The sequence below is a fragment of the Cytobacillus spartinae genome, assembly GCF_042865285.1.
Lineage (GTDB): Bacteria > Bacillota > Bacilli > Bacillales > Cytobacillaceae > Robertmurraya_A > Robertmurraya_A spartinae.
In genome coordinates this window covers 1-115,343 of the sequence record NZ_JBIACK010000011.1, presented here as the reverse complement: position 1 = coordinate 115,343, position 115,343 = coordinate 1, and the positions used below count along the sequence as shown (strand labels likewise).

Genomic DNA, 115,343 nt, shown 5'->3' with positions numbered 1-115,343 from the left:
TACTCTCATCAATTAATCTCCGAACAAAAAGCACAAAGGCAACAACCTTTGTGTCTAACGTTTGATATTAAAGATTGGCAATAATTGTAAAGAGGTATCTTAAAAAATGTTATATCGCTTATATGAAATCGTATAGAATAAATTTGCATTCACATGGCAATTCTAAAAGTATCATTTGTAAAAAGATTCCAAAGGAGCTCTAATATGTCTGTTTTTGTATATCAAACGTTTGAAATTAAGCAAGATAAATTCTATGAAGCGGTAGACAATTTAAAGGAGATGCAAAAGTATAGAAGTGACAACTATGATCATAAAGTAGACATTCTCACCCCCATATCCGGAAATGATCATACTTACGCATTGCTATTTACGTATGACGGAATGGCTGAAATGGAACTTCAAAACAAGAAAATGTTTGAAGATGAGGAGTATTTAAAGCTTGTAAAAGATTTTTTTATTGAGCACGTTGTCCAAGGAACGATGCACACCCAAATGTATCGTTCTCTTACTGTAAAAAAATAAGTGATATCATTTCTTCGGCTGCCTTAATTGGCAGCCAATGTTATTACTGGAGATTACTCAAATTATTTAGCATTTTTATAGGAAGGAACATTTTTTTCAATCACTGTTCCTGTAAAGATAAAGTCTGGGATAAGAATAGCATCCTCAGATATGTCTCCTGTGTTTTCACTTGTTGCAGGAAATGATACATCGCCAAAGTACAATTGGGCTTTAACAAAATAGACGGGTGGTTGTCCATTAATAAGTGGGGTTTTATCTACACCAATAATAGTGGTTGTATCAAACCCTCCCTGACTTTCTGTATCAGCTACACTGGCAATCAGCTCTCCATCATAAGTAGTCCTCGTAATGGAAAAAACGATTCTTGTATTATCTGCGTTTGCCGCCCAAGATATATTTGCCTTAAGCTCAACCCAGTCACCCTTCCTAACCGTATTAAGGACTAGCGGCCCCATTAATTGAATCTCAATCGGAGGGTTTGCTTCCTCCCCATCAGGTGCACGTCTTCTAAGGGTTCCTTCAAAATTTTTCCCTACTGTTTGAAACTCTTTAAAGAAATCAAATTTCGGAGATTTTCCTGACTTTTCTTTTTCTTTCATAATGATCACCTCATGGCTAGTATATTCTTGGGATACCAAAGAGGCTTGTACTGTTGACTATTAAAAGCATTTAGAAAAGCACATTTATAGATTCAATAGCGGATAATACTAGACAAAAAAGACGCGCAGTAGAACTACACGTCATAAAATACAAGATATAACGGAAATTAATCCACTTCTTTTTTATTCTTCCCTTTCACAAAACGATAGGCAACGTATGTGATATATAACGGGGTTGCGATATATATTAGATAAGGAAATTGTGCGTAGGTTCCTCTATAAATAACGTATAGTAAGCACCCAATAAATAAGGTTACAATAGTCCCGTACTTTGGTAGTGGAACTTCTTTTAAGCTAGGGATTCTGATTCTACTTACCATTAAAAAACATAGACCTGTAAATACAACCGTTGTGATGATGTTCGGAATGCTGTCTCCGAATAATGTTAGTAATGCAAGGATCCCACCTGCAGCCGTGATCGGTACACCGATAAAATAATTTAGAGATGTTTTATCTGAGCTAATATTGAACCTTGCTAGACGATAAGCCCCAAATAAAGGAAATAATCCCGCAACCATTAAACCTAAAAGCTCAAATTGATAAAAGTATGTATAATATACTAAAAAAGATGGAGCTACCCCAAAAGTAACAACATCAGCAAGAGAATCAAGCTCTTTTCCTAAGGAACTATCTGCTTTCAGCATTCTAGCAAGTCTTCCATCCATGCTATCCAGCATCATACCAATTAAAATTAAAATGGCTGCGTTATTGAACTGACCATAAGCAGCAAAACCAATTGAAAGAAATCCACAATATAAGTTTCCTATTGTAAACATATTTGGTATAGCTTTAATTAAACGAGATTTCAATTGTTGCCATCTCTCCTCTCGACAACCTTATTGAGTATTTTTGGCTGTTACTTAGTAAGACCTATGAATAATAGAATATCACACGATGTTTTTATGAACAATCGACATTATATATAAGAAAGTCTTTTTAATTATTTTTGTGGGGGGATTAGGTGACTTCGCCTAACTTGAGTCCTGCGATTTTTTTGTTTGGTTCTGTTAGAATTTTGCTTACTTCTGACTGTACTACGCTTTTTTCTTCTTCTGCTGTCTGAACTTCGCCCAACTTCTGACTCTGTTCGAATTTTTTCTTTGGTTCCTGTCAGAACTTCACCCTTCTTCTGACTCTACTCCGCCTTTTTCTTCTCCTCCTGTCAGAACTTCACCCTTCTTCTGACTCTACTCCGCCTTTTTCTTCTCCTCCTGTCAGAACTTCACCATTCTTCTGACACTACTCTGCCTTTTTCTTCTCCTCCTGTCAGAACTTCACCCTTCTTCTGACACTACTCCGCCTTTTTCTTCTCCTCCTGTCAGAACTTCACCCTTCTTCTGACTCTACTCCGCCTTTTTCTTCTCCTCCTGTCAGAACTTCACCCAACTTCTGACACTACTCCGCCTTTTTCTTCTCCTCCTGTCAGAACTTCACCATTCTTCTGACTCTACTCCGCCTTTTTCTTCTTCTACTGTCAGAACTTCACCCAACTTCTGACACTACTCCGCCTTTTTCTTCTCCTCCTGTCAGAACTTCACCCTTCTTCTGACTCTACTCCGCCTTTTTCTTCTCCTCCTGTCAGAACTTCACCCTTCTTCTGACTCTACTCCGCCTTTTTCTTCTCCTCCTGTCAGAACTTCACCCTTCTTCTGACACTACTCCGCCTTTTTCTTCTCCTCCTGTCAGAACTTCACCCTTCTTCTGACACTACTCCGCCTTTTTCTTCTCCTCCTGTCCGAACTTCACCCTTCTTCTGACACTACTCCGCTTTTTTCTTTCGCACCTGTCCGAACTTGGTTCAAATTCGAACTGCTGCTGGCTTCTTTCTTCCCCTCCTGTCCGAACTTCGCTTGACTTCGAACTGCTGCTGGCTTCTTTCTACCGCTCCTGTCCAAACGCACTTTCCCAAACACCATAGATTTATATCTAATCAAGCCACTTATTAATGAACAACATCATTCTTGCTATCAATATAAAGGGTACCATCCTTTTGCACTTCTGCATAAAAGACCTCTGAAATAGAGTTGATTCCACCTTGTGATAACTTTTGCTCCAACCATTTTGTATCCAAGTTTAATTTTTTCAAATTCTCCATATTAATAACCCCATCAGAGACAGGATTGGATACACATTTTGGGGTTTAGTTATATTCATATCACTTGCTGTTAAAGGCTGTTTCATATCTTTCCTCATTACAGAAAGTCTACCATCCGTTTCGAAGATTGCATATTCAACATCTTTTATGGAAAAAGTATTTTTTTCCCTTAGCATTGCATTAAGAGCATCGACATCAAGTCGGGTTCTTCGGAGAGCTTTCTCCATAATTTGACCATTTTTTATAACTATAAGTGGATCTCCTTCAATAACCTTTCTGAATTTCTTAGAATTGATGTCTATGAAACCTACGATAATAGTTATTGCTGCCCACCCGACAAGGGCAATAACTCCATTACGAATGGACAATTCATTATTGATCACTAGAGATCCACCTATTGTTCCAATAGAAATCGCTGATACTAAATTAAAAAATGTCATCTGACTAATTTCTTTTCTTCCCATAATCCGAGTTAAGGCCAACAAAACAATGAACGATAGAACAAGTCTAGTGATAAGCTCCCATACACCCATTCAGTCAATCTCCTTTTATTTTTTAGTGTGACTTTTTTAGGATCGTTTTATTTATAGATGACACCTTAAATTTAAAGGAGCCAACAAGACTGTCGGCTCCTCTCGAATACAATTTAAAAACAACAAACCTCTAATTCATTTCCTTCTAGATCTTTAAATTTGAACCACTTTACATTGATATCTTCTTCAATGGGACCAACTACCACACCATTTTCAGTGAGGTGTTTATGGGCCTCTTCAATATTTTCAGTGTAAAAGTTAAAATAGACGGTTGGAGACTCCACTTTTTCTCTATCTGAACGAACTAGAGTTAATGGGGTTTCTCCAATATTTAATGCTGCGTATCCACCTTGATCATCTCTCCAACGAACATCAAATCCTAAAACATGACTATACCATTCTATGGCTTTTTCAAAGTCATTTACCTTTAAGAAAACAGTATCAATTCTTTTAAATATCCCTGTCATTTTAATCTCCTAGCCCCTCAAAAAATTTTATTCCCATGCTTTATATTGGGATTCAATGTTTTCAGCAGTAATAAACCCACGCTGCATATTCGGAGGACATACCCCATTGTATTTTTTAATTTTCTCATTAATTTCAATTATTTGGTTCTGCGTCTTTTCTTCCGTTTTATCTTTATCGATAACTTTTGAGATTAAATCTCTTATTTCCTTTTGCAGACTAACCCAAGAAGGTAGATAACCTGCGTTTTTTGCCATTCTCGTAAAATTGCTATATGTGTCCCCTGAAAACAAGGTGTTGGGTAGAGGTTTTCCAAATCCAGGATTTCTTTTTATCTCTTCATCGAGGTTATAATCCTTCGACACCTGATCCATCCAATTGACATGTTTGTCCTTATTATTCTCCATGCTTTTTCTCCCCCCTAAGCTATCCAATCACTTATTTTTTCATTTTTTATAGGAAAATAAGTATAACGTAACCATTCAGCGTTTTTATAAAACCATATTTGGTGTATATGCCACCTCTAGAACATAACCATCCGGATCATAAAAATCTACCGTATAATAGCCCTCAGAATATTCATTTCTCTCAATGGGACCTCTTATTATTTTGATGTTGTTCCTCACCAAATAATGAAACACCGAATCTACAACTTCTCTACTTTCTGCTTGGAAACATATATGCCTTGGTCCCAATGTATCCTTTCTAGCATGACTGACTTCCTTAAAATAAATCTCAATGGATCCCGTACTATATGCCCAATCATTAAGTTTCTTCCAGCCAATTATTTCAAATAATCCTTCATAAAAAGGGAGGGAATTCTCTCCATTGGAAATCCAAAACTCGATATGATTAATGCCTGGCTTCCATTTTTTGTCCATAGATACCAACCTTTCATAAATTAGAAAAACTCATCATGGACATATACTCTATAACTGAAAAAATCTCCTTCCCAAATAGCAAAGTAATTTTACAAAAAGAGGAAAAGCTTACGCTGTCCGTCTTAGCATATATTTATATTTCGCTATGAATGTTGTAACTTTACTCTCAAAAGACACGACAAATTAGTTAAAGGGAAAGTTTTAACCCATAAAGAATTGAGGGAAAATAATGAAAAAATTATTACTCATACTATTATTAGGGATCGTTCTAACGGGTTGTGGAACGGGTAACGAAAAAGCTAGTCAAGGTGGAAGTGGTATTGTGGCAGGCGAAGTACAGTCAACGATTGAACCGTTAAGTTCGCAAATATATCAATATGAAGTAAAAAACCAAACTGAAGAGGAAATAAAACTTGATTTTACCAGCTCTCAAAGGTTTGATTATTCCATTAAAACGAGTAAAGGCAAGGACGTTTACCTATTTTCTAGTGTAGCCATGTTCCTACAAGCAACTGGTGAAGAAAAAATTCAATCAGGTGAAAGTTTAACTTACGAGATTGATTTAAAGGATGTAGGTCTTTCACCAGGCGATTATGTATTAACTGTGTGGATGACACCAAAAGACGGGAAAGCATATTCGATTAGTAAAGAATTTAAAGTGGAATAACAAAAACGCAAACAGCTCAGCCCTGAGTTGTTTGCGTTTTTTCGGTTTTTTACCAACGTGCCGTTAACATCTTTCTTCTTGTATAAAACTCGACTCCATCAGAACCATTTGCATGTAAGTCACCGTAAAAAGAATTTTTCCAACCTGAGAACGGGAAAAAGGCCATTGGAGCAGGTACACCAATATTCACTCCCAGCATTCCAACTTCAATGTTCTCTCTAAAATAACGAACATGACTACCATTTTGTGTAAATAAACAAGCTCCATTCCCAAAATCAGATTGGTTTGTTAATTCAATGGCTTCCTCTAAGCTATTAACACGAACGATTGAAAGAACCGGTGCGAAGATTTCTTCCTTCCAAATCTTCATAGATGGGTCAACTTTATCAAAAATCGTTGGACCTATAAAATAACCATCTTCTTGATAAGACTCATCTTTTCTTCCGTCTCTAACTAAAACTGCCCCTTCTAATTCGCCGGTTTCAATATACCCTGCAGTTCTTTCTTTATGTTCTTGCCTAATCACTGGTCCTAAAAAGACATCTGAGTCCAAACCATTCCCAATTTTGATTTCATCTGCTTTTTCAATGAGCTTACTTAGTAGAGGCTCTGCTACATCCCCCACAGCTACAACGACTGAACAAGCCATGCATCTCTCGCCAGCAGATCCGTATGATGCAGAAATAATTTCTTTAACAGCTGCGTCTAGATCGGCATCTGGCATAACAATGGAATGATTTTTTGCACCAGCTAGAGCTTGGACTCTTTTTCCATTTGCCGCACCCGTTTTATATACGTACTCAGCTACCGGCTGTGAGCCTACAAATGATATCGCAGGAACGTCTTTATGCTCTAAGAGTGTATTCACGACTTCATGTGCACCGTGAACAACATTTAAAACACCATCTGGTAGTCCAGCTTCTTTAAATAACTCTGCTAATCTGTTTGCAAGCAGTGGGGTTCTTTCTGATGGCTTAAGTACAAATGTATTTCCTAGAGCAATGGCGAGAGGAAACATCCAACACGGCACCATCATAGGAAAATTAAACGGTGTAATTCCAGCAATCACCCCTACTGGATAACGGTACATTCCGGATTCAATATTAGTCGCAATATCTGGTAACTGTCTACCCATCATTAAGGTTGGAGCACCTGCTGCAAATTCAACACACTCGATTCCTCTTTGAACTTCCCCATGTGCGTCCTTGTAGGTCTTCCCGTTTTCTTTTGTGATTAATTCAGCAAGCTCATCCCAATGATCAACCAATAATTGCTGATATTTAAAAAGAACTCGAGCACGCTTTGGTACAGGTGTCGCACTCCATATTTTGAATGCTTCTTTTGCTACTTTTACAGCATGATCTACATCCTCTTTTGTAGAAATAGGCACTTCAGCGAGTGTTTCCCCCGTAGCTGGATTTGGAACCACTTGGTATTGATCTGTTTTAGCCTCTATCCATTTTCCATTAACAAAATTCATTAGTTTCTTTGTATCAGTAATCATTGCTACTTACCCCTTCCTAATTTCCCACTTTCTCTTCGTTTGAAAAATCATATTTATAGCAAACATGATAAAGTTGTTCAATTTCTGTCTTCGTCGGAACTTTTGGATTATTCCCTGGGCTTCCGCTTGCTAAAGCATCCTCAGCCATCTTACTTACAACGCTTTCAAATTTCTCTTTATCAATTCCCCATTCGGAAAGATTAGGGATATTTAATTTCAGACAAAGATTCTTAACAGCTAACAGGGCAACATTTGCTGCCTCCTCATTATTCATCATTTCTCGATTAGGAGCAAAAATCCTTCCCAAATCTGCTAACCTATCCATACAGGCTTCTTTACTATATTCTAAAACAGCTGGTAAAAGCATGGCGTTAGAATATCCATGAGGCACATGAAAAAGAGCTCCAATCGGCCTAGACATTCCATGAACCAAACATACAGAAGCATTCGAAAATGCGAGTCCCGCTTGTAATGCACCTAAAGCCATGGCTTCTCTTGCATCAATATTTGCACCATCTTCATAAGCAGGTAAAATATTGTTCACAATTAAATTCATGGCAGATAAAGCCATGGTGTCCGTCATCGGATGAGCTCGCTTTGATAAGTAAGCCTCAATGGCATGGCTAAGGGCATCTATACCAGTTGCAGAGGTTACATGCTGGGGAGAGGATACTGTGAGAATTGGATCTACAATGGCAACTGTTGGCATAAAAGAAGGTTGTTTAACCATCATTTTCACTTCTGTCATCGTATTCGTAATAATCGTGACATCTGTAGCTTCTGAACCTGTTCCTGCAGTTGTTGGAACCGCAATATGTGGAATGACACCTTGATTGGCGACTTTTTTAGCTCCTATGTAATCACCAATATATCCCCCATTCTTTGCAAGTACAGCTACTGCTTTCGCAGTATCAATACAACTACCTCCTCCTAGGGAGATGATTAGGTCACATTGTTCTTTCTGAAACAAGGATAGGGCCTCACCGACAAAGATATCTGTCGGTTCCGTACTAACCCCAGTATAAACTACACTCTGCACATCAACTTTACTCAATAACTTTTGACACTTCTCAATAAAGCCTAGCTCTTCAATCACTTTGTCAGAGACAATTAGCGCTTTTTTCCCTTTTAGAGCTGCTTCTAATCCGATTGTCTCAAAAGAATTTCGTCCATATGCAATGGTTTGTGGTGACCTAAAAAATGCGTACCCTTCCATCCCAGTTTTCACTCCCCTAAACTAAATTGGCATTAACCTTTAGGAAATTACCTTGCTAACATAGAAAAGAACCTACTTTGAAACTTATTCATTTGTTTACTAATAGATTCTCGGTTAAAATTATAATTCCTTTTCAAACTTTCAAAATTATCAGTTAAAAGACAAGATAGGTACACAAACTTCTTTGACTTTCTGAAATTAAGAACTTCTGGTAAAATTTAATTTTACGGACTTTTTACTTAATCGGATAGGAGATATCATCTTGGCTAAGAAAAATAAAATACTTTTATTCGTAATTATAAGCTTGCTTTATTTGTTAATAACCGAAGTGATGATTTTCTTATTTGTAAACGAAAGCTTCCTTGCCATTACACATATAGGAAAGAATCTCATCTTTGTCTTATTCACAATCGGATTTGTCATAACCCTATTTAAAAAACAGACGTTTACAAGGGCAGGAAAAAATGATGAACAGCACTTATCTACTCTTATTAACTCCATGGTAGACTTTGTTTGTTTTAAAGATGGAGAAGGTCGCTGGTTAGAAACGAATCAATTTGGACTGAAACTCTTTCAAATAGAACATGTGGATTACAAAGGGAAAACCGATACTGACCTTGCAGAACATACAGAGTTTTACCGTGAAGCCCTCATCTATTGCCAAGAGGTATCTGATCGAATTGCTTGGGAAAATAGGACAACTACACGCTGTGAGGAAGTCATCCCAATGCCAAATGGTTTAACAAAAACCTTTGACACGATTAAACAGCCTTTATTTAATGAGGATGGCTCTCGGAAAGCACTTATTGTCATGGGGCGAGATATCACTGAAAGAAAACTAGCTGAGGAAAAATTACTACGCTCAGAAAAACTATCCGTTATCGGCGAACTTGCGGCAAGTGTTGCTCACGAAATTAGGAATCCCCTCACTTCACTAAAGGGATTTGTTCAATTCATGAAACCAGATAATAGGCAAAACGGTATGTACTATGACATCATGCTAAGTGAGTTAGATCGTATAAACCACATTGTTGGAGAGCTGTTACTTTTGGCGAAACCGCAAGAAATCACGTTCAGTAAATGTGATTTATCAAAAACATTAAAGGATGTTATCTCCCTGTTAGAACCACAGGCAACCATGACAAATGTACAATTAGAATATACAACTTCAGGCCCTTGTTTGGTTGAATGTGAAGTAAATCAAATGAAACAATTGTTAATCAATATTATTAAGAATGGAATAGAGGCTTCTGGCGAAAAAGGAACAGTCTCTATTAATATTAAGCAGAAAGATCACGAAAAAGTATTAATTACTGTAAGTGATACCGGTCTTGGAATTCCGGATGAGTTCTTAAATCGACTAGGCGAGCCTTTTTATAGCTCTAAGGAAAGGGGCACTGGTCTCGGTTTGACGGTAAGTTTTAAAATTGTTCAGCAGCATAAAGGTGAAATTCATTTTAAAAAGAATGAGGATTGTGGGACAACGGTAGAAATCGAGTTGCCAAATGTACAATAAAAAGCATGTTCAGACGAACATGCTTTTTCATATTCCATAGATATCCAAGTTTTCCACTACACCAACTTTACTGATTTTTCTTTATATGAGTACTTTTCAACTATCCTGCTAAAGTTAAAAAAGAGCAATGTTATATTGCTCAAAATTTATCGTCGGGAGTGATGTATCATGGCAAGAAACAAACTATTGGTTCCTGGTTCAGAAAGCGTCCTGAATCAAATGAAAGAAGAAATCGCCAACGAGTTTGGAGTACAACTTGGTGCTGATACGACCGCACGAGCAAATGGCTCTGTTGGTGGAGAGATGACAAAACGCCTTGTCGCGATGGCAGAACAACATCTTAAAAACCAACAGGGTCAATAAGGTCTAAAAAGAAAGAGATCCATATGGATCTCTTTCTTTTTATCCGCAAGACAATCCGCTTCATCATCGAGTACCAGGGTCTAGTATCACTATCGGCTGTGTCTCCAAAAGTCTTTATATAAAAAATTCTTAAGATGGTTATTCATACGCAATTGTCCTGTTTGATGAGAATGACTTTTTTGCATCACCCCCAATATCGCGACAATTTGTGACAATTTTATGAATCTTCATCTTTTCATTTAGGAGAAAGTAGGTATAATTAGTAAATAGTTACTAGTGTTTTATTACTATGTAAACAGTAATAAAACACTAAAATTAATGCACCAAGGGGATGAAGGAAATGAAGTCTATTAAGGTAAAACTCATTAGTATCTCACTTTTACTTCTAGCATTACCTAGCTTAATCATTGGGGTTGTAGGCTATGTAAATGCTAAAAACAGCTTAGACGAAATGGGACAAAAGACCCTAAAAAATGGTGTTGAAATGGCCATCCAGCTTATTGAATCCATGAATGAGGAAGTACAAGCTGGTAAACTATCATTGGATGAAGCACAAGAAAAAGTAAAGGTAAAGTTAATAGGTTCAAGAAATACTGATGGTACTCGTAATATTGAGAGTCCTGTTGACCTCGGTGAAAATGGATACTTTCTAGTTTATGACGAATCAGGGCTTGAAGTTGCACATCCTAGTCTAGAAGGCAAAAACGTATGGGATGTCAAAGATATCGATGGAAACTTTATTGTTCAAGATCAAGTTGAAATTGGAATTTCAGGTGGAGGTTTTTATACATATAAATGGAATTTACCAAATTCTGAAGAAATTAGTGAAAAGGTTACATATAACAAGTATGAACCAAATTGGGGATGGATTGTTTCAGCAGGCACTTATAAGATGGATTTTAACCAATCTGCGAACAAGTTAATGTTTGTCCTTATTATTACCCTAGGTGCTTCCTTATTAATTGGTGGTATTGCGACTTTCTTATTCTCAAAACATCTTGCATCTCCAATCAAGTCCATTACCGACCAAGTAAGTGAGGTATCTAACGGAAATCTCGCAGTTTCACTTAACCATATAAAGCGAAAAGATGAAATTGGAACACTTAATCTACACTTTAATTCTATGGTCAATCATTTAAAAGATTTGATTGGGAATGTAGAAAAATCAATAACTGAAATTAATTCCACCTCTTTAAATTTGACCGCTATTGCAGAAGAGACTTCTGCAGCAGGTGATGAAGTTTCTAGAGCTATAGAAGAAATCTCACGTGGTGCTGTACAACAAGCATCTGATTCTGAAAATACAAACCAAATTTCTATGCAATTCTCAAGCCAAATTGAAAAGGTATATGAAAAAAATCAGCAAATGTTGTTATCTTCAAACGAAGTAAAAGATTCAAATGAACAAGGATTAAAAAACGTAGAAATCTTAAAAAGTAAATCTAATGAAACACATGAGCTAATATCTGGAGTTCAAAGTGTTATATCAGGTTTAGTTAACAAAGTAAAAGAAATCGAAAGTATCGTAGGAACTATTAATGAAATCTCAAATCAAACAAACTTATTAGCCCTAAATGCAAGTATCGAAGCAGCTAGAGCTGGTGAACATGGTAAAGGATTTGCTGTTGTTGCTGATGAAGTAAGAAAGTTAGCAGAACAAACATCAGAAGCAACAAAGAAGGTACGTGAAACACTAAACGGAATTGAACAAGAAACATCTGCCGTTAATAGTGAGATTGACAAAACATCACTTACTGTCCAAGAACAAAACAAGGCTGTAGATGATACAGAATCGTCTTTTAAAATCATTGCTCTTTCGATTAACAAAATTTTAACGTCCATCTCTGAAACTAGTAATGAGATGACACAGCTTATCGAGGCTAAAGATCAACTGACTAGGTCCATTGATAGCATCGCATCTGTAAGCGAGTTGACAGCTGCATCAACTGAACAAGTTACATCCTCTATTGATGAACAGCAAAAAGCCATTCAAGTGGTTTCTGAATCTGCAACAAAATTAAGTGATGAAATCTCCGGTTTGAAACAATCCATAAATAAATTTACGATATAATTTTTAAAGGTTGCTTCTCGATTCTAGATATTTGGGTCGTGAAGCAGCTTTTTTCTTTTTTAGTCCCTCTTTTTTCTTTCACATAACTTCTGTTTTCTATAAAAAAACGAGCAGGATATAAACCCTACTCGTTTGAACTATTAAAGAGATTGATCATCAACAGTATCCAGATACGCTTCAATTTCACCAATAACTGATTTCACACAACCATCTTCAAATGGAGAGATTAAGTTTGCTTCTTTTACAAGCTCAGTGAAAGATTTGCTTCCACCTTGTTTACATAAGTGTAGATAATCTTTCCATGCTTCTTCTGAATGGTCTTGGGTACGTTTCCAGAATTGAAGTGCACAGATTTGAGCAAGTGTGTAGTCAATATAGTAGAAAGGTACTTTGTAAATATGACCTTGTTGCTGCCAGAAACCACCATTTTCTAAATAGTCATTTCCTTCATAATTACGGTGTGGTAGATACTTCTTCTCAATATCTCTCCAAGCTTGTTTACGCTCTGCTGGAGAAGCATCTGGATTCGCATACACAAAATGCTGGAATTCATCGACTGCGACACCATATGGGATAAATAATACAGCTTCACTTAAATGAGAGAACTTATATTTATCTGTATCTCCCTCAAAGAACAACTCCATCCAAGGCCATGCAAAGAATTCCATACTCATTGAGTGAATTTCACACGCTTCTAAAGTTGGGAAACCATATTCAGGCACCTGGAATCCACGACTTTCAAACACCTGGAACGCATGTCCTACTTCATGCTTTAACACACGAACATCACCTTTTGTGCCATTAAAGTTAGCAAAAATGTATGGTGACTTATATTTACTAATGTATGTACAATAACCACCACCAGCTTTACCAGCTTTACTTAATAGGTCCATTAAGTTGTTCTCTACCATGTAAGTATAAAACTCGTTTGTTTCTGGCGACATTTCCTCATACATTTTCTTCGCTTGTTCCACGATCCACTCAGCATCTCCCTTAGGATCAGGGTTACCTGTTTTAAAGCTAAAGCTATCGTCATAATATCTAAATGTATCTACACCAATTCGCTCTTGTTGTTTTTGCTTTAATTTTGTAGCCAAAGGAACAATGTACTCTTTCACTTGATTTCTGAAGTTTGCGACCATTTCAGCATCATAATCCGTACGAGAAAGCCTTGCATAAGCAAGCTCTGTGAAAGAAGAAAAACCTAATTTTTTTGCCATTCTAGTTCGCACTTTTACAAGCTTGTCATACAAATCATCTAATTGATCTGCATGTTCTACAAAAAAGTCATACTTCGCTTCATTCGACTCTTTTCGGATCGTCCGATCTGGTGATTGGTGATAAGGTGTTAGTTGTGAAAGATTTTTCGCTTCACCGTCAAACGGAATTTTTGCCGAAGCTAGTAAATTTACATACTCGCTAACTAGTTTATTTTCTTCCTGCATATCTTTTAATAAATCTGGAGCAAACGTTTTTAACTGACTATCAGCTAATAAGAAAAGTTGTTTCCCCCACTTCTCTTCTAACTGAGAACGGAATGCTGAACTGGTAAGAGCTTCGTAGTACTTTGTGATGAACCCTTTATAGGCTGGCCCCACTTCATTAAAAAACTCTTTTTCTTTATTATAAAACTCATCAGTCGTGTCAATGGTCTGACGAATTTGCACAAGTGTTCTCATCGTCTCAAACTCAGAACGTAGCTCGTTTAACTCTTGCATCACTGCATCTTGAACCTCAAATGAATTAGCAGATTGGAACTTCTCTAACAATTGAGTGAAGCTCGCTTCTACTTCTTCCATATTTGGCCTACTATAGGCGTAATCGTTAAATTGCATGAAAAATCCTCCTCCAAATTTTATACCTACTTAGTATACAAAACATTCAAATAATTTTAACGCTAATAAAACTTCGTTATACGAAATATTATTACATATGCCACATTAAAAAGAAACAGGCTTTTTTCATTTGTAACTTATTATCACTTCACCTTTTCCCCTCACATAGTTCTTAAATTAATTGGTAAGGCTAAAGAAAAAGCTTAATGAATGGTGGAGAACTTATGGAAAGTCAACCTTTAAGAGAGGTTGAAAAATTAGCGTTAAAAAAGCTCAAAATTTATCAAGACAGCGTAATTCGCTATCTATTAAGATCCATACTTGCAAGTATGTTTATTGGATTTGGAGTAATCGTTGCTTTTAAAACAGGGGGTTACTTCTACCATATACACTCGCCAGTTACTTATCCAATGGCAGCCTTCACTTTTGGTGCTGCAATCATCTTAATTGCTTATGGAGGAGGCGACTTATTTACCGGAAATACCTTTTACTTTACGTATGCAGCCCTTCGAAAAAAGATGATTTGGTGGGATGTTATAAAACTTTGGACTCTTAGCTACTTGGGGAATATTTTAGGGGCTATGACCTTTGCCTTTCTAATATTTACTACCGGCTTGTTCTCAGATCTAGAGGTAAATGCATTTCTATTAAATGTTGTGGAGAAGAAGATGCATGCTCCTACTTCCGAATTGTTCTTCAGAGGAATTTTATGTAATTGGCTAGTATGTCTTGCCTTTTTCATTCCTATGTCAATAAAGGGAGATGGGGCCAAATTATTTGTTATGATTCTTTTTGTGTTCTGTTTTTTCATATCAGGCTATGAGCATAGTATAGCGAATATGTGTACCTTTGCCATTGCTCTAGTTCTCAATCATCCTGGGACGATTTCCTTTGAAGGTGTCGTACATAATCTTATACCTGTTACGATTGGAAACCTTATTGGAGGAAGCCTTTTAATGGGATTTATGTACTACTATGTAAACAAGCCATTTTTACATATGGAAGACAGCGAATAAAACTCTTCATGCTAAGAGAGTTTTATTTTTTTGTCGTTTTTTAGCAAAATTTATTTAGTTTCAATAGCGAAAGTAGAGGTATATGTATAAAAAAGACAAATCCATAGAAAGGAGAAAATATGAAAATTAAAGTAAAGAGTTGGAGAATGCTTTCTACCCAGGACAAGCTATTTATTTTAAAAGCAATCAGTTTCTATTCACAATCTAGAAAGACAATCACTCAGTCATAAACTCCTCAGTGAAATCACATACTTCTCTTACCCTCTCATCTTACATTAACTAGCAAGGAAATTTTTCATATTGAAAACTCTTAAGGAGTTGGAACGTATTAAAGCAGCAAATCGCATCAACTGTTATAAACTTTCGTCCCAATAGAGATAATTCCAGACAATCAAGGGTAAATGGATAGACTAAATCTCCTAATCTATCCATTTACCCATTTAAGTTCTGACTATTAGCATATTTTTTATATAAAGATTCAACCTTTGTAAAAGCCCATTGAATGGCTAATCCGTGTAAAATGATTCCTATAATTGACGTGACTGTTAAACACCAAATGGTTATAGAGCTTTCAGTTTCCAGCATCTTACGACCGAAAAACATTAAGTGGCCCAATACATAAATGAGTGAAGAAAAATAATGATCAATCCCCTCTAGTAACTGAATCACTAAGGCTTCAAGAGCTAATAGGAAAAACAATGCCGCAAATAGTACCGTTTTTGATTGGTATGTCAATCTATCAACAGCTGGCTGAATATAATACTTTGTGATTGTTTTGATTCTGAATAAATAAACCACTCTTACTATACGAGCTAATTGGAAGAATTGGTCAAGAGGAATAATAGCAATCACTAAAAATGGGTTCTTCTTAATAAACGTCCATTTTTGTTCTGAAAAATATAGTCGAACAAAAAAATCCGTAGCAAAAATTAGCCACACTATCCAGTTTAAAATCGAATGATGAGTTTCTTCCGTCCATAGAGTTATGATCGTAAACATGACGAGAATAACCATGATTCCTTCATAAAAACGCTGAAACAACTTCATGAATTCTTCCCCTTCTCTTGTACCTTGTATCTATTATACATGTTTTCATTTGCTAAAAATGATCAATGCACCCAATAACTACACTGATAGACTGACTATCTTTGGAAAATTGGGTAAACCTACTGATATAAGAAATTAGCTATGAGGTGATGTTTTGGAAACCGGACATAGTATACGATTGACATCTGCAGAGATTTCTCAATTATGGACTCAATATCAAAACGATAGCATGGCAGCCTGTCAGCTTAAATACTTCATACAAAAAGTAGAGGATCTTGAAGTAAAACAAGTATTGCAGTTTGCTTTAAGAATATCTGAGGAACATATTCTAAAAGTTACTACACTTTTCAATGAAGAAAAATTCCCTATCCCTATTGGATTCAATAATGAAGACGTTAATCTTAATGCCCCAAGGTTATACTCAGATACTTTTGCTTTATTTTATGTTCTACAATTAGGAGGGTTATCTCTCAGTGCTTACAGTTTAGCCGTTGCGCTAGCATCTAGGTCCGACATACACAAGCACTTTTCTAAATGTCTGAATGAGGCAATACAGCTTCACAAGAATGCCTTGGAGGCTAGTTTACAAAAAGGGGTTTATATTCGTGCTCCTTATATCTCTACACCGACCGAACCAGAATATGTAACTCAACAGAATTTTCTAACAGGTTGGCTTGGAGAACGAAGACCTTTAACTTCTATCGAAATTACGAATCTCTATGCAAATATTCAACGCAACTCTCTTGGTTCCGCTTTATTAATCGGTTATAGCCAAGTAGCGAAAAATCCAAAAATAATAAAATATTTTGTCAGAGGAAAAGAAATTGCCAATAAACATGTAGAAGTATTTGGTTCTCTCTTACGTGAAGAAGACTTACCAATCCCTATGACCTGGGATAGTGATATCACAGACTCCACAGTTGCACCTTTTTCAGAGAAGCTTATGATGTTTCAGACCGCTGCCTTAATAGGCCTAAGTATAGGCTTTTATGGAGCAAGTATGGCAGCTAGCCCTAGGAGAGATATTGGGTTACAGTATAGCCGTGTTTCGGGAGAAATTGCGAAATACGCTGAAGATGGAGCAAATATAATGATTGACCATGGATGGTTAGAGAAGCCTCCGTCAGCTAGTGACCGAGATAAAATAGCTTTTAAGAAGTAGCTATGGTCCCCCCTTTTTGGGGTTTATCAATAAAAGTACTATGGAAGGAGGCTTCCAGTATGAAAATTAAAGCTATAGCCATCACAATTTTAATGCTTCCTATCATTTTACCATTTAGTGCACGAGGCATGACCATTGAGGAACTTCCGAGCCACCAAACCTCAAAGCAATGGTCTGTAACGATTCATGAAGCGGATAAGAATGGCCCAAATATAAGATACTCAAAAATGGAACCTTATCACACTTATAGCATGGTTATAAAAAATATCGGAAAAAATACCCCTTATGTCCGGGTACAAGCTTTTCGAAATGAATTAAATTCAAGAACAATGTTTGGATTGTTTGCACCAGTTGAACCGGTTCAATTACAAAAAAGAGGGAAATCTTTTCAATTTGCTAACTTTCCAGTAAAGGATCAAGCAACCCAAATAGAAATTGTCATTACTTGGAAAGTGAAAGGGAGTAAAAAAGAGCTAAAAGAAACCTTTTCTTTTTAAGACGATGAATAACAAAAGGACGATCCCATTGGAATCGTCCTTTTGTTTATTTAGGACTAATAATTTCATCAATAATCCCATATTCTTTTGCTTCTTGAGCACTCATAAAGTAATCACGATCAGTGTCTTTTTCAATTTTTTCAATGGGCTGACCGGTTCTTTCCGAGATAATTTGGTTAATGTGCTCTTTTAATTTTAAGATTCTTTTTGCAGATATTTCAATTTCAGTAGCCTGCCCTCTCGCTCCACCTAATGGTTGATGGATCATAATTTCACTATTTGGAAGGGCGTACCTTTTTCCCTTTGTACCAGCTAAGAGCAACATTGCTCCGAACGATGCTGCCATTCCAGTACAAATTGTTCGAACATCTGGCTTTATATATTGCATCGTATCAAAAATTGCAAATCCAGCAGTAGTAGATCCACCCGGACTATTAATATAGATGGAGATATCCTTGTCTGGCGCATCAGCCGCTAAAAACAATAATTGGGCTACCACACTATTCGCTACGTGGTCATTAATTTCATCCCCAATCATAATAATCCGATCTTTTAATAGTCGAGAGTAAATATCATAAGAGCGTTCCCCCCGACTAGACTGTTCAATCACGTATGGAATCGTACTCAACGTTATCCCCCATTTCCCTGTTCTTATACTTAAGCGGCCATTCTTAAACCACTTGAAGGAGAGGTTGAACGTGCCCGGAATGAACTTAGTAAATGCAATGAAGTGGTGGATTGACTTTCTAATGAGCGAATGGTTGGGATTGTGTCTATCAAAATTGTTGGATCTTGTTCCTTTAGAGCTTCATAAATGACCTCATATAGTTCTTCAAATTCTGCTTCATCCAATTCTGAGCAGTTTGTTGTAAATCCTATATGATTCTTTTCTTTTGCTACTCGCCTTTTCGCTCGATAAAGAAGAGATTTAACACCAGTCTCTGTAGAGCCAACTAAATCTGCAATCTCGTTTGCTCTATATTGAAAGGCTTCCTTTAGAATGAAGATGACTGCCTGCTTTGGTGTTAAATTGCTTAAAAGATAACTCACCATACCTTCTATTTCAGACATATCGGTTGTTTCCTTAGAAACGATATTCTCAATATGATCAGTTATGTCCTCACTCTTTCTTTTCCGGATGGTGTCTATCCATGTATGGTAAGCAATCTTGTTCAACAAAGGTACACTTATACAATCCAAATTATAATGTTTTAGTGCCTTGATCATAGCTTCTTGAGCAATTTCATCGCCATCCCAATAATTCTGAGTAAGAAAATGTGAATACTGCCTTAACATAGGATACAGTTCCTCTGTTACCCTTTGCATATTTCTAGACTCCTCATTGAAAGTATCATGATCCACCTTTCTAAGCTTTTTAATCATTAAGTTCACTCCTTTTAGCACCTCTCTACCTTTGAAACGGATATGGGGTATAAAAAGATACGGGGTTTTTAATTTTTTTTATTCATTCCCTAAATTTATGGTTACCTCCATCATATATTCAGATATTCATTCATTCAAATATTACTTACCTTGTTACTTTCATCCTAAATTAATTGATTTATTAATATTTTTTACAGATACTGGTAATAATGAGGTTAACAAAAAACTTTTGAAGTTAACATTATTTTGGATAGGGGTTATAGCATGAGTACCATTCATTCTTCAGAACTTTCATCTTCAGAGTTATGTATGCTTTGGACTACATATGTTGAAGATTCATTAGCCTTATGTGTTCTAAACCATTTTTCGAGTGTTGTGGAAGACCCTGATGTTAATGAAATCATTCAGTTCGCAAAAAAGATTTCATCTGAACATCTAGTATTTATTCAAGGGTTGTTTAAAAAAGAAGAAATTCCTGTTCCCCAAGGTTTTTCCAACCACGATTGGATTGAAGGAGCACCTAGATTATTTAGTGATGTATTCAATCTTCGTTATTTAGGACATATGGGACGAAGCGGGCTTTGTATGTATGGTGCGGCAAAAGGTACTTCTAGTCGAGAAGACGTTCGTTCGTTCTTTACAACCTGTTTAAATCAAGCATCTGAATTGTATGACCGTGTTACGAACATGATGTTAGAAAAGGGCGTCCATGTGAGATCACCAATGATTACCTATCCAAAAGCCGTAGAATTTGTTGAGAATGAGCACTTTCTATCACCAGGATTTCTGAGTGAAAAAAGACCCTTATTAGCGAATGAAATTGCACATCTATCTTTAAACATTGAGACTAATTCAATTGGTATGACATTATTACTTGGTTTCGCACAATGTACCCAGGATGAAGAGACAAAAAAATATATTACAAGAGGATTTGAAATAGCTAAAAAGGCTACGGAGGTATTTAGTTCAATACTGCGAACACAAAATATTCCTGCACCTGGAACATGGGATTCAACTGTTACAGATTCCACAGTGCCTCCTTTTTCAGATAAATTAATGCTATTTCATGTAAACATGCTTACTGCAATGGGCATAGGTAACTATGGAATGGCAATGGGTGCTAGCATGAGACTTGATTTAGGAGCTCAATATGGAAGACTCCTAGCTGAATCAGGAAAATATGCTGAGGATGGTGCTAACTTAATGATTAAAAAGGGCTGGCTAGAGAAGCCGCCACAAGCTTTAGACCGAGATAAATTAATAAAATAGAAGAGCTTGCTCTATTTTCCAATGGAGCAAGCCCCTCAGTTTTAATCTACTAAGCGTTTTATAAGAGTTTCAGTATCAACTATTTCAGCAAATTCTTCATTCAAATTAACTAATGTCATTTGATGAATATCTTCTGCTCTATATTTTTTCCCATCTGGTCCAACCCGGTCAAAGGTTGCTGCAGCATCAGATACTAAAACCGGGTTAAACCCAAAATTCCCTGCCATTCGAGTAGTAGTTTCCACACAGTGATTGGTGGTTAGTCCACATATAATCACATTCGGACAATTCATGTTTATAAGTATTTCCTCCAAATTGGTTCCTATGAAAGCACTATTTACACTCTTCTCTATTACAAGGTCCTCTGGCATTGGTCGAATAAAATCTTGAAACTCACTGCCTATATCTTCTCTATAAAATAAAGATTCCTTCCTCTCGGATATGTGCGCTACAAAGATAATGGGACGATTCGTCTCTCTCCATGCATTAATCAATCTCTCAATATTTTTTTCTGCCTCTGGATTGTTTCTCTCTCCCCACTTAGGATGGTGGAAAGCCTTTTGAACATCTATTACAATGAGTGGTACATTTTTTTCCAACATATCTATTAGCTCCTTTTCTATATTTCTCTTACAAATGTATTGTAAATTTTTTCATGTATCGGTAACATGCTTTTTATAAGTTATTTTTTTGAAAAACAGATAGTTTTTAAGTTTATTACTCTTTCTTTATTTAATTTTTAAGGTGTGGTGTTTTAGATGGATGAGATTGATGAAAGTATAGTAGTTGAGCTTCAAGAAAACGCAAGAATTTCAATTACAGAGTTAGGGAATAAGATTGGACTTTCTATCCCAGCAACAAAAGAACGCGTCAAAAAACTTGAAGAGAAAGGAGTTATTTTGGGATACAGAGCGATAATTAACCCTGAAAAGATCAATAAAAACGTGACCGCTTTTATCCTGTTTGATACATCAAAATGTAAGCAGTTTCGGGAATTCTGTAGCGCTCATGAGGACGTGGTTGAATGCCATAGACTAGCTGGACAATACAGTTATCTTATAAAGGTAGTGACTGAAACTGTTCATACTCTTGAGGCATTTATAGATGCGGCGATGATTTATGGGCAGCCATCGACCTTGGTCAATCTTTCTTCCCCCATTAGCCATAAGCCATTTTTTCAAACGATAGATACGTAAGATTTTTTTCTTACATTCATTTGTGATAAAATCGCCCCTATAAACATTTATAAGAAAATAACCTTTTAGGAGCGCACACATGAGTGACTATAGAATTTTATTTTTAGATATTGATGGAACGATACTGAGACGAAATGATACGATTGAAGATTCAACAAAAGAGGCTATAGCTCAAGTAAGGGAACAGGAAGTTGAGGTTGTACTAGCGACAGGAAGACCGCTTCACGAAATTGGAGAAATTGCTGAGGAACTTAAAATAGACTCCTTTATTGGATACAATGGTGCATACGCTATTTATAAAGGAAAAAATATTTTTGATGAACCAATGGATGCTAGTACAGTTAGCGATTATTTACAGATTGCTGATGAACATCATCATGAAATAATTCTATACACTAGTACTAAAAATACCTTTACAACTTTGGATACACAACAGATGAAAACATTTATTAAGACATTTCATCTACGACAAAACGAACTTTTTACAACAGAAGACATTGATAAAGTACTAGGAATGACCATTATTAACATGAAGGAGGATGACCATCTTTTATATAATAAAGAAGGTATCCACCTTGCTCAAGTGAATGTGGAAGGCATAGGACTCTGCTACGATGTCATTCGAGACACAGTTAATAAAGGGGTAGCGGTAAAAGTTATGTTAGAACATTTCAATATCCCAAAAGAAAAAGCGATTGCATTTGGTGACGGGTTGAATGATAAAGAGATGCTCTCCCTTGTTGGGGAAGGTTTTGCAATGGGGAACGCTCATCCAGATTTGTTCCAATATGCTAAAAATAAAACGACTGATGTGGATACTTCGGGTGTATACAATGGCTTAAAATCTTTAGGATTAGTCAATGATTAAAATGAATTCAGGCAAAATGCATACACTGCATTTTGCTTTTTTACTTTCTAGAACCTAGCATAACTTGAGAAAAAGAATTCTGAGTTAAGGAAAACTATAGTAAAATGAATATTAAGATATTTCAGAAACTTGAAAGGAGATTCAAACTCTATGACGATTTCTACCTTTAAAATTGCAAACAAGCTCATTACTGGCCACGGTTCAACGGAACTGTTGCAGCAAGAAGTACATAGATTGAACATTCAAAATCCCTTAATTGTAACGGATGAGATTTTAAAAGAAATTGGTGTATTACGTACAGTTACCGCCCTTCTAACAGATGTCCCCTTCGATGTTTATACCGGAGTTAAGCCTGAACCTGAAATTGGCTTAGTTGAAGAATGTAGAGATGTTTTTATAGAAGGAAAACATGATGGTATCATTGCTTTAGGTGGCGGGAGTGCCATCGACATTGCCAAAGGGGTCTCTGCATATGCATTTTATGATGGATGCATTGAAGATTTAATTGGAACTGATTTAGTTCCGAAAAAGGGAGCACCCATTATAGCCATTCCGACAACAGCAGGTACGGGTTCTGAAGTAACCAATATCGCGATTTTATCTGATACGAAGGCACAGTTAAAGAAAGGCATTGTGAGTGATCATCTGCTACCAGATGTAGCGATTGTATCTCCAGAAATGACGGTAACCATGCCGAAGTCCGTAACTGCAGCTAGTGGAATTGATGCATTGGTCCATGCAATTGAAGCGTACATTTCTGTAAACGCTTCCCCCATTACTGACTCATTGGCGATTGGGGCTATGAAGCTTATTGCGAAAAATTTACCGAAAGCGTATGCAAATCCTAACAACATTGATGCACGAGACAATATGGCGACAGCAAGTTTAATGGCTGGAATGGCTTTTGGAAATGCTGGTGTTGCAGCGGTACACGCGCTCGCCTACCCGCTTGGTGGAAGATATCATATCCCCCATGGCGTCAGCAATGCACTTCTTTTGCCGTATGTAATGGAATGGAATAAAATTAGCTGTGTCGAACGCTTTCGGGATATTGCCGAAGCACTAGGCGAGAAAGTATCGGACCTATCAGACTATGAAGCAAGCAATAGTGCGGTTGAAGCAATGCGCCGCTTATCAGCTGCTGTCAACATTCCAACAGGTATGCGCTATTTTAATATTCCGGAGGAGGATATTCCTGCCATGGCAGAGGATGCCTCACAGATTACGAGACTTTTAAAAAATAATCCTCGGATTCTTTCAAAGCAGGATATAGAGGAGATTTATAGGGCGGCTTATTGATTTTTCCAGTAGAATCGTTAAAAGCGCCCCCTTTGTTAGTCGGCAAATAGCTATCTATGAATGTTAGTTACATTTTTTTCGGATGTTTGATGATTTTTGGTATTAACTTTCTATCTTAGTTCACTTTTTTTAGCTAATTAGTGGTTTTTCGCACTAAGCTAACATGTTAGTTACATTTTTTATGATTTTTGGTGAAATTCTGCACTAACTACCCGTCTTAGTTCCTTTTTTTAATCCTAGGGCATTTTTCTGGCACAGAAAACCCTAATCGATAAAAGCAGAAAACACCTTAGTTACAATTTTTAAGCTTATAAAAAGATTTCGGCACTAACAACCGACCTTAGTTCGGATATTTTAATCCTAGGTCATTTTTTTCCACTAAGCACGAATCTTAGTTCCATTTTTTTCATTCCTGTCATGATTTTCTGTACTAACTAGCTATTTTAATTCCATATTTCTCATTCCTAGAATGATTTTCGGTACTAACTAGCCACCTTAGTACCATATTTCTCAAACGTAGCATGATAATCGCACTAACACTCCATCTTTTTACAAGATTTATAGACCTGATATAAAACTTAATTACAAAGCAAGTACTAAAGTTGATATAAGTAAATCACACTCTATTCCTAACAAAAGGAGGATCTACCCTTTGAAAAAATACTCATTTTATATAAACGGAGAATGGACCGGAAACGATTTAGATGTAATTGAAGTTTATAACCCTGCCACAAATGAATTAATTGCCACCGTTCCAAATGGTGGATCAACAGAAGCAAGATTAGCTGTGCATGCGGCCTATGAAGCTTTTAAAGAATGGTCTTCTTTTTCCGCTTACGAACGATCGGATTTAATCTGGAAATGGTATCATTTAATTAATGAACATAAAGAGGTTCTCGCTAGAACCATGACGATGGAACAAGGAAAACCGCTAAAGGAAGCTTTAGGGGAAATTGCCTATGCGAACGGATTTTTATCTTGGTATGCCGAAGAAGCTAAGCGCATCTACGGAGAAACGATTCCTGCGACTCAAAGAAATAAGCGGTTATTTGTACACAAACAACCAGTTGGAGTCGTTGCTGCAATTACACCATGGAACTTTCCAGCAGCGATGATTACAAGAAAAGTAGCACCTGCACTAGCAGCAGGTTGCACGGTTGTCGTAAAGCCGGCTGAACAAACCCCTCTTACGGCTCTTAAACTAGCAGAATTAGCACATGAGGCTGGGATCCCCAAAGGCGTTATCAATGTGGTTACTGGGAACCCGCAAGAAATCGGGAAGGTTTGGCTAGAGGATGATCGTGTTCGCAAACTAACTTTTACCGGATCTACGGAGGTTGGGAAGCTGCTCATGCGCGGCTCAGCAGATACCGTCAAAAAAGTATCTCTAGAACTTGGAGGCCATGCACCTGTTATTGTCATGGATGATGCAGATTTAGATAAGGCGGTTGACGGAGTGATTCACTCAAAATACCGAAATGCTGGTCAAACCTGCATCTGCTCTAACCGAATATATGTACAAGAGAGTGTCTATGAACCTTTTATTAGCAAACTTGTAGAAAAGGTCGAACGATTAAAGGTTGGGAATGGACTCGATGATCAAGTTGACATTGGACCGTTAATTGATGACCCTGCAATTCAAAAAGTAAAAAATCACATTGAAGATGCCATCTCAAAAGGTGCAAAAGTTGAAACTGGCGGAGAAATACTAAATCAGTTATTTTTCCAACCAACCGTCATTTCGAATGTAGACGATGACATGGTTTGTATGAGTGAAGAAACGTTTGGCCCTCTCGCTCCTGTTACCTCTTTTAAAACTGAAGAAGAAGCAATTGAACGGGCTAACGATTCCCTTTATGGGCTGGCGGCTTATGTTTTCACTGAAAACATCTCAAAAGGAATTCGAATTTCGGAGGCACTTGAATATGGAATTATAGGATTAAATGATGGGCTTCCATCAACACCACAAGCACCGTTTGGCGGTTTTAAACAAAGTGGGATTGGGCGTGAAGGTGGCCATTACGGAATAGACGAATACTTAGAAGTGAAGTATATTTCACTTGGTTTGTAAAAAAAATTCCTTAGGGTTTTAGACCCCTAAGGAATTTTTAATCATGTTAGATTCTTCTTATAACAATCGCAAGTAACAATATGGTCGTTTACCATTCCAACCGCTTGCATGAATGCATAACAAATGGTCGTTCCAACAAATTTAAAGCCCCTCTTTTTCAAATCTTTGCTTAGCCTGTCACTGATTTCCGTGGAAGTAGGAACTTCCCCCATATGTGTAAAATGGTTTTGTATCGGCCGTCCATCTACAAAAGACCATATGTAGTCCTTAAAAGAGCCAAATTCTTGTTGAACCTCGAGATAGGATTTTGCATTTGTAATGACTGCATTAACCTTTAGTCTATTTCTTACGATTCCTTCATTATGTAAAAGTTCTTCGATTTTTTTGTCATCATAGGTAACAATCTTTTCGGCAACAAATTGATCAAAGGCGATACGATAGTTTTCTCTCTTTTTAAGTATTGTGTACCAACTAAGGCCTGCTTGCGCTCCTTCAAGATTCAAATATTCAAAAAGCAATCTGTCTTCATACACAGGTACTCCCCACTCATTGTCATGGTAATCCATATATAATGGGTCTTCATTCACCCATCCACATCTATTCATCGTAAAAACCTCCCCCTATTTTAGACAATACAAATAAAAAATAGCCTATTCATTTCATCACTTGCATAAAATGTACAAGTCCTTTAAAAGGACAAGTATTTAATTGTGGAGTGATGTCATTGATTTATTTAAGTTACATTATATTAGGTTTAACACTTGCTGCTCCAATCGGTCCGGTAAACGCGGCAAGATTAGATAAAGGTCTCAAAAACGGATTCTGGCACGCATGGGCAGTCGGCGCTGGGTCGATGATTGCAGACGCCATTTTTATGTTATCTGTTTATCTTGGGGTTGTCCACTTTATAGATAAGCCCATTATTCAAATATTTCTCTGGCTATTTGGTGGATTTATCCTATTATACTCAGGTTTTGAGAGTATTTTAAATGCCAATAAAATATCGTTTGATCACAACAGAAATCGGGAATCCATCTTTAAATGCTTTATGTACGGGTTTATTATGTCGATTTCTAGTCCTCTATCCATTTTATTTTGGCTAGGAATCTATGGTTCTGTTTTGGCAAAAACAGCAGCTTCCTATGGAACAAGTGAACTGCTGTTTTATAGTGCGATGATTTTTATTGGCTTAACGTTATGGGACGTTTTTGTGGCTGCCTTAACAAGTATGTTTAGAAAATTTTTAACGATTAAATATATCATTTTCACGTCTATATTATCAGGAATCTCTTTAGTGGGCTTCGGGATTTATTTTGCTTTTCAAGGAATTAAAGCATTATTTTTCTAACCAAACCTATGCTTACTAGGCGAAACTCACATCTCCATTTCGAATGAATAGAATACAGAAGTACCTTTTAATAAATGGAGCTGTGATATTTATGAATTTACCACCTCTTTTAGCAGGTCCGATTTTACGGCGCGTGGAACGGAGAGCAATCTACCTATGGGTTGCTATGAGTAAGAGATATCAAATTAGCGCCAAGGTATATGCGGTTCGGAATAATGGAAAAGATTATACCCTTTTAAGCAATCAATCAGAGACCAAAACGATTCAACTTGGTAAAAAACTTTTTATCTCTTTAATTAAAGCTTTTCCTGAGGAAGATTCCTTTCCAAGTCAAACTCTACTCGGATACAATTTAACATTTAGTAGAGGGAACGAAAAGTTAGGTTTACAAGACTTTGACTTACTACGAAAAGACAGTCCCATTTCTATTGTTTATGGAAACTTACTCTACCCTACGTTTTATATAGATGAAGGTAAAAACACAAAATTTCTGTATGGATCATGCCGAAAGCTACACGGAAAAGGAGAAGACGCATTAGCCATAGGAGATTTAAAGCTTTCGGAGAACCACTTAAATCTGAAAAACAGACCAAGCACACTGTTTCTGACTGGGGATCAAATTTACGCTGATGATGTCGCAGAGCCAATTGCGCCATTTCTTTATGAGCTAGGTGAAGAACTAATCGGCGCGAAAGAGCATTTAGAAGAAATCGATGAGCGGCTAAAATTAGAGCCTTTCCGCACCTCTATCTCCAAAGTAAACGGCAGGCAGTATATTTTAGAAAACTTTGCTAACTTTACTTCTAGAAAGGCATCTAATCACCTCATCACTTTCGGTGAATATGCAGCCATGTATTTAATGAGTTTTTCACCTGAATTGTGGAATCTTATGAACGTAGAAAATCGGATTTACCCTTTTGATGAACTCGTCGAGGAAAATAAGATTCATTTTGTATTCCCAAGAGAAGATGAGGAATTTGAAAATGAATTCGATACTAATAAAATTCGTTACCAAGAGCAAATAGAAGATTTACAGACTTACCATCAAGCACTTCCAAAGATCAGAAGACTACTAGCAAATATCCCGACCTACATGATTTTTGATGATCATGACCTTACGGATGATTGGAATATATCCCGCGCTTGGGAAGACAATGTATCTAATTCTGCATTAGGGAGCCACATTATTTCTAACGGGTTATCCGCTTATTGGGCATTCCAAGGGTGGGGAAACAACCCCGACGTATTTGATGATTTATTTTTACTAACCATTTGGAAACATTTCCAAACACTAGAACCCTTCTCACCATCGTATAGAAAATGGACAAAAATGTTATTAAACTTTGATTCTTGGCATTATGTTGCTCCTTCCAATCCAGTAACTCTTGTTTTAGACACAAGAACGATGCGTTCCTTCACTCCAAGACCGCAGCCAACTAAAATTGGCAAAGTTATAAAAGAAACGACCTCTGGTCCAGAACTGATAAGCAAGAGTGGCTGGGAGACAATCGAGAAGACTTTACTTGCAAGCGAATGGAAGTCGGGTACCCCTTTAGCTATTGTTTCGGCAGCCCCATTATATGGGATAGGGATCATTGAATCGTTTCTGTTCCATGTTGCATTTCCATTACAGTTGCTTAGATTTCCTGTTCGAACTTCCTTTGATTTGGAGGCATGGAAGTTTAACGGTAAAGGTTACTATGAATTTCATCGGCGCCTTAAAAACTGGAATCCTAGCCAATGCTTTATTTTGTCAGGAGATGCTCATATCGCCTCTGCTGTTAAATCGACCATAACATTTGCCGATCATCCACCAAATACCCTCTACCAATTTACGAGTAGTCCTATGAAAAATATGAGCTTTAACTACTTTACAGATTTCTTACTAAAGAATATGATCCGACTCTATTCATTCATTAATCAAAATGAAGAAATAAACCGTATTTGCGATGAAACATACCATTTAAAATTCGACGATAACCATACACCCTCTGCCTGTCTATTAAAAGAATCCATCCAGTATCTCCCACTAGAGAATCATTCTATTATTTACACAGACAACAATCTTGGGATGCTAACTATTTCATCCAAAACCATTCAAAACACGCTGTTAACAGGTAAATCTTCTGATAAAAAAGAAATTCAATACAAAATGAAGTAAGGCATGAGTAGGTTCACTCATGCCCTATTTATTACTCACGCACCTGACCTTGACCGTATATAAAATACTTGCTAGAGGTTAAGGCCGGTAGACCCATCGGCCCCCTCGCATGCAGTTTCTGCGTACTAATTCCAATTTCTGCTCCATATCCGAATTCAAATCCATCTGTAAATCGGGTAGATGCATTATGATAAACAACAGCTGCATCAACCTTTGTTAAAAATAGATTTGCATGTTCCGAGCTTGAGGTAATAATGGCTTCAGAATGTTTCGTACCGTACTTGTTAATGTGCTCGATCGCTTCTTGAACATTTCTTACTACTTTTACACTAACCGTTAAGGCTAAGTATTCAGTAGACCAATCCTCTTCTGTCGCGTGTTTAGCAGATGGATAAGCTTTACAAACTGTTTCATCTCCATACAGTTCGATTTTTTGTTTAGTCAATGCATCTAGAAGTTTAAGTCCATATAATTCAAACCACTTCTCATGTATTAAGATCGTTTCTATCGCGTTACAAACAGATGGTCTTTGCGTTTTCCCATTAATCGAGATATCTTTAGCCATTTCTAAATTAGCTGTCTCATCAATGAATATGTGGCAGTTTCCTGCTCCAGTTTCCAGAACGGGTACTGTAGATTCTTTTATGACCGTTTCGATTAGGTTCTTCCCCCCTCGAGGAATTAGAACATCCAAGTAATCTTTAAGATTAAATAGCTCTTTAGCCGTTTCTCTACTCGTATCTTCAATGAGTTGTACAGCATCAACTGGAATCTTCGTTTGTTCTAATGCTTGATGAATGGATTGTAGTAGTGCCATGTTTGAATGTTTTGCCGACGAGCTACCTCTTAATATAACAGCATTTCCAGTTTTTAATGATAAGGTTGCTGCATCAATGGTCACATTTGGTCTGGCCTCATAAATCATCCCTATAACACCAATAGGTACTCTTTTCTTTTTGATTAATAACCCATTTTCTTTTTCAATTCTCTCCAACTCTTCACCAATGGGATCCTTTAAGTTGATTAATAGCCTAATAGCCGTAGACATATCCTCTATTCTTTTTACCGTTAACAATATCCGGTCCAGTACAGATTCTGTTAGTCCTTTCGCCTTCCCCTCATCAATATCCTTTTGATTTTCTGAAAGTAGAAAGGGAATATCAGCGATGAGTTGTTTGGCAATTTTCTCTAATGCTTTATTCTTCTCGTTAGTTGGTATATCCATTAATGAAAAACTAGCTTGTTTTGCTTTCTTTCCTTTCGTAACAACCTCACTCATTCTTTCTCCCCCAATCTATATTCGAACCCATTTATCCCGATGTATGACTTCTATGGAAGATAAGGCTAACTCGTCACTTCTTTTTCCCATTAAACCTTTTAGCTCTTCTGAAGAAAATAAAACTTCGCCTTTCCCTAGGAGCCCATTTTTACCTATAACTTCGACGACATCCCCTTTATTGAATGTTCCCTTAATATCATATATGCCAGCCGGAAGTAAGCTACTCCCTTTTGATAAAAGTGCTAATTCTGCACCATGATCGATTAAGAGTTGACCGGAGACTGTGGAGTGCAGAGAAATCCACTGTTTTTGATTGGTCACTGTTGTAAGTAGCTTATTTTCTATATACGTTCCATCTCCACCTTTATCTAAAATCTTTAGAAGTTTTTGTTCACCTTCACCCGTTCCAATAAATACACGTACACCTAAGGAGAGAGCTGTCTTAGCGGCAATTAATTTGGATTTCATTCCACCTGTCCCCACTTTTGACCCAGTACCTTCTGCAGCCACCAATAACTCATCGGTAATTTCATGAAGCTGGTTTAACCGCTTGGCTAAGGGGTTCTCCCGGGGATTAGAATCATAAAGCCCATTTATATCAGTAAGGATGATAAGCTGTTCGGCATGAACCAATCCACTCACTAAGGCTGAGAGCATATCATTATCACCGAAAGTTAATTCCTCAACCGACACCGTATCGTTTTCATTAATAATCGGTAGAACTCCCCTAGCCAAAAGTTCCATGATGGTCGAGTATGCATTCCTATAACGTTCTTTTTTAGAGAAGTCATTTCGAGTAAGTAGAATTTGGGCTGGAATTATTCCATAAGGGTTCAATTTTTTCATGTATGATTGAATTAATAGACTCTGACCAACAGCTGCAGCAGCCTGCTTTCCCTTTAACGTTACAGGGCGAGCGGGATATCCCAATTTTGAAAAACCAGCTGCCACTGCACCAGAAGAAACTAAAAGTACCTCATGCCCAACTTTCTTAAGTGCGGCAATTGCTTTTACATGATCGTTAAATTTCACCTCGTCCATTTCACCTTTATTGTTGGTCAAGGAACTACTACCAATTTTGACAACAATCCGCATCTTCTTCATAAATGTTCCCCCTAGAACAGGTCATTTTTCATTGGTTAATTCAAATACAAAAAAGCCCTTTTCATCCTATCAACAAGGACGAAAAGGGCTAACTTTTCCGTGGTACCACCTTAATTGGACACATGTATGCATCCCGCTTCTCATGATAACGCAATTTTTGCGCCTATGTATTTCATAGGACTCTGAAGGTAGGTTCAGGCAGCTTATCTGTGATGAAGTCTCCCAGCTAAAAACTCCACTCTCTAACACATAAAGACATGCTTACTAGTCCTTCATTAACGTTCGATTTAATTTTTATTTATTATGCCTAGGAACAGTAAAAATGTCAAGAATGGATTAACTAGTTTTTATAATAAATTTATTGGACAAAAAGTCCTTAAGATGTATTAAATCCCAGTAGGCCATGTAGCCAACTGTCTTTCACTTTTCTCCCTTTTAGATGTAAGTAGGAATTCCAATGATTGGCAGAGGAACTTCCTTGTTTCCTCTGGCTGAATGACATCATCGATTAAATGCTTAGCAGCAGCCTTATATGGTGAACTATCAAAAGACCATGATTTTAATAGTTCTTGTCTCATTTCTTTTGGGTTTTCAGCTTTTGCAATCTCACGACCATAGACGACATTTACTCCTACTTCTGGCCCCGTAAAATTGATTTCAGCGGTTGGCCAAGCAACTACTAAATCGCCTCCCATTCCTGGTCCACACATATTCCCGTAAGCAGCACCGATGCTTTTGCGAATAACGACTGAAATTTTTGGTACTGTAGACAAGGCTAATGCTTGGTTCCACACCATAATTTTCGTAGGCATTTTTGCTTTTTCAGCTTCGCTACTAATACGAAATCCTGGTGTATCATGCAAGAAAATTAAAGGAATATGGTAGGAGTCACAGAGGCAAATGAACTCCGTTGCCTTTTGGCATTCATGCGGTCCAGGAGCACCAGCAAATTGGTTTGGTTGGTTCGCAATGATTCCTACCACATGACCATTCATATGGGCAAAAGATGTAATAAGCGCTCGCCCGAACTTCCTTTGATACTCAAAAAATTGACCATCATCTACTAAACTCTCGATAATCTTTTTCATGTCATACACACGATTCCGCTGCTGAGGTAAAATGGATAAAACCTCATCAACCGTTCGATAAGGATCATCATTAGATAACTTCATCGCTGGACGTTCTTCAGCGTTTTGAGGCATATACTCAAAAAATGTTTTTAACGCCTCAATACATTCTTCCTCTGTACTTCCATCATGATCAATTTGCCCAGTGAATTGATTATGAACGTCCACTCCACCTAGTTCTTCTGGTGTCATCTTTTGCCCGTTTGCAAGCTCTAGCATTCTTGGACCTGCAATCGCCATACATGTTCCTTGGAGCTGAGTAACGAAATCCGAGGAAACAGCTGACCATGTTGGACCTCCAAAGCTATCTCCTAAAATAGCAGACATGGTAGGGACTTGGCGATGGGTTGTTAGCATTTCTCTTGGAAAAAGCATGTTGCTAATGCCGTCAGATCCCATTCCATCAGGCATCCTTAGCCCCCCGCCTTCATTTAATACAAAAAGCGGGAGACCATTTTTAATGGCAAACTCATGAATTTTTTTCGACTTTCGAATATGAACATTCCCCTCGGTTCCTGCAAAAACCGTCTTATCCCCAGCAGAAATGACTGCAGCTCTCCCATTTACTTTTCCAATCCCTACAATTAACCCATCTCCGTAGCTTTTTCCTTCCATTCCTGCTACGTCAGAGGTATTCAGCATTCCAAGCTCCTGAAATGAATTGGAATCAACTAATCTATCAATTCTTTCTCTCGCTGTAAAATAACCTCTTTCGTGTTGCTCGTCGATTTTCTTTTGACCGCCTCCTAGTAGAGCTGCCTTTTTTCTATCTGCTAATTCATTTGTCAGTTGTTGTATAGTATCCATTTTAATCTCCTTTATTTACTAAATTTAATCTTTTAAAAGCTTTCGCAATACTTTCCCTGATGGAGTAGCAGGGAGTGCTGAGATGAACTGAACGAACCTCGGATATTTGTAAGCCGCCATATGCTCTTTAGACCAGTCAATAATCTCTTGTTCAGAAACCTTTCCTTTATATGAATCTTGTAAGACGACGAATGCTTTGACACTTTCCCCACGGGTCGGATCAGGAACTCCAATTACAGCTGATTGGCGAATAGCTGGATGGTTGTTTAATAACGCTTCCACATCCTCTGGAAATACACTATAACCCGAGCATTTAATCATTTCTTTTACACGACCTTGGAAAAATAAGTATCCGTCCTCGTCAAGATACCCGATGTCACCTGTATGAACCCATCCATCTTTTAGGGTTTCTGCTGTTGCTTCGGGGCGATTTAAATAACCTTTAAACACTCCAGGATTCTTTACAACGATTTCTCCCGATTGTCCTTGTTGAAGCTCTTCACCCGTTTCGGGATGTAGAATTCGGATTTCTGTTTCATATATGGGAATTCCGCAGGAACCGAATTTAATGTTCTCCTTTGGCATGAATGTGTCACATGTATGTGTTTCACTTAAGCCGTATGCAGCTTCATACATAACACACCCTTTTGTAACCGCTTTCCATTTATTCGCTAGATCTTCCGTTACCTGCAATCCGAAGCTTGTTACTAAATTATTTTTCAAACTTGTGAGGTTTCTTTCAGCAATATCCGGAATTTGTAAGATAGCCCCGTTCATAGGTGCGATACTATACCAGGACGTGATTTTATATCGCTCTATTGTCTGTACGGTTGCAAACGGATCAAATCTTGTAAACAACACGCAAGGAATTCCGGTGTAAATCGGCATATTAACTCCCATTACCATTCCCGCAATATGGCTTAAAGGTGCATTTGCCATGATTCGATCTTCCTTGCTAATTCCGTTAGCCTGCGCGGAAGCAGCTGCCTTAAATAAAGCATTTCCATACGTAAGTTGAGCACCTTTTGGCCTTCCCGTAGTCCCAGAGGTAAATACCATTAATCCAATATCATTCCATAAGTCAATCTGCTCACTCTTTTCAAGAGAGGGGTACATATTTATTGCAGTTTGAAAATCGTCAGCTCCGCTAAAATTTCTTTTTGGAAAAGTCAATTCTTCACAAATAGGTAATGCCGGTTTGTCTGGTATGTAGTCCTTATAGTTTGTTGTAACGGTAAATGCTAATGAGTCCGTATTCGCTTTTTGTAATTCTGCGTAACCATCATCACTTGTGACGATTCCATAGATAGGGGTTTCTTCAAAAAAGTATGTTAGCTCATCCGCTTTGTACATTGGATTTAGCGGAACTACTATCCCACCTAACTGTTGGATGGCATAATGCGCAATGATATATTGCGGACAATTTTGTAAATACAAACCTACACAAGTACCTTTGATAACACCCTTTTGCTTTAAATAGCTAGCAAAACCGTTAACCTCTTCTAATAGACTGTGCCAGCAAATTTCATTTCCATAGAAAATATAAGCTGTTCTGTCCCCCTTATTTCTTGCGTGATCCACTAAATACTCATATAACGTCTTCTCTCCTTGTTGATACACCAATTCACTTGGTAAACTCGCTGGCCAATACTTGCGCACTTTCTCAACCATACGTACTCCTCCTTATTAAATAATAAACATTCTAACCGGTTGGTATCTATTTACTAAAAGAAAAAGCGTTCAAAGACGCTAAAAAAACCGATTCTGATGCCACAAATCGTTTTGAAATTAGAATTTTCTGAATTATAAACCATTTCCATTATACTACCAATAAACCATCTATTCAAGCTAGGATTAAAAGAGCCTCAACGAATTTATTTTCGTTAAGGCTCTCTAATCTTTTCGCTATTTAATTCTATTCATTTAAAACCCATTTATGAATCGCTTGTGCCACTCCACTTTCGTTGTTGGTACCAGTTACCCAATCTGCAGCTTCCTTTACAAGTGGTTGGGCATTCCCCATTGCTATTCCTAGACCCACCTGTTCAATCATGGCCAGATCATTCAGGCTATCACCGCAAGCCATAACCTCTTCCATAGATATCCCTAGAAGATTGCAAACCTTTTGGATTCCTTTAGCTTTATTGATCCCAATCGCATTCGCTTCTATATTTGTTAGACTGGAATTCGTAATCTCTAGTTTTCCACTATTTCTAAGCTGGTTCAAAATCAGTTCTCTGATTTCATCTTCCTCAATCTCAAACCCAAACTTAAGCCAGTCATGCGCGGTAATATCATCAGGCATTTCATTGTTCCATACATTTCCGCAGCTAGTTGCCCAAAACTTAGTCTTATGTTCCTGAGAAAGATCCCACATCCATTGGATAAGCTCTGTTTCTACTAGATTTCTTTCCACCAATTCTCCATTAGAATCCCAGATTTCACTTCCATTAACCGTAATTAAATACGAAGAAAGTTTAAGTGACTGGAAATGGTCTTTACATGTCGCGATAGAGCGTCCTGTACTTAATACAACACTAACCCCTTTTTCCTCAGCTGCTTTAATGGCTTTACGATTTTCAGGTGAAATCTCATCTTTTTCATTCAATAAAGTTCCATCCATGTCTAGAGCAATAAGTTTAATGTTGCGAGTCACATCACAGTCCCCTTTATTAGAATTTATATCTTATTCTCCCATCATACTCTCGATAAATTCTTTTAATACATGGACAGAGGTCACACAGTCATTCAAAGATGTCCATTCTTTCGGATTATGACTAATCCCATCCTTGCTTCTAACAAATATCATACTAACTGGCAACTCTCTGCCTAGAATCATGGCGTCGTGTCCTGCTCCACTCGGTATACTTATTGGCTCTATTCCATGTCTCTCCAACACATTTGCCAACTTATTTTGAATATTTTCCTCAATTGGAACTGGCTTTACTCTTGTTTTTTCCTGAATCGCTATCTTTATAGATCTCTTTTCGGCGATTGCTTTTGCCTCTTCTAAAACGAGTTCAACAAGCTGATCACGTGTTTCTTCTTTTATATCCCTAATATCTACATAAAGAGTAACCTCTCCTGGGATGACATTTACTCCGTTGGGCGAGACATTCATTTTACCAACTGTTGCAACTGAAGTTGGGCTTACCTTTTCCGGTAATGTCTCTACAGCTAAAATAAACTCACTTGCTGCAATCAGAGCATCGTTTCGGTCATTCATCGGTGTGTTTCCAGCATGGCCAGCTTTTCCAGTAAAAATGATTTCCACCCAACACGGGCCTGCAATCCCATTCACAATTCCAACTGGAAGATTAGCTTTCTCTAAGCGTTTTCCTTGTTCGATATGTACTTCTACAAAAAATTCAAGATCGTTTTTTTCTCGTTTTGCCATTTTAAACTTTTCAAGTGTGGTACCGTATTCTTCTAAAACGGTTGTAAAGGAATCTCCATTAAAATCATTCAGTTTTATTTGTTCTTCATAATTAATGCTTCCCATCATTGCCATACTTCCAGTTAGACCACCATTAAATCTTGATCCTTCTTCATCCGAAAAAATGATGACTTCAAATGGTTTTAATGGATTGTGATCGGTTTCCCTCCATGCTTCGACCACCTCAAGGGCCGCTAATACTCCTAGAGGACCATCAAAATGACCTCCATTGGGAACGCTATCTACATGAGAACCTGATGCAATGGCAGGCAGTTGGTTGTTATGCCCTTCTAATCTCCCAAATACATTCCCTGCCCCATCCTCATGAACGTCAAGCCCTGCTTCTTTCATCCAAGTTTTCACTAGTTCTTTTGCTTGTTTCTCTTCTTTTGAAAAACCTGGTCTATTGCTACCCCCTGCTGATGTAAATCCAATCTTAGATAATTCATATAAGCGTTTTGCTACTCTTTCTCCGTTAATTCCATTGTTACTAAGTGCTGAATTATAATCCGCTAATAGTTTTTCAAGGAAATTCTCCGGACTAATCATGTTCTTCATCTCCATTCTTCTCTGCCCAATAAGTTTCTCCTATTGCAAGTACCTTCAACATCTCTTGACCTAACCCTAAGCAATTCCATTCATTCGTCAAACGCTCTAAAGCTTCCGGCCCAGTATCATCTGCAAGTCTATATGCTCCATAATGCATAGGGATAAATATTTTCCCTTTTAATTCTAGAAATGCTTTAATTGAATCTTCTGGATTTATATGGGAAATCTTCATGAACCACTCTGGTTCATAGGCACCAATAGGCATTAAGATTATATCTAGATTGAACCGCTCTGAAATATCTCTAAATCCTCTAAAGTAACCTGTATCTCCTACAAAGTAAATGGATGGACTAGATTTAGAATCTTCCATCACCCATCCACCCCAATGGGATGTGTTTGTATCGTTAATCGACCTCTTTGTCCAGTGCTGTGCTGGTACAAAGGAAATATTCAATTCTTGATATGTAAAAGTGTCCCACCAATTTGCTTCAATAACCTTTTTATAGCCTCTGCGAGTGAAAGCTGATTTTAATCCGATAGGTACGTAAAAGGTTGGGGACCCAGGAAGCTTTTTTATTGTTCCAAAATCAAGATGATCATAATGCCCATGGGAAATGACTACCATATCGATTTCTGGAAGTTGATTAATAGGAATTCCAGGCTCTGTCAGTCTTTTTTGAACCCCCATCCTTTTAGCCCAAACAGGATCAGTTAAAATATTTTTCCCATTTATCTGAATTAAGAAGGTTGAGTGCCCAATCCAAGTTATTGAAGAGTTTGTATTGTTTTCATGGAGTTGCTGGACTTCTATTTGTTCAGCATGTGGAATCTGAACCGTTAGATCCTTCTTTTTGGACCTTCTTTCCTTATTCCACCTCAACATATCTGAAAAAGATGTACCATTTTGGACATGATCATAGTTTTCATACCTTTTACGACTCAAAGCTCTCTCCCTCATTTACGTAATTTCTATTTATTTTTATGAGTTAAGTTTAGTCATTTTAAGACAAATTAGCAAAAAATCTAGCTTTAAGGCTAACGGTTATATAAAGGCTTTTTTCGAGAAGGGATATATTAGAAAATTTATAAAATAAATTAAACAAAATTGCATTATGTATAGGTCGACTAAAAATTTAAAAAGCTGATTACCTATTTGGATAGATAATCAGCTTTTCATAATTCTATAAGGTGTTGGATATTTTCATCAATGATGCTATATCCCTAGATAACCTCTCTATGTATCTACTTGCATTTAAGAAAGCATCTTCTTTAGTCGTGATTCCTGGAACAATACTAAACAAAGCGTCAATTCCATATTCATAGACAATATCGCTATCGTTTGTAACATTTCCAGCAATAGCAATAACTGGAACACCATGTGACTTTGAAACTCTTGCTACTCCTATCGGTGTCTTTCCATATATGGTTTGATGATCAATTTTTCCTTCCCCTGTAATAACGAGAGTAGCCCCTCTTACCACCTCTTTAAATTGAGTTGCTTTCAACACAATATCAATTCCACTCTTAAGTTCTGCGTTTAAAAAGGCCATTAATCCAGCACCTAGCCCCCCAGCAGCTCCTGCACCCGGAATTCCGTTCACATCTTTCCCTAGCTTCTTTTGAATGATAGATGCATAGTGAGATAGATTATAGTCGAGTTCCGAAATCATTTCAGCAGTTGCACCCTTTTGTGGTCCAAAGATGACGGAAGCTCCCTTTTCACCCGTTAGAGGGTTATCAACGTCACATGCTACTTCAATTTTCACATGCTTTAATCGTTGGTCCATTCCAGTTAGATCTATTTCATAAAGATCCTTAAGTGACCCACCACCATTGCCTATCTCCCTACCATCTTTATTTAATAGTTTTATCCCTAGAGCCTTTGCCATTCCTGCCCCACCATCATTCGTTGCACTACCACCAATCCCAATAATGATATGGGTCACTCCGTAATCAAGTGCAGCAACCATTAATTCGCCTGTGCCCACTGAAGTAGTTATTAAGGGATTTCTTTTTTCAAACGGTACTAGGTGGAGACCTGAAGCAGAAGCCATCTCAATCACAGCTGTTTCCCTATTTCCTAATAAACCAAAAAAGGCATCTACTGGGTTACCAAGTGGACCCGTTACTGTCTTATTTACAATTTTCCCACCTGTTGCGTGAACAAGTGAATCAACAGTTCCCTCTCCACCATCAGCCATTGGTATTTTCATAAAAGTTGCTTCTGGGAATATTTTTCTAAAACCATTTTCGATGGAATCCGCGACTTGTCGGGATGTTAGACTCTCCTTGAAGGAATCTGGTGCAATTACAATTTTCATAGAACACCTCTATCCATAAACTATTATCCTACCATTTTTTCTTTTCGAATTTTTCTAGCTCCAACTTTAATATCAGAAATTAGGAATACACTCGTCAGGATAACTGCTAACCCTGCAATAATTCCAAACGTAATTTTTTCTCCTAAGAATAGGGCACCCCAAATAACGCCAAAAAAAGGAACAAGTAAAGTGACACTTAATGTATTCGTTGGTCCAACATTTTCAATTAAGTAGAAATAAAGTAAATAGGCAACGGCTGTACATAGTAGTGCTAGACCTAGAATCGAGTAAATAATGCTTGTGCTAACTGCCATACTCGGTATTTGTGTAACTGTAAAAGGAATTAATAAAAGGGCTGCCCCTAGTTGTTGCCCGATAGCAAGAGTCATGGGTGCTACACCTTTAAACGTGAGTTTTGTATAAATACCGCCCACACCATAAGAAAAAGCAGCAACAATGGAGAAGCAGACAGACATGATTACTTCCTTCGATAAAGGAATTGGACTCCATCCAACTAACAGGATAACCCCGAAGATTCCCAATACAATTCCAACCCATTTTTTCATATTAAGTTTTTCTTTTAACCAGAACCAACTTACAATCGCTGTAAATAGTGGTGTCGTTGAATTTAAAATGGCCGCTAATGATGCATTCAAATGTATGGTAGCCGTAGCAATTAATACAAATGGCAATGCTGCATTTAAGGCACCAATCATCAAGTACTGCTTCCAGTGTGTTCGTAGATTTGGCACCTTTCTCATAAACACTGTATAGAGTAATAACGCTACTCCAGCAATAAGAACCCTTAGTTCTATCGTAAGAAAAGGACCGATTACTGGGGAAGCAACCCGCATAAAAAGAAAAGAGGCTCCCCAAAGCCCGGCTAATATAAACAATATCGTAATATCTTTTATTTTCATATAGACTCCTTATTTAGAAACGAAATAACAGAACATTCTCATTCATTATATACCCTTTACTGCATATAAAAAAGTACATCACCTTCTTAAAGTGATGTACCATTGGATTATAGTGGAAGCAATTCAACCGTTTGTTTACTTTTTAAGTTCTCAACCATTTTAAGCCACGCTTGAGGTTTATTAGAGAGAACGGCATAATACGTCGTTAAGAAATCTGCCACTAATTGGGCAGGGATTTCATTCACTTCATCATTTGATGGCATGAAGCACAGGTCTAGCCCTTTCACTGCCTCTCCATCATTTTTCCAAGAAGGGTGTACATATTCGAAATCAAGACGTTTGTAGCCAAGGTGAGATAGAACTTCTCTTCTTACATAAGGATTCATTGGTTTAACTCCACCAAATTCATGATCCCCTAACTGATATGGGTCATAGATTTCAGCAAACATCCCGAATAATTCTTTCCCATTTTCTTGGGCCAATCGATTTAAGTCTTTTAAACGATTTTGAGCAAGAAAACGCCCTAAACTTAGACCTGGACGACCAATAATCGTAAAGTCAGTCATCGCAATGTTCCAGTCTGGATAATAGCGATATTCTGTAGAGCCCACTACTTCATCATCTTTTACCGCAACAAATACACGGATGCTTGGATCCTCTAAAGGTTCTTTCCACAATTCAAACTCTAAAACTTCCTCAGGAGGGAAAACTTCTTTCATTAGATCATGCATTTTTGCAAATAAAGGATCTTCAATACTAGTAATTCTGATATATTCCATTGTTCAACGCTCCTATAATTTCGTTTTCTTATCCTTCTATACTTTTGTTTTCCCAGTCTACATATAAGTCTGTTCGGCGGTCTCTCCACGTTGTAACAGACCCACTTTCACGTACCTCATATAAAAGAGTTAAATCCAGGTCAGCCGTAACTATCATATCATCATTTAGTTCCCCTTCAACCATTAACCCTTTTGGCGGAAATGGGATATCATTAGGCGTAATAACCGCAGCCTGACCAAAGTTAGCTCTCATAAAATCCACCGTAGGAAGAGAGCCTACTGTTCCTGTTAGAACCACATATACTTGGTTTTCAATTGCACGAGCATGACTTGTATAACGGACACGATGGAAACCGTGACGATCATCTGTACAAGAAGGGCAAAAAATAACATCTGCTCCTTGAGCTTTTGCCATTCTAACGATTTCCGGAAATTCGATATCGTAACAAGTTAAGATGGCAATTCTTCCTTTAGCTGTATCGAAGACTCTGAAATCCTCTCCAGCCTGCATATTCCACTCGTTCACTTCGGTTGGAGTAATATGGAGCTTTGCTTGCTCTTCAACCCTACCGTCTGGATAAAATAGATGAGCAACATTGTAGAGTTTCCCACCGCGATTAATGACATGAGTTCCACCAATAATATGCATGCCTGTCGTTACAGCAAAGGTAGTAAACAGGTTTAAATACTGATCTGTAAAACCTGGCAATTCATTAATGGTTAATTTTGTACCTTGCTCACTTCCGATAGAAAGCAACTGAGTTGTAAAAAACTCAGGGAATAAAACAAATTCAGAACCGTATTCTTGAGCTGTTTTTATATAATGTTCACACTGATCGGCGAATTGTTGAAATGATTGAATGGTGTGCACATGATACTGCACAGCGGAGACACGAAATTTCATAGGAAAATCCCCCTTACGAAAAGATGATAACAAAAAGAACATTTGTCTTTTTTGATTATCAAATAAAAAAGCCAGTACCACAAGTACTGACTTTTTTGTAAGGTGGTTACCTTCAAGTAACTATTGTTTTATTAAAGGGTTTCAGGCTTAATTTTCTCTAATTTTTAAAGTCCTTTATTCGCTTTTTACCCCACTCATACATCATATCTACAATGGGTAGTAGCGATTCTCCCAGTTCAGTAAGAGAATATTGCACTCTTGGAGGTACTTCCGGGAATGCTTCTCTTTTAACAATTCCGTCCTCAATCAGTTCCTTTAGCTGACTAGATAGCATCTTTTGCGTAATTTTTGGCAAGAGTTTTTGGAGTTCGCTAAATCGATACGATCCATCTTTTCCCAAGTACCAGATGATCACCATTTTCCACTTTCCACTGATGACCGATAAAGTTAATTCCTTCTCGCAGTTAAAATCTCCATTTTCAATTTTCTCTTTTATCTCTTTTCTTAAGCTATCCGCCATCACAATACCTCGTTACTTATTTTAATAGATCTTCCAGACGTTTGTAGTTAAGTTCCATTATACATAAAAAGAACCCATTAATAAATCAAAGGGCCTTTAATAAGAAAGCACAGCTCTCTTAGGAACTGTGCACTCATAAGGTATTTTTAAATAAGTTTTTAAACCATATCTCGTTGGCAGGGATTCATGTTGACACCATTATTTTTTTCAGGTTTCGCGGGGTAGAGGCTTCTTCTGATACCGTCATTTACTTTTTTCCTTGATTTCATGGTGTCAGAGGTTCCTTTTGATACCGTCATTTTCTCTTTCCCTTGGTTTCATGGTGTCAGAGGTTCCTTTTGATACCGTCATTTCCTTTTTCCCTTGGTTTCATGGTGTCAGAGGTTCCTTTTGATACCGTCATTTCCTTTTTCCCTTGGTTTCATGGTGTTAGAGGTTCCTTTTGATACCGTCATTTTCTTTTTTCCTTGATTTCATGGTGTCAGAGGTTCCTTTTGATACCGTCATTTTCTCTTTTCCTTGATTTCATGGTGTCAGAGGTTCCTTTTGATACCGTCATTTCCTCTTTTCCTTGGTTTCATGGTGTCAGGGGTTCCTTTTGATACCGTCATTTCCTCTTTTCCTTGGTTTCATGGTGTCAGGGGTTCCTTTTGAAACCGTTATTTTCTCTTTCCCTTGGTTTCATGGTGTCAGAGGTTCCTTTTGCACCATCATTTTCTCTTTTCCCAGTTTTCGCGGGCTAGACGCTCTTTTTAGAACGTCATTCTTCTTTTCCCAGCGTTCACCGTGTCAGGAGTCCTCATTGTTTAGGAAAGATTTCAGCATCTTCATCGTCCCAACAGTAAGAGCCTACATATCGTCCCCTCCATCATCTCCACCATCAAAATCATCATTCGGTTCATCCGTATCAAAGAACTCATTAATTTTACCAATAATTCCATCACCATAATCATTGATATCATCATCTTCTTCAACATTTTCTTCAAGCTCATCTGTTAGAAGATCAGTCTTTATGATTTCTACATCATCTTTTGGATTACTCCCCATAAATTGGCTAAGAGAAACCGTTTCTAAAGCTTTTTCACGATCCGTAAACATAAAGATTCCTACAATGATGATAAATAATAAAATGATTGCGATGAAAGCAAGCAGCATTGGACATCACCCTCCTTATATTTAATAAGAAGGTATTCAGACAAACTAAATTTATAACTGGTTTAATGGCTGTTTTTATGTTCTTTGATATTGGACACTATGAAGATTTGCAAAAATCCCGCCACGTTCAATCAATTCATCATGGCCACCTTGCTCTGCAATCCCGTCCTCCGTTACGACGACAATTCGATCTGCATTACGAATGGTTGCAAGCCTATGAGCAATTACTAGCGTCGTTCGGTCTTTAGCTAGCTCTGTTAACGCATTCTGAATAATCAATTCTGTTTCTGTATCAAGAGCTGACGTGGCTTCATCTAATATAAGGATTGGAGGATTTTTCAAGAACATTCGAGCAATCGCTATTCTTTGCTTTTGTCCACCAGATAACTTTAAGCCTCTTTCTCCAATTTGTGTTTCATACCCATACGGCAAAGAATTAATGAAGTCTTCTAAATGAGCACGTTTCGCAGCGTCTCTTATTTCTTCCTCTGTTGCATGAAGCTTTCCGTAAGCAATATTTTCTCTTAGCGTGCCTGTAAATAAGAATACGTCTTGTTGAACGATTCCTATTTGAGAACGTAAAGACTCCTTCGTCATGTCACGGATATCAATGCCATCTATGGAAATGCTTCCATCGTTTACATCGTAAAAACGCGGGATAAGTGAACAGATGGTTGTTTTTCCCGCACCAGAAGGCCCAACAAAAGCAACGGTCTCCCCAGCTCTTATATCAAGATCTATTCCTTTTAAAATGGTCTTTGAATCATCATAACTGAATTCGACGTTGTTAAAAGCAATATCTCCTCTTAAACTAGCTACTTCAACCGCATCCTCTCGATTGACGACTTCTGGATAAGTATCAATGAGTTCCGTAAATCTTTTAAATCCTGCCATGCCTTTAGGATAAAGTTCTAACAACGCACTAATCTTATCAATTGGTTTAAAAAGGACATTTACATAGAGAACAAAACCAACAAGCTCTCCATATGAAAGTTTTCCACTAAAGCTTAACCATGCACCATAAACAAGAACAATAAGAATAAATAATCTAGTCATCATATAAATACCAGACGAGCTAAATGACATCGTTTTATATGCTGCTAATTTGGATAAGCGAAATCTTTTGTTATTTTTTGTAAATCTAGATATCTCATATTCTTCGTTTGTAAAAGACTGAACAACACGAACCCCAGATACACTATCTTCTACCTGTCCATTTACTTCAGCAATATCACGATACATGTTTTTCCATGCCTTATTCATTCTTATGTTACAAAACGCAATTAACCAGATTAAAAAGGGAACGACAATTATCGTAACTAGCGCTAGTTGAACATTGATTGTAAGCATAATCCAGAAAGCACCTATAAATGTCATAAATGCAATAAACACGTCCTCTGGACCGTGATGGGCAAGTTCACCAATGTCCATTAAATCGTTCGTTACACGACTCATAATATGTCCTGTCTTCGTATTATCAAAGAATCGGAAGGACTGCCTTTGAACATGAGTGAATAAATGCTGCCTCATATCTGTTTCTATATTAATTCCCAGCATATGACCCCAATAATTGACGACAAATTGCAAAAGGGTACTCATAATATAAAGTGCTAGTAATCCGGCACTTACAGAAACAATCATAGACCAATTCCCACTAGGTAGTAGAGAATCAATAAACCATTGCACGGCAAGAGGAAAGGCTAATTCTAATAAGGCAACAAAGACCGCACTACTGAAGTCGAGTGTAAATAGCTTCTTATGAGGTACGTAGTACGATAAAAATCGTTTAATCATAAAACTTTTCTCCTTTAATATATCCAAATCTTTTCTGTTATTAAATTACTAAGAATCTAATTAGCTCATTTATCGTTTATACATACTTGTGTATCATACCATAAAATGTAATCTCTATAGGAATCGAAACTACTTTTCCACAAAGAATATCCTCAGCAAAGAAAAGGAGTCAAAAGTTTCCTTTTGACTCTCGGTACTTCTATTAAAGCATATACTCTAATGAAAAATCTTTTCCGCTTATTTTTTTAAAGAGTTCATTATACTTATACATTCCAGAAGGCTTAATAACTTCATGGATTAGAAAGTCCCCAAACTCTTTAGGCTTTTCAATCATTTCTGCACCAAACTTATCCTTAAACACATTTGAAAGCATCGCACAAGTTACATCCCCCATAAAATAGTTATGAAGATAAATTGGATGTGTTGTAAAGTGAATCATATATGCCCACGGTGGTTCCGCCCCAAAAGGCTCCTCTCTTAATACAGCCTTTTGATTAGACCAGTACAATTGATAAATATCATCTAATGTTTCCACGCTATTTTTATAGAAGCTGTGATCAAAAAGAATACGGTTAATTGCCCTTAAGGAGTTAAGCTTGCGATATTCTTTTAAGTTATTGAACTCAGCTTGAACCTTATCCCCTTCTGAGAAGAAATTTTGATAGAATGCTGGGCTGTACAAGAAGCCTTGGAATAAATTCGCTATCCCTTCGCTAATAATCCCACTTACCCCTTCATTTAGAATCACTTCATCTTTATCTAATAAAAACGAGTGAACTGCATGGCCTGTTTCATGAAGCAATACACCATATTCGAAGTATTTATTTTTAACATTAGCCAATATCCTTGAGTCCTTAGCTGTTTCCACGGGGAAATTATAGCCCCATTCCGATTTATTCGCTCTAGGGAAGATATCATACGTAATGTTAAACTTTGAAATATCAATTCCAAACCGATTAAACAATTCTTTAATATGATTATAGTAATCTGACATATCTACATGACTATTCAGAGAAGGCGCAATTTTTGAGTCAACATACTGCTCATCCCAAGGCATAATTTGACCTTGGTTTAAGAATTCCTTTGCATACTTCCCTCTAGCATCATTCATTTTCGGCAATGCTTCATGAAGCTGTGGCAACCAGTTGTCAAAAGTATTTAAATCTAATTCATTTTCTTCTAATTTGTAAGAAATAAAGTTTTCGGAGCCATATGCCTTTGCGTATTCTTTTCTTAAGTTCACGAGATTAATAAAGCCAGCATCCACCATTGGCTTATTAATCTGACTTCTAGCAAAAAAGGCTTCTTTTCTTCTTTCAGAATCATCGTCAGAACCTAGGACCTGCGCTAGATCAACGGAAGATACTTCCTTACCTTGAAACTTAAATCGAAACGTATTTAAGATCTTAGAAAGCTCGTTTACTTGCTTTTGAATTTCCATGTCTAGCTGATTAAGCTCATCGGAAAGATGGTAAGACTTAAATGAACTATGTAGAATCTCTACCTTTCTTTTCTCAACAGGAGAAAGGTCCTTTTCTAATTGTTTTTGAATTTCTTCATAGTAAGCTTTGTTTTTGAGCGTCTCTACAATCTTCTTGTACTGTTCTTGCACGCCAAAATCATATCCCGCCGTATATTGTGTCCACATTAGTTTGCTATATTGTACTTTATGTTCATGTAATTCTTTTGCAATCTCTTCTATCTTATTTAACATGTTCTCAACCCCTATGATTTTATAAAACTATTTACTTCGATTAACGAAATACATACAAACATTATATAGAAGGAATTTTCAGAAATCAATATGTGTTAGAAAAAAGAATTGGTATGAATGAAGTGCTTAAGAAATCTATATCTTATGAATTTTAGTTAAATATTTGGCAAACTGGACACCTACTGTTATAAAAACAAGTATAACCACAATGGTAAAACCAAGAGAGTGGTCCGTTGCCCTAATGTACAATGGCGTGCTAAGTAAACCATCTCTCCAACCAGTATCGCCACTGAAAACAGATCCTTCTAAACGGTATAAAATCGCCCATGATTGATATACTTTAGCAACCACCAATCCCACGACAAATCCAAAAAGACCTCCCCAAAGTTCATTGTTGTCTATATTCACCTTCGTTCACTCCCCTCTTTGAAATCATGAATTCACCGAAACCAATAGACTAGCCTTTTAAATAATATGTAACTCAAACCAATAGTTTACCTTCGTTCACTAATATCTTGACTTAGGGGCCAAAAAGACCAAATCAAATAATGATCTGGTCCCAAGGTGCTTATTAAGTTTTTCTTCTGTTCGACGGACCTCAAATTAAAACGGGAAACTTTGACCCTCATGTAAATTTAAGATAAATGCCTTAACAAGTTCCTTTGTTGCCTCTATATCTCCCATATCAATAACTTCTACAGGTGAGTGTGCGTAACGTGATGGTATAGAAAGTACACCGGTTGGAATACCTTTATTAGCAAATGTTACAGCACCTCCGTCTGTTCCGATCCCAGGAAACACCTCCAACTGGTAAGGAATTTCCTGTTGTTCTGCCAATTGAATCAGTTGATCCTTCATCGTCCTATGGACAATTAAACTAAAGTCCATGACTTTGATGCCCGTTCCTCTTCCAAGGCCTAATGTCTGATCCATGGTTTCTTCTGGTGTATCACTTACAGCAGTTGTATCAATCGCAATAGCCGCATCCGCTTGCATGTGTTCAGCTGCTGTTTTTGCCCCTCTTAACCCTACTTCTTCTTGTACAGTAAATAAGAAAATGATTTCTCCAGCAAAAGATATTTCCTGAAGTTCTTCTAGTACTTGAACTAAAACAGCACAACCCGCACGATCATCTAGTGCCTTCGCTCTTACTCTTGGGCGGTTCACTGGACCAAACACTTGGAATTCAGTTCCCCAGGTGATTGGAGTGCCAATGTTAATTCCCATTTCCAGTACTTCATTTTTTGATAATGCACCTACATCAATATACATTTGACTATGCTTTCTAACTTTTGAAGGATCATCAAACTTCACATAATGAGCAGACATCGTGCCGATTACACCTTGTACCACTCCGTTAGAGCCACTAATTTTTACAGGCTGAGCTAGAAGAATTCTGTCATCATGTCCTCCTAGTTTTTCAAAACGTATTAATCCGTTTTCTTCAACCTTTTTCACGATAAATCCAATTTCATCCATATGCGCGGTTAAAATAACTGTCGGACCTGGCTTAGTTCCTTTTTTTCTAGCAATAACATTTCCTATCGGATCGACATTTACTTCATCTACTTTATCTGCTAGGTAATCTCTTAAAAAATATGTAACAGAATGCTCGTAACCACATGGTCCATGTAGGTTTGTTAGTGTTTTTAAAAGTTCAATCATGTTTGATATCTCCCTCTATTCAAATTTTATTTCTATAATCGAAATAAATATTTACTGTCATTATAGAGTAAGAATTTTCAGAAAGCAATTATAATAAGAAATACCACAGAACAAAAGGGCTGTGGTAAAGATTCCTTAATTACCTATTGATATATAGTAGCTTTTCTGTAGAGATCTAATTTCTTCCAATATCGAACTTGCCTTTTCATTTATAGTAGTTAACGGAACCCCATTAACCAATGGCGTTTTGTCATAAACCTTTTTAACTTCTACCTCAAACGCACCCTCTATCATATGGTCATGAACGGTGATGCACTCCGGATTCCAAAGAATCACAGACATAAGATTCTCTACTTCTTTAATATTGGAGTTTAGTAACAATTGAATTAATTCATTATTGGTTAGAGACTGGATAACGGTCCTGTCAACTTCCTTATGCTCTACATAAATCTCAATTGTTTTTGCAAGCAGTGCATCAATTCCTAAATTAATCGGATTAAGAAAACTCAAATGGTCTGCATAAATGGCTTTCAAAATGATAAAGGCTGTCTCTTCATCCGTTTCTACATATTTGTCATTAAACGTAATCCTTTTTAGTAAATTTGACGGTTGCTCCTGATATTTGCCGAGCATAAATGAATCCCTTACAAAACTATCTAGATGATCTGCAGATAGATAAGGAGTTTTATGTGAAAGTGGAGTGTCCTCATTTAAAAGTTCAATAATTCTATAGGGTGAAAATCCATATTTTTGTAAAATACTTGCAATTTCTTCAGAAAGAATTCTTTCCTCCGTTAGATGGTGATGGTTAAACCCCAGTGTTTTTTCTACAGCGTGAGAAAAAGGAAGATGACCTATATCATGAAGCAATGCAGCAATACGTAAATCTTTATCTTCCTTAAAAAAGGTAGAGATGACGGTCCAAACCCCAATCGTATGTTCATACCTAGTATGAGTAACAGGAGTAATAAGAGATGATGCACCGTAATGGGTAAGATGCTTTAATCTCCTTAATGTTTTACTTTTAAGAATTTCAAGTTCCCATGGAAAAGCTTGTGTTTCTGTTTGATATAATGAATCTCGAACTTTCTCTGTATCAGAGTAGACAAATAACATGGATTTTTCCCCCTTTGAAAAATATACTGCTAAACAAATGCACAAAAAGAAAAACCGATTTCATATCTGATTAGGATACGAAACCGGCCCATTTTACTATTTAATGAGAGTGATAGAGTTATCACGGTTTATCAGTTCGTGGATTGTTTAGTTTTTTTACCAAATATATGATGATTATACTATTTAATGGAAATCTGTCAACTCTTAAATGCAGACGATTATCTCTTAAAAGGAATAGAAATTTCAAAAGTGGTTCCGCTACCTAATGAGCTATGCACCTTTAAACCACCACCCATATCCTCAATAATCCTTAAGGAAACCATTAGCCCTAGGCCCGTCCCCTTCTCTTTGGTTGAGTAAAAAGGAAGTCCAAGGTTTTCTATTTGTTCTGGTTTCATACCTACACCATTATCAGATATAAGAATGATAACCTCCTTCTCATTTTGATCAAGAGTGATTGTAACCTCACCAATTCCTTTTGTCGCTTCAACTCCATTCTTAATTAGATTTACGAATAATTGTTGTATTCTCCCCGCCGATCCAATTATGTATGCTGGCTTCCGTTCTTGGAAGGTTAATTTAACATTTCTTAAGTTCGCATAGGATGATAGAGAATTGATTGACCTATTAATCTCAAAAGCTAAGTCAATTCGCTGCTGATCTTCTAATTTATACTCTCTTCCTAAGGAGAGGTAATCATCTATAATTGAATTGGCTCTGTTTAATTCATCTAAGGAAATCGTGACATATTGCCTTTCCTGTTCTGTTAAGTTTTTAGAGCTATACAATAATTGCATAAATCCTCGAATACTTGTCATTGGGTTTCTAATCTCATGTGCGACACTTGCAGCAAGCTGTCCTACTACATTTAACTTTTCTGCTCTATGTACTTCCCTAACTAGTTGCGTTTTTTCCTTGCTCAATTCAATAAGGTAAATCATCAACCACCCAACGATAGCGTTCTCCGCAATAAATATGATATAAATGATAGATTTAACATATGTAAAGGGTTCACCAATCATGATTGATCCTATAAAAGGAAGTGAGGTTGAAGCTATTAATAGAAAAGAGACTGAAAATGTTACTTTCTTTCTAAATGGCCAAATATGATATCGTTTTTTAAAAAATTGAATGACTAATAAAACAAGTAATAAATTAGCAAAGGCTGGAACCATGCCAATTCCACCAATTAAAAAACGGACGATGATAAAAAATACTGTAACAACTATTCCAACTAAATTCCCACCGTATATATAAGCAATAAACCATGGAACGAGTCTTAAGTCTAGGAAAATTCCTTCATTTATATCTATAGCAACTGTAAAGGAAAGCAGCATGGAGATTGCACAAGTTACTCCGAGCCAAATCCTCTTTTTCCTTTCATTGAAGCTATCCTTAACCATGGCTAGATATAAGACGACTGGAAACATGACCATCAATACTTGCAAAAGGATATCATCTAATTGAAATTCCATTCCTTCACCCTTCTCATAGAGGCTACTCTTTTTATATTCGACAACCGAAACAATTTCCCTTTCTTTGTAAATTAAATTTGTTTAGTGCGAATGCAGGTGCAGGTGTATTTTAGGAGAGAGGGTTCGCGGCTTAAAAGAGGGGTTTCCTGCCGCGTTGAATATAAAACAAGCTCCGGCGCGGATAGAAAGAGGGGGTTTCTTGCCGCGTTGAATATAAACCGAGCTCCTTCGCGGATGGAAGGAAGGGGTTTCTTGCCGCGTTGAATATAAATCGAGCTCCGGCGCGGATAGATAGAGGGGGTTTCTTGCCGCGTTGAACATAAAATGAGCTCCGGCGCGGATAGATAGAGGGGGTTTCTTGCCGCGTTGAACATAAAATGAGCTCCGGCGCGGATAGAAAGAGGGGGTTTCTTGCCGCGTTGAATATAAATCGAGCTCCATCGCGGATGGAAAGAGTAGGCTTCTTGCCGAGAAAATCGTAAAAGGCATCACTTCGCGGATAGAAACAGGTCTTTTCTTGCCGAGATGACCATAAAATAAGCCCGGACTCGGGTGGAAAACTATGTATTCTTACCAGAAAAATAGTATAAAGAGCCGAACCGCGGTTTAAAAAGGTTTACTCTACCCGTCAAAGACGTAAAAGGAGCAAATCACCTTCCTTCAAATCACAACTAACCCCCAATAAATTTAGGCCGTCTGCAACGGCCCTGTAATCTTCTTTTATGTCAATTGTTTAGTAATCCCTAATTCCTTCAATATTTCATCATTATGTTGACCTAGTGTAGGAGCAGGTCGTGAAAGTTTGCCTGGAGTTTTGGATAACTTAGCTGGGAAGCCTAGTGTATGTATTGGCCCGGCAATTGGATGTTCATAGTTTAAAATCATTTCTCTTTCATTAATATGGGGATCCTTTAAGGTCTGATCATATGAATAAATGGGTCCTGAAGGAATTCCATTTTCCTCTAGAATCTCAAGCCAGTAAGTTGAAGAATTTGTCTTTAGTACTTCTTCAATTAAACCTTCTAAATCATCCACATTTTCACTTCTTAAAGTATTTGTGCTGAAACGTACATCCTCTAACCACTCTGGTTTTCCCACTACCTTTAAGCAAAATGTTTCCCACAGCTTTTGATTGGCAGCACCGATTAGTATAAAACCATCTTTTGTTTGGAATCCTTGATACGGTGCCGCTGCTCGGTGAGCAGTTCCATTCCGTTTTGCTACTTCTCCTTTTCCAAAGTAAGCAGCAGCCTCCCACACAGTCCAAGCCAAACCAGATTCGACTAGAGAAACATCAATATATTGACCTTCATTTGTTTTTAATCGGTATATGTACGCTGATAGAATCGATTGAATAGCTGTTTGTGCTGCAGCAATATCATGAATGGCTATTCCTACCTTTACAGGCTTACCGTTTTTTTCTCCTGTCATGTCCATGATTCCTGACAAGCCCTGAGCCATAATATCAAAACCGCCCTTATGCTTATAAGGTCCTGTTTGACCATAGCCTGAAATAGAACAGTATATTAAAGCTGGGTTAATTCCCTTCAATGTTTCGTAATCAATTCCTAATTTAGCAGTAACTCCAGGTCTAAAATTCTCCACAAGTACATCTGCTGTTTTAATTAGTTCCAGAAGAACTTGTTTACCTTCATCACTTTTCAGATTGATACACATGCCTCTTTTATTACGATTAACCATCATGTACATATAACTTTCTTCATTTATATATGGTCCCATCGAGCGAGTATCATCACCCTTTGGATGCTTTTCAATCTTAATCACATCTGCTCCCATATCCGCAAGAACCATGGTACAATATGGGCCTGCTAAAATTTGGGATAAATCTATTACTTTCATTCCTGATAAAGCTTGGTTCAAAGAATTTACCCCCTCTTTCAAAAATCTCATATGACTAAAATTTTATAAAAAATTTGGTTTTCTTTTTTCTAAAAATGCTTGTATTCCTTCCTTATAATCATCTGAACTATAGGAATCTAGTACAAGTTTTGAAATATTTTCATCCTCACTCTGTGCTCCGTCCAATATGGATTGAATCACGCTCTTAATACCATTTGTAGACACAGAGGACTTTTCTGAAATCTGATTCGCAAGCTGAATAGCCTTCTCGTAAACTTCTTCCCCATCATACGCGTAGTCAATCAATCCGATTTGATGGGCCTCTTTTGCATTCATTAGCTTTCCCGTATAAAGTAACTCTTTCGTTTTTGATGGTCCTACAACATCTAACAGTCTTTTTGTACTCGTTAAATTATAAACAATCCCAAGTTTTGCAGCGGTTATCCCTAATAGGCTATCATCAGAAGCAAATCTGAAATCACACGCTAGCGCAATTTCCAACCCACCCCCTATCGCAAGCTTCCTAATAACTGCGATTGTGGGTTTTGGAAAACGATATAGTTTGTCAACGGCTTGTAAAGCAATATCATTATATTCCTTAGCTTTTTCTGTGGAAATCCGGTTTTCAAGGAATTCACTGATATCTGCACCGGCCGCAAACGCAGTGTCATCTACTCCACGTACGATTAATACTTTAATGGTTGGGTCTACTTCTAGCTCATATAATAACAGCGTCAGCTTTTTAAACATGCTTAAGGTTAAACTATTTTTCTTTTCTGGTCTGTTTAAAATCAGGGAAGCGATAGGTCCATTCTTTTCAATATATAGATCACCCATTACTCCACCTCCAATTCTTAGTCTCTTTTAAGACTTGCTGCAACTCGATTCCCAATCGTTTGAATCGCCTGAACAATTACAATTAATAAGAAAACAGTTGCATACATCACATCTACTTCGTAACGTAAATGTCCAAATCGATAAGCTAAATCACCTAGACCTCCAGCTCCAACAAGACCTGCCATTGCGGTAGCCCCTATCAAACTTACAGTTGCAATTGTTAGTCCTAATACAATAGAAGGTCTTGCTTCACGAAGCATGACGTTCCAAATAATATGCCTTGTTTTAATCCCCATCGCTTGATAAGCCTCAACAACACCTTTATCAACCTCCAACAGGGAGTTCTCCATTAGCCTAGATAAGTATGGTGCCGTATATATGACTAGTGGAACAATTACCCCTTTTACCCCAATAGTCGTACCAACGATAAATTTTGTAAAAGGTAAAATAAAGAATAATAGAATTATGAATGGCACTGATCGAATGATATTAATTAAAAGGTTCAAACCTTGGTACACCCATTTATTTTCTAGTGTTTGATTTGGCCTTGTTAAAACTAATAGAATACCAAGAGGAATTCCAATTAAAATCGATAGTATTAAAGAAATCGAAACCATCTGAAAGGTTTCAACTAACGATTCACCAATAATCGGAATCCATTGTTGTGTAAATGTCTCAAATCGTTCCAACGATTATCCCTCCAATTCCTCTAGTCCTACCCCATGATCTTTTAAAAACTGTTGCGCAGCTTTAACTTCATCCTGATCACCCACTAGATGAATGACTAGATTTCCAACAATACCATTTTTTAATTCAATGATATTAGCCGTAAGTATATTTGGCTTTACATTAAATTGTTTACTTACAAGTGATAGCAATGGTTGGCCTGTAGATTCGCCGACAAATGTCAGTCTTGTAACAGAGCCTGACAATTTAAGCTGATTAACAAGCGAAGGTGTTAATTTCCGTTGAGCAATCGTGTTAAGAAACTTCTTTGTGGTTTCCTTATTAGGTTTAGTAAACAGATCGATTGCGCTACCATGCTCTACGATTTCTCCATTTTCCATCACATACACATAGTCACAGATTTTCTGAATGACATTCATCTCATGTGTAATGAGTAGAATCGTAATCCCTAATTCTTCATTGATTTTTAACAATAAATCTAGAATGGAATCCGTAGTTTCAGGATCTAGTGCGCTTGTTGCTTCATCACTAAGAAGGATTTCGGGTTCTTGTGATAGTGCTCTTGCTATTGCTACCCTTTGCTTCTGACCGCCAGATAACTGTCCAGGATAGGCATTATGTTTATCTGATAAGCCAACGATATCCAAATACTTATTAACACGATTCTTTACTTCTTCGTTACTTATCCCGATTAGTTTTAATGGAATGGCAATGTTATCGTATACAGTAGCCGTCTTCAACAAGTTAAAACCTTGAAAAATCATCCCAATATTTGTTCTTTTCTCCCTTAGCTGATTTGGTGTAAAGGAAGTTAGTTCCTCACCGTTTATGTATACCTTACCGCTAGAAGGTTTTTCTAAAAGATTTACACAGCGAATGAGGGTACTTTTTCCTGCACCACTATAGCCAATAACTCCATGGATTTCCCCCTTCTTAACATGAAGGCTTACATCCTTAACCGCTTCAATCTTCCCTTTTTTAGACTGGAATACTTTTGTTACATTCTCTAAAACTATCATGTTGGTCACACCCTTTTAGAAAGAGGTGACGCATTAGACAGTATCTAATGGATCACCTCACAATTTTATTTACTCTTCCCAGCTTGGAATTACAGAACCACCAAATTCTTCAAGAATAAATTGCTTTACTTCTTCTGATTGATAAGCTTTTCGTAATTTCTCTAGAACAGGGTCATTTTTATTTTCTTCTCTAACTACTAAGAAGTTTACATATGGGGATTTCGGTGTTTCTAATAAAATTGAGTCATCTTTAGGACTTAAACCTGCTTCTAAAGCAAAGTTGGTATTAATTGCCGCTGCATCTAATTCACTTAATTGCTTCGGAATCTGTGCTGCATCTAATTCAATAAATTCAAGTTCTAACGGATTTTCTTCTAAGTCATAGATACTTGCTATTTCACGCTTATCTTCTTTAATTTTGATATAACCAGCTTCTTCTAGGATATATAGAGCACGAGATCCGTTTGTTGGGTCATTTGGCAAACCAAATTTTGCTCCTTTTGGAAGGTCATCAAAACTATCAAATTTATCAGAATAGATTCCCATTGGGTTCAAAATCGTCTTCCCAACTTCAACTAAATTCGTCTTATGATCTTCGTTAAATTTATCTAAAAATGGTTTATGTTGATAACTATTAACATCTAGCTCCCCTTCAGCTAAAGCTGTGTTTGGCATAATATAATCAGAGAATACAACTAACTCAAGTTCTAATCCGTCTTTAGCTGCCACCTCTGCTACTTTTTCAACAATTTGCTCATGAGGTCCAGAAGTTACCCCAATCTTGAGCTTCTTATCATTCAATTCACCAGATGCCCCTTCACTGCCACATCCTGCTAAAATTCCAACTAATAGTAAAACAGATAATAAAAACGATAATTTCTTCACGACTTCTCCTCCTTAATGTCTTAACGTCTTAATGTATTAAAGTCCACAGATACATTTATTCCTTGGTTCAATTACAACTTCCCTTTGAAAAAATAAAAAGCCTCCCTTCCAAAAGAAAGAGAGGCAAATACATACAAAATATGTTCGTCCCTCTCTCATCTTTCAAAACAATGTTTTGCAGGATTTAGCACCTTTTCATGTTCAACACATGAACGGTTGCCGAGCTTCATCGGGCCAGTCCCTCCGCTACTCTTGATAAGAGATATCAAAATATTAAATTATCAATCATTACTGCAGATTTACTTGCAGTAATTTCTTCATAGGGAAAATTTACAGGATATTTCAGATAATGTCAACAAGATTTTTTGAAATTTTCTTGATAGTGTAATAGTATGGTAGTCATATTTATAATATTCACAATTTTTTTAGAGGGGTGTATAAAGTGAATAGTACTAGTAGAATTCAGTATGCTACAGGAAACACCGGAAGAATAATTGCTGCGAGGCTTTTACCAAGCACGGATTTGCTGACAGGCATAGAAGATGTATGTAAGGAAAACAACATCAAGTATGCTTCAATTTTAAATTGCTTTGGGAGCTTCCAAAGATCTGGATACCTTTATTTAATTCCCAAATTAGAAACAAAAGCTGGAGCTGGTTATGGTGATTTAATAGAAGTAGATGGCCCCATTGAGTTCTTGGGGGGCACGGGAGTGGTTTGTCAAAGGGATGGTGAATATGAGGTTCACATACATGGTTCAATGTGTGATCAAGAAGGCAAGGTATTTGGTGGACATCTAGTAAAAGGGGAAAACAAAGTATTAACCGTTGATTTAGTTCTCATGGAAGTTGAGGATATTCACTTCTTTCGAAAGCTGGATGAGGAAACGAATCATTATCAGTTTTATCCTGTTAGCTCCGGACAAAGTAAGACTACATATTTAAAATAGTTAATATTATATCAATTAATTCACTATGATAAAAGAGGCTGGTATATAAGCATTTCAGTCAATCTGAAAACGAACAATATCTAAAATTAATCTTGAAACACTTGTTACTTATCAAGTTCAGTTTGTAGAACAAGTTCGTTCCATTGCGCTGCAGCCACTCGCTTTCCGCGGGGAGGAAGCTGAGCCTCTGGGGTCTCAGCCTTTCCTCTACTTCCCGCAGGAGTCGAGTGGCTTCCGCTCCATTCCACTAGTTCTTAATATGGTGTACAGAATCATCAACCAATCTTTTAAAAAACAAATAAAATTCCGAACTTTTAGGCGAAATATTCATAAGAATATTTCCTGATAGTTCGGGTTTATCAATAGTCTATCAAAGTATGTCCCAGCCTTTTGTTAATTTCAGATAGTTATTGCCTAGCAAAAACCAAATCATTTTTTTGCATCAAGTGCTTTAAAGCGGATTGAAATGTGCTATATGTTTCTGCTTTTAGTTCCACTCCTGATGATACGATTTCCTTAATTAGATGTGGCCTTAGACCAACGTAGTATGGTTTTATCCCCATTAAGTGTAAAGAATCTGATAGTTGCTGAAGCTCTTTTCCTAAAGCAGAAAGACCTAAGCTTTCAATCTTTTCAATTGTTATATCAGTAAAGTCTATAATGGCAAATTCAGTGTCATTCTGATGGATGTAGTTTAAAACTTTTGTTCTTATATTTTCAAATCGTTGTGAAAAGAGTAATCCTGTAATCGGCACTAGAATGGTTTTAGGAATGATGGATGGAATAATAGGTGCTGACATTTCCGAGATAATTTCCTCGTACTCTCTTATTTTCTTTTCAAGCATTAATATGTATTCATTACTCATTAGTTTCTCCCCTTCCCCTGCTATAACCCCGCTGAGCCTACTCTAAAAATAACATATTACTAAATATAACACTTTTTGGTAGTTAAATGTAAAAAAGGGAACCAAATTGCTCCCTTTTCACTCTAGATTTTTTGTTATCTTAGAGATAATTCATCCACTAAGTTATAATCAGATAATTGATGTGATGTGATTTTAGAAGGTGAGATTACATACAAAATTTCACCTATATATAATAATCTTTGAACTCCACTTTCCCATTCTTCATACGGAGACTTACCTTCCAAATGACTAATTTTAGTTTTTAATTGAAAGCCCTTATTTACGTCTATTTGATATACGTATGCACCCTGAAATTCAAATGTTTGTTCATACTGACTTCCTTCTACATTTTGATAAACATTAATTGGAAAACCAAATAGATTCTTTGACTTATTAAATAATAGCGCTTTATGATCATAGTTCAGTGGAGAATAAGTTCCTCTTCCACCAATTACCTCTGTGAACTTTTCTTTTGGATTGGTTACGTCCGTAATATCGAACATGGATATTTTCACGCCATTTGTTAAAACAAGAGGTTCATTAGAACCCTTTTGAGAGATCAATTTTGTATCGTGACCAAAGCCAATTAGATGGTTTTCATCATAAGGATGTAGGTAATTACTGAAACCAGGTATTTTAAGTTCTCCTAGTACGGATGGTTGATCTGGTTTAGAAGCATCAATTACGAACAATGGGTCCGTTTCCTTGAATGTAACGATATAAATTCGGTCCCCCATAAATCTAGCAGAATAGATTCTTTCTCCTTTCGCTAAATCTGTAAGTTCACCGACCTTGTTTAAATCCTTATCAAAAATAAACAAGTTATTATCAGAAGGTCTATCATTATCCCAGGTATTTCCTTTTGTTGTAGCTACACGAAAATAACCATTGTGCTCATCCATAGAAAATTGGTTTAAAATGGTTCCTTGTACCTCCGTTGAACTATGGTACTCCACATCTGTTCCGTTCACACCAAACTTATAGATGTTTGTATCCGGAGAATTAAATTCTCCTCGTTCCCCTATCATGTCTGACCAGTCTTCAACTGCTAAAAAAAGATTTTCTCTTGACATATATAGCTGCCTTCCACTACCTAAATAAGTTGTAATTGTAGCTTCGGATGAAGGCTTGTTTAGATCAAAGGAAGTGATAATTGTGTAATTACTCTCCTTCGAACTAGGGAAATATTGAATTTCATCATAGTCTATTAACTTAATCTCTTCACTTATGGCACTATCAGAGTATCGGGGCCGTAAATCATAGGTTTCATCTTCTTCTAAAACCCAATATTGTGGTTGATTATTAGTAATTAAATAAACAATATTATCAATTTTTCTACTCGAAACAAAGCCACCTTCGAGCAAAATTTCTCTTTCCACCTTTAAATTTTTAGGATCCTTAATATTGTATACAACCGCTTTCGTTGATTCGTAAATAGGGGCAATTTTAGAATCAACTGACTGCTTTGAGGAACTTTGCTTCATTTCTTCGTAACTATGGCCAATAACAACTAGTCGGTCGTTCTCGAGAAAAAGTTGATATGGTGAAAATGAGCGTTTAAAGTCGATGGTTGAATCTACTGACATATTTGTAGGAATGCTCGCATTAATTATGTTAATCTTTCCATCCACTACTTGAAAGATATGTGTACCATTCGTTTTCACTATATCTGACTCATCAACCCCTTGTACCTGTGTGTTCGTTTCTGATACATCAAGGGATTCTGAACTTTTTTCTGCTTCTGCCGATTCCTCCTTAACTCCATCCTCAGCAAAGAGCCTGAACTTCCTGTCCTTTTTTTGTTCTTCAATAATAGTTAAAAAATGTTTATTTAGTTTTTCTTTAGAACCAACAAGTGGCAATGTCTCTTTTACGACAAAAGAAATCTCTTTCTTAGCACCAAGTCCTCTACCATACAATGATTTAATCTCTTTCCCTAAATGAAGGGTGTATGACTCCGATGATAGGTCGTATCCCTCTTTCGGAGGTTGAACATTTAATGTTTTTAAGTCCTCACTCAAAAAAATAGTTGTCTGAACCTTTTCCCCGTTGGTATTTGTTACATAAACCGTTTGATCATTAATTGTATTTTTTTCTAGTTTCTCTGTGAACGTAAGTGTCCATACTTTATTGGATAACACAACTGTTTCTTCTTGTGCATATGCAGATACATTTTCTATTTTTAACTGTGTAACATATAAAATAGTCGATACAACCATTAGTATCATAAAGACCCCCATGATCCCTAACCCTTTTTTATACACTCAATCTCCTCCTTAGGAAATTTATACAAAACCTCTAAAATTTATCTTTACTGTAATTGACTACTTTTTCGTTAAGAAGGTTACAGTTTTGTTTCATAGAAATAAATGAATTTTTATGGAGGAATGGAACTATCAATCTTGAATACTATTTATAGTACCTACTTTAATTTAAAGGAGCGCTCTACAAATGAAAGCGATCGAATCGTATACTAAATACTTTTTAGCCCATCGAGAAGTGACTTTAGAGCTTGTGAAGAAGATTGAACAAGAAAACTATAGCTACCAACCAACACCTACTTCCATGACTGCAGAGAAGCTGGTTGCTCACATGGCTGTTTCTTTCTACAGCTTTGTTTCAGTAGTTAAAGGCGGCGATGCTTCTACAATGCGTCAGAGTATAAACCGCTCAGATTCCAATCTGTATGATTTTGCCAAAGATTTAACAAACCAAACGGTAGAAATCATTCAATCTCTAACGGAAGAAGAGTTAAATACTATTATTGATTTGACAAATAGTTTAGGGATAAAAGTAAAAGGTTCAAGGCTTTTACAAATTGCTATGGATCATGAAATCCATCATAAAGGAAGCCTGTTTGTTTATGTTCGTGAAATGGGACATACAGACTTACCGATGTTTGTTAGTAAAGGGTAATTCACGAGTCCAGCTAGTTCCTGCTAGCTGGATTTTTTCATTTTACATGTTAAAATAGAAAAACAAATAACACTGGGGGGTTCCTTGTTTTGCAGCTTGGTAGACATCTAGTCATGTTTTTCACTATTTTCATTTTGCTTTTACAGTTAAACTCTACTTCTTCTCTTGCGCACAATGGTGGAAGAGATGAACTAGGAGGGCACTTCAGAAACTCAAATTGTACATATTTATTGCACGAACCAACTGCATTAGCAAAAGAAGCACGTTCTATAGAAGAATTACTGCGGCTGATTCAGCAGTATAACAGCAATACAAAATGTGTATCTAACTTAACCATTGATAAAATAGATTTAGAAGGCTATAACTTAGAAAACATCCACGTAAGTTCTCCTGTAAGTCAATCAACCACTGACCTAATCTTAGGAGAGAAGTATGTTGCAATTTTAGAAAAGTGTACGGACGGTGACACGGCGAATTTTAATGTTAATGGAACTACATATAAAACTAGGTTTTTATATATTGATACACCAGAAAGTACGAATCAAATAGAGCCATACGGAAAAGAAGCAAGTGAGTATACTTGTGAATTTTTAAAAAAGGGGAAGATTACATTAGAGACAGATGGAAATACCCTCTTTGATAAGTATGACAGGTTACTTGCATGGGTCTGGGTTGATGGTTTACTTCATCAGGAGGAAATTACAAAGGCTGGGTTAGTTGAGGATTTCTATGATTATGGTAATTACAAGTATGAAGAACGAATTATAAGTGCAATGAAAGAGGCAAAAGAAGTGCCTAGAGGCATGTATGCTATGAATAAAGACGTTGTGGATGAGGACGTTACGGAACATGATCAGAAGGAAGTGAATCAAACTCCTTTAGATGAAACATCGAATGATTCAGAAGGGACTAGTATGACGCTAATCCTCTTTTTAGGTGGATTAATAGCTGCTTTTGTTATTATACTAATCGTTAAATTCATATAAGAAAATCCCTTTTGAATTTTATCTCAAAAGGGATTTTTATGTTATTCTTTCTTCCTTTCAAAAATAATCTCATAATCTGTCGGTTTCCCATGCCCGTTGTAGTGAGTAGGTAGAACTTGCACAAGTCTCCACCCTTCCTTTGCGTGCTCATCGATTGTTTCGCGATGAGTTGAGTCGGAAAAGAACCCTCCTAAATTTGTATGAACATATTTATACTCGTACATCTTATTCCTCCTAATAAACGGTATTGATTGTTTCCCCATTTTCGGTTAGGCTGTACATCATTATTTCACCGTGGTCGTTATAAACCATATGCATCCCCACCGCGTTTGAGTTGGCATCCATTCCAAAGCTTATTTGTAGATGAATATCACCATTTTTAAAAGCTTCTGTAATATCGTGTTGCGGCTCGGGTCTTTTGTAGTTTTCAGTTGTTAAAAAGTCAAAAGTTAAGAAATATTTTGCTCCACCATCCCCACTACCCGGGTCTGGATATTCAAAGTAGTCATGTCCCCACGTTTCTAAAATTTCATCTCGGCTCATTCCTAAACGAAATGAATTTTTTGCTTCCTCCACTGCTTTATTAATAGAAGGATAAAGACTATATTCATCTAGTGTAACCTTGCGTGGGCGATTAAAATAATCCTCTTCATCAATGGTAGCTTCTATTTCGCTTGTTAAATGCAAATAAATGTTTCTGACTAAGTCACCTGAATAGTCATCACTATATTTTAATGTAATCGTAACACTGGGTTCCGCCTGACTACTCATAAAGTTAATCACCTCAAATGTATCATAGTTCATACTTTCATATGCACTAATTAGATACTCCATTTGTTGATCACTGTTAAGACCCCTAATGTATTCCTTAAGTTTATTTGTGTCTTTTCTTTTAAGAGCCTCCAAATAGAAAATAAATTCCTTACTGTGCAGCTCTGATTCAATTTCCTGGAATAACTTATCATATATAAGTTGATATTGATTATTTTCAGAAACAAGCTGTTCAAAATTATATTCCTCTTCTTTAGGCGAATGAACAACTGGTTTGTCAGTATCATGGTTTTGTGGGGAGAAGATAGATGAATTTGATAACACCAGCAACATGGCTACACCTAGAGTGACTATACTAACGATACCGTATTTTAAGGGTACCCACTTAGTTCGTCTAGAGTTTGCATGTAGTTTTTCCTTAACACCTCTATGAATGTTCTTATAAATCTCTTCATTATAGTATTGATGATCCATATAATCTTTCGCATCCTTTAGCTTCTTATCCATGCAGATCACCACCCTCTAAATCAATTATTCCTTTTAGTTTCTCTCTTCCTCTTGATAACCTAGTCTTGACAGTATTAACGCTAATTTGTAGAGATATTGCGATTTCTTCAACCTTCAAATCGTAAAAGTAGAATAAGATGATTACTTCTCTGTATCTTGTTGATAGTGATAGAACTGTCCCTAATAGTTCTTCTTTTTCAAGGTTATTAAAAACTTTTTGTTCTGTAGAATGCTCATCTGAGAATCGGTCAAAGAACATGATTGGAAACTTTAAAATATTGAAATTTCTTTTTCTTAAAAAATCTTTAGCTGTATTGACCGTAATTCTATAAATCCAGGTTTTAATACTTGAGTCTCCTCGAAAACTGTCCATATTGTTGTAGCACTTTATAAACACCTCTTGGGAAATGTCCTCTGCAAAACCTTGATCTTTTACAAATGAATAAGCTAGTAAATATACGTCTTTTGTATACTCTTTCATGATTTCATCTATTGCTTTATCTTTATCAGACAGATCTATAAGATTTCTATAAGAGTCTAGCTTTATGATTTTTTCATCTTCCATTGCTTCCCCTCCTTTTTCAACCCTTTAGACTCTAAATAGAAAATTTTGGTTTCACTTTTAGAAAAAAAAATGAAGCACTACCAGCGGTAATGCTTTCTTTAGTCCAATTTCTTATAGAATAAAACGCGATCGCTTCCTTTTCCATCGTAGTTTTTATGTATATATACACCATCTTGCTTTGTTTCAGAAGGTTCAATTTCAAATCCTAAAGCTGTATGGAACGATATTGAGTTTTTATTAATAGGTGAAGTAACACAACACACCTTATCACATTGCAGTTCTTTTACTTTTGAAAAAAAATGATGGTAAAGCTTAGCTCCTAGTCCAGTCTTTCGAAATGACGGATTTACTCCTACAAAATGAATATACGCTTCTTCAGTTTTTGACTGTGATACAAAACCGATTAAAAAAGCAGCCACTTCTCCTGAATCCTCCATAATAAAACTAGTACTCTGAAAGTGATCAAAAAATAGTTTTGGAAGCATATCAGCCATACTTCTTCCACCCCACCAATCATCTACTACCGAAATAATTGGTAAATAATCCTCTGAACGTACATTTCTAATTTCCACTCTTATCCCCCTAAGTGATTTGATCTTTTATATTTAAACGGAAGGAGCTCGGATGTATGAACTTTCGCTACTTCATGTTCAAAAGGCATAATAACTTGAATATCTTCACCGTAGTCATTTAATAACTCTCTACACATCCCACATGGACTAACCACTTTAATTTCCTGATTTTCCTCTTCAACATCCGGGTGACGGACAGCTACGATCGCATCAAATTCATTAAAACCTTCTGAAATCGCCTTTCCTATCACAATGGCCTCAGCGCAAACTGTAATTCTTCCAATATAGGCTTCAATGTGTACCGCAGATATAATTTCCCCTGTTTTAGTTCGTAGAGCAGCTCCTACATGGTGACGTCCATCCTTATATAATTTCTTTATCGTATTTTGGGCAACTGTTATAAGTTCTTCATCTTCTATTGTTATCTTTTGAATGTTCATATCCATTTCCCCCGACATAATAATTGTAAATTATACCATCTACTTCAAATTAGATGTTAATTTTTGTTGATTCAGCTGTCTTTGTGGAGAAAGTCACTTACTTTATTACAAATTATTGTTATGATACCTGAGACAACATTTTAGAAAAGAGGATTATTATGGACTATGATGTTGACGAAATCAGTAAGACTATTTTTAAAGAAATTATAAAAATCAGAAATCAGATTGCTTCCATTCTATATCACGACGGTCCGGCTAACCCAAAAATAAATGAACTAACGGACAAAATAGACGCATTACTAGAGCAATACAGAAGGTATAGCAATTGAGTCCACGTTATATGATAAATTCTTGTCAAGTACATCCGTTTACTTGGCTTTTTTTATACCCAACATGCTTCCACGCTGTGTTTTAACAGGAAATGTCACCTTACACCATTTACCATTGGATAACAAACCCACCCATTGGAAAAATTACTGATGTAGGAGGTGATTTAATTGTACGATACGGCTATTAAAGAATTAAATGCTTTTCTTAAAGGTCAATACATGGGCATTCATGCATATGAACATTTAATACAGAGTACGGATGACTTTTACATAAAAAAAGAACTCCAGGAAATACAAAAGGATCATAAAATCCATGCGATGAGAGTGGCTGAGCGCATTCAAAATCTCGGAGGCACTCCTGTCGATGATGAGGGATTTATCGGATCTATTCAAGAATTTATGAGTAGATGGACAACACCTACCGCCACAGATGATATCCTAAGAACCGCCTTAAAAGGAGAAGATTTTTACGGAATTCAAATGTCTCATGAAATTGTAAAGGGAGACTTAGACCCACAGAGTCAGCAATTAGTAGATGAGATTCTTCATCATGATCAAAAACATGTAGATCGTTTGAGGAACTTACTCCAATAAAGTAAACGACCGCCTTTTAGAATGGGCGGTCGTTTTGTGTTATTTACTCTTACAGAAACCAAAATACAAAAGTGTGTGTATGGACTAGTCCTCCTGTCCATACACTTTGTTATTACATACATAAACTATAATATCGATGGGAAAAGCTTATTTAGCCTTACCATCAGTTATTCCATACGGAGGTGATATCATGGGTCATGGCGGTGGATACAACAATAGCTTTGCGTTAATTGTTGTTCTATTTATTTTGTTGATCATTGTTGGTGCTGCGTATATTGGATATTAATTAATCTTCGTAAAGAACCAGTTTGTTTCAAGCGCCTTTATGGCGCTTTTTTTATGAATAAATCACTCTTGGTTAATCTTATATATTTTGATAATTCGGGTAATCAGTACTTTAACTATTGAGTAAACAGGAATTACAAAGATTACACCAAGTAAGCCAACTAAATTCCCAGCTGTCAAAATTAATACAATGATGGTTAAGGGATGGATGTTTAATGTTTTTCCCATAACCTGCGGAGAAATAACATTTCCTTCAATCTGTTGAGCGATTACCATAATGATGGCTACATATAACACCATAATCGGTTCCTGAAATAATGCTACTAATAAAGCGGGGATAACCGCTATGAAAGGTCCTAAAAATGGAATTACATTTGTTAACATTCCGAATAGAGCCAACACAAGTGAGTAATTTAGTCCTATGACTAAGTAACCAACATACAGGAGTGCTCCAACGATAAAACTGACTAGCATCTGTCCCTGAATATAAGAAGAGATGGTTTTATCCATATCCTTTAAGATTTCCTTGATTTCATCTTGCTTTGATTTTTTAAAAAAGTTTGTCACACTTGGTGAAAAACGGTGGCCATCCTTTAACATATAAAATAAGATAAATGGAACTAGCACTAGGTAGAAGATAGTATTAACAAAGCCGCCAATAAAACCGAAAACGCCCAATATCCCATTTGCAATATTTCCAATATTATTTTTTACCCGCTGTTCTAGTTCTGTACTTGCATTTAATATCGCTTCTTGAACAAAATCAGGGAAAGTACTACGATTCACTTGAACATATTTAATCCACTCTGTTACAGTCGAAACCATAGCAGGTAGGTTGTCTACAAAAGTTTCAAGCTGATCATTGATGATTGGTCCTACCAACCTAATTAGAAGATAAATAAATAAAGTAATTGCCAAGTACGCTCCAAGTATAGCAATCCATTTAGGAACCTTTTTACTTTCCAGCCACCTAACTAGTGGTCTACATAAATAAAATAATATGCCTGCTAAAACAAAAGGTAGAAAGATGGTTTGTACGAAGATCCATAAAGGGACTAGAATAAACTGATTTACTTTTAATAATAAAACGATTAGTAAAAATAATATAATGGCCACCATATACCTAAACCATTTTTTCTCTGTCAACGGCATAACTGTTAAACACATCCTATTCTTCCAGCTTTTACTCTTTTTAATATAACAGCTACTACTTTCTATTGCCAATAATATCAATCAGTTGCTAGTTTAGGAAGCGCTTAAAAATACAAAAACATAAAGACCTTAGCTGCAAATGAACTAAGGTCTTTCGTTGACTTCTCTTAAGGCTGTTTTCGCATAGATTGTTACTATTCGTATAGGGACTCCAATACCGTTTCTATGCTGTTTCGTGGCATCTTTTCTCGCAAAATAAAGAAATCAGCACCATAATACGTTGAAAAAAGTAGCTTAAAGTATTTAAAAAGCAACAAAATTTACGAAATGAGCCTTTCTTAATGAACATACCTTCCATGCTTCGGGACTACTATGTGGTCATATTCTTCAACGAGCTTGTTTATTCCCGCTGTTAATTCTGATCCAGCCATTGGTTTACCATGTCCTGTCAGAGCAATCCGTGGCTGCAGAGCATGCAACTTTCTTATTGATACCTCGGCCGTTTCCCAGTCAGGAGTAAAATATGCTGGAGGACCATGGATCTCTTTTGTTTGATTGAGTACGGCTAGAGCAGATTCTTGCTTAACAGTGATAAATGCATCACCGACAATGATCAACTTGTCAGTATCCCTGAATAACGAAATATGCCCTTGTGTATGACCAGGAGTATGAATATATCTCCAATCAGGCATCTCAGGAATCGTTCCATTTTCAGGAAGCTCTCGTACCCGCTCACCTAAATTAATTGCCTTTCTAGGGTATAAAGGAGATAGTAAAGACATTAATCCCATTCCTACCGAAGGATCTGGTGGTAGGTAATTTTTCTCCCCTGTTAAGAAAGGCAGTTCCTCTTTATGAGCATAAACAGGTATATCCCATTGATTTAGTAAGTATTTCAATCCACCTACATGATCGAAATGGCCATGTGTTAGAACGATTGCAATAGGCTTCTTTCCCTTTCCCATAACCCGCTCAGCACATCTTTTTATAAAAGGGCCGGAAAAGGGAACACCTGCGTCAACGATTACCCATTCATCTCTGGAGTCACCACATCCCCCAACAATTGCGATATTAGCAATCGCTGTTCTAAACCCATAGACACCCTCAGCAACCTTATGCTCGTTCAGTTCCTCTTTATCCATTATTTACACCTCCCATCCATTTCGTATTATTCCAAGAAGGTGTATATCTCATGTTAGGAGGTTAGAGGATAAAATTGTTTTTGACCGCATTTTGCATGTACAACCCAATATTCGTGTTAACTTTGAATCTTAGTGACCTTTTTTCGCGCGCTCAGTAGTTTTTTTGCACTAACTCTAAATGTCAATGACGGTTTTTCGCATGCACAGTTATATTTCTGCATTAACTTTAAATGTTAGTGCCTTTTTTTCGCATACACAGTAATTTTTTTGCACTAACCTTAAATGTTAATGACCTTTTTTGGCACGTACCACACAATATGGTTAATAACTTAATTTCCAACTTTTAGTTCTCTTGTGGCACCTTAGTTAGTAATAAACCTAGCACCATCTACCTCTACTATCCCACGTTAACTTCCTTAAAAGCTTGCACTAATTTGGCAATCTCATCATGCTTATTCTCGTGGAACAGCTCAACAATTTTACTTCCTACTACTACCCCATCACAAAATTGGCTCATTTCTACTACTTGCTCAGGAGTTGAGATTCCAAACCCAGCAAGGACTGGAATAGGACTAACTTCTTTAAGTCTATTGAGGTAATCTCCAATAGATTCATTAAAGGTCGTTCTAGCACCAGTAATTCCAGTGACAGTTACTGCGTATAAAAAGCCGTTTCCTCTTTTAGAGATGGCTTCAATTCTTTCTATTGGACTAGTCAATGTAACTAAGCGGATTAATTCCATACCCGCATCCTCTAAATGAGGAGCAATCATTTCCTCTTCTTCAATCGGTAAATCTGGAATAATGCAACCGTCAACCCCAGCTTTTTTTGCTTCAATAATAAAGGAGCCTATTCCATACGCGTAGATGGGATTCATGTAAGTCATTAAGACAAGTGGAATGGAAACAATTGGACGAAGTTCGGCTACTGCCTGTAGAACATCTTTAAGAGTTACACCTTCCTTTAAAGCTCTAATGCCTGCATCTTGTATAGTTGGTCCATCTGCAACTGGATCGGAGAAAGGGATCCCAATTTCTATCGCGGTTGCTCCACACTTTTCTAAAAAGATCACTCGGTCCTTAAAGCCGTTAATTCCACCGTCACCAGCCATTATATAAGGGACAAACGCCTTTTCGTTATTTGCTCTTAATTCTTGAAATGTTTTTTGTAATCGGTTCATTTCTTACGCCTTCCCTTCCAATCGAGTTTTAATTGTATGAACATCCTTATCTCCACGCCCCGATAGGCAAATAACTATGCCTTGATCCTTCTCCATCGTAGGAGCTAATTTTAATGCATATGCTACCGCGTGAGCACTTTCTAACGCAGGAATGATGCCTTCTTTTTTACATAATACCTGTAAGCCTTCCATAGCTTCATCATCTGTAATGGATTCATAATTGACCCGACCGGTATCCTTTAAATAGCTATGTTCCGGACCTACCCCTGGATAATCTAAACCTGCAGAGATCGAATGTGCTTCTTGAATTTGCCCTGCTTCATCTTGAAGTAAGTACATTAATGCACCGTGTAAAACTCCAGGCTTTCCTTTTGTTAGTGAGGCTGCGTGTTGAACAGTATCTATGCCATGTCCCGCTGCTTCAACTCCATACATCTGCACTTCTTCATCTTCAATAAACGGGTAAAACATCCCCATTGCATTACTTCCCCCACCAATACAAGCAACAACTGCATCTGGAAGCTTTCCTTCTTTTTCTACATACTGTTTCTTTGTTTCCTTCCCAATGACACTCTGGAAATCACGAACCATCATTGGAAACGGATGTGGCCCCATTACTGATCCGAGAATATAGTGAGTATCATTTACATGAGAAACCCAATAACGAAGTGCTTCATTACAAGCATCTTTTAATGTTTTACTACCCGAAGTAACACTAACTACCTTTGCACCCAGTAGTTCCATACGAAATACGTTTAGCTGTTGCCTTCTAATATCCTCTTCTCCCATAAAAATAACGCAATCAAGATTCAGTAGCGCACATACAGTCGCAGTCGCAACACCATGTTGACCTGCACCTGTTTCTGCGACGATTTTTTTCTTCCCCATGCGTACAGCTAATAGCGCCTGCCCTACTGTATTGTTGATTTTGTGAGCTCCAGTATGATTCAGATCCTCACGTTTTAAATAAATCTTTGCCCCACCAGCATGGTTCGTTAAATTCTCTGCAAAGTACAAAGGCGTTTCACGTCCTACATAGTCCTTTAATAAATGCTTTAAATCAAGGTGAAACTGTTCATCTTGAATGGCTGTTTTATACGCCTCTTCTAATTCTAAAATCGCTTGCATTAGCGTTTCTGGAACGTATCTTCCTCCGTAAATTCCAAAATGTCCTTTTTCGTTTGGTAATGTATATGTGCTCATTTTATTTCCTCCCTCTGTTTTGCTGCTCTTATAAACTGCCTAATTTTTTCTATATCTTTTTTGCCGTTCGTTTCGACACCGCTGCTTACATCCACCATATATGGATAAGTAATTTCAATTGCTTCAGCTACATTTTCAATATTTAACCCGCCGGCTAAAATAATTTTTCGAGTGGGCCTCTCTACTTCGGATAGTAAGTTCCAATTGAACTTAGTTCCATTCCCGCCATGGTATTTGCCTTTTGGACTATCTAACAGAATATAATCACAATGGTATCCATTGATTCTTTCAATGTCTGATGTTTCACTAATACTTAACGCTTTAATGACTGGGACTGAAAAAGATGTACAAAATTCCGGTGTTTCGTCTCCATGTAATTGAACAGAGGTAATTCCTGTTTTCTCAATAATTTTGTTTATGTTTTCAACCGATTCATTTACAAAGACTCCAACTTTTAAAACTTCCCTCGGTAACTGACTGATGATTTCAAAAGCTGTTAGAGGGTCAATCTTCCGTTTACTTTCTGCAAAAACAAACCCCAGTGCATCTGCCCCACTTTCTATTGCGGTTAGAGCACTTTCCAAATCTGTTATGCCACAAATTTTAACCTTCATTATTTAACAACCTCAATTAACGGTTTCTTTAATTCTTTTACTCCTTGGACGATGTTTCCATGTTTCATAAGTGTTTCTCCAACCAGGATTCCGTTCGCGCCTGCTCGGACTAGTCTCTCGACGTCAGAACCAGAGGTAATCCCACTTTCACCAATTAAAAAGCGATTTTCTCCTTTAATAAGTGGAGCCAAGCGTTCTGTTGTTCTAAGATCCACCTGGAACGTTTTAAGATTTCGATTATTAACACCGATGATCGGATTATTTGTTTTAAGAACCTTTTCTGTCTCTTCCTCATTATGAACTTCCATTATGACTTCAAGATTTTTTGTCTTGGCGTACTCATATAGATATTCAAGTTTTTTTAGGTCCAATGCAGCGGCGATTAATAATATTAAATTTGCCCCGGCGTGTTTTGCAAAATCAATTTGGATCGGATCAATAATAAAATCCTTGCAAAGAATCGGTTTTTGTATAGCTAAGCGAACTTTCTTTAAGTCTTCAAAAGATCCTTTGAAAAACGTCTTATCTGTTAAAACAGATACTGCGTCTGCTCCGCCATCAATATAATTTCTTGCCTGTAGGGCTGGGTCAAGAGTAGGGTTGATGTCCCCTTTAGATGGGGACGCACGTTTAAACTCTGCGATAATGGTAACGTCTTTCCCTTTTTCCAAACGAGAAACCAGTGAATATTTCGGTTGAGCTCCTTCTATAAGTGGAAAAGTCATATCACGTAACTGCTCTACTTCCTCTTGTTTTTTTCTAATGATCTTGTCTAAAATTGTTTCCACCTACATCACTTCCACTTCATAAAGTCTACTTTTCTCGATTAAAAGCTCCAGCTTGTTTAGTGCAGCACCGGAGTCAATACTTTCAGCGGCTAATTTTATTCCTTCTTGAATGTTTGTTACTTTTCCATTTGCGTAAATCCCGATTCCTGCATTTAATAAAACGGTATCTCTGTACGCCCCTTTATTACCTTGAAGTACATTTTTTAAAATCAAGGCATTTTCTTTGGAGTCTCCACCCCTAATCGCTTCATTATCATATACAGGTAGGCCGACTTCTTCAGGATGTAAGATTTTATTTATAATCTCGCCATCTTCTAGAATAGCTAAGTAGTTCTCCCCTTGAAGAGACGCTTCGTCCATGTATCCTGTACCATTTAAAACAACAGCACGCTCTCTTCCAAGGTTCTTTAACACTTCGGCAAAAACAGTAATCAAGTCCCTGCTATAAATCCCTAATAATTGTGAGTGAAGTTCAATCGGATTGGTTAACGGTCCTATTAAGTTAAAAATAGTCGGGATTCGTAAGTCCTTGCGTACCTTCATAATTCTTTTCACATTCGGATGAACATGTGGTGCGAACAAAAACGCTATTCCAACTTCTTCTATTAACTCTTCAATCACACTAGGTGATAACGATAAATTTACCCCTAAGTACTCAAGAACATCTGCACTTCCTGTTTTACTTGATATGCTTCGATTCCCATGCTTGGCAACAGGAATTCCTGCGCCGGCAATGACGAAAGAGGAAGTGGTGCTGATATTAAAGCTCTTTGAACCATCACCACCAGTCCCGCAATTATCCATAACATTAGGAATATTCTTACTAAACGAAAGGGATTTTTCCCTGATTGCTTGGACAAGTCCGGCAATCTCTTCAACTGTTTCCCCTTTTGTTTTTAATCCGATTAAAAAAGCTGCTATTTCACTATCGCTAATATCATTAGAAAATAATTGTTCAACTGCTTCTTTCATTTCAATTTCATTTAGGGAGCCTCTTTCAGATAATCGCTGTAGATATGTTTTCATCTTTTTTCTCCTTTCCAATATCCATTAAAAAGTTTTGAAGCATTTGTTTACCTGTTGATGTACCAACAGATTCAGGGTGAAACTGTAAACCGTAAAGTGGAAATCGTTCGTGCTTTATCGCCATGATTTCTTGGTCATCCATTGATTTCGCGATGACTTTGAAATAGCCCGGTAAGCTCCCCTTTTCGATAACGAGTGAATGATAACGCATTATTTCTAATGGCTGAGACAAGTACTGAAATAAATGAGATCCTGCATGGGTAATATTAGAAACTTTTCCATGCATGACTTTTTGAGCCTTTTCAATTCTTCCTCCAAAAGCATAACCGATTGCTTGATGACCTAGGCAGATCCCTAATATAGGAATCTTTTTATAAAAGTGTTTAATGATTTCTACACATAGGCCAGCATTTTCAGGTCTCCCTGGTCCTGGCGATAATACGATAGCAGATGGATTTAACTGTTCAATTTCATCTAACGAAATCTGATCATTACGCTTTACGATGATTTCTTCGCCTAACTCCCCTAAATATTGATATAGATTAAATGTAAATGAGTCGTAATTATCGATTAGTAATATCATCTTTTATCCTCCAAAAAAGCTTTTAGTTTATGAAGTGTTTCCTCATACTCTTTTTCAGGTACTGAATCATAGACAATTCCTGCGCCTGCCTGAATATACGCTTTATCATTCTTGATCACCATCGTTCTAATCGTTAAAGCAAAATCCATATTGCCATTTGCAGAATAGTAACCTACGGCCCCGGAATAAACTCCGCGTTTTAACTGTTCAAGCTCATTTATAATTTCCATTGCCCTAATTTTAGGTGCTCCTGAAACGGTTCCTGCTGGCAAACATGCGGTTAAGGCATCGATAGGTGTATATGATGGTTTCAACTTTCCACTAACCTCAGAAACTAAGTGCATCACATGCTTATACTTTTCGATTTTTAAAAACTTTTCTATTTCTACTGAACCAAATTCACTTACTCGCCCTAGATCGTTACGTCCAAGATCAACTAGCATCCTGTGTTCTGCAAGCTCTTTTTCATCATGTTTCAGCTCTTCCTCGAGTCTTGTATCCTCTTCGACTGTTTTCCCTCTAGGTCTCGTACCTGCTATTGGGTTTGTTACAACTTTATTTTGATCTGCTTTTATCAGACTCTCAGGTGATGCACCCGCAACGATATAATCTTCAAAATCTAGGTAATACATATATGGCGATGGATTTTGAACACGAAGCTTTCTGTAAAAAGAGAATGGATCCCCTTTAATAGAAGCCTTCATTCTTTGTGAAAGTACAACCTGGAAAATGTCTCCTTCAATGATGTACTCTTTTGCTTTTTTTACTTTTTCAATAAACTCATCTTTCGTCATTGATGCCTCATATGAGGATATTTCAACTGGTTGATTTTTTATATCAGCACCAGTTTGTATTTCATTTTTGATGTAATCGATTCTATTTCGAAGCTCATTTGTGTTGGTTTCATTTAATAAGGAGGTTGCAACGATATAAACTTTTTGGTCTAGGTGGTCAAAAACAACTACTTCCTCAAACATCATGAAGTGGACATCTGGGATTTGTAGCTCATCCTTTGGAATCTCTCCGATATTTTCGTAATACCGAACTACATCATAGCCAACAAAACCAACTGCCCCGCCTATAAAGGGTACTAATTCACAGTAACGATCATTGGGAGTGATTTTTTTTAATACCTCTAGCGGATTATCTGACAAATATTCAACTTGTTGCCCTTTAAGTAAGACTGATCCTTGCTCATTAGCCTTTAGCTCGTATGCAGGGTTTGTTCCAATAAACGAAAACCTTCCTGAATGTTCATGCTTTAGCGAACTTTCTAGTAGAAATTTTTTCTTACCGGACAATCTTTGAAAGATAGAAATCGGTGTCAACGTATCTCCTTGTAGTTCTTCAATTAAAACGTCTTTATTTTTTAATGTCATTTATATAAACTCCTTTCGCTTATAAAACTCACAAAGTTTTGTTTTTAAAAATAAAAAAGTCCCCTATACGCACATAGAAAATGTGTGTATAGAGGACGATCGTTTACCGCGGTGCCACCTCAAGTTTAGAGCAAAAATTTGCTCCCTCTTTCGGGTACGTAGATGTCCATGGAACATCTAGATACCCTATCCCTTTAACGGTGGAATTCCGTGTTTCCCTACTACGTTTCAAGAAACCTCTCGTGAGTCCATTCCATTAGACGGATTGTACCGGCTCCCACCTACCCCGGCTCTCTGGACCAATCCAAACTAATATACTACTCTCACTCAACGATTTACATCATTAATTTGTCGATTTAACGCTTTGACCTTTTATATAAGTAAAGTATTTCTGTAAACAAAAAGGGCTTCTCGTCTTAAAAAGGACGAGAAACCCGTGGTGCCACCTTCATTAGCTAAAAATTAGCTCACTTAACAGATATCATAGCTAAAGTATAATATCCGCCTCTTGTAACGATGAGACCGTTCGCCAAAGCCTACTGCTTAAAAAAGGTTCGGTTTGGAGGCTCGGAAGTCCATTCACTTAAACATCCACACTGATTTGCACCAACCATCAGCTCTCTATAGTTTCTGTCTAAGATACTACTCTTCGTCTTCGCCTTACGCGTTATATTGTTTTTTATGATAAATGGGAATATCTGAAAAGTCAATAAGTAACCCGAAAAATTATAAAGATTTTTCAGTCAATTTCTTTAGTGTTTTAGTTAAACTGTTTCTCCATTCATCTGCAAGCTCGTTCACTTGGAGGATTTCCTCAATAGCTACTATATTCTTCTTGTCATGAAGCATTACTTCATTTGCACGTAAAATCGTTATTTTTTCTTGGGTACGGTCAATTAACTTTAATTCAGCATCTGATTTTACCGTTCCCTCTTGAAGAACTCTGAAAAAGTAACCTGTAAACCCTGTTTCCACAATTCGGCCTAGTAACTTATCAATACCATTGAATTTAGATATTTTTGAGCATGGTACTCTACCTTGAGTGACTTGAATAACGGTTTCTCCTAAAAGGTAAGTGTCTCCAATATATGTATCTTTCTCCAACATATTTGTTACACATATATTTTCTCCAAAAGCTGGAGGCTGTAAAATTTGTCCAAATTCTTTTTCCCACATAGCGTAATGTTCAAAAGGATATAAGCAAACCGCTCGATCTGGACCCCCATGAAATTCCGGAGCTGCTACTTCATCCCCAATAAAACCATCTTTTGTTAACCTTACTTCATTTACGATAGATTTACCGATACCTGATTTTTCTTGTTTACCTTTCCACTCATATTCTTTCGGTCTTCCTACACTTAACGTTACAATCTTCTGCATTCTGTCACCCCTATTTCATACTCATGACATTATTTTATCTGTTTTTTCCCGAATATACCATTTGTAAGAGAATTTCCATAAATAGCATACCTATTTTTCCGTTAGTTTTTATTAAAAGTGTAAATATTAACTTTAGGCGACTTTAATAGGAGTTGAGAATTGCTATTAAAAATGTTAAATAATATAAAAAGGCGGGTCTATGATGGAATACGTAGAAAAAGCTCATTCAATTAAGGGTAAAACCGCCCAAAAAAAAGAGGAGAAAAAAGCTAGCAAATCGAAACGTTGGGCAGTGATCTCAATGTCTTCTATTCCTCTAGTTATGACATTAGGCAATTCAATGTTAATACCTGTCTTGCCTGAATTAGAAACTCAGTTGGGTATTTCTTCCTTTCAATCGAGTATGGTTATAACGGTCTACTCAATTGTTGCTATTATCCTTATCCCTCTTGCTGGATATTTGTCAGACCATATTGGTAGAAAGAAAGTCATCATTCCTAGTTTACTGATTGCTGCAATCGGGGGATTAATATCGGGATGGGCCTCATGGAAAATGAATAACCCATATTGGATCATTTTAATTGGAAGGGCCTTGCAAGGAGTCGGTGCTGCTGGAGCTGCACCTATTGTTATGCCCTTGGTTGGTGACATGTTTAAAAATGAAGATGAAGTTAGTAGCACTTTGGGAGTTATTGAAACCTCAAATACACTAGGTAAAGTGCTTAGTCCCGTTCTAGGAGCATTCTTAGCTGGTATCATATGGTTTTTGCCTTTCTTCGCCTTTCCAGCTTTCTGTGTCATTTCAGTCTTACTCATGATCTTTCTTGTCAAAAGCCCAAAGTCCAAAGAAAAGCCACTTCCATTTAAGGAATTTCTTCAAAAAGTTAAAAAAATATTTAAGAATAGCGGAAGATGGCTTTATTCCATTTTTATTGTTGGCGTCATCCTTATGTTTGTGCTGTTTGCGGTACTTTTCTATCTTTCCGATGTTCTAGAAAAGACCTACGACATTAAAGATATAAAAAAGGGACTACTACTGGCTCTACCACTAGGCGCTTTATGCTTTTCGTCTTATTTTACTGGAAAGATTATTAAGGAAAATAAGGTTTTAATGAAATGGATTACATTAGTTGGAATAGTAGTGCTAGCTTTGTCTATTGGAGCTCTAAGCTTTTCAAATGGCTTGATATTTATGATCGCCATGTTCTTTATAAGTGGAATCGGGATCGGCGTTGGCCTTCCTTGTCTAGACGCCCTAATAACAGAAGGAATTGAAAAAGAAGAAAGAGGTACGATCACATCCATATATAGTTCTATGCGATTTATTGGTGTTGCAGCTGGCCCCCCTGTGATGGCTATAATGCTAAAGCATACAGGTTCAATATTGTTCTATATTTTAGCTGGATTGGGTCTCCTTGCTGCCTTCATTACACTTGTGGGAATAAGACCGGGGAAAGAAGCCAAATAACCAGCCATAGCGGCTGCTCTTTTTTCAATGGTTCTCCTTTGGAACTAAACGGAACCTCTTTCCCAGGATATCCACTAATCTTGAAGGACCTCCCCTGGTCCTCGGAGAAGATTGTAACTATTACTGGTAGCAAAAAAGGCCTTTAAGGGATTCCCTTAAAGGTCTTAGTATGCTTGCTCTTTTACAAACCCCGTTATTAACTGATTAAAAACCTGCCACTTCTTAGTAGGTAATTGATGGGATACTTTCTGAATGATGACTACTTGATAATCAATATACCTCTTATAACATCTAATGTGTTGATTAACAAAATCCCTTGAACCGTAAAGTAGTAATACTGGAGCTTTTAACTGTTTAAGCCGCTTCACACAGGAGTAATGTAAGGATTGCTCATAAAAATCGAACCAAACTCTCCGATCTGCTTTTTGCATATGGTTATAGATATCATTTCGAACATCTTCTTCATTTGTATGACTAGTAGAAATAAGATAACTCAAAAATTTCGGGAATCGTTTCACTAAGTACATTCCGGCTATGTGTTCGTATTTAAATGCTGCTGATTGAACTTCTGGGAAACCTCCTGAGAGTATGACCCCCAACGTTCGTTCAGGATAGGTTAAGGCAAATTCTTGTGCTACACACCCACCTGATGAATACCCACAAATGACAGCACGATCTATATCTAAATGGTCTAATAGTGCTCTTATTTCCTTAGCAAACCCCAATATAGTTACGTTTTCAGGGACTCCAATGGTATCTCCACATCCACTAAGGTCTGGAAATATGACCTTAAAGTGCTTCTCTAATTCGAATTGAAAATGAAATACCTTTCTGCCCATCGCTGGGGGATGAATAAATACAATAGGCACACCCGACCCTTTTTCCTCGTAAAAGATTTCTCGATTTTCATACATAAAAGTAGGCATATCGAAAAACTTCACTCCTTTCTACCATACATTTACTAGATAGAAAAAAGGAGGCAGAATTAAACTGCCTCAAAGCTTTAATTAGGTCTTGTTTTTTCTGCACCTTTACTATCCTTGTCCTTTGTGATATCCATATCATTTATACTTTTCTTTACACTTTGTAAACCTGATTTCGTTTTAATATTTCTTTTCGTCATTTTAAGTCCCCCAACAATTTAGTTATACAATTTTAATATGACTAAACGGTCTGATTTTCATTCATTTTTCCCTCTGCTTAAACTTTTACCAAGAGCCTCAAGATTATGAATTTTTCGTGACATGGGAGGACTTAAAGGAAAAATTTTGAATATATATAAAGAGGCGACAAGCCCAAATCGGAGAGGAGGAGTATCCATTGTCAAAAAAAGTATTAATCTTAGCTGGTGATGCAGTAGAGTCACTAGAAATTTATTATCCGTATTTTCGTTGTTTAGAGGAAGGCTTTGATGTCAAAATTTCCGCTCCATCTCAGAAAAAACTCCACACTGTTGTTCATGACTTCGTTGGCTGGGATACGTATACAGAAAAGCAAGGATATTTAATAGACGCACATCTAGCATTTGAGGACGTAAATCCAGAAGAATATGACGGGTTGATTATCCCTGGGGGCCGTGCACCTGAATATATTCGTCTAAATGAAAATGTCCCAAGAATTGTCGCTCACTTCTTTAAAGAAAATAAACCTGTAGCAGCAGTTTGTCATGCAAGCCTAGTATTAACAACAGTCCGTCAGTATCTAGAGGGTAGAGAGTTAACCGCCTATATTGCATGCAAACCTGAAGTAGAGGCTGCAGGTGCAACATATATAGAGAAACCACTACATGTTGAAGGCAATCTTGTTTCCGGTCATGCGTGGCCAGATCTTCCAGGATTGATGAAAGAATTCATTAAACAGCTTACCTAACAAATGGCGGCACAACCATTAAAGTTGTGCCGCTAACCATTTATTCACTACTAGGAGTTATGTTAAAGAAATCATTTTTGTCTTTTTCTTCACTTTTCCGCTCTTTCGATCCTTTTTTATTTCCCATTTCTCCATCTGACTCATAGCTTTCCTTAAACGGGATTTGGTTGTCCTTCATAATGACCTCCTTAAAAAGAATGGTGTTGTTGCCTCTCTATTTAGCTTTTCACTATCTATATTCTTTATTCTTTATGCATTCCCTACAGCACTACGTTTTCTTACAGGGAATAACAATAGGGACCTTATGTTGCCATGAGAGCACAATGAACAAAAAGAGAGCACTATTTTTAGCACTCTCCATTTTATTTATTGTTTAAGTCTTGGTTTCGTAGGGTCACAATTCGGCTTTTTTAGATCAGTAGATTCTGATAACTTCATTAAATAATAACATTCTTCTCGCATCATGTGATCAGCCATTAGAGGTGCAAATGTCCCCAATGCTTTCTTACTTAGCTCAAGCTCTTCAATTTCATGAAGGAAATTCATAAACAGTTTCATCTCTAGTGAGACATCATCATTAAACTTTTCTAATGCTGGAAAGGAGGATAAATTGGTTCGAAGATATCCCGTCATTTCCACTGCCTTTAGATAAAAGGCTTCAAAATCCTTTGTAAAGTCATCGCTTTTTTCTTTAATCTTCTTTTCAATACGATCCATATTATCAAAAATAGCACCAGCATGACCGGCAGCGTCTAATAACCAAATTAAATGGTGATGAAGCTCGTGGAATACTGGTGGAACTTCTCCTTTTGTTAAGTAACCTAGGATAAGTAAATACTCTTCAAGTTCATTTACCATATGATTGATGAATGTGGGACCAAGATGTATGGTGATTTTTCCGACAAGGTGTGACTCCATAAGATGAAGCTTAAATTCCCTTAATTTATTTGCTTCTTGTTCTGCTTTCTTACTTAATTCAACTAAATTATCAACCTTTACTCTTCCTAATAATTGATCAAAGGTTTGAATAAAATAGTTAGCCTTATCTATCTCCGACTTTTCCTTTGGAGAGAGTGAATCGTGAATGAATCTTGCGTGATCCCCTAACACCTGCAACCAAAATTCATGCTCGAACTTTGCAACCTTTTCAAAATTCGCCAAATAATCATCTCCTCTTTCACCATACTCATAAAATTTTATTTCAAATGATTATATTTATGACTATAGGAGGGGGGGCTTGCTAGATGATAGTAAACAATTTTTAAAATATTTAGAATCTTAAAAGGAAATACATCGAAAGTGTAGAACTATTCTATAATTTGATTTAGGGGGAATGAATATGACAACGGGGATTCTTTTATATCCTAGGTATAGTGAATATGAGCTTTCTGTTATTATATCGGTATTGACACAGGCAAATCACCCGAAGGTTTTTATTGGATTAGACCATAATCCTATAAAAGGAGAAGCAGGTTTAACATGTATCCCAGAAACAACAATAGATGAGGTAAACATGGAAATGATCCAAAGTTTAGTATTACCTGGGGTAGATGATTTCCAGCACCTAATCGACGAAAAACCACTTTTTGAATTTATACGAAAAGTCTATGAACAGGATGCTGTTATTGGTGCCATTTCGAGTGCTCCTTATCTACTCGCAAAAGCAGGTATACTACTTGACCGATTCTATACGACGGGAATTTCTAAACAAGCCCGAGAATTTCTTGGCGTTTTCCCGGAAAAAGCGTTTGTGGATGCTCCAGTTGTATTTGATAAAGGGATATTGACCGCTAAAGGTGCCTATTTTATTGATTTTGCTGTTAAATTCGGGCAAGTTTTAGAGTTAGACTTTAATCGAAATTGGTACCGTTAACCATAACAGAAAAAAAAATACACTCATAGAGTGTAAGTCACATATTAATTACATAATGCCTTCATACTTTTATTTGGTACTTTTTTCATTCCTCTTTGTGAAAATAATGATGACCATTCTAATCACCCCCATATAACCATACCCCTAAATAGACTACATAGTTTATTTTATTTAACCATACTTTTCCAATAAATTCAAGCAAAAAAAGTCAGTAAACGTTACGTCCACTGACTTTTTGTTATAACTATCTAATTGGCTTTTTTAAGAATCCTATTAATAAAGCTGATACTACTGCTCCAATTACGATTGCTAATAGATACATAAACCATGCTCCGTCAACTAGTGGTATTACGAATAAACCACCATGTGGTGCACGTAAACCTATTTCAAACATCATAGATAGTGCACCAGCAACTGCCGACCCAGCCATAATAGAAGGAATGACACGAATTGGATCGGCTGCTGCGAATGGGATTGCGCCTTCTGTAATAAACGAAAGTCCCATAATATAGTTTGCTTTACCAGCATCTTGTTCTTGTTTGGTAAACTTATTCTTAAAAATTGTAGTTGCTAAAGCGATACCTAACGGCGGAACCATACCAGCAGCCATAATTGCAGCCATTGGCTCATAAACTCCACTCGCTAGTAAACCAGTTCCAAACACATAAGCGGCTTTATTAACCGGTCCACCCATATCAAATGCCATCATTAACCCTAATACAATACCTAATAATATTGCGTTTCCTGTTCCTAATCCAGTTAACCATTCAGTGATAGATGTATTTAGTGCACCTACTGGTTTATTTACTACATACAACATTGTGAAACCAGTTATTGCGATACCTAATAACGGATAAATTAAGATCGTTTTGATACCTTCCAATGAAGCAGGAAGTCCTGCGAATACTTTTTTCAATCCAACAACAACATACCCTGCTAAGAAACCTGCAATAATACCTCCAAGGAATCCTGCACCGCCACTTGCAGCTAACATACCACCAACAGCACCTGCTGCAAATCCAGGACGGTCAGCAATACTCATAGCAATAAATGCTGCTAAAATCGGTACAATAAGTCCAAATGCATTCCCACCACCAATAGTCATTAACGCTTCAGCGATTGGGTGGTATGATGGATCTTCAGGATTAAATGCATTATATCCAAACATAAATGAAATAGCGATAAGGATACCACCACCGACAACGAACGGTAGCATGTTAGAAACACCATTCATTAAGTGTTTGTAGATTTGTGAAGCAATTCCTCTACCTTGATGTTTATCTTCAGAATTTGAGGATTTGTTCCCACTACCTTTATATACTGGTGCATCTTGTTTAATCGCTTTTTCAATAAGTTCTTTTGGTCTGCGAATCCCATCAGCAACATGTGTTTCAATCACATGTTTACCAGCGAAACGGTCTGTCTCAACGTTAGTATCTGCTGCAACGATTACTGCGATTGCGTTATCTATATCGCTCTGTGTTAGAACATTTTTTGCTCCGCCAGCGCCTCTTGTCTCGACTTTTATGTCTACACCCATTTCTTCTGCCTTAGCCTTTAAAGAGTCAGCAGCCATAAAAGTATGGGCAATCCCGGTAGGACAAGCCGTTACTGCAACAATAAACTTTTTGTTACTTGAAGCAGTGCTCTCCTCCTTCGAATCTTCTTGATCATAGCTATCAATAATCCCTATCACTTCACTACTTGTTTTTGCATTTAGTAGTTTTTGACGAGCTTCCTCTTTCATTAAAATAGAAGAAAGACGTGATAAAGCTTCTAAATGTGTGTTATTTGCTCCCTCTGGTGCTGCAATCATGAAAAATAAATGTGCTGGTTGCCCATCTAGCGACTCATAATCAATTCCATCAATTGACTTCCCAAAAGCAATTGCTGCTTGTTTGACTGCATTTGTTTTCGCATGTGGAATCGCAACTCCTTCCCCAATGCCTGTAGTGCTCTGTTCTTCTCTTTTTAAGATTCCTTCTTTAAATTTCTCAGAATCCGATAGTTTGCCAGCTTTATCAAGCACATTTACAAGCTCATCAATTACAGTTGACTTATTTTGGCTCTTTAAGTCTAAATGAATGGTTTCTTTGGTTAGTAGTTCTGTAATCTTCATCATTCTCTCTCCTCTTGGAAATTGACTTGGGTCAATAATTGTTCTACTAAATCTCTGTTACACAGTCCTATAGAAAAAGCTGTTGCACTTCCTGATGCGACACTATAACGAAATGATTCTTTAACATCTTTTGTTCTCTCGTAAGCTGACAGAAAACCAGCAACCATTGAATCCCCTGCCCCTACTGAACTTTTCATTTCGCCTTTAGGGACATTTGAAATAATTTGTACATCTTTGTTAACAAATACCGCACCTTTATCCGCAAGAGACACTATGACATTTTCCGCACCCATCTCAACCAATTGTTTTCCGAATGTAAGGGCATCTTCACAACTAGAGACAGTTGTGCCAAATAGTTGTCCTAGCTCGTGGTGATTAGGTTTAATTAAAAAGGGGTTATGGGAAAGTACTTTTTTTAATAAGTCTCCCTCGGCATCAACCACAAACCTTACTCCGTTTTCATTACATATCTTTACGATTTCTTCATACGTATTTGAAGGTAACGTTGAAGGGATACTTCCAGCTAGCACTAGTAGATCTTCCTGTGAAAGATGACTGATTTGGTTTATTAAATCTAAAAAAGCATCTTTAGAGATACATGGTCCACTACCATTAATCTCTGTCTCTTGATTTGACTTTAGTTTCACGTTAATTCTTGTGTCTTCAGAAACGCGTATAAACTTTGTTTCTATTCCCTCTGATTGCAGGTATTTCTCGATATAATCGCCTGTAAAACCGCCGATAAATCCAAGAGCCTTACTATTTATATCCAATCTTTTTAATACTCTTGAAACATTAATTCCTTTCCCACCAGGAAATTTCGTCTCACTTGTTGTTCTGTTTAGGCCTCCTAATTCCATATTGTCTACTGCTACGATGTAGTCAACAGATGGATTCAGAGTTAGAGTGTATATCATGCTGTCACGACCTTTATTGTGGTTTTACTTAGATAGTGTTCTTTTGTGTCTGCTTCAAATTCATTCGTAATAATACTCGCTTCATGAAGATCAGCTATTTTAGCGAAAGATATCTCACCAAACTTAGAATCATCACTTAGAACAAACGCTTCTCTTGAAAGTGTAATGGCCAAATTTTTTATTAATGCCTCTTCTTGGTCGGGTGTTGTGTATCCGAATTGTGGATGTATCCCATTCACACCCATAAAACACTTATCAAATCGATAGTGTTCTAGACTAGCAAGCGCTCCTCTACCGATAATGGCTTTGGTTTTTTGTTTTGCAAAGCCACCGATTAAATACATATCGATTTTTTTCTCTAAAAGTGCATTTACGTGCATTAAACCATTTGTTACAACTACGATATTCTTTGGAAGAAAAGGAATCATTTCAAGTACAGTTGAGCCTGCATCTAAATAAATACATTCTCCCTCTTCGACTAAATTTGAAGCGAATTGAGCGATTGCTTTTTTCGGTTGAAGGTTTATGGCTGATTTTTCAGTCATACTTGGTTCTTCAAGTTTCCCCTGTAGCCTTGCAGCACCACCATGGATTCGTTTTAAAAATTTCCCTTGTTCTAATTGAGTTAGATCGCGTCTAATGGTAGATTCAGATGTATTTGTTAAATCAACTAGTTCCTGTATTTTTATGATATTTTTATCCTTTAGTATTTCGAGTATTAGTCGATGGCGCTCCGGCGTTAGCACAAAGCTCACCCCCTGAGAATAATCTCTTCATGAGTTTATTTTACTGTAACCCCTTTCATAAATCAATCATTTTCTTTCAAAAACAATCAAAAACAACCACTCACTTCGAGACGATGAATGATTTTGAATGTTTTAAAGCACAATCAACTCCTTCTCTTTAGGTTACCTTATGGTTTCAGTCATCATTCTCTAACATAGAAAGTTTTAAAAATGTTAATAATAGTTGAGACATTTCTTAAAGGGAGGACTTAATGTGAATAAACAAGGAAAACAAAATCAAGAACAGACGTCCAAACAACTGGGCAAACAACGTGGAAAATCGGATGTGGAATTTGGAGAGGATTATCAAGTTGGAAATGACCAATCTCAAAGCCAAAAGAAAAGTGGTCGCCAAATAAACAAGAAATAATTACATGAACCGTAAAGAAGAGGTTGGGTTGCGTCTAGCCACATCTTTACGGTTTGTTTATGCTTCCTTATATTGAGATAAATTTTGGGATATACTTACCAAGGAATATTCATAACCTTGGGAGTTTGATGATTAATGAGTAGAGTGACTGTCTTTTATATAGAATTCTTTAGGGTGTTGTTATTTTTGGTGTTATATTTCGGACTAATTGGTTGGATAAATGACAGAATGATTTTTACCATCTCAGCATCTACTATTCAACAACTAATGGGTATTAGCACTTCTTATTTTTTACTTTTCAGCTTACAATTTATAGGGTTTAGTATGCTGGCCATTTTGATTTATAAGAATCGGGTACAACATCTCTTCAAAAAGGAGAAAACCTATTCATTTACTAGAGGAACGACTACCATTTTACTTGGAATATCAAGTGTATTGATTATTGTTCCTTATTTAGTTTTACTTTTAAGTGCTAACTGACTAGAGAACTATAAATTATTTAAAGTCTAGTATAAAAATCATTCACTTTGAAAAAATAAAATGACTATCTTTGAGGAGTGAAATAAATGGATGCAAAACGAGTGAAACAAATTTTATCATCTTCAGCTGACATCGAAGTCCAGTACAATGGGGTATCCGTTTGGATTGACCAGTTAAATGAAGATGGAAGAACTGCTACCGTACACTTGAGAGGACCTTTAGAAGAAAGATCCACTGTTGAAATTCATGAATTACAAGAAATTTAGAAGCTAAACTTATTTGCGCATACTAATCACGTATGTTAGAATAAATACAATATATAGGATATAAAAGCTAATTAACCACTACATATAGCTTTTTATTCTATCGATTCATCGTCTCTTTTTCCCGCTTCTTCCCATGAAGCGGACTTTTTTTGTGTGAAGATGGTTGTTATGTATGTTAGAGATTTTATAGTTAAGTTGCCTATTTCTTAAAAACATAGATTAGTGCATGATTAGGTCTATTAAAGGCTGGGCCTGAGAAGCCTCTTTTCACTAATTCTTTTCTCATAAACACCATGATACCCCCATGTCCAACAACAAGAACATTCTTATTTTCCTCTATCAACATATCGATTACATGATTAATTCGACTTAAAACTTGTTTTTTGTTTTCCTTCTGTGATTTGTGGTTACAAAGCCACGCCAGTCTAATTAATAATAAGTGAATGAATAGTGGAAGTCGTATATTCTTTTTAAAAATAGGTGATAAACTAATTTCGCGTAAATCTTTTAGAACGACTATTTCCCCATTAAACACTTTCTGGGCAGTCTTTCTAGCTCTTGGTAAGTCACTTGATAAGCAATTTTCCCATTCAACATTGCCTAAGTCAACGTGTTCCTCTTCAATGTCCGACAAATCATATTCCTCTACCCACTTCATGAATTCCTCCGGTGTAACAAGCTTATTTGGATAACCTCTCTTTACCTTAAAGTGGCGAACTAATCCGATATTCAAACGTAACACTCCCTCGAAAAATTAGCTATCTCAATCCAAACAAAAAAGATGCTCGGGGCCGAACATCTTAACATACACTTATTATCTTTCTGTTGATGTTTCATCTGATAATTGTTTATCCTCATGCCAAAACTTTATCTGTGTAAAGATGGAGAATAATAAGAAAAAATTCATTGCCCATACCGTAACAAAGGGGCGAATACCTCCTAAGTCAATGGTGTGGTATCCCTTTAATATCAAAACGATGTACGCCTCAATAAAAACAAGGAAAAACCCGCCAATACCCGCTAGTGTCATCCGAATCAAAGTAATTTCCCCTTTTTCTGAATTTTATAACTATTATAATATAGATTTATCACTTATTTCAATTTTTTAGCGCTTCAATATTTAAATTATTTTGAGAATACTCCTTTGGTATTATAACGTATTTTAATCGGCTTATCTAATATGATATTATTTTTATTATAGGAATTATTAGGGAATTAGGTGAATGACTTGCTAGTTGAGATAAAAGAGAAATTTAATGAATCCATCTTAAAGAAATTTATTAATATTTATGAAATTGATTTTAAGACTGTTGAATTTATTGGGGGTTTTGATAGCTTCGTATATTCATATAAAAAGGACCAAAAAGATTTTATTCTAAAGATTACCCATAGTATTCGACGAACCAGCGCTTACATTAAAGGAGAACTTGATTGGCTAAATTACATGGCGGAAGCAGGGGTTTCGGTAGCAAAAGCCGTTCCTTCAACTGCAAGGAACTTTATTGAAACCATTGGTACTGATGATGACTACTTTATGTGTATTTGTTATGAAAGGGCTCCTGGTAGTCCTCCAACCGAGGATGATTGGAATTTAGCTTTGTTCGAAGAATGGGGATCTATTACGGGAAAACTTCATACATGCACAAAACTATACGCAAATGATCATGGTAACAAGACACGTAACCATTGGTTCCAGGAAGATTATTTAAATATTGATAAATATATCCCAGAAGACCAAAAAGACTTCAGGAAGATTTCAAAAGAACTAATAGAAAAATTAAAAGGTATTCCAAAAAACGTTGATAATTATGGCTTAATACACGGTGATCTTCATTTCTTAAACTTTCATATTTCTAAAGGGAAAATTACTTTGTTTGACTTTGATGATATTGGTTTTAACTATTTCATCAATGATTTAGCCGTCATTCTCTTCTATGCTTATTGGAGACCTCTAAAACCACATGAAGATGATCAAGTATTTATTAAGGAATTCTTACAATCCTTTTTAAAAGGATATGAAAAGCATAATCAGTTTAATCGAGAGTGGTTTGGCTACCTCCAAGATTTCTTAAAGCTAAGACATATTATCCAATATATTGCGTTTATTCAATCCGTTAACCTCAATAATCTGAGTATAGACGAGCAGGAATATATGGATTTTCAAAAAATGATTATAGAAAAAGGGTACCCTATTATTGACTTTGATTTTACAAAGGTAGACATTTAATCGTGGCTGAGGGCTAGCAAATCTTAACTTTAATTTGCACAAAGGCACTGTCCGAAGTTTGTTCAACTTCGAACTATACTCGACTATTATCTGGCTCTACTGTCCGAAGTGCACTCGACTTCGGACTCTGTTTCACTATTATCTGACTTTCCTGTTCGAAGTTCGTTTAACTTCGAACTGTCCTCGAACTATTTTCATGCTCTCCTGTCCGAAGCTCCCCCATTCCCTCTATCAGTACAAAATGAAGTAAATAACCAAAACGCAATTGGATTATTTTTCCATGTATAACCTTCTCCCAACAGAGAACCTTATGTATGAATGGCTTCTTTCGTCTTGCTTAGAGTTTTATATAAACTGGAGCTAACGAAAAAGCATCTTGAATTCTCATACAGGAGGAATGATTTATGAAGCTAAAATTATTTGTTATGTCAGTACTGGCTGTTTTTTTAGTAACAGGATGTGCGGGTGACCAAGAAGCCCAGGACCGAGGATTAGATATGAACACGCAGTCAATCCGTAATGATAGCAATATGGATTCAACAAGGATTACCAACACAAACAATACAAATAGACAAAATGATGATGATCGAATGGAAGTAGCAGATGAAGCAGCGGACAAAGTTACAGACTTGGAGGAAGTTAGCCAAGCAAATGTGATTGTGACTGATCGGAATGCCTATGTAGCAGCGGTTTTGAATAACGATAGAGAGAATCAGAATTTATCTAGAGATGTTGAGAATAAAATTTCTAAAGCTGTGAAAGAAGCCGATAATCAAATTCGAAATGTTTATGTATCCACAAACCCTGAATTTGTTGATCGAATGACTGGTTATGGTGACCGTATCAACCGTGGTGAACCAGTGGAAGGGTTCTTTGATGAATTCACAGAAATGGTCCGTCGTGTTTTTCCTACGGAGCGCTAATAAAGCAAATAGCCACTATTGCTAGTGGCTATTTTTCAGGAAATTTGTTGAGTTTTATTTTTATAGCTATCCTCTTTTAATCGATAAAGTGATTCAATCGATGATATATTTCCCTCTCTAACAAGCATACCCTCTATGGAAAAAACATAATAATCCGTATTCTTGCAAAGATGCAAGACTTCATTTAAAGACAACGGATAGCATATTTCTCCCTTGGTTGATGTTATCGTTCTATTAAGCGAATTATGTATAACTTTAAGTAGTGGATCATTACTAATCGAATTGAAAGGATTTAGAAAATCATCAGAATGAATAGAGAAATACCCACAAATGACAGGCTTCGAAGGTACATAACTTCCTCTAATCTTCAATAACTGATCTTTGTCATAAACCTGCTCCAAGTCCGACAATGTGTGTGCAGAAGAACGAAATATTTGACTCTTTTGATGACCGTTTATTTCCTTCCATTCCATCAATGATTCTAATATTAATTTCATTTCTCACTCCCCCAATGTGCATCCCCATGCCCATATAACTGAGGTAAATTATACCATATTTGTGGTTATTATTGTAAATTTTTTGTCTAAATTGTGAAATTCAATAGAAAAAGCTTGTAGAGAAAGGTCGTTTCCCTTTCCCTACAAGCTTTTATTTGTTAGCGAGTACCAGTTCCCATATTACCACCATGAGGTCTTACACCCGTATTGTTGTTTCTAAGGATTCCATTATTTCTTGTTCGATTATCATTGTCAGTCATGTCAAAATCGTTATTATCCATGTCTAAATCTAAATCTTCATCTGTATCAAATTCAACAGGATCGACGTCTCTTGTGTTTCTTCTTAAGTCATTATCAAAGACATTATGGTCTCTGTCAAAAACCCCATTGTTATTGTATCGGCCATTGTCATTTTGGTTGTAACGTACAGGAGTGTAGTCAGCTCCATCAGTATCATTCATTCGTGTATTATCTACTCCACATGCTGATAACAACCCTAAAGACAATACCGCTGACATTGATGAAAGAATTAGTTTGTTTTTCATGAATGTTACCCCCAATTTTTTGTTTTTAGCGAGGCAAGTTTAATTTGCTCTAATAGTACGATTAAAAAGCATGTAGTTTTTGTCAGTATAGTGTTTCATCTTACTGATTTGGTTTTCGAAAGTCAGTTTGTCCTTTTGGAGCAAATTCTTCAGCAAACTCACTTGCAAGATTCAACTGCGATTGTAGTGGCTTCGCATTTTGCATACGATCAACATATGATCTGACCGTATGCATCACATTTTGATTTCGCCCTGCTATGAAAGCCACAGCAGCCAATCCAATTAATGAAAACCATGTCCAACCTCTATTTCCGTTTTTCTTTCTATTCGTTAACATTTTTAAAAACTGTTGAGTATTCGTGTTAGACAAAAGAGACATAAGACGATTCATTGTTTGCACGAAAATCCACCTCCATGAGATGACAGAGTTATTAAACTCCATCACCTATTAGAATGGATTTGGTTCAGGTCTTTTATGATGTTAAGTTCTAGTAATTCATTTGGGTAGCACAATTAGGAGTTAATAGAAAATAAATACAGAGTTTAAATCAAGTGCTTATTCAAGGAAAAAATTGATATGTTCATTTTTATCGCTTTGTTCATAAAAATGAACCTTACGGTGAGAATATAAAAGTACCTTTTCGTATTTTGTAAATGCCGGGAGTCGGATTATGAATAAATGGTTTATTATTTTCTTTTATGTAATTCTTTTAATAATAGGATTTATAAATCGAGACCTATTAATGAAATGGATTCAAAATAGTGATCGCTCCTACCTATTCTTTATGTTTTTATTATCTGCTATGCTCGCCATTTTTCCCGTTATTCCTTTTACCATATTTGGGGGGATTATGGGGGTTAAATTCGGTTTGATGCTTGGGTTATTAATTAATTGGTTTGGAGGATTAACTGCTGCAATCACTTACTATCTAGTAGCTCGATTTATAGCTTCTGATTATTTTATTAAGAAAATAAAAACGTATAAAAAAGTAGAATATTTAAATCATCTCATAAAGAACAATTCTTTTATCGCCGTTTTACTGGGGCGTCTAATACCGGTAATCCCTCCACCCGCTGTTCATATATACTCAGCAGTGAACGGGATTTCATTCTTCACTTATCTACTTGCAACAGCGATTGGAATCATTCCTCCTATGTTTATTGTTTCATTTGGAGGAAATCAACTATTTACTGACTTCTATTTATTTCTTGTGGGAATCTTCGGATATTTGATTTTTTTAATTTCGGTAATATTATTTAGTCGATTTTGGATTAAACGGAAGGCATTATTAAATGATTAAGGAAATTAGTGCAAAGGAGATTAAGCTACAATGAGGGGATATCTACTATCTATTTGGAGTATTTTAGACCCTATTTATTTCATGTTTACACGGCTCACTTATCTTCCTAGTTCAGATGAACATCAAAATATTTTCAGAGTCAGACTTACCAAGTATAGGGGCAGACTTATAACCTTATCAGATGGTACGTGCATTAACAAAAATGATACGTTAGTAAAGATTCATCTTCATAATGTAAAACTTCTTAAAGAATTAAAAGGGATTAAAAGTGAAATCAAAAAAGGAAAAATTATTTATGAGTATGTACTAAAATCTTTACCTGGTATTCAACTTTATATAGAAAATCATAAATATTCCGAAGAGATAAAAGGGATTATTGGGATTACTTTATTGAACAAAGGCTGTAATCGTTTAGGTTTTGAAACATTTCAGCTAAGTCACCCCTTCTATCGGTGGTTCAAATGGGTCAGTTTTGTACCTATTGAAATGTTATCTAGTACAAAACTTTCTTTTAGAAAACTCTTTAGACATGACCCACCAAGCTACTTAGTGATGTCAAAAGAGAAGTTAGAAAAGATGTATAGTTTAAAGAAAGAAATATAAAAAAGCACCCTAGGGATGCTTTTTAAATTTAAATAGCTGTTTGCACTTCTTCTTTCTTAGATGTTAAAGATAATTGGTGTATAGTGATTTCTGGTCTGCTTCCTACACGTATATTTACGCCTGTTTGCCCTAGACCTTCACTAATATAAAACGGTTTATCATCATAATTATGAAGACCTTTGATCATGTTCATTCTGACCATCTTACCCATCTTAACTAAATGATAGGCTTTAGGGTAACAAATCTGGCCGCCGTGGAAATGTCCAGCAAGTAGATAATCGAAATGATAATCTTTCATCTCCAATACTACATTCGGGTCATGTGTCAGTACCAAGTTTGTTCCATGCTTAATCCCTTTATAGGATGATTTGATGTCACTTCGCTTTGTGCTATAATCGTCAATTCCGATTAAATTTACTCTTCTTCCTTTTACATTTATCGTAGTATTTTCATTAAAAAACACCTTACAATGATGGGTTTCAAGAGTATCCTTCAACTTTTGGAGATTAGATCCACGTAAAACATAATCGTGATTTCCGAAAACAGCATACATACCATAAGGTGCGTTTAGTTGATTTAGGACCTCTAAATAAGGAATTAACTTAGGAATGGTACGTTTTCTATCGAGGAAATCACCTGTCAACGCAATTATGTCAATGGGTTTATCTTTTAATTTCGTGTACAGTTCTTGAGGGGAAATGGAAATGTTCTCTAAATGTAAGTCTGATAAGTGCAGGATATTCATAACGGGATTCTTTTTATCTATATGAACCGGGTTTATTTGAATTTTATTAATAACGATATCCATCGTGTTCTTATAAGCTTTTTTTATAAAATAATAAAGGATTATAAACAATCCGATTAAAAGTAAAATTTTCAAGTTCTATCACTCCTTCCTCCAAACATTATACATGAAAAAGTCGCTTTTATTTACGGTAATTGATGGAACATACATTGTCATAAAAGACTTCATTGAGGTGACATATGAAACAGCATGAAAAAACCATTTTGTTTTTACCTTTTTTACAGATTCCTTCCGGTCACCACCAAGCAGCAAATGCCATCATCGACTCTATCGAAGAAATGATGCCTCATGTTCAGTGTAAGAAAGTAGATATTCTTTCATATAGTTACGGAAGAATTGAGAATTTGGTCTCACAAATTTACCTTAAATGGATTCAATACTTCCCTAACATATACAATTTGATTTACCAAGCATCTGTCTATCGTAAACTGGATGAAGATAAGCGCTACCGGCTGTATGAACTTTTATTTCTTCCGTTCATGAAAAGGTTACTAAATGATGTACGCCCAGATTTAATTGTATGTACGCATGCACTTCCATCGTATATGCTTAACTACTTGAAGAAAAAGGAACTAATAAAGATCCCTATTATAAACATTTATACTGACTATTTTATCCATCGTTTCTGGGGAGTCCATCACATTGATTTTCATTTTGTTCCTTCCATTCACGTTAAGGACTATCTGATAAAAAAAGGGATTCCTAACAGACATATTTACCACACAGGCATTCCCATTCACAAAAAAATAACAATAGACAAACAAGAAGCAACCACTTCTAATACGTCTTACAAAATATTATTAACGGGTGGAAACTTAGGTGTTGGGGAAATTGAAAAGCTTTTAAAAACAACAGAGGAGAACAACGGATTTCACTACTACGTTTTATGTGGAAAAAACGAGGTTCTATTTAATAAACTCAAGAAGCTAAATCGAAAGCATATAACCCCATTAACCTACATTTCTTGTCGTGAGAAGATGAATGCACTTTACGAGTCAATCGACGGAATTGTTACAAAACCTGGGGGAGTAACAATTAGCGAAGCCTTATATAAGAAGAAACCTATTTTTATTTACCACGCATTACCTGGACAAGAGAGGATAAACCTAGAAAAATTAACAGATTTAGGTGTAGTTACTCATTTGCAAAATTGGGCTTCTAAAGAACAATCATTGGAATCGCAATTGAGAGGATTTTTTGAAAATGATTCCTTAATGAATGATTTTTTTCAAAAATTGAATGTTTATCACCAACATCTTAATGAAAAGAAGCCAGCAGAAATCATCAGGGACCTGCTCCATAATGCATAAGACAAAGGGGAGAGATTCTCCTCTTTTTTTTGCTTTAACTTTTTAACCTTTTGTATTCATCAATAAAGCGGAAAGGATCTTGGGTAACATTATATGAGAATACACCCTGATTTGTATGCAGGTATAAAAAGCCCTGTAAGTGATTGATCCTTCTAAAAGACATATCAAACACGTTTTGTAATTGAAAGACATTTGTTGGTGAATAAATTTTATCAGGATATAGGTGTAAAAACTCTTCGGTTTCAATCGAATGCTGTTTATTATCACAGATCGTTCTAATAATTTTAATGTACGGTTGAGATACGATAATCTTCATATTGAGCCCCCTGTTCTGATTATGATTTCTTGGCAATAGTTTAAAGATAACACATAGAGTATTCGCTGTATAATCGTCAACGTTCATACAGGGATTTTTAACAATCAAAAAAATTTTTATTGGACATATTTACTAGTATCGGTAAAATTAAGGGAATAATGTTTTGTGGAGGAATTAGCATGCTTATCATTCGAGATGCACTAGTTACTGATTTACCCATTCTACTCGATATTTATAATGAGGCAATTCGAACAACTACAGCAACGTTTGATTTAAAGGAAGAAACGTTAGAAAATCGTGAAACTTGGTTTCGTAAATATGGTGAAAAATATCCTTTAATTGTAGCTGAAGACAATGGTAGCGTAGTTGGGTATGCTTGTCTAAATCCTTTTAGGGATAAACCAGCCTACTCCCGGACGACCGAATTATCTGTTTACATTTTTGCTCATCATCATGGTGCTGGGATTGGAAGTGCACTGATGAAGGAAATAATCAATCGAGCTCAAATTCTTGGGTACCACACTGTCATTGGCGGAATTACAACAGGAAATGACCGAAGTGTGAAGCTACACGAGAAGTTTGGCTTCAAACATATTGGAACTTTTAAAGAAGTTGGATATAAGTTTGACGAATGGCAGGATGTTGAATTTTATCAATTAATGCTTCCTTTAGAATAGTTACTGCTCTAGAAGAAGGACTGTTTATTATACGGTCCTTCTTTATTTTTATTCTTCCACACGTAACAAATCGTAATGATTTCAATTTACAAATTTCCTTTTATATAATAAACTTTAAATCGTAACAATTACTATTTAACCAAATACTTATCAATTACATTCTTGGAGGAACTTATGAAAATTCCAATTACCGTTCTTAGCGGATATTTAGGCTCGGGAAAAACAACATTATTAAATCATATATTAATGAACACTGATGGACTGAGAATTGCTGTGATCGTTAATGATATGAGCGAAATTAATATAGACGCAAGACTTGTTAAAAATGGGGCTATTTCTAGAACAGATGAGAAATTAGTAGAACTTCAAAACGGCTGTATTTGCTGTACATTGAGAGAAGATTTAATGAAGGAAGTTGAGAGACTTGTCGATAGAGGTGAAATTGACTATATCGTCATCGAATCCTCTGGGATAAGCGAACCCATTCCTGTTGCACAGACTTTCACCTATAAAGATGAAGAGTTTGGCATTGACTTAACTACAAAGTGCAGGCTTGATACAATGGTTACAGTTGTCGATGCTTTTAATTTTTGGGAAGACTATTCTTCAGGAGATTCACTTCTTGATCGAAAGCAAAGTACGGATGATCTAGATACGAGAGAAGTTGTTGACCTTTTAATTGAACAAATAGAGTTTGCAGATGTTATCATTCTAAACAAGACTGAATTATTGGATGATAATGATGCACTTGAACTACAAGCATTCCTACGAAAGTTAAATGTAGATGCAGAAATTTTACCTACTTCTTTTTCAAACATAGACGTGAAAAAAATATTAAATACTAAAAGGTTTGATTTTGAAAAGAGTAGTCAATCTGCTGGATGGATTAAAGAATTAAATGAGGAGCATACACCTGAAACAGAAGAATACGGAATCTCTTCCTTTGTCTATATACGAAGAATCCCCTTTCACCCTGAGCGATTTATGGGATGGATGGAAAATTGGCCAGTTGATGTAGTTAGAGCTAAAGGGTTCTTTTGGCTTGCAACGAGAAATCGTGTTGTAGGTTTACTATCTCAAGCAGGTTCCACCATCACGATACAAGGTGCAGGAGAATGGGTTTCGGAATATCCTCTTGAAGAACAAAAACAAATGCTTCTTGAGGATCCCGAATTGCAAAAAAAATGGGATACTACCTTTGGGGATAAGCAGACAGAGCTAGTTTTCATTGGAATAGATATGTGTAGAGCATCTATTGAAACCTCATTAGATCAATGTTTACTAACTGAGGAGGAAATGAAGTTAGACTGGACTAGTTTTATCGATCCGCTACCAAAATTTACAGAGAAGTAAAACTTTTCACCAAATAGTATAGGGTTAATTCTATATGAAAAGCGAACCCTATCAGAGGAAAAATCCCGCTTTAGACGGCTGAAAGAAGATAGCACGTCAGATTTAAGAGAGTGTACAACAAGGCACACTCTCTTCTTACATTATTGTTTTTTAACAGGAACCCAAATCTCACTAATATAATCTTCACTTGTTATATCACCGGGAAGGTATAGCTCAAATTCAGGACCGCCAGCATGCTGGTAGCCAGTGGAAGGAAACCACTCTGAATAAATTCTCTTCCATACAGCTTGAATGGCATGAGGCATTGCACCAACAGATTCAAACACAGCCCAAGTTGATGCAGAGATGCTTTTCTTATCATATCCGTCAATGGATACAGATTTAGGATTCTCTACTCCAATAAAATAAGTAAATTCTTCTTTTTCATGATCATAGTCCATACAGACACCAAGTACATTCATTCCACCAGTCAATTCACATAAATGTTCTGGGATTCCTTGACTGTTAACCTCTTCCCAGAATAAAGGTATTTTTTTTAGATTTTCATTGTTCACAGTACTAACTCTTATTCCTTTTCCAACGATTTCAACGTTCTCTTTATCAACAAAGCGGTAATTCATTTCTCTCTCTCCTTTAATAGATATTTGGAAGGATATTCGTGGAAATGCTTTTAAGACTTGAGATGAATCTCTTACCTGTGAAGGTGATATACCATGTACTTTACGAAAGGCTTTTGAAAAAGACTCTGGGGTTTCGTAACCATATTTTATGGCAATATCAATCACTTTCCGGTTTGGAGAAGTTAACTCCTGAACAGCCAAGGTTAACCTTCTTCTACGAATATATTCTGCAAATGTATAACCCGTAAGCATATGAAACATCTTTTGAAAATGAAATCTACTAACATAAGCCATTGAGGAAAGAACATCTAAATCGATTTCATCCTCTAAATGTTCCTCAATATAATCAAGACAGTCATTTAATCTTTGTAGCATTTCCACGCTAAATCCCCCTCACAACCCTTATGATACTCTCATCTAATCAACCTTTCCTGTCATTCTTTGCTCACTTAAGACAGAAGCAGTCTAGTAATCTAAAATCTAAATGTTATCTTTATTTTGTTCAGTATGTATGGATAGGAACATTTGTAGTTTATGTTTACTGGGTTATTCTGTCAATTATTTTCTTGTATGAACCATCTGTTTATTATTACTAGTCATTCTTATGCCTCAAGGGGCGAGGGCATTTACCACTAACTTGAAATTTTTATGGTCTTACACAACAAAAAAACTGTTCACGAGGAACAGTTCTTAATTATAGCAAGTTAAATTAGAATATATACCAACATAATATTTCATCGGAAAGATATTAGCGATCAAGCCAAAATTAATTATGAATGTTTTCCGGGATTATTAATGACCTCTATCACTCTAGTAGTCTGTTCCATCTCACTGCTACAAATTGGACATGTAGGTACGTCACTACTTTTAAAATTATCACGTAACCAACAGTTACAATCATCGGATTTACAAACCCAAATTTTCGTTTCTTCTGTTACAACAGGTTCTTGATTTCTTCTACCAAATCCCATTACAAATCACTCCTAATTAAGTGGAATTTTTCACAACAACATGGAAAACAAAACGTGCTAAAAATCAAAAAATTCATATATTATAAAAAGTTCACTCAATATGTTAACTTTTTATAATAAATGAATTCATATCAATAAGCAACAGCATTTTTTAAATTATATCATATTTTCACACCTTCTGTATACTAAAGGCTGAAAAAGGAACTGACTAGACCATTATATTTAAAACTTATAAAAATATGACCCTATTCCTACCCGATACCGTACAAAATTTATGATCCCTTTACCATAATTGCAAATGATTATTATGGATAAATTTGTACATAATATAAACATCTAATTTATAAGGCAATTTGGTGTTAAAACAATAAATTTTACATTACATCAGAAAAAAGCCTTTTAAAAAAGGAGGTACTGCAAGTGAAGAGAAACAAAAAAGGACCAAGTTTCGGTACTGGCGATATCACTAGTAAATCAACGAAGGGTAGCTATGGGATTGACTACGAACTAAGCCTTCAATCTGTAGAGTATGCCACAACCTTAAATACTTACTTAAATGAGCGTGCTGAAAGAGATCAATACGAGAATGACTAAATGAATAGAGAAAACCTCTAAGATTAAACTTCCTGTTTTCTAAGAGGTTTTTATTTTTTTGTCGTACAAGCCACACCCTCTGAATAGAATGTGTACAAGTACACGCTTACTTTTTTTTCATCAGGGGGATTTGTAATGGCAATATTTATTAGTTATGTATTTTTAGGTTTATCTCTAGCCGCTCCAATAGGACCGATTAATGCAGCTCAAATGGATAAAGGAATTAAGCATGGATTCCTAAATGCATGGGTCTTAGGGTTGGGATCTGTGCTAGCAGACATTGTTTATATGATGGCTGTGTTTTTCGGTATAGCTCAATTTATAGAAATTCCAATCGTGAAAGCATTTCTCTGGTCCTTTGGTTTCTTCGTATTAACGTATACAGGTATCGAGAGCATAGTAGGTGCTGGGAAGTTTGTTAACGATTCAAGAACGGGTGACGAGTCTCTCGGGAAATCATTTATAACTGGTTTTATGATGTCCATCTCAAATCCACTAACTATTCTATTTTGGTTAGGTATATATGGAGCAACATTAGCAAAAACAGCCTCTACATATGATAATAGCCAACTGTTAATCTTTAGTTTAGCAATCATTCTGGGATTGGTCATTTGGGATATTACGATGGCCGCAGTTGCTAGCAGCTTCCGTAAACTCTTAACAACTAAGCTGTTAACCATTATCTCAATTATATCTGGAATCTCGCTTATAGGGTTTGGTGCATATTTTGGATATCAGGCAGTTATAATTTTGTTCTTTTAACATAGCTCGTTATACATTTTTAATATAGCTTCTGAATTAGGACAGTCACCTATTTCCTCCCCCGATAATATCTATATAAGGATAAAAGGAGGAATAGGGAATGGTGCAACTTTTTACAAAAAATTGTATACAAGAAAACCTATCATCCTTAGATGATTGGAAACAGAAAGCTTATTTAGAATTTGAAAATAGGATGACAAATACAGTAGATAAATTCCCGTGTATTCCTGCTACTCAGGGATTCGCGCTTAATCACCTTAGATACGGGTTTATTGAAGACCCAAGGAAAGAGAGCTCCTCTACGACCTTAGCTAAACTTCTTAAACATTATGGTGAAATATCAAGAGACACTGGGAACTACGCATCATTAATAGTCATGTTTGACACTCCACCGGATATTGTTGAACGGTATGATATAGAGCAATTTGAATACCTATTTTGGTCTTTATTAAAAACCGTAAATGAACAAGATGAAAAAGACTGGCCAAATCACATACCAACAGATCCTGACACGAATACTTGGGAATTCTGTTTTGACGGTGAGCAATATTTTGTTTATTGTGCGACACCAAAGCACAATAACAAAAAAAGCAGATACTTCCCTTTTTTCATGCTTGCAATTACACCTAGATGGGTGTTAGAAGAATTTAATTCCCATGTCCAAGTGTCAGATCGTATTAAAAAGGCAATTCGTGAACGACTACATCAATACGATAAGACAGAAGTCCACCCAGATCTAAAATGGTATGGGAGTGAAGGCAATTACGAATGGAAGCAATATTTTTTAAGGGATGATAATACCTCCCCTTCGGCATGCCCCTTCCACAAACAATGGAGTATAAATAAAAAAGAGAAACAATAATTATTTACGCTTATGTCTATGTTTTTTCAGCATACTATTATGTTTGGTCCGGGTTTGGCCCTTTGTCTTTTTACGAACAAAGTGTAAAATAGTTGCGGCAATCGCAATAATCAATAAAAATGCCAAGCTTACAAACAAGCCTGGCCGACTTGATTTTTCAAGTAAAGTCCCACTAATACCTAACGCAATTAATGCCATCCCAAGTAACCGTTTCCCGTGATCAAACTTTGTAAGGTCCAGAAGTCTAGGGGCAGAAATTAACACTAGTAACCAATTATATAAAAGCATAAGACCAGCAGCAGTTGTAATGTATTCATAGATGGTATCTGGTAACAATAAAGCAGTTATTATCGACGCAACTAGCCCCGATGTGGTGAGTGCTAATGCGAGGGTAGGTACTTTAAATCTCCCCTTTTTCGCCAATTTTGCTGGTGCGTCTTTTTCTTCTGCCATTGTGACAAGCATCGTAGTAATCGCAAATAAAGAAGCAGACATGGTAGAAAAGCCCGCAATAATTAAGGCTCCATTAAAAACATGTGGAACAAACGCTAAGTTATCGTATTCATGTAATGCGGTTACAAACGGACTCTTCTTATCGCTAAATTCCGTCCATGGAATCATCGTGACTGCCAGGCCCAATGAAAGAAGATAAATGGTAGTAAGCACAACAAGCATAATTTTTCCTGCTTTTGGTGCATCTGCTTTGTTTTTCAATCTTGTGGCCATGATCCCCATTATCTCAATCCCACCAAAAGCATAAAATCCAAAAATAAGCGATGCCCAGAGACCTTTTATCCCATGTGGAAAAAGCTCTGACATGGCATTAGGAAGATCCTTAATCCCCTTTTGTCCATCAATGATACCAAGAATAGCTAATATAGCAATAATGATGAACATTAAAATAGCCGAAATCTTGATGACTCCTAACAGGTTCTCTATCTTTTCGAACCCCTTACTTCCTAAAAGTACAACAATAATTCCTAAAACTGCATAGATAGAGGATAATACCCATAAAGGAACATCTGGGAACCAAAATTTTGTGAAAATAGAAAGTGCAGTTAATTGGCTACCCATAATTAGCATCTCGGACATCCAATACACCCAACCACTACTAAAACCAACCCAGGAACCGAATGCTTTTTTCGCATACGACCTGAAGGAACCTTTTTGAGGATCTTCTGCTGACATTCTACCTAAAGAATCATATACGATATAAGTACCAATCCCCGCTAGAAGGAAAGAGATTAATACGGAAGGACCTGTCAGCTTTATTGCAATGCTAGAGCCTAGAAAGAAGCCTGTTCCAATTATACATCCTACCCCAATGAGGGAAAGATGCCACCATTGCAATTCTCCACTTTGTTGTTCACTTTTCTTTTCCACTAATGTGTCTCCCCTTTCATCTAAAATTATTGTTAGATGAAAAGCAAAGACTTATGTATGAAGACCGTTATTTAGGGCTAATTGGTTATGAACTTTTTGTAAAATATGTATAAAATGAAGGTTTCTTCCTTTTCAAATTCAGGAAAAATTATTATAGTAAAGATAAGTAGCCACTTTAGATTTCTGGGATTTATTTACTGTGGTTAATAAGCTATATCATATTGCTTGTATACGAAATGTTATTAGAGGATGATATTATGAGCCTAGAAATAGTGGATCTATTAGTTAATTTACTTTTTATCTTGTTATTTGTTTCGGTTTATCAAATGTATATTATTAAAAAACGTGATGAGTACAAAATTAATTTTCCTTTAATCACGATCCTTTCGAGTATTTCCATAATACTGTGTATGACTTTTCCTATCAGATTATCATCCGAATTCATTTTTGACCTGCGCTACGTGCCTTTGGTCGTTAGCATCTTTTATGGAAATACATTTGTTGGTCTAATTCTAGGTACTGTTATCATCATTTATAGATATTTTCTTGGTGGAGTCGGTTTTTATATTACCTTAATGCTTGTTCCTATAATCGTCACTTTAACTCTGGTCATAAAAACCTACTATAAAAAGTTTGATCTCAAGTTACAGTCGTACTGGGTACTAGGGTTTATATCTATTCTTTATTCAATCATTGTTATATACCTCTCAGAAGTTTTTGGACAAACGGACATATTAACACTAACGATGTCTATTAAATATATAGTGATTAACTTCCTTTCTGTTCTTCTAATATCTTATTTAATTGAAATGTTACGTAAATTCGTTCTGTTAGGAGCAAAATTAAGGGCTGCTGAATTAGCTCAAATGGAGAAAATGAATTTAGTTAGTGCTCTAGCAGCTAGTATCTCTCATGAAGTTCGAAATCCACTAACTGTTACTAGAGGTTTCTTACAACTATTACAATCACCTGATTTACATAAGGATCAACGAATCGAATACTATGAGTTGGCTATATCTGAACTAGATCGTGCACAAGATGTCATTACAGACTATTTGACCTTTGCAAAATCTGATTCCACTGAATTTACGGTATTAGATGTAAAAAGCGAACTTGAAAAAGTAGTGAGTATTATCGAACCACTCGCGAACATGTCTTCAATAAAGATTGAACAAACCCTTCAAGACGAATGTTTTACAATAGGTAGTAAACAAATATTCAGGCAAGCTCTTATTAATATCTGTAAAAACAGCATTGAAGCAATGCCTGATGGAGGAAACCTGTCCATTCAATTAGCGGTTATACACGAACGAGTATCGCTTACCATTTCGGACAATGGACAAGGGATGTCACAGGACCAGCTAATTCAAATTGGAAAGCCGTACTTCTCTACGAAGGAAAAAGGGACTGGTTTGGGTATCATGGTTGTTAAAAATGTTGTGAAAGAGATGAATGGAGAGATCCTAGTAAACAGTGAATTAAGGAAAGGAACTACCTTTACCCTATTATTTCCACCTGTGAAATGACTAAAAAGAGAGTGTCCTACAGGCATTACCTTTGGACACTCTCTTTTTTTCCTATATAAACCTAAGAATACCTTCCCCATAACACCTACTCAAACGGTTAATGAGCAACAATCCCTCTAGATTAAATCCGGAGCCTACTCTCCCTTAATGGAAGCTGGAATATCAATTATAAAGCTCGTTCCTTGGTCACTACTAGTAACTCTCATCAACCCATTGTGATTTTCGATAATTTTTTTTGACACAGAAAGCCCTAACCCTGTCCCATCATCCTTTGTCGTAAAAAATGGGTCAAAAACATGACTTAAAATAGAAGATGGAATACCTTTACCATTATCAGAGAAAGTAATTTGGATGGATCTCCCAACAAGTCTAGTACAGATCTTGATTCGCAAGAGTCTGTCACTCTTTGCTTGCAATGAGTTTCTAAATAGATTTATAAACACTTGGAATAGCTCGTCCCTGTCCCCAATAAAAGAACAATTGGCGACCGAATCAGAAATATCATAAACCATTTCAACATTATAAAGTAACGCTTCACTATTTAAGAAGTTGCCTAAAAAGTCATTGACAAATTCAGAAACTTGAATTTCTTCTTCCGTAGTTTTGGAAGGCTTCGCAATTCTTAAAAAATCCGTAATAATTTTATTAGCACGGTCAATTTCCGGTATTAAAAGGCTCGAAAATAAGGCAGCTGTCTCTTTATCTACCCTACTTTGTAAAAGTTGTAGGTAGCCCCTAACCGTTGTAAGCGGATTTCTTATTTCATGAGCAATGCCTGCAGCAATTCTTCCAGCAATAGCTTGTCTTTCAGCCTCTTTAATCGTATTTAAAAATTGAAATGCTCCCATTACTCTTTCAATCGAACCATCTGGATTTCTAATGATTCGAGTATTGTTTATTCCATAATTTTTATCAAGTACCTCTCTGTCTACAATCGACTTCCCAGTCCGGAGTGTTTCAAGTAGATTAATTTGATGATCAGGAATATGTAAAAGCTCTCTAATATGCTTTCCAATCATCTCTTCCCGGTCTACCTTTAAATCTTTTGCCACTTGATTATTACATAGTGTAATTTGCCCATGTCTATTTATAAAAACAATGTGGTGAGGAACGAGATCTAGTATAGGGTTTAAGAACGATTCAATTTCTTCAAAGGGAATTTTCTCTTCAGAGATAAAGGAGAATTCTCTCTTTCCGTTTGTAACAGTTTCAGATATCGACTCAATAGAAACGCTATCTTCCTTTTTTTCCTTCACAGCTTTTTTACCGTGAGTGGAATCCTCATAAATAAAGGATAACGGAAGACGTTCAACTAGCCCCTTATAAAAGTCGAGTTCTCTTTTTAATTCATCAATTTCATTACGGAATTTTTGCTCTTCTATCATTCCAATACCTCACTACAGAGTTTTTACGCTTTCCCTACTATATATATATTACTAGAAAATGAAGGGATAAAAAACTTTTCTATAACTATTTACTCAAAAGTATGCAGAAAAACTTTGTTAATCTTTGTGAATATTAGTGTAGACACAGGCTATAATACATGTAGGGACTTGTAGCTCAACGTTTAGAGCAACCAACAGTTACACCGATTTCTGTTGTGTGTCTTGTGGGTTAAAATCCTACCAAGTCCCTCTCTTCGTATTACACTCCTTCTATGTAAACCCCCTTATTCAAGCTTATATTCCATTAATAGCTAGAGATATTTTCTATATAAAAAACGCTAGAAACACATCGAAGAAATTGATGTGGAAAAACAGAACTATCAAGTGGTTCCATAGATGTTAGAGCGTAACTTTCTAATATGTTTCTTAACGTTTCTTTAACCTTATCCACGAAACGCTTGCTTCTGAACGTTTGATACCTTCTTGTTCACCCACCATGTAAGATTAGAAATAATGATAAAACCAATAAAAGACATCCAATGATGCCAATTATATAATCTGAATAAATCTAGAATATGAAAGACTACTTCTATAATAAAACTAAAGACAAAAGACATTAATAGACACCACTTAAAATACATTTTATAAGAATTGTTTTTTTGATAAATAACCATAAAAGTTATGGGAATTACCGATAAATCAGCAGGTGCTAAAGGGGGAATTACCGGGAACAACTTTTTTGGATATCCCCACAAAAGCCACGCAGATCCAAGTTCATCTAATACCAATGCTAAAATCATCCAAATAAACCCGAAGAATAGAATATCCTTAATTCTTTTGCGGTCTACAAATGAGTACCACCAGATCCATGGAACTATAGCAGCAGCTAGCAACATCCACCATTCTGCAGTAAACACCATATGGTTTTGCCAAAACTGTACATCTAAATCTTTTAATTGAGCTTGTAACGATTCAATTTCTTTATAGCTGCCCATTTGAACAACTCCTATTTGATAACCGGGACTTTTGGATTTTCGTTACTTCATTTCCGTATTTATTTTATTTTTCCAATTAAAAGGGGTAAATTATAAGTATTACTTTTTTATTAATTGACTGTGTTAAAGGATAATGTTGATATTTTGGAGAAAGTTGATTGGAGCGAAAATCAACAGCAGCGCTTAACAGAGCCTATCAATTAAGATTAAAAGATTTTTTACGTTTTACATTCGTGAATAAAGATTTATAATACATTAATGAGGAAATTTTGAAAGGATGACAAATATGGAATTTACAGAATACACGGTTGAAAAAATAGAAGATCCATTTGGTATACTTATTGGAGATCGCTATGAATATTATATTCATATAGAGGTTCCAGAGGATGATGAACTGTATTCTGAAAAAGGATTAAAACTTAAAGTTCTATTCATTGTGGACGACAAAGGTTCTCGTATTTCCCACTATCATATAATCGAGGAAACGACTGAAAAAGTGCTTGATTTTGAGTTAGAGGAAGATGAGTTACAAAAAGTAGAGAATTTTTGTAAGGAGCATTTTACTGAAGAAATAGAAGATTAACATAGACAGGATCTTTGACCTACATATTATTATTTTTTTTGCATATACTACTTTTGTTATCCTATTCATTTAGCTTTCTCGACTGCGGGAACACTTAACCAAAATGGATAGGATAACTGCTTAAGGCATCGGTCTTTTACCGGTGCTTTTCTATTTCAAGTTATTTATTTCATGGATTTCTTGAAGTATACATGATTAAGTATAATCCCACTATCTATAGTAAGAACCCCATATGAAAACTCAGATAGCTTTCTTTTATCAGTAGGCGAACCAGGGTTAAAAAGCCATGTATTTCCTACTTTTTTAGAAACCGGAATATGGGAATGACCAAAAATAATACAGTCTACATCCTCGTCCTTAAAGGCTTCTATAACCCTTTTTTCTATTGTTTTCCCAATCCCGTCACCATGAATGACTCCAAATTTAAATCCATTTAATTCGATGACAACCTTCTTCGGAAGTCTTTCTTTAATAGCATCATCATCTACGTTTCCATAGACCCCTACTACTTCACCGTATTTTGTAATCTGTTCATAAACCTCTATAGACTGCCAATCTCCTGTATGTATGATTAGATTGGCTACTATTAATTCCTGAATAAGTTGACTAGGTAGTTCTTTTGCTCTTTTGGGTATGTGAGTGTCTCCTAATATGATTACCTTCAATGCTGCCTCCGATCCGGTTTAAATCACGCTATGTATTTGCAATGATAAAAAACTGATTGTTTTTATCCACATAGAAACTAAATTTCCTCAATTAAAAAGAGCCCCTATAAAGGAGCTCTCTATCTAGGAACCATTAGATTTTATTGACATTAACAGCTTGTGGTCCACGTTGCCCTTGTTCGATGTCGAAGCTAACTTCTTGACCTTCATCAAGAGACTTAAATCCTTCAGATTGAATAGCAGAGTAGTGTACGAATACGTCTTCGCCACCTTCTACCTCAATAAATCCAAAGCCTTTTTCTGAATTAAACCATTTTACTTTACCTGTTGCCATTGATAATCCTCCTAAAATTTGAAAACTCGATTAATGATACGTAGGTATCACATTTACTAGTTTACCTAAAATCTCATTTTTAAATCCTAAAATATGCAATTTATTTATTTTTATTTCGATTTCTTGGGCGACTTCCTCTTTCTTGTCCGTCACCTGGACGATTTCTCTCACGACTACGATCACGATTTCGATCGCGTCCACGATCACGACTGCGGTCTCTACCTCTGTCTCTATTTCCGCCGCCTTTTGGCTTTCTAGAACGAAGTGGTTCTACCGCAGTTAGTTTAATTGGCGTCACATCAGGCTCTTTTGTTAATAGTTTTAATGTAGCCGACAATAATGTCACTGAATCCATATCTTCTAGTAATGTCTCTGCTACTCGCTTGTATTCAGTATTCTCTTCGTTTTCTATAACTTTCATGATTCGATTAATCGTTGCTTGTTGGTTACCAGCAATAACATCTTTGAAAGTAGGGATTGGTTTCTTGACCATTTTCTTTTTCGTTACTTGTTCAATGATTTTTAAATGATCAATTTCTCTAGGAGAAACGAATGTATATGCGATTCCTTTTTTACCGGCACGACCTGTTCTACCAATTCGGTGAACATAGCTTTCTGGGTCCTGTGGGATATCAAAGTTATACACGTGAGAAACCCCACTTATATCCAATCCTCTTGCTGCAACGTCTGTAGCAACCATAATTTCAATTGATTGCTCTTTAAAACGACGGATAACTTGGTCACGCTTAGATTGTGGGATATCACCATGAATTCCTTCAGCAGAATATCCACGTTTAATTAAGCCCTCAACGACTTCATCTACACGCTTTTTCGTACGACCAAATACAATGGCAAGCTCTGGAGATTCGATATCTAAAAGACCTGTTAAGACATCGAATTTCTGTTTTTCATGAACTTCCATATAAAACTGCTCAATATTTGTTACGGTCATTTCTTTCGCTTTAACCTTAACTAATTCAGGTTCTTTCATGAACTTCTCAGCTAAAGTTTGAATTCTTTTAGGCATAGTTGCTGAGAAAAGCAATGTTTGACGCTCTTCTGGAATGTCACTTAAAATTCTCTCGATGTCTTCGATAAAGCCCATATTTAACATTTCATCAGCTTCATCTAATACAACCATTTGAATATTATTCAACTTAATCGTTTTTCGATCTAGATGATCGATTAATCTTCCTGGTGTTGCCGCAATAATCTGTGGTCGATTTTTTAATGAACGAATTTGTCGGTTAATATCTTGTCCACCATAAATAGGAAGAGTTCGAATCCCTTTAACTTGACCTATTCTATTTAGTTCTTCTGCCACCTGGACAGCAAGCTCCCTTGTTGGAGCTACAACTAACCCTTGAATTCCACCATCAACAGAAATTTTTTCTAACAGGGGTACACCAAATGCAGTTGTTTTCCCCGTACCTGTTTGGGCTTGTCCAATCATATCTCTACCTTGTAGAGCAATTGGGATCGCTTGCGCTTGTATTGGAGTAGGTTCCTCAAACCCCATATTAGAAACTGCTTTTTGCAACTCTGAACTTAAACCAAAATCAGAAAACTTTACCAAATCGTTATTTCCTCCTTATATAAAACCTTAAATTAATATTTTTATTTTGCTCTAATCTCTATATTTTACTTTCCCAAAAGAAAATGTTTTCAATCAGTATTAAATTGTAATATTTTCAGCTTTTTCCAGTCCAAGTTTGCTACTATGTATGGAATCAAATCGGGACGGTATGTTCTTGAGGAGAAACTAGAGGACGTAAAAAGGTGATGCCCAATTGACAAGCATCACCTCAACAATTATCGTTATTATGCTTTTGTTACGTTAGCAGCTTGAGGTCCACGGTTACCTTCAACGATTTCGAAAGTTACTGCTTGACCTTCTTCTAAAGTTTTGAAACCTTCAGTTTGGATAGCTGAGAAGTGTACGAATACATCTTGACCTTCTGAAGACTCGATGAATCCGAAACCTTTTTCTGCATTAAACCATTTTACTTTACCTGTGTTCATGTGTAAAACCTCCAAAAAAATGTTCACCATAAGTACTTAATATATAATTCATGCATTTAAAAAAATCGTAGCCAATAAAAATGTAAGGATGAAAATCTTCGCCTACATTTTTTCAGCTACGACCTACTTATCCAAAAATATATACCGAACTTTATAGCGTTATATTCATATTAAAGAATGTTCGGTATAAAGTCAAGAATTCTTTTTTTGCTTGTATGTTAAAAATGCCTTTAGTGAATAATCTTATTAGACTTTTTCATCGTGTATTCTGCTGAATCAACAGTGTGTTTTAAAAGCATTGAGATCGTTACTGGTCCGACACCACCCGGTACAGGTGTAATAGCAGAAGCTTTCTCGTAACAAGAGTCATACTCTACATCCCCGATGTTTCCAGGGTTATATCCAGCATCAAGAACGACTACTCCTTCTTTAAGCCAATCCCCTTGGATAAAGTTTGGTTTCCCAACTGCTGCTACAACAATATCAGCCTGTTTTAGCATTTCTGGAAGATTTGTTGTGTGAGAGTGACAAGTTGTTACAGTGGCATTTTCATTTAAAAGCATTGCTGAGACAGGTTTTCCTAAAATCGGACTTCTACCCACCACTACAGCATGCTTCCCTTTAGCAGTGATTTGGTAGTGCTCCATTATTTTCAGTATGGCTGCTGGTGTACATGAAGGAAATACGCCAAAACCTAGCGCAGTCTGTCCATATCCCCAACTAGTAACACCGTCTACATCTTTTTCTAACGATATGGTTTCAAATGCTTTTCTTTCGTCAACTTGGTGAGGTACAGGATGCTGAAGAAGAATTCCGTGCACATTTTCATCCTCGTTTAGTTCTTGTATAACCTGCAAAAGTTCTTCAGTAGTCGTATCCTTTGATAAATGAATTCTTTTCGATTCAATTCCTAATCGACTACAAGCATTTCCTTTCATTTTCACATAAGTTTCTGAAGAAGGATCATCCCCAACTAAAATGGTTGCTAAGCATGGCTTAATTCCATTTTCGTTTAAGACTTTGATTCTGTCTTTAAGACTTTCCTTTACTGCATTCGCTACTACGTTTCCGTCTAATATTAGTTTCTTCTCCATGTATTTCCCTCCCTGAGTTTAGAAAGCAAAGCGTTAACAAGAATTTCTTGAAGCTTAGGCTAAACAAAAAGAGACAAGGATATCCCTTATCTCTGCCCAGACGACCGGCTATACAAGTACGCAGCTCCCCTGTGGTTCCTTCCACATTTGTCGTCAGTCACTGCGATTTAAGGTGCATATCAATTAACTTCATCATATCTAATAAACACAAATATTTCAATATAAAAAATCGAAAAACGTTCGTGATTTAGAGATTTTAATCCATAAAAAAATGACAACAATTGAATTGTTGTCATTTTTGATTTAATTGAGGTGGGAAAATGATTTTGATTTATCATTTTAAAACCCAAAACAATGAAAGCCCTACCTCTCTTCCATCCTTACGGCTCCTAGACCGTGCCAGTGTGGATCAGGTTCCACTAATTTTTCAATAGGGAATACTCTTAGGGTATCTTTGCTAAATAAATGAAGGTAGCGAATACGGACGTAAATGTAGCGAATTAGAAGAAAATATGAAGGAAAAAACTATCTATCATTAGACAAACCTTGTACTTATTACTTACTTCTATACTTCAAGAGTATTACAATTTATAATCCCATTTTCAGTCAGGATTATTCATATAAAATGAAAAATATTTAAGCCACTATATGTGGCGATTAATAACACCTCAACTAACACAAGAATTGAGTATATCATACATTCAAAAATTAATCAAACTGATTTCATAAGGTTTGTTGAAACCTTTTTTAACCAGCTACGTATATAGGTGAGAGATGCTTGAAAGGAGGTTTAAAATGATGGGTTTTGATCCATTTTCAATGTTTTCAATCTTTTCGATGATTTTCCCGGTATTTTTCTTAGTTGTTTTTGGTATTATTGCGTTTTCATTATTTAAAGGTGTTAAACAATGGAATTTTAATAATAAGCAACCTGTTTTAACTGTATCATCGAAAGTGGTCTCAAAAAGGACGCATGTCAGAAGAAATGCCCATAACCATAACAACCATGTACACTCCACAACCAGCACTAAATATTATGTTACTTTTGAGGTTGAGAGTGGTGACAGAATGGAACTACACGTAAGCGGAAACGAATTTGGTCATCTTGCTGAAGGAGATTATGGCAAGCTCACTTTCCAAGGTACTCGTTATCTTGGCTTTGACAGATGGAAAGATCAATGAATTAGAGCTCACTAGTTGACAGTGAGCTCCTTTTCATCTTTGTTTAACCTTTATAATAATGGATTAACTCATCAAGTGTCTGATGTAAGTCCGAAAAGCTATATCCCAATTCTTTTACTTTATTTGTATTAATTGACCACGAACCAGGTAAGGCATACGGCGAAGCATTTTCAGGAGTTAGCTCATTAGTAATTTTTGCTTTAAGCTCTGTAATCCCTTCAATTTTTCGCATTAACTCACCCATAGATATATCTCCGTCGCAACCAGGGTTTACAGGCCCTGTAAAGTTAGAGAGACCCATCTCATATAAAAAGCTAGCGGCTTCATGAGAAAGGATAAAGCTATATCTTGCTTCTTCATTAGGAATTCCGATAGGTTCATTGCCCATAACCTTTTCAACATGCAACTTCAGTCTATTTGTGTAATCATCTTTCCCAATAACGATTGGGAAGCGAATTGCTACTACTTCAAAATTCGTTTCTTGAAAAAGGTGAGCTTCTGAGGCTCGTTTGGCTTCCTTGTATCCTTCATATCCTGGATAATCTCTTCTACCTTTGTAAGTTATTTGATATTCATAAGGGTTAAAATTTTCTTCAACGTTATTTGTCCCGTAATCATAAACGGCCATAGTAGAGGTGAAAATATATCTCTTTACCTTCTCCTTCAAGGCTTCAGCTGCATCTCTCGCTTCCTGAGGTGAATAACATGTTTGGTCATATACAACATCCCAGTTTTTCCCCTCAGTTTCATTTATGATAGATTCTTTATCCTCTCTATCAATTATCAGCCTCTGTACTCTATCTCCAAATGGATCTTTTGTTTTCCCACGGGTAGCTATCGTTACACTTTTACCTTGTTTCAATAATTTTTCGACTAATCTTTTCCCAAAAAACTGTGTTCCACCTAAAATTAAAACATTATCCAAAAGGTTTCTCCTCTTTCTATTTATATTTCTCTCTATATTTCGATATTAGCTTCTGATTTTCCTTTCTTGAGAAAATTTAAGGTCCCGAATTAGCGAGCTAATTAATTTAGTCGATTAGGATGTGGGGTTTCATGTGATTTACTCCGTACCTCATTAAATATAGAAGGTTCTTCCGTGTTAGATTGGAGCTTCAGTATTAGTTGTGGAAGCATCTTTTCTAAATCCCCTACTGTCACGGGACGAGCTTCCCTTTTAAGCTCATACCCTAGTTGTCCATTTGGCTCAAGTGTTGCAGTTTTTAAATCTTCTATGTTTGAAACCCCATTTTGCCTTAATCTCATTTCCAATTGATCGACTGTAAATCTTAGGGTTTTTAAATTCTTTGTATTTATTTGCCCATTTTCCACAATCACTACTGATTTCCCTGTTAGAAATTTTTCGATAAAGTTGAATTTCACTTGCAGCCATTCCATTAAAATTAATCCTCCAATAAAAATAGAGACCGCAATCATCGTATTAGGCACGCTCGTTTCTACAATTGGCTGGATGATAATGGATCCAATTGATATCATAATTACTGTCTGTGCAACCGTCATTTGACTGATCGATTTTCTACCGGCCACCCGTAATAAAATGGTCCCTGTTAGGAGCATAAGAACAGACGTCCAAAACAAATTCAGTTCCATGGAATCACCTCTTCCTCTTTTACCTTTTATTCTAATCTTCAAAGCCATATCTATTCTCCCATCGAGTAGGAGGAGGTGACGAACCTCCGACCTCTCACACCACCGTACGTACGGACCCGTATACGGCGGTTCAATCTTATACTAAGCATGTACTTTATTGTAATGTTGAACACAAGAGATTAGTCCG

At 36.5% G+C, this 115,343-nt stretch carries 122 protein-coding genes, 2 riboswitches and 2 other annotated features; of the genes, 40 read left to right on the top strand and 82 right to left on the bottom strand.

Annotated features, from left to right (window positions below):
- Positions 1–204: 204 nt before the first annotated feature.
- Positions 205–522 carry a hypothetical protein gene (locus ACFYKX_RS19495; protein WP_389362763.1) on the top strand — a complete coding sequence of 106 codons (318 nt, stop codon included), beginning with the start codon at positions 205–207 and terminating at the stop codon, positions 520–522.
- Between the two features lie 62 nt (positions 523–584).
- On the opposite strand, the gene ACFYKX_RS19490 is transcribed toward ACFYKX_RS19495, so the two are convergent.
- The 8 genes from ACFYKX_RS19490 to ACFYKX_RS19455 form a co-directional block, all read right to left on the bottom strand.
- Positions 585–1,121, bottom strand: coding sequence for a hypothetical protein (locus tag ACFYKX_RS19490; RefSeq protein WP_389362761.1), 537 nt, complete (start codon positions 1,119–1,121; stop codon positions 585–587).
- Between the two features lie 167 nt (positions 1,122–1,288).
- Positions 1,289–1,957 (bottom strand): CDP-diacylglycerol--serine O-phosphatidyltransferase, encoded by a 669-nt coding sequence (gene pssA / locus ACFYKX_RS19485; RefSeq protein ID WP_389362936.1) that lies wholly within the window; start codon positions 1,955–1,957, stop codon positions 1,289–1,291.
- 966 nt (positions 1,958–2,923) lie between these two features.
- Positions 2,924–3,082 carry a hypothetical protein gene (locus ACFYKX_RS19480; protein WP_389362760.1) on the bottom strand — a complete coding sequence of 53 codons (159 nt, stop codon included), beginning with the start codon at positions 3,080–3,082 and terminating at the stop codon, positions 2,924–2,926.
- 41 nt (positions 3,083–3,123) lie between these two features.
- The gene (locus ACFYKX_RS19475; RefSeq protein ID WP_389362758.1) at positions 3,124–3,276 is read right to left on the bottom strand and encodes a YetF domain-containing protein; all 153 of its coding nucleotides are present in this window, start codon (positions 3,274–3,276) and stop codon (positions 3,124–3,126) included.
- Complete coding sequence (locus ACFYKX_RS19470) at positions 3,264–3,809, bottom strand: DUF421 domain-containing protein (protein WP_389362757.1); 546 nt, start codon at positions 3,807–3,809, stop codon at positions 3,264–3,266. The genes ACFYKX_RS19475 and ACFYKX_RS19470 overlap by 13 nt, the downstream gene beginning before the upstream one ends.
- Before the next feature lie 113 nt (positions 3,810–3,922).
- Entirely contained in the window at positions 3,923–4,276 is a 354-nt protein-coding gene (locus tag ACFYKX_RS19465; RefSeq protein ID WP_389362755.1) for a VOC family protein, read from the bottom strand.
- A 27-nt stretch (positions 4,277–4,303) separates the two neighbouring features.
- Positions 4,304–4,681: a DnaJ family domain-containing protein gene (locus ACFYKX_RS19460; RefSeq protein WP_389362753.1), complete on the bottom strand. Its 378-nt coding sequence runs from the start codon at positions 4,679–4,681 to the stop codon at positions 4,304–4,306.
- A gap of 84 nt (positions 4,682–4,765) precedes the next feature.
- Positions 4,766–5,155: a VOC family protein gene (locus ACFYKX_RS19455; RefSeq protein ID WP_389362751.1), complete on the bottom strand. Its 390-nt coding sequence runs from the start codon at positions 5,153–5,155 to the stop codon at positions 4,766–4,768.
- Positions 5,156–5,384: 229 nt separating this feature from the next.
- Between ACFYKX_RS19455 and ACFYKX_RS19450 the strand changes: the two genes are divergently transcribed.
- Entirely contained in the window at positions 5,385–5,822 is a 438-nt protein-coding gene (locus tag ACFYKX_RS19450) for a BsuPI-related putative proteinase inhibitor (protein WP_389362749.1), read from the top strand.
- Positions 5,823–5,871: 49 nt separating this feature from the next.
- Here ACFYKX_RS19450 and ACFYKX_RS19445 read toward each other — a convergent pair whose 3' ends face one another.
- Both ACFYKX_RS19445 and ACFYKX_RS19440 read right to left on the bottom strand, forming a co-directional pair.
- Entirely contained in the window at positions 5,872–7,326 is a 1,455-nt protein-coding gene (locus ACFYKX_RS19445) for a CoA-acylating methylmalonate-semialdehyde dehydrogenase (protein ID WP_389362747.1), read from the bottom strand.
- A gap of 16 nt (positions 7,327–7,342) precedes the next feature.
- Entirely contained in the window at positions 7,343–8,542 is a 1,200-nt protein-coding gene (locus ACFYKX_RS19440; protein ID WP_389362934.1) for an iron-containing alcohol dehydrogenase, read from the bottom strand.
- A gap of 262 nt (positions 8,543–8,804) precedes the next feature.
- On the opposite strand from ACFYKX_RS19440, the gene ACFYKX_RS19435 reads away from it, so the two are divergent.
- The 3 genes from ACFYKX_RS19435 (at position 8,805) to ACFYKX_RS19425 (ending at position 12,492) form a co-directional block, all read left to right on the top strand.
- Positions 8,805–10,058 carry an ATP-binding protein gene (locus ACFYKX_RS19435; RefSeq protein ID WP_389362745.1) on the top strand — a complete coding sequence of 418 codons (1,254 nt, stop codon included), beginning with the start codon at positions 8,805–8,807 and terminating at the stop codon, positions 10,056–10,058.
- Between the two features lie 168 nt (positions 10,059–10,226).
- Entirely contained in the window at positions 10,227–10,421 is a 195-nt protein-coding gene (locus ACFYKX_RS19430) for a small, acid-soluble spore protein, alpha/beta type (RefSeq protein WP_389362744.1), read from the top strand.
- Positions 10,422–10,761: 340 nt separating this feature from the next.
- The gene (locus ACFYKX_RS19425; protein ID WP_389362742.1) at positions 10,762–12,492 is read left to right on the top strand and encodes a methyl-accepting chemotaxis protein; all 1,731 of its coding nucleotides are present in this window, start codon (positions 10,762–10,764) and stop codon (positions 12,490–12,492) included.
- A gap of 140 nt (positions 12,493–12,632) precedes the next feature.
- Here the strand turns inward: ACFYKX_RS19425 and ACFYKX_RS19420 are convergent, their stop codons facing one another.
- The gene (locus ACFYKX_RS19420) at positions 12,633–14,327 is read right to left on the bottom strand and encodes a M3 family oligoendopeptidase (protein ID WP_389362740.1); all 1,695 of its coding nucleotides are present in this window, start codon (positions 14,325–14,327) and stop codon (positions 12,633–12,635) included.
- 224 nt (positions 14,328–14,551) lie between these two features.
- On the opposite strand from ACFYKX_RS19420, the gene ACFYKX_RS19415 reads away from it, so the two are divergent.
- Complete coding sequence (locus ACFYKX_RS19415) at positions 14,552–15,343, top strand: formate/nitrite transporter family protein (protein WP_389362738.1); 792 nt, start codon at positions 14,552–14,554, stop codon at positions 15,341–15,343.
- A gap of 432 nt (positions 15,344–15,775) precedes the next feature.
- Here ACFYKX_RS19415 and ACFYKX_RS19410 read toward each other — a convergent pair whose 3' ends face one another.
- Positions 15,776–16,390 (bottom strand): transporter, encoded by a 615-nt coding sequence (locus ACFYKX_RS19410; RefSeq protein ID WP_389362736.1) that lies wholly within the window; start codon positions 16,388–16,390, stop codon positions 15,776–15,778.
- A 154-nt stretch (positions 16,391–16,544) separates the two neighbouring features.
- On the opposite strand from ACFYKX_RS19410, the gene ACFYKX_RS19405 reads away from it, so the two are divergent.
- Positions 16,545–17,552 carry a DUF3231 family protein gene (locus ACFYKX_RS19405; protein WP_389362734.1) on the top strand — a complete coding sequence of 336 codons (1,008 nt, stop codon included), beginning with the start codon at positions 16,545–16,547 and terminating at the stop codon, positions 17,550–17,552.
- Between the two features lie 59 nt (positions 17,553–17,611).
- Complete coding sequence (locus ACFYKX_RS19400; protein WP_389362733.1) at positions 17,612–18,049, top strand: hypothetical protein; 438 nt, start codon at positions 17,612–17,614, stop codon at positions 18,047–18,049.
- Positions 18,050–18,095: 46 nt separating this feature from the next.
- Here the strand turns inward: ACFYKX_RS19400 and clpP are convergent, their stop codons facing one another.
- Together clpP and ACFYKX_RS19390 are read right to left on the bottom strand one after the other, a co-directional pair.
- Positions 18,096–18,677 carry an ATP-dependent Clp endopeptidase proteolytic subunit ClpP gene (gene clpP, locus ACFYKX_RS19395; protein ID WP_389362732.1) on the bottom strand — a complete coding sequence of 194 codons (582 nt, stop codon included), beginning with the start codon at positions 18,675–18,677 and terminating at the stop codon, positions 18,096–18,098.
- A 29-nt stretch (positions 18,678–18,706) separates the two neighbouring features.
- A complete protein-coding gene (locus ACFYKX_RS19390; protein ID WP_389362731.1) occupies positions 18,707–19,432 on the bottom strand; it encodes a sigma-70 family RNA polymerase sigma factor in 726 nt (241 codons plus the stop codon).
- Between the two features lie 264 nt (positions 19,433–19,696).
- Between ACFYKX_RS19390 and ACFYKX_RS19385 the strand changes: the two genes are divergently transcribed.
- Entirely contained in the window at positions 19,697–20,701 is a 1,005-nt protein-coding gene (locus ACFYKX_RS19385; RefSeq protein WP_389362730.1) for a DUF3231 family protein, read from the top strand.
- A gap of 41 nt (positions 20,702–20,742) precedes the next feature.
- Here the strand turns inward: ACFYKX_RS19385 and ACFYKX_RS19380 are convergent, their stop codons facing one another.
- Positions 20,743–21,300: a cysteine hydrolase family protein gene (locus ACFYKX_RS19380; RefSeq protein WP_389362932.1), complete on the bottom strand. Its 558-nt coding sequence runs from the start codon at positions 21,298–21,300 to the stop codon at positions 20,743–20,745.
- Between the two features lie 159 nt (positions 21,301–21,459).
- Between ACFYKX_RS19380 and ACFYKX_RS19375 the strand changes: the two genes are divergently transcribed.
- The 4 genes from ACFYKX_RS19375 to ACFYKX_RS19360 all read left to right on the top strand — a co-directional run bounded on the left by ACFYKX_RS19375 (position 21,460) and on the right by ACFYKX_RS19360 (position 26,135).
- Positions 21,460–21,897 (top strand): Lrp/AsnC family transcriptional regulator, encoded by a 438-nt coding sequence (locus ACFYKX_RS19375; protein ID WP_389362729.1) that lies wholly within the window; start codon positions 21,460–21,462, stop codon positions 21,895–21,897.
- 79 nt (positions 21,898–21,976) lie between these two features.
- Positions 21,977–22,765 (top strand): Cof-type HAD-IIB family hydrolase, encoded by a 789-nt coding sequence (locus tag ACFYKX_RS19370; protein ID WP_389362728.1) that lies wholly within the window; start codon positions 21,977–21,979, stop codon positions 22,763–22,765.
- Positions 22,766–22,915: 150 nt separating this feature from the next.
- Positions 22,916–24,064: an iron-containing alcohol dehydrogenase gene (locus ACFYKX_RS19365; protein WP_389362727.1), complete on the top strand. Its 1,149-nt coding sequence runs from the start codon at positions 22,916–22,918 to the stop codon at positions 24,062–24,064.
- Between the two features lie 652 nt (positions 24,065–24,716).
- Complete coding sequence (locus ACFYKX_RS19360; RefSeq protein ID WP_389362726.1) at positions 24,717–26,135, top strand: NAD-dependent succinate-semialdehyde dehydrogenase; 1,419 nt, start codon at positions 24,717–24,719, stop codon at positions 26,133–26,135.
- 41 nt (positions 26,136–26,176) lie between these two features.
- On the opposite strand, the gene ACFYKX_RS19355 is transcribed toward ACFYKX_RS19360, so the two are convergent.
- The gene (locus tag ACFYKX_RS19355) at positions 26,177–26,740 is read right to left on the bottom strand and encodes a DNA-3-methyladenine glycosylase I (RefSeq protein ID WP_389362725.1); all 564 of its coding nucleotides are present in this window, start codon (positions 26,738–26,740) and stop codon (positions 26,177–26,179) included.
- Positions 26,741–26,853: 113 nt separating this feature from the next.
- On the opposite strand from ACFYKX_RS19355, the gene ACFYKX_RS19350 reads away from it, so the two are divergent.
- Both ACFYKX_RS19350 and ACFYKX_RS19345 read left to right on the top strand, forming a co-directional pair.
- On the top strand, positions 26,854–27,483 hold the full coding sequence (locus tag ACFYKX_RS19350; RefSeq protein ID WP_389362724.1) for a LysE family transporter: 630 nt from the start codon (positions 26,854–26,856) through the stop codon (positions 27,481–27,483).
- A 91-nt stretch (positions 27,484–27,574) separates the two neighbouring features.
- Positions 27,575–29,644 carry a hypothetical protein gene (locus ACFYKX_RS19345; protein WP_389362723.1) on the top strand — a complete coding sequence of 690 codons (2,070 nt, stop codon included), beginning with the start codon at positions 27,575–27,577 and terminating at the stop codon, positions 29,642–29,644.
- Between the two features lie 31 nt (positions 29,645–29,675).
- Here ACFYKX_RS19345 and ACFYKX_RS19340 read toward each other — a convergent pair whose 3' ends face one another.
- The 24 genes from ACFYKX_RS19340 to ACFYKX_RS19225 all read right to left on the bottom strand — a co-directional run bounded on the left by ACFYKX_RS19340 (position 29,676) and on the right by ACFYKX_RS19225 (position 57,597).
- Complete coding sequence (locus ACFYKX_RS19340; RefSeq protein WP_389362722.1) at positions 29,676–30,923, bottom strand: glutamate-5-semialdehyde dehydrogenase; 1,248 nt, start codon at positions 30,921–30,923, stop codon at positions 29,676–29,678.
- 15 nt (positions 30,924–30,938) lie between these two features.
- Positions 30,939–32,027, bottom strand: coding sequence for a glutamate 5-kinase (proB, locus tag ACFYKX_RS19335; RefSeq protein ID WP_389362721.1), 1,089 nt, complete (start codon positions 32,025–32,027; stop codon positions 30,939–30,941).
- Between the two features lie 386 nt (positions 32,028–32,413).
- Positions 32,414–33,961, bottom strand: coding sequence for an acyl-CoA carboxylase subunit beta (locus tag ACFYKX_RS19330; RefSeq protein WP_389362720.1), 1,548 nt, complete (start codon positions 33,959–33,961; stop codon positions 32,414–32,416).
- A 24-nt stretch (positions 33,962–33,985) separates the two neighbouring features.
- Entirely contained in the window at positions 33,986–35,632 is a 1,647-nt protein-coding gene (locus ACFYKX_RS19325; protein ID WP_389362719.1) for an AMP-binding protein, read from the bottom strand.
- A 244-nt stretch (positions 35,633–35,876) separates the two neighbouring features.
- Positions 35,877–36,617 carry a Cof-type HAD-IIB family hydrolase gene (locus tag ACFYKX_RS19320; RefSeq protein WP_389362718.1) on the bottom strand — a complete coding sequence of 247 codons (741 nt, stop codon included), beginning with the start codon at positions 36,615–36,617 and terminating at the stop codon, positions 35,877–35,879.
- Positions 36,618–36,647: 30 nt separating this feature from the next.
- Positions 36,648–37,946: a M20 family metallo-hydrolase gene (locus tag ACFYKX_RS19315; RefSeq protein WP_389362717.1), complete on the bottom strand. Its 1,299-nt coding sequence runs from the start codon at positions 37,944–37,946 to the stop codon at positions 36,648–36,650.
- Positions 37,939–38,889, bottom strand: coding sequence for an MBL fold metallo-hydrolase (locus tag ACFYKX_RS19310; RefSeq protein ID WP_389362716.1), 951 nt, complete (start codon positions 38,887–38,889; stop codon positions 37,939–37,941). The genes ACFYKX_RS19315 and ACFYKX_RS19310 overlap by 8 nt, the downstream gene beginning before the upstream one ends.
- Before the next feature lie 238 nt (positions 38,890–39,127).
- Positions 39,128–40,267, bottom strand: a complete 1,140-nt coding sequence (locus tag ACFYKX_RS19305; RefSeq protein WP_389362715.1) for a glycerate kinase — start codon at positions 40,265–40,267, stop codon at positions 39,128–39,130.
- A gap of 23 nt (positions 40,268–40,290) precedes the next feature.
- On the bottom strand, positions 40,291–41,187 hold the full coding sequence (locus tag ACFYKX_RS19300; RefSeq protein WP_389362714.1) for a DMT family transporter: 897 nt from the start codon (positions 41,185–41,187) through the stop codon (positions 40,291–40,293).
- A gap of 107 nt (positions 41,188–41,294) precedes the next feature.
- Entirely contained in the window at positions 41,295–41,966 is a 672-nt protein-coding gene (locus ACFYKX_RS19295; RefSeq protein ID WP_389362713.1) for a GNAT family N-acetyltransferase, read from the bottom strand.
- 28 nt (positions 41,967–41,994) lie between these two features.
- Positions 41,995–42,870 carry a carbon-nitrogen hydrolase family protein gene (locus tag ACFYKX_RS19290; RefSeq protein WP_389362712.1) on the bottom strand — a complete coding sequence of 292 codons (876 nt, stop codon included), beginning with the start codon at positions 42,868–42,870 and terminating at the stop codon, positions 41,995–41,997.
- A 157-nt stretch (positions 42,871–43,027) separates the two neighbouring features.
- On the bottom strand, positions 43,028–43,390 hold the full coding sequence (locus ACFYKX_RS19285; protein ID WP_389362711.1) for a winged helix-turn-helix transcriptional regulator: 363 nt from the start codon (positions 43,388–43,390) through the stop codon (positions 43,028–43,030).
- Between the two features lie 849 nt (positions 43,391–44,239).
- Positions 44,240–44,545 carry a hypothetical protein gene (locus tag ACFYKX_RS19280; RefSeq protein WP_389362710.1) on the bottom strand — a complete coding sequence of 102 codons (306 nt, stop codon included), beginning with the start codon at positions 44,543–44,545 and terminating at the stop codon, positions 44,240–44,242.
- A gap of 75 nt (positions 44,546–44,620) precedes the next feature.
- Positions 44,621–46,339 (bottom strand): ABC transporter ATP-binding protein, encoded by a 1,719-nt coding sequence (locus ACFYKX_RS19275; RefSeq protein ID WP_389362709.1) that lies wholly within the window; start codon positions 46,337–46,339, stop codon positions 44,621–44,623.
- 202 nt (positions 46,340–46,541) lie between these two features.
- On the bottom strand, positions 46,542–48,053 hold the full coding sequence (locus ACFYKX_RS19270) for a peptidase M3A and M3B thimet/oligopeptidase F (protein ID WP_389362708.1): 1,512 nt from the start codon (positions 48,051–48,053) through the stop codon (positions 46,542–46,544).
- Between the two features lie 135 nt (positions 48,054–48,188).
- On the bottom strand, positions 48,189–48,461 hold the full coding sequence (locus tag ACFYKX_RS19265) for a hypothetical protein (RefSeq protein ID WP_389362707.1): 273 nt from the start codon (positions 48,459–48,461) through the stop codon (positions 48,189–48,191).
- A 195-nt stretch (positions 48,462–48,656) separates the two neighbouring features.
- A complete protein-coding gene (locus ACFYKX_RS19260) occupies positions 48,657–49,718 on the bottom strand; it encodes a M42 family metallopeptidase (protein WP_389362706.1) in 1,062 nt (353 codons plus the stop codon).
- A 135-nt stretch (positions 49,719–49,853) separates the two neighbouring features.
- Positions 49,854–50,834 carry an HD domain-containing protein gene (locus ACFYKX_RS19255; protein WP_389362705.1) on the bottom strand — a complete coding sequence of 327 codons (981 nt, stop codon included), beginning with the start codon at positions 50,832–50,834 and terminating at the stop codon, positions 49,854–49,856.
- 218 nt (positions 50,835–51,052) lie between these two features.
- Positions 51,053–52,309, bottom strand: a complete 1,257-nt coding sequence (locus ACFYKX_RS19250; RefSeq protein WP_389362704.1) for an ATP-binding protein — start codon at positions 52,307–52,309, stop codon at positions 51,053–51,055.
- A gap of 720 nt (positions 52,310–53,029) precedes the next feature.
- Positions 53,030–54,190: a CaiB/BaiF CoA transferase family protein gene (locus ACFYKX_RS19245; protein ID WP_389362703.1), complete on the bottom strand. Its 1,161-nt coding sequence runs from the start codon at positions 54,188–54,190 to the stop codon at positions 53,030–53,032.
- Positions 54,191–54,232: 42 nt separating this feature from the next.
- Positions 54,233–55,006: an enoyl-CoA hydratase/isomerase family protein gene (locus ACFYKX_RS19240; protein ID WP_389362702.1), complete on the bottom strand. Its 774-nt coding sequence runs from the start codon at positions 55,004–55,006 to the stop codon at positions 54,233–54,235.
- 17 nt (positions 55,007–55,023) lie between these two features.
- Positions 55,024–55,662: a methionine ABC transporter permease gene (locus tag ACFYKX_RS19235; RefSeq protein WP_389362930.1), complete on the bottom strand. Its 639-nt coding sequence runs from the start codon at positions 55,660–55,662 to the stop codon at positions 55,024–55,026.
- Positions 55,663–55,698: 36 nt separating this feature from the next.
- Positions 55,699–56,712 (bottom strand): methionine ABC transporter ATP-binding protein, encoded by a 1,014-nt coding sequence (locus ACFYKX_RS19230; protein WP_389362701.1) that lies wholly within the window; start codon positions 56,710–56,712, stop codon positions 55,699–55,701.
- 69 nt (positions 56,713–56,781) lie between these two features.
- Entirely contained in the window at positions 56,782–57,597 is an 816-nt protein-coding gene (locus ACFYKX_RS19225; RefSeq protein ID WP_389362700.1) for a MetQ/NlpA family ABC transporter substrate-binding protein, read from the bottom strand.
- A gap of 152 nt (positions 57,598–57,749) precedes the next feature.
- A riboswitch (SAM riboswitch) is annotated at positions 57,750–57,859 on the bottom strand.
- Positions 57,860–58,039: 180 nt separating this feature from the next.
- Here ACFYKX_RS19225 and ACFYKX_RS19220 point away from each other — a divergent pair.
- A complete protein-coding gene (locus tag ACFYKX_RS19220) occupies positions 58,040–58,546 on the top strand; it encodes a PPC domain-containing DNA-binding protein (RefSeq protein ID WP_389362699.1) in 507 nt (168 codons plus the stop codon).
- 407 nt (positions 58,547–58,953) lie between these two features.
- On the opposite strand, the gene ACFYKX_RS19215 is transcribed toward ACFYKX_RS19220, so the two are convergent.
- Complete coding sequence (locus ACFYKX_RS19215) at positions 58,954–59,412, bottom strand: STAS domain-containing protein (RefSeq protein ID WP_389362698.1); 459 nt, start codon at positions 59,410–59,412, stop codon at positions 58,954–58,956.
- A 134-nt stretch (positions 59,413–59,546) separates the two neighbouring features.
- Entirely contained in the window at positions 59,547–61,715 is a 2,169-nt protein-coding gene (locus ACFYKX_RS19210) for a beta-propeller domain-containing protein (protein ID WP_389362697.1), read from the bottom strand.
- Between the two features lie 187 nt (positions 61,716–61,902).
- Here ACFYKX_RS19210 and ACFYKX_RS19205 point away from each other — a divergent pair, with 187 nt between their 5' ends.
- Both ACFYKX_RS19205 and ACFYKX_RS19200 read left to right on the top strand, forming a co-directional pair.
- On the top strand, positions 61,903–62,367 hold the full coding sequence (locus tag ACFYKX_RS19205) for a DinB family protein (protein ID WP_389362696.1): 465 nt from the start codon (positions 61,903–61,905) through the stop codon (positions 62,365–62,367).
- Between the two features lie 89 nt (positions 62,368–62,456).
- On the top strand, positions 62,457–63,353 hold the full coding sequence (locus ACFYKX_RS19200) for a thermonuclease family protein (RefSeq protein WP_389362695.1): 897 nt from the start codon (positions 62,457–62,459) through the stop codon (positions 63,351–63,353).
- 41 nt (positions 63,354–63,394) lie between these two features.
- Here the strand turns inward: ACFYKX_RS19200 and ACFYKX_RS19195 are convergent, their stop codons facing one another.
- From ACFYKX_RS19195 to ACFYKX_RS19175, 5 genes are all read right to left on the bottom strand, one after another.
- Positions 63,395–63,577, bottom strand: a complete 183-nt coding sequence (locus tag ACFYKX_RS19195) for a DUF4177 domain-containing protein (protein ID WP_389362694.1) — start codon at positions 63,575–63,577, stop codon at positions 63,395–63,397.
- 10 nt (positions 63,578–63,587) lie between these two features.
- Positions 63,588–64,631, bottom strand: a complete 1,044-nt coding sequence (locus tag ACFYKX_RS19190; protein ID WP_389362693.1) for a hypothetical protein — start codon at positions 64,629–64,631, stop codon at positions 63,588–63,590.
- Positions 64,624–65,196, bottom strand: coding sequence for a sigma-70 family RNA polymerase sigma factor (locus ACFYKX_RS19185; protein ID WP_389362692.1), 573 nt, complete (start codon positions 65,194–65,196; stop codon positions 64,624–64,626). Before ACFYKX_RS19185 ends, ACFYKX_RS19190 begins: the two co-directional genes overlap by 8 nt.
- Positions 65,197–65,294: 98 nt before the next feature.
- The gene (locus tag ACFYKX_RS19180; protein WP_389362691.1) at positions 65,295–65,768 is read right to left on the bottom strand and encodes a GNAT family N-acetyltransferase; all 474 of its coding nucleotides are present in this window, start codon (positions 65,766–65,768) and stop codon (positions 65,295–65,297) included.
- 2 nt (positions 65,769–65,770) lie between these two features.
- The gene (locus ACFYKX_RS19175) at positions 65,771–66,208 is read right to left on the bottom strand and encodes a cytidine deaminase (RefSeq protein ID WP_389362690.1); all 438 of its coding nucleotides are present in this window, start codon (positions 66,206–66,208) and stop codon (positions 65,771–65,773) included.
- Between the two features lie 158 nt (positions 66,209–66,366).
- Between ACFYKX_RS19175 and ACFYKX_RS19170 the strand changes: the two genes are divergently transcribed.
- From ACFYKX_RS19170 to ACFYKX_RS19160, 3 genes are all read left to right on the top strand, one after another.
- On the top strand, positions 66,367–66,537 hold the full coding sequence (locus tag ACFYKX_RS19170; protein WP_389362689.1) for a hypothetical protein: 171 nt from the start codon (positions 66,367–66,369) through the stop codon (positions 66,535–66,537).
- Positions 66,538–66,705: 168 nt separating this feature from the next.
- On the top strand, positions 66,706–67,131 hold the full coding sequence (locus ACFYKX_RS19165) for a ferritin-like domain-containing protein (protein WP_389362688.1): 426 nt from the start codon (positions 66,706–66,708) through the stop codon (positions 67,129–67,131).
- Between the two features lie 190 nt (positions 67,132–67,321).
- Complete coding sequence (locus ACFYKX_RS19160; RefSeq protein WP_389362687.1) at positions 67,322–67,417, top strand: YjcZ family sporulation protein; 96 nt, start codon at positions 67,322–67,324, stop codon at positions 67,415–67,417.
- 62 nt (positions 67,418–67,479) lie between these two features.
- On the opposite strand, the gene ACFYKX_RS19155 is transcribed toward ACFYKX_RS19160, so the two are convergent.
- The 10 genes from ACFYKX_RS19155 to ACFYKX_RS19110 all read right to left on the bottom strand — a co-directional run bounded on the left by ACFYKX_RS19155 (position 67,480) and on the right by ACFYKX_RS19110 (position 77,863).
- Entirely contained in the window at positions 67,480–68,583 is a 1,104-nt protein-coding gene (locus ACFYKX_RS19155; RefSeq protein ID WP_389362686.1) for an AI-2E family transporter, read from the bottom strand.
- A gap of 323 nt (positions 68,584–68,906) precedes the next feature.
- Entirely contained in the window at positions 68,907–69,710 is an 804-nt protein-coding gene (locus ACFYKX_RS19150; RefSeq protein WP_389362685.1) for an MBL fold metallo-hydrolase, read from the bottom strand.
- Positions 69,711–70,107: 397 nt separating this feature from the next.
- The gene (gene trpA, locus ACFYKX_RS19145) at positions 70,108–70,890 is read right to left on the bottom strand and encodes a tryptophan synthase subunit alpha (protein WP_389362684.1); all 783 of its coding nucleotides are present in this window, start codon (positions 70,888–70,890) and stop codon (positions 70,108–70,110) included.
- 3 nt (positions 70,891–70,893) lie between these two features.
- On the bottom strand, positions 70,894–72,093 hold the full coding sequence (gene trpB, locus ACFYKX_RS19140; RefSeq protein WP_389362683.1) for a tryptophan synthase subunit beta: 1,200 nt from the start codon (positions 72,091–72,093) through the stop codon (positions 70,894–70,896).
- Complete coding sequence (locus tag ACFYKX_RS19135) at positions 72,090–72,707, bottom strand: phosphoribosylanthranilate isomerase (RefSeq protein ID WP_389362682.1); 618 nt, start codon at positions 72,705–72,707, stop codon at positions 72,090–72,092. Before ACFYKX_RS19135 ends, trpB begins: the two co-directional genes overlap by 4 nt.
- Positions 72,707–73,495: an indole-3-glycerol phosphate synthase TrpC gene (trpC, locus tag ACFYKX_RS19130; protein ID WP_389362681.1), complete on the bottom strand. Its 789-nt coding sequence runs from the start codon at positions 73,493–73,495 to the stop codon at positions 72,707–72,709. Before trpC ends, ACFYKX_RS19135 begins: the two co-directional genes overlap by 1 nt.
- Positions 73,496–74,521: an anthranilate phosphoribosyltransferase gene (gene trpD, locus ACFYKX_RS19125; protein ID WP_389362680.1), complete on the bottom strand. Its 1,026-nt coding sequence runs from the start codon at positions 74,519–74,521 to the stop codon at positions 73,496–73,498.
- A complete protein-coding gene (locus ACFYKX_RS19120) occupies positions 74,493–75,104 on the bottom strand; it encodes an anthranilate synthase component II (protein WP_389362679.1) in 612 nt (203 codons plus the stop codon). The genes trpD and ACFYKX_RS19120 overlap by 29 nt, the downstream gene beginning before the upstream one ends.
- Positions 75,101–76,483 carry an anthranilate synthase component I gene (trpE, locus tag ACFYKX_RS19115; RefSeq protein ID WP_389362678.1) on the bottom strand — a complete coding sequence of 461 codons (1,383 nt, stop codon included), beginning with the start codon at positions 76,481–76,483 and terminating at the stop codon, positions 75,101–75,103. The genes ACFYKX_RS19120 and trpE overlap by 4 nt, the downstream gene beginning before the upstream one ends.
- Before the next feature lie 88 nt (positions 76,484–76,571).
- Positions 76,572–76,823, bottom strand: a binding site (T-box leader).
- A 78-nt stretch (positions 76,824–76,901) separates the two neighbouring features.
- Positions 76,902–77,148: a binding site (T-box leader), on the bottom strand.
- A gap of 61 nt (positions 77,149–77,209) precedes the next feature.
- Positions 77,210–77,863 (bottom strand): MOSC domain-containing protein, encoded by a 654-nt coding sequence (locus tag ACFYKX_RS19110; protein WP_389362677.1) that lies wholly within the window; start codon positions 77,861–77,863, stop codon positions 77,210–77,212.
- 202 nt (positions 77,864–78,065) lie between these two features.
- Between ACFYKX_RS19110 and ACFYKX_RS19105 the strand changes: the two genes are divergently transcribed.
- Positions 78,066–79,331, top strand: coding sequence for an MFS transporter (locus ACFYKX_RS19105; protein WP_389362929.1), 1,266 nt, complete (start codon positions 78,066–78,068; stop codon positions 79,329–79,331).
- A gap of 164 nt (positions 79,332–79,495) precedes the next feature.
- Here the strand turns inward: ACFYKX_RS19105 and ACFYKX_RS19100 are convergent, their stop codons facing one another.
- On the bottom strand, positions 79,496–80,257 hold the full coding sequence (locus tag ACFYKX_RS19100) for an alpha/beta fold hydrolase (protein ID WP_389362676.1): 762 nt from the start codon (positions 80,255–80,257) through the stop codon (positions 79,496–79,498).
- Positions 80,258–80,651: 394 nt separating this feature from the next.
- Here ACFYKX_RS19100 and ACFYKX_RS19095 point away from each other — a divergent pair, with 394 nt between their 5' ends.
- Positions 80,652–81,200, top strand: coding sequence for a DJ-1/PfpI family protein (locus ACFYKX_RS19095; RefSeq protein WP_389362675.1), 549 nt, complete (start codon positions 80,652–80,654; stop codon positions 81,198–81,200).
- A gap of 40 nt (positions 81,201–81,240) precedes the next feature.
- Here the strand turns inward: ACFYKX_RS19095 and ACFYKX_RS19090 are convergent, their stop codons facing one another.
- On the bottom strand, positions 81,241–81,378 hold the full coding sequence (locus ACFYKX_RS19090; RefSeq protein ID WP_389362674.1) for a hypothetical protein: 138 nt from the start codon (positions 81,376–81,378) through the stop codon (positions 81,241–81,243).
- 188 nt (positions 81,379–81,566) lie between these two features.
- Positions 81,567–82,361 carry a DUF2935 domain-containing protein gene (locus tag ACFYKX_RS19085; protein ID WP_389362673.1) on the bottom strand — a complete coding sequence of 265 codons (795 nt, stop codon included), beginning with the start codon at positions 82,359–82,361 and terminating at the stop codon, positions 81,567–81,569.
- 178 nt (positions 82,362–82,539) lie between these two features.
- On the opposite strand from ACFYKX_RS19085, the gene ACFYKX_RS19080 reads away from it, so the two are divergent.
- The gene (locus ACFYKX_RS19080) at positions 82,540–83,073 is read left to right on the top strand and encodes a DJ-1/PfpI family protein (RefSeq protein WP_389362672.1); all 534 of its coding nucleotides are present in this window, start codon (positions 82,540–82,542) and stop codon (positions 83,071–83,073) included.
- Positions 83,074–83,317: 244 nt separating this feature from the next.
- Here the strand turns inward: ACFYKX_RS19080 and ACFYKX_RS19075 are convergent, their stop codons facing one another.
- The 3 genes from ACFYKX_RS19075 to ACFYKX_RS19065 are packed head-to-tail and all read right to left on the bottom strand — an operon-like array spanning position 83,318 to position 86,855.
- Positions 83,318–85,192 (bottom strand): PTS fructose transporter subunit IIABC, encoded by a 1,875-nt coding sequence (locus ACFYKX_RS19075; protein ID WP_389362927.1) that lies wholly within the window; start codon positions 85,190–85,192, stop codon positions 83,318–83,320.
- Positions 85,192–86,109, bottom strand: coding sequence for a 1-phosphofructokinase (gene pfkB, locus ACFYKX_RS19070; RefSeq protein ID WP_389362671.1), 918 nt, complete (start codon positions 86,107–86,109; stop codon positions 85,192–85,194). The genes ACFYKX_RS19075 and pfkB overlap by 1 nt, the downstream gene beginning before the upstream one ends.
- Complete coding sequence (locus ACFYKX_RS19065; RefSeq protein WP_389362670.1) at positions 86,106–86,855, bottom strand: DeoR/GlpR family DNA-binding transcription regulator; 750 nt, start codon at positions 86,853–86,855, stop codon at positions 86,106–86,108. Before ACFYKX_RS19065 ends, pfkB begins: the two co-directional genes overlap by 4 nt.
- 253 nt (positions 86,856–87,108) lie before the next feature.
- On the opposite strand from ACFYKX_RS19065, the gene ACFYKX_RS19060 reads away from it, so the two are divergent.
- From ACFYKX_RS19060 to ACFYKX_RS19050, 3 genes are all read left to right on the top strand, one after another.
- On the top strand, positions 87,109–87,264 hold the full coding sequence (locus ACFYKX_RS19060) for a hypothetical protein (RefSeq protein WP_389362669.1): 156 nt from the start codon (positions 87,109–87,111) through the stop codon (positions 87,262–87,264).
- A 135-nt stretch (positions 87,265–87,399) separates the two neighbouring features.
- A complete protein-coding gene (locus ACFYKX_RS19055; protein ID WP_389362668.1) occupies positions 87,400–87,744 on the top strand; it encodes a hypothetical protein in 345 nt (114 codons plus the stop codon).
- Between the two features lie 86 nt (positions 87,745–87,830).
- Positions 87,831–88,010, top strand: a complete 180-nt coding sequence (locus ACFYKX_RS19050) for a small, acid-soluble spore protein, H family (protein ID WP_389362667.1) — start codon at positions 87,831–87,833, stop codon at positions 88,008–88,010.
- Positions 88,011–88,209: 199 nt separating this feature from the next.
- On the opposite strand, the gene ACFYKX_RS19045 is transcribed toward ACFYKX_RS19050, so the two are convergent.
- Positions 88,210–88,752 carry a histidine phosphatase family protein gene (locus tag ACFYKX_RS19045; protein WP_389362666.1) on the bottom strand — a complete coding sequence of 181 codons (543 nt, stop codon included), beginning with the start codon at positions 88,750–88,752 and terminating at the stop codon, positions 88,210–88,212.
- A gap of 72 nt (positions 88,753–88,824) precedes the next feature.
- Positions 88,825–89,040, bottom strand: a complete 216-nt coding sequence (locus ACFYKX_RS19040) for a hypothetical protein (protein ID WP_389362925.1) — start codon at positions 89,038–89,040, stop codon at positions 88,825–88,827.
- 198 nt (positions 89,041–89,238) lie between these two features.
- On the opposite strand from ACFYKX_RS19040, the gene ACFYKX_RS19035 reads away from it, so the two are divergent.
- Both ACFYKX_RS19035 and ACFYKX_RS19030 read left to right on the top strand, forming a co-directional pair.
- Entirely contained in the window at positions 89,239–90,237 is a 999-nt protein-coding gene (locus ACFYKX_RS19035) for a phosphotransferase enzyme family protein (RefSeq protein ID WP_389362665.1), read from the top strand.
- 404 nt (positions 90,238–90,641) lie between these two features.
- Entirely contained in the window at positions 90,642–91,160 is a 519-nt protein-coding gene (locus tag ACFYKX_RS19030) for a YhcN/YlaJ family sporulation lipoprotein (protein WP_389362664.1), read from the top strand.
- 35 nt (positions 91,161–91,195) lie between these two features.
- Here the strand turns inward: ACFYKX_RS19030 and ACFYKX_RS19025 are convergent, their stop codons facing one another.
- From ACFYKX_RS19025 to ACFYKX_RS19015, 3 genes are all read right to left on the bottom strand, one after another.
- On the bottom strand, positions 91,196–91,657 hold the full coding sequence (locus ACFYKX_RS19025; RefSeq protein ID WP_389362663.1) for a hypothetical protein: 462 nt from the start codon (positions 91,655–91,657) through the stop codon (positions 91,196–91,198).
- 158 nt (positions 91,658–91,815) lie between these two features.
- Positions 91,816–92,202, bottom strand: coding sequence for a hypothetical protein (locus ACFYKX_RS19020; protein ID WP_389362662.1), 387 nt, complete (start codon positions 92,200–92,202; stop codon positions 91,816–91,818).
- Between the two features lie 100 nt (positions 92,203–92,302).
- Positions 92,303–92,602 carry a hypothetical protein gene (locus ACFYKX_RS19015; RefSeq protein WP_389362661.1) on the bottom strand — a complete coding sequence of 100 codons (300 nt, stop codon included), beginning with the start codon at positions 92,600–92,602 and terminating at the stop codon, positions 92,303–92,305.
- Between the two features lie 271 nt (positions 92,603–92,873).
- Here ACFYKX_RS19015 and ACFYKX_RS19010 point away from each other — a divergent pair, with 271 nt between their 5' ends.
- Entirely contained in the window at positions 92,874–93,503 is a 630-nt protein-coding gene (locus tag ACFYKX_RS19010; protein WP_389362660.1) for a TVP38/TMEM64 family protein, read from the top strand.
- A 30-nt stretch (positions 93,504–93,533) separates the two neighbouring features.
- Entirely contained in the window at positions 93,534–94,106 is a 573-nt protein-coding gene (locus tag ACFYKX_RS19005; RefSeq protein ID WP_389362659.1) for a YkoP family protein, read from the top strand.
- Between the two features lie 28 nt (positions 94,107–94,134).
- On the opposite strand, the gene ACFYKX_RS19000 is transcribed toward ACFYKX_RS19005, so the two are convergent.
- The gene (locus ACFYKX_RS19000; RefSeq protein WP_389362658.1) at positions 94,135–94,986 is read right to left on the bottom strand and encodes a metallophosphoesterase; all 852 of its coding nucleotides are present in this window, start codon (positions 94,984–94,986) and stop codon (positions 94,135–94,137) included.
- Between the two features lie 104 nt (positions 94,987–95,090).
- On the opposite strand from ACFYKX_RS19000, the gene ACFYKX_RS18995 reads away from it, so the two are divergent.
- The gene (locus ACFYKX_RS18995) at positions 95,091–96,221 is read left to right on the top strand and encodes an MGDG synthase family glycosyltransferase (protein ID WP_389362657.1); all 1,131 of its coding nucleotides are present in this window, start codon (positions 95,091–95,093) and stop codon (positions 96,219–96,221) included.
- Between the two features lie 34 nt (positions 96,222–96,255).
- Here the strand turns inward: ACFYKX_RS18995 and ACFYKX_RS18990 are convergent, their stop codons facing one another.
- Positions 96,256–96,537, bottom strand: coding sequence for a hypothetical protein (locus ACFYKX_RS18990; protein WP_389362656.1), 282 nt, complete (start codon positions 96,535–96,537; stop codon positions 96,256–96,258).
- Positions 96,538–96,716: 179 nt separating this feature from the next.
- On the opposite strand from ACFYKX_RS18990, the gene ACFYKX_RS18985 reads away from it, so the two are divergent.
- Entirely contained in the window at positions 96,717–97,214 is a 498-nt protein-coding gene (locus tag ACFYKX_RS18985; RefSeq protein ID WP_389362655.1) for a GNAT family N-acetyltransferase, read from the top strand.
- A gap of 174 nt (positions 97,215–97,388) precedes the next feature.
- Positions 97,389–98,567: a GTP-binding protein gene (locus ACFYKX_RS18980; RefSeq protein WP_389362654.1), complete on the top strand. Its 1,179-nt coding sequence runs from the start codon at positions 97,389–97,391 to the stop codon at positions 98,565–98,567.
- A gap of 140 nt (positions 98,568–98,707) precedes the next feature.
- Here ACFYKX_RS18980 and ACFYKX_RS18975 read toward each other — a convergent pair whose 3' ends face one another.
- Together ACFYKX_RS18975 and ACFYKX_RS18970 are read right to left on the bottom strand one after the other, a co-directional pair.
- Complete coding sequence (locus ACFYKX_RS18975) at positions 98,708–99,562, bottom strand: AraC family transcriptional regulator (protein WP_389362923.1); 855 nt, start codon at positions 99,560–99,562, stop codon at positions 98,708–98,710.
- A 395-nt stretch (positions 99,563–99,957) separates the two neighbouring features.
- Entirely contained in the window at positions 99,958–100,158 is a 201-nt protein-coding gene (locus tag ACFYKX_RS18970) for a cold-shock protein (protein ID WP_389362653.1), read from the bottom strand.
- 420 nt (positions 100,159–100,578) lie between these two features.
- On the opposite strand from ACFYKX_RS18970, the gene ACFYKX_RS18965 reads away from it, so the two are divergent.
- From ACFYKX_RS18965 to ACFYKX_RS18955, 3 genes are all read left to right on the top strand, one after another.
- Positions 100,579–100,752, top strand: a complete 174-nt coding sequence (locus tag ACFYKX_RS18965) for a hypothetical protein (RefSeq protein WP_389362652.1) — start codon at positions 100,579–100,581, stop codon at positions 100,750–100,752.
- A 135-nt stretch (positions 100,753–100,887) separates the two neighbouring features.
- On the top strand, positions 100,888–101,514 hold the full coding sequence (locus tag ACFYKX_RS18960; protein ID WP_389362651.1) for a LysE family transporter: 627 nt from the start codon (positions 100,888–100,890) through the stop codon (positions 101,512–101,514).
- 100 nt (positions 101,515–101,614) lie between these two features.
- Positions 101,615–102,376 (top strand): YqcI/YcgG family protein, encoded by a 762-nt coding sequence (locus tag ACFYKX_RS18955; RefSeq protein WP_389362650.1) that lies wholly within the window; start codon positions 101,615–101,617, stop codon positions 102,374–102,376.
- Here ACFYKX_RS18955 and ACFYKX_RS18950 read toward each other — a convergent pair whose 3' ends face one another.
- Positions 102,377–103,759, bottom strand: a complete 1,383-nt coding sequence (locus tag ACFYKX_RS18950; RefSeq protein WP_389362649.1) for an amino acid permease — start codon at positions 103,757–103,759, stop codon at positions 102,377–102,379. It abuts the gene before it with no gap.
- 257 nt (positions 103,760–104,016) lie between these two features.
- On the opposite strand from ACFYKX_RS18950, the gene ACFYKX_RS18945 reads away from it, so the two are divergent.
- A complete protein-coding gene (locus ACFYKX_RS18945) occupies positions 104,017–105,285 on the top strand; it encodes an ATP-binding protein (RefSeq protein ID WP_389362648.1) in 1,269 nt (422 codons plus the stop codon).
- A gap of 134 nt (positions 105,286–105,419) precedes the next feature.
- Here the strand turns inward: ACFYKX_RS18945 and ACFYKX_RS18940 are convergent, their stop codons facing one another.
- On the bottom strand, positions 105,420–106,670 hold the full coding sequence (locus ACFYKX_RS18940; RefSeq protein WP_389362647.1) for a two-component system sensor histidine kinase NtrB: 1,251 nt from the start codon (positions 106,668–106,670) through the stop codon (positions 105,420–105,422).
- A gap of 443 nt (positions 106,671–107,113) precedes the next feature.
- Complete coding sequence (locus ACFYKX_RS18935; RefSeq protein WP_389362646.1) at positions 107,114–107,665, bottom strand: CBO0543 family protein; 552 nt, start codon at positions 107,663–107,665, stop codon at positions 107,114–107,116.
- Positions 107,666–107,951: 286 nt separating this feature from the next.
- On the opposite strand from ACFYKX_RS18935, the gene ACFYKX_RS18930 reads away from it, so the two are divergent.
- Positions 107,952–108,248: a DUF6509 family protein gene (locus tag ACFYKX_RS18930; protein ID WP_389362645.1), complete on the top strand. Its 297-nt coding sequence runs from the start codon at positions 107,952–107,954 to the stop codon at positions 108,246–108,248.
- 164 nt (positions 108,249–108,412) lie between these two features.
- Here ACFYKX_RS18930 and ACFYKX_RS18925 read toward each other — a convergent pair whose 3' ends face one another.
- The 5 genes from ACFYKX_RS18925 to ACFYKX_RS18905 form a co-directional block, all read right to left on the bottom strand.
- Positions 108,413–108,913, bottom strand: coding sequence for a metallophosphoesterase family protein (locus tag ACFYKX_RS18925; protein WP_389362644.1), 501 nt, complete (start codon positions 108,911–108,913; stop codon positions 108,413–108,415).
- A gap of 133 nt (positions 108,914–109,046) precedes the next feature.
- Positions 109,047–109,247, bottom strand: coding sequence for a cold-shock protein (locus tag ACFYKX_RS18920; protein ID WP_066047955.1), 201 nt, complete (start codon positions 109,245–109,247; stop codon positions 109,047–109,049).
- A 100-nt stretch (positions 109,248–109,347) separates the two neighbouring features.
- The gene (locus tag ACFYKX_RS18915; RefSeq protein WP_389362643.1) at positions 109,348–110,823 is read right to left on the bottom strand and encodes a DEAD/DEAH box helicase; all 1,476 of its coding nucleotides are present in this window, start codon (positions 110,821–110,823) and stop codon (positions 109,348–109,350) included.
- A gap of 245 nt (positions 110,824–111,068) precedes the next feature.
- The gene (locus ACFYKX_RS18910; protein ID WP_322448084.1) at positions 111,069–111,269 is read right to left on the bottom strand and encodes a cold-shock protein; all 201 of its coding nucleotides are present in this window, start codon (positions 111,267–111,269) and stop codon (positions 111,069–111,071) included.
- 230 nt (positions 111,270–111,499) lie between these two features.
- Positions 111,500–112,363 (bottom strand): bifunctional 5,10-methylenetetrahydrofolate dehydrogenase/5,10-methenyltetrahydrofolate cyclohydrolase, encoded by an 864-nt coding sequence (locus ACFYKX_RS18905; protein ID WP_389362642.1) that lies wholly within the window; start codon positions 112,361–112,363, stop codon positions 111,500–111,502.
- 87 nt (positions 112,364–112,450) lie between these two features.
- Positions 112,451–112,534: riboswitch (ZMP/ZTP riboswitch) on the bottom strand.
- 624 nt (positions 112,535–113,158) lie between these two features.
- Between ACFYKX_RS18905 and ACFYKX_RS18900 the strand changes: the two genes are divergently transcribed.
- Positions 113,159–113,545 (top strand): DUF2500 domain-containing protein, encoded by a 387-nt coding sequence (locus ACFYKX_RS18900; protein WP_389362641.1) that lies wholly within the window; start codon positions 113,159–113,161, stop codon positions 113,543–113,545.
- Between the two features lie 43 nt (positions 113,546–113,588).
- On the opposite strand, the gene ACFYKX_RS18895 is transcribed toward ACFYKX_RS18900, so the two are convergent.
- Together ACFYKX_RS18895 and ACFYKX_RS18890 are read right to left on the bottom strand one after the other, a co-directional pair.
- A complete protein-coding gene (locus tag ACFYKX_RS18895; RefSeq protein ID WP_389362640.1) occupies positions 113,589–114,470 on the bottom strand; it encodes an NAD-dependent epimerase/dehydratase family protein in 882 nt (293 codons plus the stop codon).
- Between the two features lie 101 nt (positions 114,471–114,571).
- Positions 114,572–115,204, bottom strand: a complete 633-nt coding sequence (locus ACFYKX_RS18890) for a DUF421 domain-containing protein (protein WP_389362639.1) — start codon at positions 115,202–115,204, stop codon at positions 114,572–114,574.
- Positions 115,205–115,343 lie beyond the last annotated feature (139 nt).

Bases quoted from the DNA above. Each gene is read 5' to 3' on its own strand.
- ACFYKX_RS19205 (WP_389362696.1), top strand. From the start codon at position 61,903: ATGAAAGCGATCGAATCGTATACTAAATACTTTTTAGCCCATCGAGAA.
- ACFYKX_RS19410 (WP_389362736.1), bottom strand. From the start codon at position 16,390: ATGAAGTTGTTTCAGCGTTTTTATGAAGGAATCATGGTTATTCTCGTC.
- ACFYKX_RS19040 (WP_389362925.1), bottom strand. From the start codon at position 89,040: ATGACACTAGCGGGTATTGGCGGGTTTTTCCTTGTTTTTATTGAGGCG.
- pfkB (WP_389362671.1), bottom strand. From the start codon at position 86,109: ATGATATACACTCTAACTCTGAATCCATCTGTTGACTACATCGTAGCA.
- trpE (WP_389362678.1), bottom strand. From the start codon at position 76,483: ATGACATTAAAAAATAAAGACGTTTTAATTGAAGAACTACAAGGAGAT.
- pssA (WP_389362936.1), bottom strand. From the start codon at position 1,957: ATGTTTACAATAGGAAACTTATATTGTGGATTTCTTTCAATTGGTTTT.
- ACFYKX_RS19215 (WP_389362698.1), bottom strand. From the start codon at position 59,412: ATGAGTAATGAATACATATTAATGCTTGAAAAGAAAATAAGAGAGTAC.
- ACFYKX_RS19375 (WP_389362729.1), top strand. From the start codon at position 21,460: ATGGATGAGATTGATGAAAGTATAGTAGTTGAGCTTCAAGAAAACGCA.
- ACFYKX_RS19345 (WP_389362723.1), top strand. From the start codon at position 27,575: ATGAATTTACCACCTCTTTTAGCAGGTCCGATTTTACGGCGCGTGGAA.
- ACFYKX_RS19260 (WP_389362706.1), bottom strand. From the start codon at position 49,718: ATGATTGAACTTTTAAAAACACTAACAAACCTACATGGACCATGTGGT.
- ACFYKX_RS19105 (WP_389362929.1), top strand. From the start codon at position 78,066: ATGGAATACGTAGAAAAAGCTCATTCAATTAAGGGTAAAACCGCCCAA.
- ACFYKX_RS19415 (WP_389362738.1), top strand. From the start codon at position 14,552: ATGGAAAGTCAACCTTTAAGAGAGGTTGAAAAATTAGCGTTAAAAAAG.
- ACFYKX_RS19445 (WP_389362747.1), bottom strand. From the start codon at position 7,326: ATGATTACTGATACAAAGAAACTAATGAATTTTGTTAATGGAAAATGG.
- ACFYKX_RS19280 (WP_389362710.1), bottom strand. From the start codon at position 44,545: ATGCTGCTTGCTTTCATCGCAATCATTTTATTATTTATCATCATTGTA.
- ACFYKX_RS19010 (WP_389362660.1), top strand. From the start codon at position 92,874: ATGAATAAATGGTTTATTATTTTCTTTTATGTAATTCTTTTAATAATA.
- ACFYKX_RS18995 (WP_389362657.1), top strand. From the start codon at position 95,091: ATGAAACAGCATGAAAAAACCATTTTGTTTTTACCTTTTTTACAGATT.
- ACFYKX_RS19450 (WP_389362749.1), top strand. From the start codon at position 5,385: ATGAAAAAATTATTACTCATACTATTATTAGGGATCGTTCTAACGGGT.
- ACFYKX_RS19430 (WP_389362744.1), top strand. From the start codon at position 10,227: ATGGCAAGAAACAAACTATTGGTTCCTGGTTCAGAAAGCGTCCTGAAT.
- ACFYKX_RS19005 (WP_389362659.1), top strand. From the start codon at position 93,534: ATGAGGGGATATCTACTATCTATTTGGAGTATTTTAGACCCTATTTAT.
- ACFYKX_RS19455 (WP_389362751.1), bottom strand. From the start codon at position 5,155: ATGGACAAAAAATGGAAGCCAGGCATTAATCATATCGAGTTTTGGATT.
- ACFYKX_RS19370 (WP_389362728.1), top strand. From the start codon at position 21,977: ATGAGTGACTATAGAATTTTATTTTTAGATATTGATGGAACGATACTG.
- ACFYKX_RS19340 (WP_389362722.1), bottom strand. From the start codon at position 30,923: ATGAGTGAGGTTGTTACGAAAGGAAAGAAAGCAAAACAAGCTAGTTTT.
- ACFYKX_RS19050 (WP_389362667.1), top strand. From the start codon at position 87,831: ATGGATGCAAAACGAGTGAAACAAATTTTATCATCTTCAGCTGACATC.
- ACFYKX_RS19150 (WP_389362685.1), bottom strand. From the start codon at position 69,710: ATGGATAAAGAGGAACTGAACGAGCATAAGGTTGCTGAGGGTGTCTAT.
- ACFYKX_RS19355 (WP_389362725.1), bottom strand. From the start codon at position 26,740: ATGAATAGATGTGGATGGGTGAATGAAGACCCATTATATATGGATTAC.
- ACFYKX_RS19175 (WP_389362690.1), bottom strand. From the start codon at position 66,208: ATGAACATTCAAAAGATAACAATAGAAGATGAAGAACTTATAACAGTT.
- ACFYKX_RS19030 (WP_389362664.1), top strand. From the start codon at position 90,642: ATGAAGCTAAAATTATTTGTTATGTCAGTACTGGCTGTTTTTTTAGTA.
- ACFYKX_RS19330 (WP_389362720.1), bottom strand. From the start codon at position 33,961: ATGGATACTATACAACAACTGACAAATGAATTAGCAGATAGAAAAAAG.
- ACFYKX_RS19420 (WP_389362740.1), bottom strand. From the start codon at position 14,327: ATGCAATTTAACGATTACGCCTATAGTAGGCCAAATATGGAAGAAGTA.
- ACFYKX_RS19270 (WP_389362708.1), bottom strand. From the start codon at position 48,053: ATGTTAAATAAGATAGAAGAGATTGCAAAAGAATTACATGAACATAAA.
- ACFYKX_RS19160 (WP_389362687.1), top strand. From the start codon at position 67,322: ATGGGTCATGGCGGTGGATACAACAATAGCTTTGCGTTAATTGTTGTT.
- ACFYKX_RS18975 (WP_389362923.1), bottom strand. From the start codon at position 99,562: ATGCTACAAAGATTAAATGACTGTCTTGATTATATTGAGGAACATTTA.
- ACFYKX_RS18945 (WP_389362648.1), top strand. From the start codon at position 104,017: ATGAGCCTAGAAATAGTGGATCTATTAGTTAATTTACTTTTTATCTTG.
- ACFYKX_RS19230 (WP_389362701.1), bottom strand. From the start codon at position 56,712: ATGATAGTTTTAGAGAATGTAACAAAAGTATTCCAGTCTAAAAAAGGG.
- ACFYKX_RS18920 (WP_066047955.1), bottom strand. From the start codon at position 109,247: ATGGCAACAGGTAAAGTAAAATGGTTTAATTCAGAAAAAGGCTTTGGA.
- ACFYKX_RS19100 (WP_389362676.1), bottom strand. From the start codon at position 80,257: ATGCCTACTTTTATGTATGAAAATCGAGAAATCTTTTACGAGGAAAAA.
- ACFYKX_RS19475 (WP_389362758.1), bottom strand. From the start codon at position 3,276: ATGGAGAATTTGAAAAAATTAAACTTGGATACAAAATGGTTGGAGCAA.
- ACFYKX_RS18960 (WP_389362651.1), top strand. From the start codon at position 100,888: ATGGCAATATTTATTAGTTATGTATTTTTAGGTTTATCTCTAGCCGCT.
- ACFYKX_RS18980 (WP_389362654.1), top strand. From the start codon at position 97,389: ATGAAAATTCCAATTACCGTTCTTAGCGGATATTTAGGCTCGGGAAAA.
- ACFYKX_RS18935 (WP_389362646.1), bottom strand. From the start codon at position 107,665: ATGGGCAGCTATAAAGAAATTGAATCGTTACAAGCTCAATTAAAAGAT.
- ACFYKX_RS18970 (WP_389362653.1), bottom strand. From the start codon at position 100,158: ATGGGATTTGGTAGAAGAAATCAAGAACCTGTTGTAACAGAAGAAACG.
- ACFYKX_RS19460 (WP_389362753.1), bottom strand. From the start codon at position 4,681: ATGGAGAATAATAAGGACAAACATGTCAATTGGATGGATCAGGTGTCG.
- proB (WP_389362721.1), bottom strand. From the start codon at position 32,027: ATGAAGAAGATGCGGATTGTTGTCAAAATTGGTAGTAGTTCCTTGACC.
- trpA (WP_389362684.1), bottom strand. From the start codon at position 70,890: ATGAACCGATTACAAAAAACATTTCAAGAATTAAGAGCAAATAACGAA.
- trpB (WP_389362683.1), bottom strand. From the start codon at position 72,093: ATGAGCACATATACATTACCAAACGAAAAAGGACATTTTGGAATTTAC.
- ACFYKX_RS19120 (WP_389362679.1), bottom strand. From the start codon at position 75,104: ATGATATTACTAATCGATAATTACGACTCATTTACATTTAATCTATAT.
- ACFYKX_RS19295 (WP_389362713.1), bottom strand. From the start codon at position 41,966: ATGGAATATATCAGAATTACTAGTATTGAAGATCCTTTATTTGCAAAA.
- ACFYKX_RS19290 (WP_389362712.1), bottom strand. From the start codon at position 42,870: ATGAAATTTCGTGTCTCCGCTGTGCAGTATCATGTGCACACCATTCAA.
- ACFYKX_RS19020 (WP_389362662.1), bottom strand. From the start codon at position 92,202: ATGAAAAACAAACTAATTCTTTCATCAATGTCAGCGGTATTGTCTTTA.
- ACFYKX_RS18890 (WP_389362639.1), bottom strand. From the start codon at position 115,204: ATGGCTTTGAAGATTAGAATAAAAGGTAAAAGAGGAAGAGGTGATTCC.
- ACFYKX_RS18955 (WP_389362650.1), top strand. From the start codon at position 101,615: ATGGTGCAACTTTTTACAAAAAATTGTATACAAGAAAACCTATCATCC.
- ACFYKX_RS19275 (WP_389362709.1), bottom strand. From the start codon at position 46,339: ATGATTAAACGATTTTTATCGTACTACGTACCTCATAAGAAGCTATTT.
- ACFYKX_RS19075 (WP_389362927.1), bottom strand. From the start codon at position 85,192: ATGAAGATTACAGAACTACTAACCAAAGAAACCATTCATTTAGACTTA.
- ACFYKX_RS19325 (WP_389362719.1), bottom strand. From the start codon at position 35,632: ATGGTTGAGAAAGTGCGCAAGTATTGGCCAGCGAGTTTACCAAGTGAA.
- ACFYKX_RS19195 (WP_389362694.1), bottom strand. From the start codon at position 63,577: ATGTACGAGTATAAATATGTTCATACAAATTTAGGAGGGTTCTTTTCC.
- ACFYKX_RS19240 (WP_389362702.1), bottom strand. From the start codon at position 55,006: ATGGGTGATCTATATATTGAAAAGAATGGACCTATCGCTTCCCTGATT.
- ACFYKX_RS18940 (WP_389362647.1), bottom strand. From the start codon at position 106,670: ATGATAGAAGAGCAAAAATTCCGTAATGAAATTGATGAATTAAAAAGA.
- ACFYKX_RS19090 (WP_389362674.1), bottom strand. From the start codon at position 81,378: ATGAAGGACAACCAAATCCCGTTTAAGGAAAGCTATGAGTCAGATGGA.
- ACFYKX_RS19390 (WP_389362731.1), bottom strand. From the start codon at position 19,432: ATGATTAAAAAGCTTAGAAAGGTGGATCATGATACTTTCAATGAGGAG.
- ACFYKX_RS19185 (WP_389362692.1), bottom strand. From the start codon at position 65,196: ATGGAAGATGAAAAAATCATAAAGCTAGACTCTTATAGAAATCTTATA.
- ACFYKX_RS19490 (WP_389362761.1), bottom strand. From the start codon at position 1,121: ATGAAAGAAAAAGAAAAGTCAGGAAAATCTCCGAAATTTGATTTCTTT.
- ACFYKX_RS18900 (WP_389362641.1), top strand. From the start codon at position 113,159: ATGATGGGTTTTGATCCATTTTCAATGTTTTCAATCTTTTCGATGATT.
- ACFYKX_RS19400 (WP_389362733.1), top strand. From the start codon at position 17,612: ATGAAAATTAAAGCTATAGCCATCACAATTTTAATGCTTCCTATCATT.
- ACFYKX_RS19350 (WP_389362724.1), top strand. From the start codon at position 26,854: ATGTCATTGATTTATTTAAGTTACATTATATTAGGTTTAACACTTGCT.
- ACFYKX_RS19080 (WP_389362672.1), top strand. From the start codon at position 82,540: ATGACAACGGGGATTCTTTTATATCCTAGGTATAGTGAATATGAGCTT.
- ACFYKX_RS18985 (WP_389362655.1), top strand. From the start codon at position 96,717: ATGCTTATCATTCGAGATGCACTAGTTACTGATTTACCCATTCTACTC.
- ACFYKX_RS19315 (WP_389362717.1), bottom strand. From the start codon at position 37,946: ATGATTAGTCCGGAGAATTTCCTTGAAAAACTATTAGCGGATTATAAT.
- trpD (WP_389362680.1), bottom strand. From the start codon at position 74,521: ATGAAAACATATCTACAGCGATTATCTGAAAGAGGCTCCCTAAATGAA.
- ACFYKX_RS19385 (WP_389362730.1), top strand. From the start codon at position 19,697: ATGAGTACCATTCATTCTTCAGAACTTTCATCTTCAGAGTTATGTATG.
- ACFYKX_RS19255 (WP_389362705.1), bottom strand. From the start codon at position 50,834: ATGTTATTTGTCTACTCTGATACAGAGAAAGTTCGAGATTCATTATAT.
- ACFYKX_RS19250 (WP_389362704.1), bottom strand. From the start codon at position 52,309: ATGGAATTTCAATTAGATGATATCCTTTTGCAAGTATTGATGGTCATG.
- ACFYKX_RS19110 (WP_389362677.1), bottom strand. From the start codon at position 77,863: ATGCAGAAGATTGTAACGTTAAGTGTAGGAAGACCGAAAGAATATGAG.
- ACFYKX_RS19425 (WP_389362742.1), top strand. From the start codon at position 10,762: ATGAAGTCTATTAAGGTAAAACTCATTAGTATCTCACTTTTACTTCTA.
- ACFYKX_RS18930 (WP_389362645.1), top strand. From the start codon at position 107,952: ATGGAATTTACAGAATACACGGTTGAAAAAATAGAAGATCCATTTGGT.
- ACFYKX_RS19135 (WP_389362682.1), bottom strand. From the start codon at position 72,707: ATGAAGGTTAAAATTTGTGGCATAACAGATTTGGAAAGTGCTCTAACC.
- ACFYKX_RS19155 (WP_389362686.1), bottom strand. From the start codon at position 68,583: ATGTGTTTAACAGTTATGCCGTTGACAGAGAAAAAATGGTTTAGGTAT.
- ACFYKX_RS19470 (WP_389362757.1), bottom strand. From the start codon at position 3,809: ATGGGTGTATGGGAGCTTATCACTAGACTTGTTCTATCGTTCATTGTT.
- ACFYKX_RS19025 (WP_389362663.1), bottom strand. From the start codon at position 91,657: ATGAAATTAATATTAGAATCATTGATGGAATGGAAGGAAATAAACGGT.
- ACFYKX_RS19285 (WP_389362711.1), bottom strand. From the start codon at position 43,390: ATGGCGGATAGCTTAAGAAAAGAGATAAAAGAGAAAATTGAAAATGGA.
- ACFYKX_RS19465 (WP_389362755.1), bottom strand. From the start codon at position 4,276: ATGACAGGGATATTTAAAAGAATTGATACTGTTTTCTTAAAGGTAAAT.
- ACFYKX_RS19190 (WP_389362693.1), bottom strand. From the start codon at position 64,631: ATGGATAAGAAGCTAAAGGATGCGAAAGATTATATGGATCATCAATAC.
- ACFYKX_RS19170 (WP_389362689.1), top strand. From the start codon at position 66,367: ATGGACTATGATGTTGACGAAATCAGTAAGACTATTTTTAAAGAAATT.
- ACFYKX_RS18910 (WP_322448084.1), bottom strand. From the start codon at position 111,269: ATGAACACAGGTAAAGTAAAATGGTTTAATGCAGAAAAAGGTTTCGGA.
- ACFYKX_RS19305 (WP_389362715.1), bottom strand. From the start codon at position 40,267: ATGAAAATTGTAATTGCACCAGATTCCTTCAAGGAGAGTCTAACATCC.
- ACFYKX_RS19495 (WP_389362763.1), top strand. From the start codon at position 205: ATGTCTGTTTTTGTATATCAAACGTTTGAAATTAAGCAAGATAAATTC.
- ACFYKX_RS19055 (WP_389362668.1), top strand. From the start codon at position 87,400: ATGAGTAGAGTGACTGTCTTTTATATAGAATTCTTTAGGGTGTTGTTA.
- ACFYKX_RS19365 (WP_389362727.1), top strand. From the start codon at position 22,916: ATGACGATTTCTACCTTTAAAATTGCAAACAAGCTCATTACTGGCCAC.
- ACFYKX_RS18905 (WP_389362642.1), bottom strand. From the start codon at position 112,363: ATGGAGAAGAAACTAATATTAGACGGAAACGTAGTAGCGAATGCAGTA.
- ACFYKX_RS18990 (WP_389362656.1), bottom strand. From the start codon at position 96,537: ATGAAGATTATCGTATCTCAACCGTACATTAAAATTATTAGAACGATC.
- ACFYKX_RS19440 (WP_389362934.1), bottom strand. From the start codon at position 8,542: ATGGAAGGGTACGCATTTTTTAGGTCACCACAAACCATTGCATATGGA.
- ACFYKX_RS19300 (WP_389362714.1), bottom strand. From the start codon at position 41,187: ATGAAAATAAAAGATATTACGATATTGTTTATATTAGCCGGGCTTTGG.